The 115343-nt window shown below is 70.1% G+C and carries 103 protein-coding genes and 4 tRNA genes (1 of these 107 running past the window's edge); 46 read left to right on the forward strand and 61 right to left on the reverse strand.

From position 1 onward, the window contains the following. Positions 1–392: 392 nt before the first annotated feature. From ACIBA9_RS14920 to ACIBA9_RS15030, 23 genes are all read left to right on the forward strand, one after another. The gene (locus ACIBA9_RS14920; protein ID WP_399362985.1) at positions 393–1223 is read left to right on the forward strand and encodes a P22 phage major capsid protein family protein; all 831 of its coding nucleotides are present in this window, start codon (positions 393–395) and stop codon (positions 1221–1223) included. Between the two features lie 23 nt (positions 1224–1246). Then, complete coding sequence (locus tag ACIBA9_RS14925; protein WP_399362987.1) at positions 1247–1624, forward strand: hypothetical protein; 378 nt, start codon at positions 1247–1249, stop codon at positions 1622–1624. A 2-nt stretch (positions 1625–1626) separates the two neighbouring features. Continuing rightward, complete coding sequence (locus tag ACIBA9_RS14930) at positions 1627–1833, forward strand: hypothetical protein (protein ID WP_399362989.1); 207 nt, start codon at positions 1627–1629, stop codon at positions 1831–1833. Further along, positions 1833–2168: a hypothetical protein gene (locus ACIBA9_RS14935; RefSeq protein ID WP_399362991.1), complete on the forward strand. Its 336-nt coding sequence runs from the start codon at positions 1833–1835 to the stop codon at positions 2166–2168. The genes ACIBA9_RS14930 and ACIBA9_RS14935 overlap by 1 nt, the downstream gene beginning before the upstream one ends. Positions 2169–2184: 16 nt before the next feature. Further along, entirely contained in the window at positions 2185–2574 is a 390-nt protein-coding gene (locus ACIBA9_RS14940) for a hypothetical protein (RefSeq protein WP_399362993.1), read from the forward strand. A gap of 3 nt (positions 2575–2577) precedes the next feature. Then, positions 2578–2919 carry a hypothetical protein gene (locus ACIBA9_RS14945; RefSeq protein ID WP_399362995.1) on the forward strand — a complete coding sequence of 114 codons (342 nt, stop codon included), beginning with the start codon at positions 2578–2580 and terminating at the stop codon, positions 2917–2919. Next, a complete protein-coding gene (locus ACIBA9_RS14950; RefSeq protein ID WP_399362997.1) occupies positions 2919–3209 on the forward strand; it encodes an HK97 gp10 family phage protein in 291 nt (96 codons plus the stop codon). The genes ACIBA9_RS14945 and ACIBA9_RS14950 overlap by 1 nt, the downstream gene beginning before the upstream one ends. Before the next feature lie 2 nt (positions 3210–3211). Next, the gene (locus ACIBA9_RS14955) at positions 3212–3451 is read left to right on the forward strand and encodes a hypothetical protein (RefSeq protein WP_399362999.1); all 240 of its coding nucleotides are present in this window, start codon (positions 3212–3214) and stop codon (positions 3449–3451) included. Positions 3452–3460: 9 nt separating this feature from the next. Further along, positions 3461–3886: a hypothetical protein gene (locus ACIBA9_RS14960; protein ID WP_399363001.1), complete on the forward strand. Its 426-nt coding sequence runs from the start codon at positions 3461–3463 to the stop codon at positions 3884–3886. Between the two features lie 101 nt (positions 3887–3987). Next, positions 3988–4560, forward strand: a complete 573-nt coding sequence (locus ACIBA9_RS14965) for a phage tail protein (protein ID WP_399363003.1) — start codon at positions 3988–3990, stop codon at positions 4558–4560. 133 nt (positions 4561–4693) lie between these two features. After that, positions 4694–5023: a hypothetical protein gene (locus ACIBA9_RS14970; RefSeq protein ID WP_399363005.1), complete on the forward strand. Its 330-nt coding sequence runs from the start codon at positions 4694–4696 to the stop codon at positions 5021–5023. A gap of 98 nt (positions 5024–5121) precedes the next feature. Then, positions 5122–5532, forward strand: a complete 411-nt coding sequence (locus tag ACIBA9_RS14975; RefSeq protein WP_399363008.1) for a hypothetical protein — start codon at positions 5122–5124, stop codon at positions 5530–5532. Positions 5533–5540: 8 nt separating this feature from the next. Further along, positions 5541–10937: a transglycosylase SLT domain-containing protein gene (locus tag ACIBA9_RS14980; protein WP_399363010.1), complete on the forward strand. Its 5397-nt coding sequence runs from the start codon at positions 5541–5543 to the stop codon at positions 10935–10937. 21 nt (positions 10938–10958) lie between these two features. Further along, positions 10959–11891, forward strand: a complete 933-nt coding sequence (locus tag ACIBA9_RS14985; RefSeq protein WP_399363012.1) for a phage distal tail protein — start codon at positions 10959–10961, stop codon at positions 11889–11891. A gap of 9 nt (positions 11892–11900) precedes the next feature. Next, positions 11901–13085 carry a siphovirus ReqiPepy6 Gp37-like family protein gene (locus ACIBA9_RS14990; protein WP_399363014.1) on the forward strand — a complete coding sequence of 395 codons (1185 nt, stop codon included), beginning with the start codon at positions 11901–11903 and terminating at the stop codon, positions 13083–13085. A 16-nt stretch (positions 13086–13101) separates the two neighbouring features. After that, complete coding sequence (locus ACIBA9_RS14995) at positions 13102–14124, forward strand: hypothetical protein (protein WP_399363016.1); 1023 nt, start codon at positions 13102–13104, stop codon at positions 14122–14124. A 28-nt stretch (positions 14125–14152) separates the two neighbouring features. Then, a complete protein-coding gene (locus tag ACIBA9_RS15000; RefSeq protein ID WP_399363018.1) occupies positions 14153–15295 on the forward strand; it encodes a hypothetical protein in 1143 nt (380 codons plus the stop codon). 134 nt (positions 15296–15429) lie between these two features. Beyond that, positions 15430–16359 (forward strand): hypothetical protein, encoded by a 930-nt coding sequence (locus ACIBA9_RS15005; protein ID WP_399363020.1) that lies wholly within the window; start codon positions 15430–15432, stop codon positions 16357–16359. Between the two features lie 94 nt (positions 16360–16453). Beyond that, entirely contained in the window at positions 16454–17347 is an 894-nt protein-coding gene (locus ACIBA9_RS15010) for a hypothetical protein (RefSeq protein ID WP_399363022.1), read from the forward strand. A gap of 126 nt (positions 17348–17473) precedes the next feature. Beyond that, positions 17474–17812 carry a hypothetical protein gene (locus ACIBA9_RS15015; protein WP_399363024.1) on the forward strand — a complete coding sequence of 113 codons (339 nt, stop codon included), beginning with the start codon at positions 17474–17476 and terminating at the stop codon, positions 17810–17812. 53 nt (positions 17813–17865) lie between these two features. Next, on the forward strand, positions 17866–18033 hold the full coding sequence (locus ACIBA9_RS15020) for a hypothetical protein (protein WP_399363026.1): 168 nt from the start codon (positions 17866–17868) through the stop codon (positions 18031–18033). Between the two features lie 16 nt (positions 18034–18049). After that, on the forward strand, positions 18050–18367 hold the full coding sequence (locus ACIBA9_RS15025) for a hypothetical protein (RefSeq protein WP_399363027.1): 318 nt from the start codon (positions 18050–18052) through the stop codon (positions 18365–18367). 89 nt (positions 18368–18456) lie between these two features. Beyond that, a complete protein-coding gene (locus ACIBA9_RS15030) occupies positions 18457–19242 on the forward strand; it encodes a peptidoglycan-binding protein (protein WP_399363029.1) in 786 nt (261 codons plus the stop codon). An 80-nt stretch (positions 19243–19322) separates the two neighbouring features. Here the strand turns inward: ACIBA9_RS15030 and ACIBA9_RS15035 are convergent, their stop codons facing one another. Further along, entirely contained in the window at positions 19323–19793 is a 471-nt protein-coding gene (locus ACIBA9_RS15035; RefSeq protein ID WP_399363031.1) for a DUF4429 domain-containing protein, read from the reverse strand. Positions 19794–19928: 135 nt separating this feature from the next. Beyond that, a complete protein-coding gene (locus ACIBA9_RS15040) occupies positions 19929–20681 on the reverse strand; it encodes a GntR family transcriptional regulator (protein WP_399363033.1) in 753 nt (250 codons plus the stop codon). Between the two features lie 146 nt (positions 20682–20827). Here ACIBA9_RS15040 and ACIBA9_RS15045 point away from each other — a divergent pair, with 146 nt between their 5' ends. The 4 genes from ACIBA9_RS15045 to ACIBA9_RS15060 are packed head-to-tail and all read left to right on the forward strand — an operon-like array spanning position 20828 to position 21676. Next, positions 20828–21181 carry a hypothetical protein gene (locus ACIBA9_RS15045; RefSeq protein ID WP_399363035.1) on the forward strand — a complete coding sequence of 118 codons (354 nt, stop codon included), beginning with the start codon at positions 20828–20830 and terminating at the stop codon, positions 21179–21181. After that, complete coding sequence (locus ACIBA9_RS15050) at positions 21178–21300, forward strand: hypothetical protein (protein ID WP_399363037.1); 123 nt, start codon at positions 21178–21180, stop codon at positions 21298–21300. The genes ACIBA9_RS15045 and ACIBA9_RS15050 overlap by 4 nt, the downstream gene beginning before the upstream one ends. After that, positions 21297–21485, forward strand: a complete 189-nt coding sequence (locus ACIBA9_RS15055; RefSeq protein WP_399363039.1) for a hypothetical protein — start codon at positions 21297–21299, stop codon at positions 21483–21485. The genes ACIBA9_RS15050 and ACIBA9_RS15055 overlap by 4 nt, the downstream gene beginning before the upstream one ends. A gap of 8 nt (positions 21486–21493) precedes the next feature. Then, positions 21494–21676 (forward strand): hypothetical protein, encoded by a 183-nt coding sequence (locus tag ACIBA9_RS15060; protein ID WP_399363041.1) that lies wholly within the window; start codon positions 21494–21496, stop codon positions 21674–21676. A gap of 120 nt (positions 21677–21796) precedes the next feature. On the opposite strand, the gene ACIBA9_RS15065 is transcribed toward ACIBA9_RS15060, so the two are convergent. From ACIBA9_RS15065 to leuS, 6 genes are all read right to left on the reverse strand, one after another. Continuing rightward, positions 21797–22039, reverse strand: a complete 243-nt coding sequence (locus ACIBA9_RS15065; RefSeq protein WP_399363043.1) for a hypothetical protein — start codon at positions 22037–22039, stop codon at positions 21797–21799. 52 nt (positions 22040–22091) lie between these two features. After that, positions 22092–24755, reverse strand: coding sequence for a ComEC/Rec2 family competence protein (locus ACIBA9_RS15070; protein WP_399363045.1), 2664 nt, complete (start codon positions 24753–24755; stop codon positions 22092–22094). Further along, positions 24752–25645: a helix-hairpin-helix domain-containing protein gene (locus tag ACIBA9_RS15075; protein WP_399363605.1), complete on the reverse strand. Its 894-nt coding sequence runs from the start codon at positions 25643–25645 to the stop codon at positions 24752–24754. Before ACIBA9_RS15075 ends, ACIBA9_RS15070 begins: the two co-directional genes overlap by 4 nt. 582 nt (positions 25646–26227) lie before the next feature. Further along, the gene (locus ACIBA9_RS15080; RefSeq protein WP_399363047.1) at positions 26228–27073 is read right to left on the reverse strand and encodes a DegV family protein; all 846 of its coding nucleotides are present in this window, start codon (positions 27071–27073) and stop codon (positions 26228–26230) included. Positions 27074–27147: 74 nt separating this feature from the next. Next, on the reverse strand, positions 27148–27888 hold the full coding sequence (locus tag ACIBA9_RS15085) for a hypothetical protein (RefSeq protein WP_399363049.1): 741 nt from the start codon (positions 27886–27888) through the stop codon (positions 27148–27150). A 251-nt stretch (positions 27889–28139) separates the two neighbouring features. Next, the gene (gene leuS / locus ACIBA9_RS15090) at positions 28140–31022 is read right to left on the reverse strand and encodes a leucine--tRNA ligase (RefSeq protein ID WP_399363051.1); all 2883 of its coding nucleotides are present in this window, start codon (positions 31020–31022) and stop codon (positions 28140–28142) included. A gap of 401 nt (positions 31023–31423) precedes the next feature. On the opposite strand from leuS, the gene ACIBA9_RS15095 reads away from it, so the two are divergent. Both ACIBA9_RS15095 and ACIBA9_RS15100 read left to right on the forward strand, forming a co-directional pair. Next, positions 31424–32740: a cytochrome b/b6 domain-containing protein gene (locus ACIBA9_RS15095; protein ID WP_399363053.1), complete on the forward strand. Its 1317-nt coding sequence runs from the start codon at positions 31424–31426 to the stop codon at positions 32738–32740. Then, positions 32737–34347, forward strand: coding sequence for an NADH-ubiquinone oxidoreductase-F iron-sulfur binding region domain-containing protein (locus ACIBA9_RS15100; RefSeq protein WP_399363055.1), 1611 nt, complete (start codon positions 32737–32739; stop codon positions 34345–34347). Before ACIBA9_RS15095 ends, ACIBA9_RS15100 begins: the two co-directional genes overlap by 4 nt. Before the next feature lie 145 nt (positions 34348–34492). On the opposite strand, the gene ACIBA9_RS15105 is transcribed toward ACIBA9_RS15100, so the two are convergent. Next, positions 34493–34565: transfer RNA gene (locus ACIBA9_RS15105), tRNA-Ala, on the reverse strand. A gap of 115 nt (positions 34566–34680) precedes the next feature. On the opposite strand from ACIBA9_RS15105, the gene ACIBA9_RS15110 reads away from it, so the two are divergent. After that, positions 34681–35889, forward strand: a complete 1209-nt coding sequence (locus tag ACIBA9_RS15110) for a glycosyltransferase 87 family protein (RefSeq protein WP_399363057.1) — start codon at positions 34681–34683, stop codon at positions 35887–35889. Here ACIBA9_RS15110 and ACIBA9_RS15115 read toward each other — a convergent pair. The 9 genes from ACIBA9_RS15115 to ACIBA9_RS15155 all read right to left on the reverse strand — a co-directional run bounded on the left by ACIBA9_RS15115 (position 35879) and on the right by ACIBA9_RS15155 (position 40977). Further along, positions 35879–36112 carry a hypothetical protein gene (locus ACIBA9_RS15115; RefSeq protein WP_006136074.1) on the reverse strand — a complete coding sequence of 78 codons (234 nt, stop codon included), beginning with the start codon at positions 36110–36112 and terminating at the stop codon, positions 35879–35881. The two genes, ACIBA9_RS15110 and ACIBA9_RS15115, sit on opposite strands and share 11 nt — an antisense overlap. Before the next feature lie 3 nt (positions 36113–36115). Beyond that, a complete protein-coding gene (locus tag ACIBA9_RS15120) occupies positions 36116–36289 on the reverse strand; it encodes a hypothetical protein (protein WP_399363059.1) in 174 nt (57 codons plus the stop codon). Positions 36290–36558: 269 nt separating this feature from the next. Next, positions 36559–36631: transfer RNA gene (locus ACIBA9_RS15125), tRNA-Ala, on the reverse strand. A gap of 93 nt (positions 36632–36724) precedes the next feature. After that, complete coding sequence (locus ACIBA9_RS15130; protein ID WP_399363061.1) at positions 36725–37393, reverse strand: histidine phosphatase family protein; 669 nt, start codon at positions 37391–37393, stop codon at positions 36725–36727. Next, positions 37393–37836, reverse strand: coding sequence for a ribosome silencing factor (rsfS, locus tag ACIBA9_RS15135; RefSeq protein ID WP_362156652.1), 444 nt, complete (start codon positions 37834–37836; stop codon positions 37393–37395). Before rsfS ends, ACIBA9_RS15130 begins: the two co-directional genes overlap by 1 nt. A 102-nt stretch (positions 37837–37938) precedes the next feature. Further along, the gene (locus ACIBA9_RS15140; RefSeq protein WP_399363063.1) at positions 37939–39699 is read right to left on the reverse strand and encodes a LytR C-terminal domain-containing protein; all 1761 of its coding nucleotides are present in this window, start codon (positions 39697–39699) and stop codon (positions 37939–37941) included. Positions 39700–39715: 16 nt separating this feature from the next. Further along, positions 39716–40402, reverse strand: coding sequence for a nicotinate-nucleotide adenylyltransferase (nadD, locus tag ACIBA9_RS15145; protein WP_399363065.1), 687 nt, complete (start codon positions 40400–40402; stop codon positions 39716–39718). Positions 40403–40458: 56 nt separating this feature from the next. Further along, positions 40459–40623 (reverse strand): hypothetical protein, encoded by a 165-nt coding sequence (locus ACIBA9_RS15150; protein WP_362156646.1) that lies wholly within the window; start codon positions 40621–40623, stop codon positions 40459–40461. A gap of 189 nt (positions 40624–40812) precedes the next feature. Next, entirely contained in the window at positions 40813–40977 is a 165-nt protein-coding gene (locus ACIBA9_RS15155) for a hypothetical protein (RefSeq protein WP_362156645.1), read from the reverse strand. Positions 40978–41077: 100 nt separating this feature from the next. On the opposite strand from ACIBA9_RS15155, the gene ACIBA9_RS15160 reads away from it, so the two are divergent. Then, complete coding sequence (locus ACIBA9_RS15160) at positions 41078–42187, forward strand: M48 family metallopeptidase (RefSeq protein ID WP_399363068.1); 1110 nt, start codon at positions 41078–41080, stop codon at positions 42185–42187. A gap of 19 nt (positions 42188–42206) precedes the next feature. Here the strand turns inward: ACIBA9_RS15160 and ACIBA9_RS15165 are convergent, their stop codons facing one another. The 5 genes from ACIBA9_RS15165 to proB all read right to left on the reverse strand — a co-directional run bounded on the left by ACIBA9_RS15165 (position 42207) and on the right by proB (position 47156). Further along, a complete protein-coding gene (locus ACIBA9_RS15165; protein WP_399363070.1) occupies positions 42207–43277 on the reverse strand; it encodes a hypothetical protein in 1071 nt (356 codons plus the stop codon). A gap of 96 nt (positions 43278–43373) precedes the next feature. Continuing rightward, on the reverse strand, positions 43374–43946 hold the full coding sequence (locus ACIBA9_RS15170; RefSeq protein WP_399363072.1) for a hypothetical protein: 573 nt from the start codon (positions 43944–43946) through the stop codon (positions 43374–43376). A 116-nt stretch (positions 43947–44062) separates the two neighbouring features. Then, positions 44063–45349, reverse strand: a complete 1287-nt coding sequence (locus ACIBA9_RS15175; RefSeq protein WP_399363074.1) for a glutamate-5-semialdehyde dehydrogenase — start codon at positions 45347–45349, stop codon at positions 44063–44065. Positions 45350–45454: 105 nt separating this feature from the next. Next, positions 45455–45880 (reverse strand): hypothetical protein, encoded by a 426-nt coding sequence (locus ACIBA9_RS15180; RefSeq protein WP_399363076.1) that lies wholly within the window; start codon positions 45878–45880, stop codon positions 45455–45457. A 169-nt stretch (positions 45881–46049) separates the two neighbouring features. After that, positions 46050–47156, reverse strand: a complete 1107-nt coding sequence (proB, locus tag ACIBA9_RS15185; RefSeq protein WP_362156939.1) for a glutamate 5-kinase — start codon at positions 47154–47156, stop codon at positions 46050–46052. Positions 47157–47449: 293 nt separating this feature from the next. Between proB and ACIBA9_RS15190 the strand changes: the two genes are divergently transcribed. Beyond that, positions 47450–48178 carry a hypothetical protein gene (locus ACIBA9_RS15190; protein WP_399363078.1) on the forward strand — a complete coding sequence of 243 codons (729 nt, stop codon included), beginning with the start codon at positions 47450–47452 and terminating at the stop codon, positions 48176–48178. A gap of 81 nt (positions 48179–48259) precedes the next feature. On the opposite strand, the gene galE is transcribed toward ACIBA9_RS15190, so the two are convergent. After that, positions 48260–49231: a UDP-glucose 4-epimerase GalE gene (gene galE / locus ACIBA9_RS15195; RefSeq protein ID WP_362156628.1), complete on the reverse strand. Its 972-nt coding sequence runs from the start codon at positions 49229–49231 to the stop codon at positions 48260–48262. Positions 49232–49568: 337 nt separating this feature from the next. On the opposite strand from galE, the gene ACIBA9_RS15200 reads away from it, so the two are divergent. Further along, on the forward strand, positions 49569–51803 hold the full coding sequence (locus ACIBA9_RS15200; RefSeq protein ID WP_399363080.1) for a CDP-glycerol glycerophosphotransferase family protein: 2235 nt from the start codon (positions 49569–49571) through the stop codon (positions 51801–51803). Between the two features lie 23 nt (positions 51804–51826). Next, a complete protein-coding gene (locus ACIBA9_RS15205; protein WP_399363082.1) occupies positions 51827–55390 on the forward strand; it encodes a CDP-glycerol glycerophosphotransferase family protein in 3564 nt (1187 codons plus the stop codon). A 73-nt stretch (positions 55391–55463) separates the two neighbouring features. Here the strand turns inward: ACIBA9_RS15205 and ACIBA9_RS15210 are convergent, their stop codons facing one another. The 8 genes from ACIBA9_RS15210 to ACIBA9_RS15245 form a co-directional block, all read right to left on the reverse strand. Then, the gene (locus ACIBA9_RS15210; RefSeq protein WP_399363085.1) at positions 55464–56570 is read right to left on the reverse strand and encodes a glycosyltransferase family 2 protein; all 1107 of its coding nucleotides are present in this window, start codon (positions 56568–56570) and stop codon (positions 55464–55466) included. A 229-nt stretch (positions 56571–56799) separates the two neighbouring features. Further along, a complete protein-coding gene (gene obgE, locus ACIBA9_RS15215; RefSeq protein WP_362156618.1) occupies positions 56800–58245 on the reverse strand; it encodes a GTPase ObgE in 1446 nt (481 codons plus the stop codon). A gap of 145 nt (positions 58246–58390) precedes the next feature. Then, positions 58391–58645, reverse strand: coding sequence for a 50S ribosomal protein L27 (rpmA, locus tag ACIBA9_RS15220; RefSeq protein ID WP_061922958.1), 255 nt, complete (start codon positions 58643–58645; stop codon positions 58391–58393). Positions 58646–58659: 14 nt separating this feature from the next. Continuing rightward, positions 58660–58980 carry a 50S ribosomal protein L21 gene (rplU, locus tag ACIBA9_RS15225; RefSeq protein WP_353600036.1) on the reverse strand — a complete coding sequence of 107 codons (321 nt, stop codon included), beginning with the start codon at positions 58978–58980 and terminating at the stop codon, positions 58660–58662. Positions 58981–59213: 233 nt separating this feature from the next. Continuing rightward, on the reverse strand, positions 59214–63764 hold the full coding sequence (locus tag ACIBA9_RS15230; RefSeq protein WP_399363087.1) for an Rne/Rng family ribonuclease: 4551 nt from the start codon (positions 63762–63764) through the stop codon (positions 59214–59216). Between the two features lie 262 nt (positions 63765–64026). Further along, a complete protein-coding gene (locus ACIBA9_RS15235; RefSeq protein ID WP_399363089.1) occupies positions 64027–64803 on the reverse strand; it encodes a TIGR03936 family radical SAM-associated protein in 777 nt (258 codons plus the stop codon). A gap of 46 nt (positions 64804–64849) precedes the next feature. Next, positions 64850–65998, reverse strand: a complete 1149-nt coding sequence (locus ACIBA9_RS15240; RefSeq protein WP_399363607.1) for a hypothetical protein — start codon at positions 65996–65998, stop codon at positions 64850–64852. 56 nt (positions 65999–66054) lie between these two features. Further along, positions 66055–68697 carry an amino acid permease gene (locus ACIBA9_RS15245; protein ID WP_399363091.1) on the reverse strand — a complete coding sequence of 881 codons (2643 nt, stop codon included), beginning with the start codon at positions 68695–68697 and terminating at the stop codon, positions 66055–66057. Positions 68698–69385: 688 nt separating this feature from the next. On the opposite strand from ACIBA9_RS15245, the gene ACIBA9_RS15250 reads away from it, so the two are divergent. Beyond that, positions 69386–70213 carry an alpha/beta fold hydrolase gene (locus ACIBA9_RS15250; protein WP_399363093.1) on the forward strand — a complete coding sequence of 276 codons (828 nt, stop codon included), beginning with the start codon at positions 69386–69388 and terminating at the stop codon, positions 70211–70213. Between the two features lie 199 nt (positions 70214–70412). Beyond that, positions 70413–71090: a GAP family protein gene (locus tag ACIBA9_RS15255; protein WP_399363095.1), complete on the forward strand. Its 678-nt coding sequence runs from the start codon at positions 70413–70415 to the stop codon at positions 71088–71090. Positions 71091–71125: 35 nt separating this feature from the next. Here ACIBA9_RS15255 and ACIBA9_RS15260 read toward each other — a convergent pair whose 3' ends face one another. The 7 genes from ACIBA9_RS15260 to ACIBA9_RS15290 all read right to left on the reverse strand — a co-directional run bounded on the left by ACIBA9_RS15260 (position 71126) and on the right by ACIBA9_RS15290 (position 78598). Further along, the gene (locus ACIBA9_RS15260; RefSeq protein ID WP_399363097.1) at positions 71126–72196 is read right to left on the reverse strand and encodes a zinc-dependent alcohol dehydrogenase family protein; all 1071 of its coding nucleotides are present in this window, start codon (positions 72194–72196) and stop codon (positions 71126–71128) included. A gap of 310 nt (positions 72197–72506) precedes the next feature. After that, positions 72507–73358 (reverse strand): hypothetical protein, encoded by an 852-nt coding sequence (locus ACIBA9_RS15265; protein WP_399363099.1) that lies wholly within the window; start codon positions 73356–73358, stop codon positions 72507–72509. A gap of 606 nt (positions 73359–73964) precedes the next feature. Then, positions 73965–74237, reverse strand: a complete 273-nt coding sequence (locus tag ACIBA9_RS15270) for a hypothetical protein (protein ID WP_399363101.1) — start codon at positions 74235–74237, stop codon at positions 73965–73967. A gap of 47 nt (positions 74238–74284) precedes the next feature. Continuing rightward, entirely contained in the window at positions 74285–75172 is an 888-nt protein-coding gene (locus ACIBA9_RS15275; protein ID WP_399363103.1) for a hypothetical protein, read from the reverse strand. 348 nt (positions 75173–75520) lie between these two features. Next, positions 75521–76114, reverse strand: a complete 594-nt coding sequence (locus tag ACIBA9_RS15280; protein ID WP_399363105.1) for a replication initiator — start codon at positions 76112–76114, stop codon at positions 75521–75523. 932 nt (positions 76115–77046) lie between these two features. Next, positions 77047–78030, reverse strand: coding sequence for a hypothetical protein (locus ACIBA9_RS15285; protein ID WP_399363107.1), 984 nt, complete (start codon positions 78028–78030; stop codon positions 77047–77049). A 94-nt stretch (positions 78031–78124) separates the two neighbouring features. After that, positions 78125–78598 carry a hypothetical protein gene (locus tag ACIBA9_RS15290; protein WP_399363109.1) on the reverse strand — a complete coding sequence of 158 codons (474 nt, stop codon included), beginning with the start codon at positions 78596–78598 and terminating at the stop codon, positions 78125–78127. Between the two features lie 224 nt (positions 78599–78822). On the opposite strand from ACIBA9_RS15290, the gene ACIBA9_RS15295 reads away from it, so the two are divergent. Continuing rightward, on the forward strand, positions 78823–79527 hold the full coding sequence (locus tag ACIBA9_RS15295; RefSeq protein ID WP_399363111.1) for a hypothetical protein: 705 nt from the start codon (positions 78823–78825) through the stop codon (positions 79525–79527). A gap of 270 nt (positions 79528–79797) precedes the next feature. On the opposite strand, the gene ACIBA9_RS15300 is transcribed toward ACIBA9_RS15295, so the two are convergent. From ACIBA9_RS15300 to ACIBA9_RS15350, 11 genes are all read right to left on the reverse strand, one after another. Then, a complete protein-coding gene (locus ACIBA9_RS15300) occupies positions 79798–81759 on the reverse strand; it encodes a TIGR03960 family B12-binding radical SAM protein (protein ID WP_399363113.1) in 1962 nt (653 codons plus the stop codon). A gap of 70 nt (positions 81760–81829) precedes the next feature. Continuing rightward, positions 81830–83329, reverse strand: coding sequence for a CHAD domain-containing protein (locus tag ACIBA9_RS15305; protein ID WP_399363114.1), 1500 nt, complete (start codon positions 83327–83329; stop codon positions 81830–81832). Between the two features lie 130 nt (positions 83330–83459). Further along, positions 83460–84656: a rod shape-determining protein RodA gene (gene rodA / locus ACIBA9_RS15310; RefSeq protein ID WP_399363116.1), complete on the reverse strand. Its 1197-nt coding sequence runs from the start codon at positions 84654–84656 to the stop codon at positions 83460–83462. Further along, on the reverse strand, positions 84653–86890 hold the full coding sequence (mrdA, locus tag ACIBA9_RS15315) for a penicillin-binding protein 2 (RefSeq protein ID WP_399363118.1): 2238 nt from the start codon (positions 86888–86890) through the stop codon (positions 84653–84655). The genes rodA and mrdA overlap by 4 nt, the downstream gene beginning before the upstream one ends. A gap of 116 nt (positions 86891–87006) precedes the next feature. Beyond that, positions 87007–87684: a rod shape-determining protein MreD gene (gene mreD, locus ACIBA9_RS15320; protein WP_399363119.1), complete on the reverse strand. Its 678-nt coding sequence runs from the start codon at positions 87682–87684 to the stop codon at positions 87007–87009. 14 nt (positions 87685–87698) lie between these two features. Next, positions 87699–88643 carry a rod shape-determining protein MreC gene (mreC, locus tag ACIBA9_RS15325; protein ID WP_399363121.1) on the reverse strand — a complete coding sequence of 315 codons (945 nt, stop codon included), beginning with the start codon at positions 88641–88643 and terminating at the stop codon, positions 87699–87701. 167 nt (positions 88644–88810) lie between these two features. Beyond that, positions 88811–89830, reverse strand: coding sequence for a rod shape-determining protein (locus ACIBA9_RS15330; protein ID WP_031158632.1), 1020 nt, complete (start codon positions 89828–89830; stop codon positions 88811–88813). Positions 89831–90143: 313 nt separating this feature from the next. Next, positions 90144–90557, reverse strand: coding sequence for a nucleoside-diphosphate kinase (gene ndk / locus ACIBA9_RS15335; protein ID WP_362156577.1), 414 nt, complete (start codon positions 90555–90557; stop codon positions 90144–90146). Between the two features lie 66 nt (positions 90558–90623). Next, positions 90624–90983 carry a DUF4233 domain-containing protein gene (locus tag ACIBA9_RS15340; RefSeq protein WP_362156575.1) on the reverse strand — a complete coding sequence of 120 codons (360 nt, stop codon included), beginning with the start codon at positions 90981–90983 and terminating at the stop codon, positions 90624–90626. A gap of 8 nt (positions 90984–90991) precedes the next feature. Continuing rightward, the gene (locus tag ACIBA9_RS15345; RefSeq protein WP_362156573.1) at positions 90992–92506 is read right to left on the reverse strand and encodes a folylpolyglutamate synthase/dihydrofolate synthase family protein; all 1515 of its coding nucleotides are present in this window, start codon (positions 92504–92506) and stop codon (positions 90992–90994) included. Positions 92507–92728: 222 nt separating this feature from the next. Beyond that, positions 92729–95353: a valine--tRNA ligase gene (locus ACIBA9_RS15350; RefSeq protein ID WP_399363124.1), complete on the reverse strand. Its 2625-nt coding sequence runs from the start codon at positions 95351–95353 to the stop codon at positions 92729–92731. 137 nt (positions 95354–95490) lie between these two features. On the opposite strand from ACIBA9_RS15350, the gene ACIBA9_RS15355 reads away from it, so the two are divergent. After that, positions 95491–96432 carry a hypothetical protein gene (locus ACIBA9_RS15355; protein ID WP_399363126.1) on the forward strand — a complete coding sequence of 314 codons (942 nt, stop codon included), beginning with the start codon at positions 95491–95493 and terminating at the stop codon, positions 96430–96432. Positions 96433–96524: 92 nt separating this feature from the next. Here ACIBA9_RS15355 and clpX read toward each other — a convergent pair whose 3' ends face one another. The 5 genes from clpX to ACIBA9_RS15380 all read right to left on the reverse strand — a co-directional run bounded on the left by clpX (position 96525) and on the right by ACIBA9_RS15380 (position 101470). After that, entirely contained in the window at positions 96525–97811 is a 1287-nt protein-coding gene (gene clpX, locus ACIBA9_RS15360) for an ATP-dependent Clp protease ATP-binding subunit ClpX (protein ID WP_362156567.1), read from the reverse strand. Between the two features lie 169 nt (positions 97812–97980). Continuing rightward, a complete protein-coding gene (locus ACIBA9_RS15365) occupies positions 97981–98646 on the reverse strand; it encodes an ATP-dependent Clp protease proteolytic subunit (protein WP_399363129.1) in 666 nt (221 codons plus the stop codon). A 69-nt stretch (positions 98647–98715) separates the two neighbouring features. Then, entirely contained in the window at positions 98716–99321 is a 606-nt protein-coding gene (locus tag ACIBA9_RS15370; protein WP_399363609.1) for an ATP-dependent Clp protease proteolytic subunit, read from the reverse strand. A gap of 509 nt (positions 99322–99830) precedes the next feature. Then, on the reverse strand, positions 99831–101213 hold the full coding sequence (tig, locus tag ACIBA9_RS15375; protein ID WP_399363131.1) for a trigger factor: 1383 nt from the start codon (positions 101211–101213) through the stop codon (positions 99831–99833). 180 nt (positions 101214–101393) lie between these two features. Further along, positions 101394–101470, reverse strand: a tRNA-Pro gene (locus tag ACIBA9_RS15380). A 172-nt stretch (positions 101471–101642) separates the two neighbouring features. Between ACIBA9_RS15380 and ACIBA9_RS15385 the strand changes: the two genes are divergently transcribed. Beyond that, positions 101643–101713 (forward strand) — tRNA-Gly (locus ACIBA9_RS15385). A gap of 136 nt (positions 101714–101849) precedes the next feature. Here the strand turns inward: ACIBA9_RS15385 and ACIBA9_RS15390 are convergent. Beyond that, entirely contained in the window at positions 101850–102044 is a 195-nt protein-coding gene (locus tag ACIBA9_RS15390) for a hypothetical protein (RefSeq protein WP_184959728.1), read from the reverse strand. A 439-nt stretch (positions 102045–102483) separates the two neighbouring features. Here ACIBA9_RS15390 and ACIBA9_RS15395 point away from each other — a divergent pair, with 439 nt between their 5' ends. Beyond that, complete coding sequence (locus ACIBA9_RS15395) at positions 102484–103695, forward strand: acyltransferase family protein (protein ID WP_399363133.1); 1212 nt, start codon at positions 102484–102486, stop codon at positions 103693–103695. On the opposite strand, the gene ACIBA9_RS15400 is transcribed toward ACIBA9_RS15395, so the two are convergent. Continuing rightward, positions 103685–104152 (reverse strand): HD domain-containing protein, encoded by a 468-nt coding sequence (locus tag ACIBA9_RS15400; protein WP_399363135.1) that lies wholly within the window; start codon positions 104150–104152, stop codon positions 103685–103687. The two genes, ACIBA9_RS15395 and ACIBA9_RS15400, sit on opposite strands and share 11 nt — an antisense overlap. Before the next feature lie 291 nt (positions 104153–104443). Between ACIBA9_RS15400 and ACIBA9_RS15405 the strand changes: the two genes are divergently transcribed. Beyond that, on the forward strand, positions 104444–105094 hold the full coding sequence (locus ACIBA9_RS15405) for a GNAT family N-acetyltransferase (protein WP_399363137.1): 651 nt from the start codon (positions 104444–104446) through the stop codon (positions 105092–105094). 1 nt (position 105095) lies between these two features. Here ACIBA9_RS15405 and ACIBA9_RS15410 read toward each other — a convergent pair whose 3' ends face one another. After that, positions 105096–106268: a PP2C family protein-serine/threonine phosphatase gene (locus ACIBA9_RS15410; RefSeq protein WP_399363139.1), complete on the reverse strand. Its 1173-nt coding sequence runs from the start codon at positions 106266–106268 to the stop codon at positions 105096–105098. Between the two features lie 186 nt (positions 106269–106454). Between ACIBA9_RS15410 and ACIBA9_RS15415 the strand changes: the two genes are divergently transcribed. After that, positions 106455–107696 carry a GNAT family N-acetyltransferase gene (locus tag ACIBA9_RS15415; RefSeq protein WP_399363141.1) on the forward strand — a complete coding sequence of 414 codons (1242 nt, stop codon included), beginning with the start codon at positions 106455–106457 and terminating at the stop codon, positions 107694–107696. Between the two features lie 61 nt (positions 107697–107757). On the opposite strand, the gene ACIBA9_RS15420 is transcribed toward ACIBA9_RS15415, so the two are convergent. After that, a complete protein-coding gene (locus tag ACIBA9_RS15420; protein WP_399363143.1) occupies positions 107758–108567 on the reverse strand; it encodes an Fpg/Nei family DNA glycosylase in 810 nt (269 codons plus the stop codon). A 49-nt stretch (positions 108568–108616) separates the two neighbouring features. Continuing rightward, positions 108617–109105, reverse strand: a complete 489-nt coding sequence (locus ACIBA9_RS15425) for a ribose-5-phosphate isomerase (protein ID WP_399363145.1) — start codon at positions 109103–109105, stop codon at positions 108617–108619. A 214-nt stretch (positions 109106–109319) separates the two neighbouring features. Between ACIBA9_RS15425 and ACIBA9_RS15430 the strand changes: the two genes are divergently transcribed. Next, a complete protein-coding gene (locus ACIBA9_RS15430; RefSeq protein WP_399363147.1) occupies positions 109320–110738 on the forward strand; it encodes an amino acid permease in 1419 nt (472 codons plus the stop codon). A gap of 461 nt (positions 110739–111199) precedes the next feature. Here ACIBA9_RS15430 and ACIBA9_RS15435 read toward each other — a convergent pair whose 3' ends face one another. Next, on the reverse strand, positions 111200–111781 hold the full coding sequence (locus ACIBA9_RS15435) for a biotin transporter BioY (protein WP_399363149.1): 582 nt from the start codon (positions 111779–111781) through the stop codon (positions 111200–111202). Between the two features lie 469 nt (positions 111782–112250). Between ACIBA9_RS15435 and ACIBA9_RS15440 the strand changes: the two genes are divergently transcribed. The 3 genes from ACIBA9_RS15440 to ACIBA9_RS15450 all read left to right on the forward strand — a co-directional run. Continuing rightward, a complete protein-coding gene (locus ACIBA9_RS15440; RefSeq protein WP_399363151.1) occupies positions 112251–113450 on the forward strand; it encodes an ROK family protein in 1200 nt (399 codons plus the stop codon). A gap of 204 nt (positions 113451–113654) precedes the next feature. Then, entirely contained in the window at positions 113655–114707 is a 1053-nt protein-coding gene (locus ACIBA9_RS15445; protein WP_399363153.1) for an ABC transporter substrate-binding protein, read from the forward strand. Positions 114708–114769: 62 nt separating this feature from the next. Then, positions 114770–115343, forward strand: the 5' portion of a protein-coding gene (locus tag ACIBA9_RS15450) for an ABC transporter permease (RefSeq protein WP_399363611.1). 263 nt of this gene lie beyond the right edge of the window; only the first 574 of its 837 coding nucleotides appear in the window; the start codon lies at positions 114770–114772; its stop codon lies beyond the right edge, outside the window.

A 115343-nucleotide genomic window follows, 5' to 3' on the forward strand; every position in this document is an offset into this window, starting at 1 on the left:
GGCCCTGCCTTCATGCGCCAGCCGTCCGGAGATCACTCGTGCGGGAAACCTGTTCGACCTCCACGTTCCATGATCGGTTGAGATACGGCTTCTCAAGAAGGCCGTCGAGGCGAACCCCCGCCTGAAGGCCCAGGCGGCCCAGCCGGCTCCCGCCAAGGGCGGCTTCGACATGAACAACGGCACCGCTGGCAAGCGCCAGCTCACCGCTGCCGAAGTGGCCAAGCTCAGCCCCGAGGAGCTGGTGAAGGCCCGCGAGGACGGCCTCCTGAAGGACTACCTCGCCTCCTGACGAGACGCGCACAGGGCCCTGCGGCTGGCCCGGCCTCGTCACCCCCGGCTGACGCACGAGTGCGAGGCCGCGTCCACTAACCCTCTGAGACCAAGGAGAAATCATGGTCTTCAAGCCGGAGGTCTGGACTGCCCAGGCCCTCGTCTCCCTCCGCAAGGCCCTGGTCTACGCGGCGCCCCAGATCGTGAACCACGACTACGAGGGCGAGATCAAGAAGGTCGGCGACACCGTCCACATCAAGATGCTGGGCGACGTGACGGTGAAGCCGTACACGTCCGGCCAGGACATCACGTACGAGGACGTCCCGGATGCCGAGGCGACCCTCAAGGTCGACCAGGCCGACTACTTCGCCTTCAAGGTCGATGACATCGACAAGGCCCAGGCGGGCGACGAGATGGCGGCCCGCACCGACGCGGCCTCCTGGAAGATGGCGGAGAAGGTCGACTCGTTCGTGGCGGGCCTGTACACCCAGGTCCAGTCCGCGAACGTCCTGTCGTCCACCGCGATCACCAGCGGCGACGCGGCGTACAACGCGCTGGTCGACCTGAAGGTCCGTCTGGACGAGTGCAACGTCCAGGCCAACGGCCGGTACGTCGTGGTCCCGAGCTGGTACCACGGTCAGCTTCTGAAGAGCCCGAACTTCATCAACGCCGAGAAGGCGGCCGACGGTGGCGCTGCCCTCCGCAACGGCCAGGTGGGCCGTGCTGCGGGCTTCGACATCCTCACGTCCAACGCGGTCCCGATCATCTCCGGCGACGACTACGCCGTGATGGCGGGCGTCAGGGACGCGATCTCCTTCGCGGACCAGGTCACCGAGATCGAGCCCATCCGACTCCAGAACACGTTCGCCTCGGCCGTGCGTGGTCTCCACGTCTACGGCGCGAAGGTCATCCGGCCGGACGCTCTCGCCGTGCTGACCGCCTCCAAGTCCTGACGAACCCCTGAGAGGTAACCACCATGGCGCGTACCGCTGTGCCTCTGTCCAACCTGGTGGGCAACGGGAGCCTGGCCGACCCGGCCGGGACCACCCTGGACGCCACCAACGACCACTCCATCGACGTGGCCGTGACGCACCCGGAGGAGATCGTCATCCGGGTCACCAACACCCACAGCTCGGACCACACGGTCACCGTCAAGGCGGGCGGCTCCAACCCTCCGGTCTGGCGCGGCGGCCAGGGAGACATCACCGCCACCGTGACCGCCACCTCCGGCGTCACCTGGATCGGCCCGCTCTCCAGCTCGCGCTTCCTCCAGGCGGGCAACGTCCTGTACGTGGACATCGAGTCGGGTCACACCGGCAAGATCACCGCGTTCAAGGTCCCGCGAGGGGTCTGAGCATGGCCGACACCGCGTACTTCCGGGGCGAGGGCGGCCACGTGTGGGAGATGGACCTCCCGCTCAGTGACCAGCACGCCCGAGCGCACGAGGAGGGACGGCTCGTCCGCGTGAACAAGGACGGGTCGCCCTACACCGAGCCGGCCACCAAGGAATCCGGTGGCAAGCGGGCCCCCAAGACCCCGGCCAAGACCGAGGAGAAGAGCTGATGGCGCGTACCGCCCTCACCCCCCAGCGGTTCGCCACCACCGGCCTGACCGCCACTTATGCGACGCCGGACGCGGCGGGAGTCTCCCTGCGCTCCAGCGGCAAGCAGGTGCTCCACGTCAAGAACGGCTCGGGCTCCTCGATCACCGTGACCCTGAAGATCGGGCGCACCGTCGAGGGCCAGGCCGTCACCGCCCCCGCCGTCACGGTGGCCGCCGGTGCGGACAAGTTCTTCGGTCCGTTCAACGACAACTACGAGCAGCCCGACGGCAAGGACATCGTGTTCGTGGACTTCTCGTCCGTCACGAGCGTCACGGTCGCCTGCCTGTCGCTCTGAGCCGGAGGAGGCGTCCATGGCGTACGCCACCGTCGCGGAGTTCACCGAGTTCCTCGATCCGGATCCTGTCCCGGCCAACGCCGCCCGACTGCTGGACCGGGCCTCCACGAGGCTCGACCAGCTCCTGATGGGTGCGGTGTACAAGACCGATGACGACGGCCTCCCCCTGGACCCTGCCCTCGCGGCGGCGTTCCGGGAGGCCGTCTGCATCCAGGCCCAGTACATCGATTCTCTCGGGGACGAGACGGGGGCCATGGCCAACGTTTCCCAGATGCATCTGGGCAACCAGAAGATCGTCCGGGCCCTGTCGGTCGTCGGCAGCGGCACCCCCAGGGTCTCCCCCGACCTGGTGGCCCTGCTCCAGACCAAGGGCCTGTGGCCGGTGAACCCGTACGTGTGGGGGTGAGCTGTGCTGCTCCTCCCCACCCACACGGTCACGATCCTGAGCCGGCCAGCACCCATTAGGGACCGGCAGAACAACCGGGTCGTGGACTGGTCGACGGCCACCAGGACCTCGTACCAGGGCCGTGTGGAGCCGCTCAGCAGCTCGGAAACGGTTCAGCAAAACGACCAGGTCGTCACCGCCCTGGACTGCTTCCTGCCACCGTCAGCGGTCGTCACGGAGTACGACCGGGCCGAGATCGACGGCGTCACGTATGAGGTCGACGGCAAGCCCGACACCTACACCGGGAACGGCCCGCTGAAGCTCCTCGCGTACCAGCGGCTGACGCTGAAGCAGGTGACCGGCTGATGAGCGGCTTCAAGCCCGACCACGCGGCCATCGCCGCTCTGGTCCACGAGGAATTCGTCCAGGCCGACCTGCGCGAGCGGGCGGCTCGGGTCGTAGAGGTCGCCAAGACCAACGCTCCCGTGGACACAGGGCGGTACCGCGACTCGATCCATGCCGAGGACGGTCCCGACGGGTCGGTCCTGATCGTCTCGGACGTCGACTACGCGGCGGTGGTCGAGTACGGCCGCCGGAACGACTCGCGGCCCGCTCACCACACCATCGCCAACGCTCTCGATGCAGCAAGGGACTGACCATGGCCAAGAAGCTCAAGCTCGCATTCGCCTATCAGGGCCACCAGCCCGGCGACGTCGTGGACGTGCCGGACGAGGCGGTCCAGGACCTCGTACGGGCCGGGATCGGGCACCTGGAGGGCGCGGAGCCGGTTCTCCGGTTCGGTCGGCTCCCCGAGGTCACCTATCCCGTCCACAACGCCCCGGAGGCCCCTACGAAGCCCTCCAAGGTCAAGGCGACGAGCACGCTGCCTGCCGAGTAGGAGGCCGCGGTGACCACTCCCCTGACCGCTCTGGTCTTCCCGGACGTCGAGGAGATGGTCATCCACCAGCTCCTGGACGTCCTCCAGTACGAGGCCTCCACCGTGAGGCCCGAGGGCGACGCCTTCACCGAGGCGCTCCCGTTCGTCCAGGTCACCCGTATCGGCGGCACCCGGGTCACCGGGACCTTCAAGGGCCGTCGACTGCACGACGAAGCGCGCATCTCGCTGGACGTGTACGCCGCCTCCCGCGTGGAGGCCACCGACGCCATGGCCCAAGTCCGGGCCGCCGTCGAACAGATGCAGGGCACCTCCCGGAACGGCGGTCTCGTGTTGCGCACCTGGGAGGAGACCGGGCCGGCTGTCCGCCCCGAGGAGCCCAACTCCAACGTCACGCGCCTCGGCTATACGGCCGGGATCCGCGTTCGACTTGCCTGACCCGCGATCCGCCTGGGCCTCTCCAGGCTCCATTCCAGCCCGTTCGGAGAGGCGCCAGTGGGCCCGTCTTCGTCCAGGCGTCACCCAGTCAAGGAGAACCAATGGCTGACGACACTCAGGTGAGGGTCGGCGTCGAGGGCGCGTTCTACGTGGCCCCGGTCGGCACCACCGCACCGACCGACCCGTACTCCCCCTGGGGTGCCGGATGGATCGACCTCGGCAACGTCTCCGAGGACGGTCTGACTGAGGCGCTCAACGAGAACCGCCAGGAGTTCAAGGCTTGGGGCCGCACCGGTGCGGTCCGTACCCAGGTCACCGAGCGGGCGTCCACCTTCAAGGTCACCTTCATGGAGACCAGCGCGTGGACGCTGGCGCTCTACTACGGCATTGACCTGGCCGACATGACCTCCTCGGGTACCGGCGCCTCGCAGTTCCTCTCCTTCGAGGAGCCCCAGGCCCCGGAGCCCCAGTACTACGCGCTCGGCATGGACGTCATCGACGGCGACAAGCCCGCGCGGATCATCGTGGCCCGCGCCGAGGTCACCGACAAGGGCGACCGCCCGTACAAGTCGGACACCAACCAGGCCTTCGAGCTGACCTTCTCGTCTCTGACCGCCCCCAACGGCGGCAGCGCGATCACGCGCCAGTTCGGCCTGGTCGCCCTCCCGTCCTGACGTGCAGTGGTTCTCGGTCAATGCCGAGAAACCTGCATTCGTCCCCCTGACCACTGGCCGGAGCGTCCTTCGCGGGTCTGCGCTCCGGCCAGTGCTTTGACCCGCGAAGACCCGCGAGAACCCGGAGCACCCCATGAGCAAGCCGAACCGCAAGCGCCTCAACCTGGAGACCCTCCGCGCCCAGCGCCAGGAGGCCCAGGGCGGCAGGGAGCTGGAGGTCGAGCTGGGCGACGAGAAGTTCGTCTTCCCGCTCGCGGCCTGGTGGCCGATGACCACCGTGAAGCAGATCCGCGCTCTGAAGGACGAGGACGCCACGGAGATCCTCGCGCTGATCTCCAGCCAGGAGCAGGTCGACCGCCTCCTGGAGCTGGGCCTCACCCTCGGTGACTTCCAGGACATCATGGAGGCCATCAACGAGGACGCCGGTGTGACGCCGGGGGAATCGACCAGCTCCTCCAACTGATCGAGGAGCACCCTTCCGAACTCCGGGCGGACATCGCCCGGTACTTCCCCGGCCGCTCCCTGAACGAGTTCCACCGCAACGAGTTCGGCAACGGCTCGATGTCATGGCTGGAGCTGTGGGAGTTCGTCCAGGCGCTTCCGTTCGACTCCATGACGCACTCGGCCCGGCGCGGGGACTACGCCCGGCGGCGCTGGACCGAGATGCACTACATGCAGGCCAGCGCGCTGAGCCTCATGCAGTTCATGACCCAGGTCATGTGGGCGGGCCAGGGGCTGGAGGGCAAGCCGCCCAAGCTCGTGCCCTGGGCACCGCCGGATCTGCGTACCCCCGAGCAGCTCGCTGAGGACGAGGCCCGCAAGACCCGTGAGGCGGCCCGCTGGGCCCAGTTCAGAGCCGCGACGCGCCCCGGGGCCCGACAGGACACCGAGTGGGCTCAGCGCCTCGCACAGGCTCGTGAGGAACACCTCCGGCTCGCGGCGCCGGGCCAGCCGGCTCAGACAACCGAATAGGGGGAGCGATGCCCACCAACGTCGGATCCGTCGTCGCCAGCGTCGTCCCCGACGTCTCGGACTTCGCCACCCGGGCCACTGCCGCACTGACCCCGCAGGCCGACCGCCTGGGCCAGAATCTGGGACGCTCCCTGTCCCGGTCGATGACCCGGGCGCTCGACTTCTCGGGGATCGACAACGCCCTCCGCCGCTCCCTGGACACGGCGGAGGCGTCGGCGGCCAACAAGGGCCGCCAGATCGGCAAGCGGTACGGCCAGGCCATGAAGGCCGGGCTCTCCGAGGAGCTGCGCGGCCTCCAGGGCTCCATGGACGTCCGTATCCGCCCCGTCATCGACCGTGACGCCTATCGGGCCGTGCAGGCCGATCTGGACGTCCTCACGAGGACTCGTACGGTCGTCATCAACGCCAACGCGGACACCACGGCGGCAGCGGCCCGACTGGACGGCCTTGCCCGGAACCGCACGGCGACGATCCACACCAACGTCAACGGCTCCCAGGTCGCCCAGGCCGAGAGTGCGATCTCCCGGATCACGGGCTCGGCCTCCGGTGCCGGGGGTGCCGTAGCGGGCCTGGCCTCCAAGGTGGCCCTCCTCGGCTCCGCCGCGCCCCTCGTGGGCTCCCTGGTCAACGTCGTGGCGGCCATCGCCCCTGCGGCGGCTCTGGCGGTCCCTGCGGTCGTGGCCCTGGGATCGGCCTTCGGGGCCATCAAGCTCGGCACCTCCGGGCTGGGAGACGCCTTCAAAGCGGCCTTCGCCCCGTCCGACTCCGCCAAGGCCGTCAAGTCGGCCAACCAGATGGCCAGCGCGGAGCAGGGCGTCAAGCGGGCCGTCGAGCAGGTCGGTGTGGCCCGGGAGAACGCGGCCTCGGCGAACCAGGCGGCAGCCCGCCAGGTCGTCAGCGCGGAGCGGGACCTCACCACCTCCCAGCAGTCGGCCAAGCAGGCCCAGTTGGACCTGAACGCGGCCCGCGAGGAGGCCGTCCAGAACCTGCGGGACCTCCACGACCAGCTCACCCACTCGGCCCTGGACCAGCGCTCGGCCACTCTGGCGGTCAAGCAGGCCCAGGAAGACCTGTACAAGGTCTTGGCCGACCCGAAGGCGAGCGAGCTTCAGCGCGAACAGGCGCAGCTCACGTACGACGAGGCCAAACAGAACCTTGAGGACCAGACCCAGAAGCAGAAGGACCTCAAGAAGCAGGTCGCCGAGGCCGACAAGGCCGGGGTCGAGGGCGCGAAGAACGTCATCGACGCCAAGAAGGCCCAGGCGCAGGCCAACCAGGACGTCAAGGACAAGGAGCAGGCCCTCGCGGACGCGAGGACGGCTCAGGCCAAGACGGCCCGGGACGGTGCCCGCTCGATCGCTCAGGCCCAGCAGGCCGTTGCAGACGCTCAGCAGCGCGTCGCCGAGGCCCAGCAGTCCGCTGCCTCTGGCACGAACAAGCTGAACGACGCCCTGGCCAAGCTCTCCCCCAACGCCCGTGCGTTCGTGTCCTCGGTACAGGGCCTGAAGCCCGCCTGGGACGCCATGCAGCTCGGCGTTCAGGACCGTCTGTTCGCGGGGCTGGGCAGCCGGCTCATGGACGTGGGCTCTCGGGTCATCCCGATCCTCCGGGGCGGCCTGGAGGGAACCGCGGGCGTCCTGAACCGGATGGGCAAGGGCGCCCTGGACGCGGTGAACAACCTGGCCAAGACCGGGATGCTCAAGAAGATCCTGGACGGGGCCACCCAGTCGCTCAAGCCTCTCCAGAAGGCGCCGGGGCAGATCGTCACGGCCTTCGGTCAGATCGCCGTGGCGGCCCAGCCCGCCTTCCAGAGGATCACTGAGGGTCTCGGCGGGGCCATCACGAAGGTCACCGACAGGCTCGGCAAGGCCTTCGAGTCCGGCGCCATGGAGAAGGCCATCGACCAGGCGGTCAGCCTGCTCGGCGACCTGATGGACGTCGGCAAGAACGTCTTCTCGATCCTCGGCGACATCTTCCAGGCCGGGGCCGAGTCCGGTGGCGGCACCATCGGGATGCTCAAGACGATCACTGGCGAGATCGCGAAGATCACGTCCAGCCCCGAGGTGCAGGGCGGCCTGAAAGCCCTGTTCTCGGTGATGGGCAGCCTCGCCAAGACGGTGGCTCCGCTCCTGGGCACGGCCCTGAAGTTCGTGGGCCAGATCTTCGAGAAGCTCGGTCCCCCGATCGAGACCGTCGTGAAGGCCCTCGGCGACGCCCTGAAGCCCGTGATCGACGCCCTGGGTCCCGTCCTGGTGATCCTGGCGCAGGTCATCGGTCAGGTGTTGGTGGCCATCGCCCCCCTGCTCCCCGTCATCGGTGAGCTGATCGCCACCGCGCTCAAGCCGCTGGGTCCGGTCCTCAAGATCGTCGGGCGCCTGATCGAGCAGCTCGCTCCGGTGATCGGCACCCTGGCCGACGCGCTGGGGCCGATCCTGACGCCGATCCTGGAGGGGCTCGGCGGGGTCCTGGAGCAACTGGTCTCGCAGTACGCGGGCATGTTCCTCCAGGTCCTCCAGGAGCTGGCTCCGGTGATCCCCCAGCTCATCCCGCCGCTGGTCGGCGTGACCAAGAGCCTCGGGGACCTGCTGCTGGCCATTTCCCCGCTGCTGCCTCAGATCCTGCTGCTGACGACCCAGTTCGTCGTCAAGTTGCTCCCGGCGATCCTGCCGCTGCTGCCGCCGCTGCTCCAGCTCGTGGACCTGCTGGTCCGGCTGGCCGTCTGGGCGATCGAGAAGGTAGTCCTCCCGGCCATCCAGGGCCTGATCGACTTCGTGAAGGACATGGGGCGCAAGCTCCAGCCCTTCATCGACGCGGTCAAGCACGTCACCGAGTGGATCCACGACAAGTTCCAGTGGCTCTACGACAAGCTCGTTGGCCACTCGATCATCCCGGACATGATCCGGAAGATCCGGGACTGGTTCAACACCGGCAAGCAGTGGATCAAGGACATCTGGAACGCAGTCTGGGACAACACCATCGGCCGCGCCGTCGATGGCGCCAAGACGGTGAACTCCAAGGTGGCCGGGTTCGCCAGGGGCGTCCGGGACCGCTTCGATGACGCCAAGGGCTGGGTCGCCAGCCGGTGGAAGAGCATGTGGTCCGGGGTGTCCGACCGGACCGACTCCATGGCGAAGTCGGTCGGCAACGGCATCCGGGACTTCAAGAACAGCGTCGTCGGCTTCTTCAAGTCGGCGGTCGACGGGATCCAGACGGCCTGGAGCCGCCTGAAGGACGTCGCCAAGAGCCCGGTGAAGTTCCTGATCCAGACCGTCTTCAACGACGGCCTGCGGCAGGTCTGGAACCACACGGCGGCCAAGCTCCCGGGGCTCAAGTCCATCCCGGCGATGGGCCTCCCCAAGGGCTTCGCGACCGGCGGCATCCTGCCGGGCTACACGCCTGGCCGGGACGTCCACCGGTTCGTCTCCCCCACGGGTGGCGTGCTGGACCTGTCCGGCGGCGAGGCCATCATGCGGCCCGAGGTCACCCGGGCCATGGGACGGGGCGGCATCAACGCCCTGAACGCGGCGGCCCGTACGGGCGGCGTGTCCGGGGTCCAGGGCCTGCTGGCCAAGGGGCTCCCCCACCGCGCCTACTGGGGCGGCGGCATCTGGGACGCCCTGACGGACAACCCCGTCACCAACACGGTCAAGAGCGTCGTGAGCGGCGGCATTGACCTGCTCAAGAAGGGTGCCGACTGGGCCCGGGGCGGCGTCGCCGACCTGGCCGAGAAGACACTGAAGCACCTTCTGGGGGTCTCGGCCCTCAAGGTCGACCCCGGCGCCCAGACCTGGTCCGGCCTGGTGGGCAGCGTCCCGGTGATGCTCGCGGGCAAGGTCGTGAGCTTCCTGCGGGGCAAGGAGGACGACGGAGCCGGAAGCAGCGCGTCGCTGAAGGGCTACAAGCCCTCGGCGGGCGTGAAGCAGTGGACCTCCGTGGTGCTCCAGGCCCTGAAGGAGGTCGGACAGCCGGCCAGCCTCCTCAGCTCCACGCTGCGTCGCATGCAGCAGGAGTCCGGGGGCAATCCCCGGATCGTCAACACCTGGGACAGCAACTGGCAGCAGGGCCATCCGTCGGTCGGCCTCATGCAGGTCATCGGGCCGACGTTCCGGTCCTACGCGGGCAAGTACAAGAACAAGGGCCCGTTCCTCTACGGGACCTCGGTCGACCCGCTCGCCAACGTGTACAGCTCGATGAAGTACGCCCTGGCGGCCTACGGGTCGCTGCACAAGGCGTACGACCGGGCTGGAGGCTATGCCAGGGGCGGCTTCCCCAGCAGGGGCGAGGTCGCCTGGGTCGGCGAAGAAGGCCCGGAGCTGGTCCGCTTCCTCGGGCCCGCTCAGGTGTACCCGCACCACGAGTCGATGCGTATGGCTCGCGGCATGGGGAGCATCCCGGGCTTCGCCAAGGGCGGCACCATCTCCGCCGAGGGCAAGGGCAGCATCGCCGCCGTCATCGGCAAGGCGTTCCTGGAGGGTCTCCAGGGCTCCACCACGGAGATCAAGAACGCTGTCGCCAAGGTGACCACCGCGATCAAGAACGCCTTCAAGGGCGTGAAGTCGTCCATAGACGACAAGCTCCTGAAGTCGCTGGCCGCTTCGAGCACCAAGCTCCAGGCCCTGGCGACCAAGCGGGATCAGATCGCGGCGCAGATCGCGGCGGCCAAGCAGATGGCGACGGACCAGACGGCCGCCGGGAAGTCCTTCGCATCGATGACGTCCCTGCCCAACGGCGGGAACACCTTCGACGCCAAGGGGATCCTCTCGGGCCTGCGGGTCCGCCTGGGCCAGCTCAAGGCCTTCTCGGCGAACATCGGCAAGCTCGCCAAGATGGGGCTCTCCAAGGAGTTGCTCCAGCAGATCATCTCGGCGGGCCCCGACTCTGGAGCCGCGTACGCACAGGCTCTGGTCAACGCCACCCCCGCAGAGCTGAAGTCGATCAACGCCGCTCAGGCGCAGATCGACAAGGCCAGCAAGCAGTACGGGAACGCGGCGGCCGACGCCATGTACGACGCGGGGTCCAAGGCGGGCGACGGCTTCCTGACGGGCCTGAAGGCCCAGCAGAAGGCCATCGAGAACCAGATGTCCGACCTGGCCAAGGCGATCCAGAAGGCCATCAAGAAGGCCCTGAAGATCAAGAGCCCGTCCCGGGTCATGGCCGAGATCGGCGAGCACGTCGGTCAGGGCCTGGTCATGGGCATGGACGCCACCCACCAGGCGGTCGTCACGAGCGCCAACCAGATGGCTGGGGCCGTCCAGCGCGGTGTGGGGATCGAGCCGGCTGCCCGCCAGGAGCGGGTCCGGGACCTCCATCTCCACACCACCACGACGGAGAAGCCGACTAAGCAGGCGTTCCTGGAAGCCGTGCGCGACTACAACGCGCTCTACGGCGCCCAGATCGCCATGTGATCAGAACCCGGAGGGGCAGCAATGCCGATCTTTGTACGCCCCTCCGGGGAACTCCCGGTCGGCAACAACCCGCCACCGATCGATCCGCTGGAGGTGCCCAGCCTCTCCTGGACGGACGCTCAGGGGCGCACGACGCTGCTGTCCGACTGGGAGAGCGGCTGGGTCCTCCAGCCCGGTATCCGGGGCCTGGACTTGCCCGGCTACGACTTCTACACCGATGCCTCCCCGCAGATCGACGGCAACGCCCTGCGGGGGCTTCGGGCCCAGGCCAGGGAGGTCTTCCTCCCTGTCGCCTTCTTCGACACGGACCGTGCAGCCTTCATGGCCCGCAAGCGGTCCTTCATCCGCACCCTGAACCCCTATTTGGGGCTGGGGACCCTGACGCTCACCGAGGCCGACGGCTCGTACCGCACGATCGAGGCGCACTACGTCTCGGGCTTCGAGGGCGACACGGGCCAGGACTCCTCCGGCCTGCACTGGCAGACCGTGGGCCTCACCTTCTCTTGCCCCAGCCCGTACTGGCTCGGCGAGTCGGTGCAACTGGAGTTCGGCGCCGGGGCCACCGGCAACTTCTTCCCGGTGCTGCCGGTGGTCGTCCGGGACTCCCAGGTCCTGGGCGCCACGGTCATCGACAACCCTGGGGACGCTTCCGCCTTCCCGGTCTGGATGATCCACGGGCCCGCCACGTCGGTGGTCATCTCCAACGACACAACGGGCCTGAGCTTCTCTGTGACGGCCTCTCTCGGCTCCTCGGACGTCCTGGTCGTGGACACCCGCGAACGGGTCCAGACGGCCGTCCTGAACGGCACGACGAACTGGTGGCCCAACCTCGCCGCCGACTCGGATCTGTGGAGCCTCCAGCCCGGTCTGAACAACGTCTCGCTGACGCTCGTGGGCACGAACAGCAGCACCACGGTTCAGCTCGACTACCAGCCTCGCTACCTCACCGCGTAGGGGGTGGAGATGTCCTTCGACGCGGCCCCTGTCACCGTCCAGGTGCGGGACCGGAACCTCCAGATCCTCGGCGTGGTGGACGACTTCACCTCACTGACCATCACTCCGCGGTTCAACGCCGTGGGCGCGTTCGTCTTGAACATCTCGGCGGACTCGCCCAAGGCGGACCTCCTGCTCCCCGGCAACGGTCTGATCATCCGGCGGGGTTCGGGCGTGCTGATGTCCGGCCCGATCCGGGAGCCGAACTGGCAGCGCTCCGACAGTGACGGCGGCACCGGATCCCTGACGGTGAACGGCGTGGACGACCTGACCCTCCTGGCCGGGGCGACCTGCTGGCCCAACCCAACATCCGCGCCGGGCTCCCAGACGAACTCGGTGTACAAGATTTCGGGAGTCGCGGCCGAGACGGCCATGCGAGCCCTGGTGAACCTGAACATCGGGCCCGGGGCCCAGGCCGCCCGGAAGATCTCGAACCTCACGCTGGCCGCCGACGGTGGCCACGGGGCGGCTGTCACCAAGCAGGTCAACCAGTTCGACAAGCTCTTGGACGTCCTCCAGGACATCGCCAAGACGGCCGGGCTGGGCTTCCGGATCGTGCAGGTCGGCAGCAACCTTCAGTTCCAGGTCTACGAGCCGGCTGACCTCTCGGCCTCCGCGAAGTTCTCCTTCGGCCTGGGCAACCTGACGGACGCCTCGTACTCCGTGACCGCCCCGACCTGCACCAAGGCCGTCGTGGTGGCCGGAGGCAGCAGCAGTCCCCGCGTGGTCTCCGTGACGACACGGGCAGACCCGAACTTCCCGGGCCCGTGGATCGAGCAGTTCGTGGACCTCACGAGCGTCGACACCGCGTCCACCGACCTCACCGCGCAGATGACCCAGGCTGCCAACGAGGCCCTGACCTCAGGGGCCGCTCAGGGCAACCTGACCGTGACCCCCATCGACACGCCGCGCCTCCAGTTCGGGCGCGACTACACGGTGGGCGATCAGGTCTCGTGCCAGGTGAGGGACGACTTCTTCACGGACGTGGTCCGCGAGGTCAACATCACCTTCGACGCGCAGGGCGGCTACGTCGCCAAGGCCGTCATCGGCTCCTCGGACTCCACGAACAACCAGGACGCCCTGGCCCGGATGTACCAGTACTTCGCCCGCATCGTCACCCGGCTGAGGCGTGTGGAGACGCGCAAGCCTTCGTAGCCCCAAGGAGGCTTCCATGGCCCAGAGCAGCTTCCCCTTCGGCTCCTCGCAGATCACCACCGAGGACCAGTGGTCGAGCTACTTCCGGATGTTCCAGGTGGATGGCGTCTTCGAAACGAGCGAGAGCGGCTCGGGATTGAAGGTCACCGCCTCGAACGCCTCCACCGTCTCGGTCGCCGCTGGTGAGGCCGTGATCCAAGGGACGTACTACGGCAACAGCGCAGCGCTGAACGTCAACGTCCCCACCAACTCCGGCGGCACGTCGACCCGCAACGACCTGATCGTCCTACGGCGCGACCCTTCGGCCGACTCCACCACGGTGCAGTACAAGACGGGCGGCACGAGCTTCCCGTCACTGACACAGACCCTCAACGGCACCTGGGAGATACCCCTCGCGCGAATCACTGTGGCCGCTGGAGCTTCTGTCGTGCCGCCGTCGGGGGTCACGGACGTCCGCTGGTTCGTAGGCCGCCCTGCGGTCTTCGGCAGCTCCGCATACCGCCGTCCTCCGGTGCGGGGTCAGCTCCACATCGACAACGGCACGGACCTGTACCTCGGCGACGGGACAAGCTGGAACTTCCTCGGGACCGCCGAGCCCCTGGCGGCCAAGACCTACACCCCGGTGTGGACGGCCGGCTCCACGACGATCAACTGGGGCACGGGCAGCCAGAACATCGGCCGGTACAAGCGGCTCTCGGGCAACCTCTACTGGGTCAAGATCCAGATCATCCCGACCGGCAACCCTCCGGCCTACGACGACCCGATCAACGTCACTCTCCCGTTCCCCGCTCAGGGATCCACACGCGATCTGTTCCACGTGAACATGACCTCCGCCAACGGTGAGAACGCCGCCATCGGTACGGCCGCGGCCTTCCCCTCCGAAGGCGCCAACAAGATCAGTCGGATCCGGTTCCCCCTGGCCGACGGCGGCCAGTTCGGCGTCAGCCACCCCGAGGTCACGAACTGGCAGACCAACTACCCGATCAACTTCCGTGACGGCGACTGCATGACCATCACCGGCACGTACGAGATCGCCTGACCCCCACACCCAGAACCAAGGAGGGGCCATGGCCCGTCATTTGTTCGGCCTCTCCCCTGCGGACGTCACCGCCGAGCAGGTGGGCGAGGACCTGAAGCTCCGGCCGGGATCCGTTGGAACCGTCTGGGACGCCTACACCGGCGGTACCCATATCACCGACCTGACCGACTTGGCGGGGGCCCCGATCACCTCCGTCACCTCGGATGCCAACTCTGTAGTCGGGTTCTTCGGTCCCGACGGGATCACCACCCTGTACCTGGATTTCGGCCTCACCGGCTATCGGGTTCTGATGCAGGCGACCGATCTCGGGGACTCGATCGCAGACCTTGAGGCCAACAAGCTCGAACTCACCGGCGGCGCCATGCAGGGTCCCCTGGTCCTTCAGGGGAGCCCATCAGGCCCTACCGAAGCGAGCACCAAGGCGTATGTCGACAGCAGTGCGGCCACCGCGGCGAGCGGGGCCGTCTCGGCGCACACGGCAGCCGGCGACCCTCACGGCGACCGGGCCTACGCCGACAGCCACTTCCTTCCGTTGTCGGGCGGCACGCTCTCGGGTGCTCTGGCCCTGTCCGGACCGCCCGCCTCGCCCCTGCACGCCGCGACGAAGGCGTACGTGGACGCGGCAGTGCCGGTCACCTCGGTCAACACCAAGACCGGCGCTGTTGTTCTGAGCGCCCCCGACGTCGGCGCGCTGCCCGCCTCGGGCGGCACGGTCTCCGGCAACCTCACCGTCTCCGGCAACCTCAGCGTGACCGGCGTGGGCCGGACCCTGTTCGCCCGTAAGACATCGGACCAGTCCATCACCTCGTCCACGACCTTGACGAACGACAGTCAGCTCGTGCTGCCGGTGGTGGTCAGTGCGACGTACACCCTGTTTCTGATGGGCGTCTTCTCGGGCGGGACCACGGGAGACATCAAGTTCGACTGGACCGTCCCCTCCGGCACGGTGCTCCGCTGGTCCGATCAGACAGGCGCCTCCGGGCTGCACTCAGACGCGGACACGTACTCGGCTCCGGGCGGCACCACCCAGGTCGCCTTCCAGATCTGGGCCACGGTGGTGACCTCATCCACGGCGGGCAACGTGCAGTTCCGGTGGGCTCAGAACGCCTCCGACACGACCGCCACCATCGTGAGGACGAACTCGTATCTCCAGCTCACCCGCGTCGCCTGATCAGCTTGCGACCCCGGCACCGTGGGATCCCAAGGTGTCCCCTGGCCGGCGGGAGTTCCTGGGTGTGGTTCGCCCTGGGGACGGGTCCATGAATTCGACCGCCCCTGTACTACAGGGGAAGTTACTGTGTCGGTATGGACGGTGCGGTCTCCTTCACGAGCCTGTTTGACGGTGCGCGGCGGTTCGCCCGGTCGGCATTGGAGGCCCATGGCCTGGAAGACCAAGAGGTCTTCCTCCTCCACGCCGGGGTAAGCATCGAACGACTGGCCAAAGCCGCACTGGTGAAGAAGAGCCCCTTCCTCCTGATGGAGATGAAGGGCAAGGACGACACCCTCTTCCACCTCACCGGAGTTCGCCAGGCAACCAAGCTCAGGACGGTGGGAGCCGGCCAGGCCATCGACCGCCTCCGGGCCATGGCAGTACTGCCTCAGCGTGACCCGGACCTGGACGGGCTGATCGAGCTGCGCAACGGTGTGGCGCATCTGATGGCGCCGGTCGATGAGGCATTCGACGCCCTCACCGTCTTCTGTCGGGTGACCAACCAGTTGCTGGACCACCTGGCCTTGAATCAAGAGCATTACTGGGGCTCCTGGTCCGTTCTCGTGGGCATTACACTCAATGACGCCCAGGAGAAGGTGGAGCGGGACATTGCACGGCGGATCGAGCAGGCACGGCGCCTACTCAAGAAGCGCTTCGAGGACCTGCCGCAGGAGGCCTTGGACAGCTTCGTGGCGACACGACCACAGTTGGACTACGGGCTTCAGATCGCCGATGAGCGCCCGCTCAAGGCCTTCGTCCCTTGGAAGTGTCCCGCCTGCGGGCACACCGCCGTCGTCACCACAGGGCCCCCAAACCGCATCACGTACGGTGAACCCGCACAGTCCTCTCCCGAGGGTCTCCTGTGCTTCGTCTGTCGGTTCTCCCTGAACCCGAACGAGATGCAGGCAGCAGGCATACCGAACAGCATCCCTCTGGTGGACGAGTCCGGAGCCAGGTTGCTCACAGACGTCGAGGAGTTCCTCTGGTCTCCCCAGCCGGAGGTCGATGATGACTTCGACGGCTGACCCGATCGGTCCCCTCAGACGCCCTAGCTCCCCCGCCAGGCCGGGTGTCTCAATTCAATCGCGCCTGCAGTACAGGGGCAGTTACCGTCCATCCATGGACGATTCGCTCTCGTTCGAGAGTTTCTTCGGGAGCGCGAAGAAGGCCGCTCACCTCGCCATGGGTGATCACGGTCGAGGGGACTACTCCGAGTTCGCGCTCCACGCTGGCGTGTCCGTCGAGCACCTCGCCAAGGCCACGCTCTTCTCCAAGAACCCGATCTACATCGCCGAGATACGTAGCGCGGACATGCTGCTGCATTTCGGTGGTGATCTTCCGCTCCCCATGGAGAAGGTCCGAACCGTCGGGGCTAAGGACGCTGTCGCCCGGCTCAGAAGGATCGGTGTGCTGGGAGCGGATAGCGATCTCGACCTTCTGATCGAGATGCGCAACGGTGCTGCTCACGCCTCCAGCAACGGCGACAAGGCCAAAGAGATGGTCTTGCCCTTTGCCCGCACCATCCAGGTACTGCTTGATCACCTCGGCGAGAAGCTGGTGACCTTCTGGGACCGGTGGACAGATGTTGTCTATGCCGCCGTGAATGAGCAGGAGGACCAGGTCGCTCGGGACATGCGACTCCGAATGACTCACGCCCGGCACGCCTTCGATGATCGTTTCAAGGGACTGCCCGACCACGTCAAGCAGCATGCCCTGGCACCACCTGGCCCGACCCTGGATGAGGTGCTGTCCACCCCCTTGGACATCACAAGCAACGGCAACCCGGCCATGCTGGTTTCCGGAGGCGCCTGCCCCGCCTGTACCGGCCCTGCGATTCTCCGCTTTGAGCGCACGTCTCGCGTAGGTACGAAAACGACGTACGCCCCAAACGGTTTCGCCTGCCACCTGTGCACCTTCCGAGCGGAGGGCTACGAGGAAATGGCTGCTCTACGCAAGGTTTTCCCCGATCCAAGCGCGCCCACACTGACCTTCGACCAGCACGAGGACAGCTAGGACCCCCTCTGGTGAAGGCCTAAACACAGGCATCAAGGCCTCACAAGGCCCCGGCTCCCCGGCCGGGGCTTTCGCATGCCCCCCACAGCGCGGATCTTCGTGCGCACACCCCGCTAGGAGGTCCCCTTGTTGCTCCCTGAGCTGCTCAGGCTCGCCGCAGCCGAGGACTCGGGCCCCGACGTCGGCAAGCTGATAGGCCAGTTCGCCCAGTACGGCGTTGTCGGCCTGATCGTGGTTCTGCTGATCCTCGGCGTGATCGTCCCGAAGTACGTCATGACCTCCCTCACGGCCGACCGCGACAAGTGGCGCGAGGCCTTCGAGAAGGAGCGCGACGCCCATCAGCTCACCCGCGAGCAGCTCGCCAAGGCCGAGGAGCGCGGGGATGTTGCTGTCGAGCAGGGGAAGACGTTGACCCATCTCCTCGAAGAGCTGGGTCATCGGCCTCAAGTGCACGGGAGCGTCTGACCATGTGGCCCTTCACTCGACAGATCCATGGGTCTCCCGAGGCGGAGACCGCGATGAGGGCCGCCGAGAAGTCCCTCCAGGATGCGCAGGCCCACCGCCCCGAGGTGGAGGCCAAGCTCACCGAGAGCCGCCGGGTGAAGGAGCAGCTCAAGGCCCACAACAGAGCGAACCGGTACAGCGACTGGATCGAGTCCGTCGTCCTGGGCCGGCTCAGCGGCTGATGAGGAGAGGTCACCCGTGTACGTCATCGCCCTCTACGTCTTACTGGTCGCCGGGCTGCTCTTCGCCCTCGGCTTCCTGTCGGTCCACCGGCCCCGGTACTTCTTCCGGCTCACCGAGGTGAACGCCTCGTACTGGGTCATCGTCGTAGCCCTCTGGTATGTGCGGAGTCTCGCCCTTCTGGCAATCCGCGGTGCCCACCCTGCGGGGGTGTGGTGGGACGCCCTCTTCGCGCTCGGCCTCCTGGCCGCGATCGACGTCCTGCTGATCGTCCGCTTCTTCTCGTACATCGCGTTCCTGCGGAACCACCCCAAGGGGCCGCCGACGGCTTCCTGAGCCGTCCCCCCAAGCCGCCCCCTCCGGTCTCATCCCCCCTTGGCCGGAGGGGGCTTTTTCATGCCCGCCAGACCCCCGAGGAGCCCCGCATGAAGCTCGTGACCCGAACCCAGCTCGGATGGCCCGCCTCGGCCGCTCCGACCCAGACCTCCACCAAGGGCGTGAAGGTCCACTACGAGGGGACCGAGGTCTCCACCAAGCTCCTCACCGATCACGCCGCGTGCATCGCCGAGTGGCAGGCCATACGCAAGAGCCACCTGGCCAACCAGAAGGAGAACTACGCCGATATCGCGTACAACTACGGCGCCTGTCCCCACGGCTACCTCCTGGAGGGACGGGGCATCGGCAAGCGCACCGGGGCCAACGGCAACCAGCCCCTGAACGTCGCGCACTACGCCATCGTCGGCCTGGTGGGATCCTCCGGCCTGACCGAGCCCACGGACGAGATGCTCGGCGCGATCCGGGACGGCATCGAGCTGCTCCGCCAGCACGGCGCCGGAGACGAGATCCTGGGCCACCGTGACGGCTACGCCACCTCCTGCCCCGGAGGCCCGCTCTACGCCTGGGTGCAGAAGGGCGCTCCCCGACCCAAAGACACCGAGCCGGCCAACCCTCCGGCCAAGCGGTACGAGCCTTTCCCCGGGGCCGCATGGTTCACGATGGGTCGGAAGAGCCCGATCGTGGCCCGCATGCACGACCGCTTGGTGGCCGTGGGCTGCAACAAGTACAAGAGCAGCGCCAACAAGGACACCATCGGCTCCGGCGACAAGGCCTCGTACGAGGCCTGGCAGCGCAAGCTGGGCTTCACCGGCTCGGCGGCCACCTGGCCTCCGGGCAACGCGAGCTGGGTGGAACTGAAGGTCCCCAAGGGCTGAACAGACGTGTCTCTGGCAGGACACCAGCGCCCCCGATCTCCCGTGTGGAGGTCGGGGGCGCTGTTCTGCGTTGTGGGGTGCTACTGGCCGCCGAGGAGATGCGCCTTCTGCTGCTCGAACTCGGCCTGGGTGAGAATGCCCTGCTGTAGCAACTGCCCGAGCTTCGTCAGCTCGTCGGCGACGGACGGAGCTGCCGCAGTCGGCTGCTGCGGTGCGTGCTGCTGGGCTATAGCGGCGTCCAGGGCTTTACGGAGTTCCTCAAACGCGGGCATCTGCTGCTTGGTGAACACCACGGAGTTCTCGTCCTTGATGGCGTCCTGGGTCTGACTGCCGAACTTGGACCGCCTCTCGACACCGCCAGGGATCCCGAACTGGATGAAGCCGTTGACGACAGCCCCGGCGGGCTTCCACTGGACGCTGGCGATCTGGCTGATGTGAAGGCGTTTCTCGCCCTTGCCGACGATGGACCGAGCCAGGAATCCCTTGCGGATAATCGTTACGTACTGGCCGTCGAACTGGATCTGTCCGGTCTTGCCCTTGACCTCGATCACGTGGCCTTCTCTTCTCGCGATGCTGCTGTTGGAGGCGCCATCGTGCCAGCCCAGACCGTCGATATGGAGAGCATGAGGCCAACATGTGACAAAAATATGCCCATCCCATGCATCTATGGCCTCGGGCGCCCTGGATCAGGTCAGCGGGATGTCGAACTCGACCACGGTGGTGTCGCCCCGGCGGACGATCGGGGAGGCCACCTCCACGACCCGGCCGTCTTGGGCGATGTGGCGCCTCGTGTACCTGAGCACGGGCACACCGGAGCCGATCTTCAAGGTCTTGGCCTCGTGCTCCGTCGGCATACCGCAGGTGAAGGATTCCCTGATCAGGGTCACTTGGATGCCCAGGGTAGCCATCTGGGCCACCGTGCCGCCCGGCCATGGCTCGTGGATCGGGTCCGCCACTGGGGTCCCCTCCACGTCGCTCCAGCGGACGTACGAGGTGCTCATCTGGTGGGGGTGGTCGTTGTCGAAGAAGACGAAGTGGCGGGCCAGCAGCGGCTCTCCCACCTCGCATTCGAAGAGGAACGCCAGCTCCGGCGTGGCCTCCACCTGCTCGAACTTCTTGTCCAGGCGGTACTCGCTCCACCCGATCTGCTGATCTCGGGTGAACGGGGTCGACGGCACGCCCAGCTTGTTGCGGTACCGGTCCGACGTCAGCCGGTGGATCGGTGGCCTCTCCCGAACCCGGGTACCGGCGCGCGCCCTTGTCTCGATGAGCCCCTCGTTCCGCAGCAGCGCGAGGGCGTTGCGGATCGTCGTCTCGGAGACCTCGTACCGCTCGGCGAGAGCCGGGAGCGTCGGGATCTGATCACCGATCCGGTACTCGCCGGAGTTGATGCGGTTCCGCAGGTCGGCAGCGATGCGCAGGTACCCCGGCTGTTCCATGCCCCACCACCGTTTCGAGTGATCGCCACCATTCTGCGCACACATATTGCCTGCCGGAGCTTGACCAGCGCCAACCCCGCCCGCCAATCTGTGCAACAGATAATGGCTATCTGATACACAGAAAGCCGTGAAACCGGGGGACAAGCATGTCCGAATCGGGACAGACGTGGCGCCGAGAATTCAAGGCGCATCCGGCCGAAGCTCGCCAGGTTCGAGAGTGGGTCGACACCCGCTTAGGCCACCCGGATGCCCCGCAGGTCGCCAACGAGCTGTTCGTCTCCGTGCTGGCCAGCGGGACCGAGACGGTTCGCATGACCCTCTCCACGGCAGGCTCACGCGCTCGGGTGACGGCAGCCGGCTCGGTCGAGCTGAAGCTCCACCACAGCCACGGTCCCGGCTTCTTCATCGTCCACGGCCTCACCACCCTCTCCGGACTGAACACCGACGGAAAGGGGTTGTGGGCCCAGCTCGACTCCAAGACCGAGAGGACGGAGCAGTGACAGACGAGTACCGGGAGGCCTACAAGGCTCTCTACGACCACGCCCTGGAGTGTCCGGACTGCCCGGGGGACTGTGCCGAAGGAGCCGTCCTGCGCGAGGCCCTGAGGGAGGCCCGATGACCATGTGCATCCACGGCGACCATGAGTTCCCGATCGAGGACGAGACCGGCGCCTACTGCGAGGAGCACGGCGTGACCCTGCTCCGGAACCCTCCGGACTTCGGCTGGGACGACCTGCTCGAAGAACCGGGTCGTCACCGCCGCGCAGGAGAATCCGCTCCCGGCGCTACGCCTTCGGGCTCGTGAGGAGTGCCGTGCACAGCAGCGCCTTCCCCTGGCTGGGCGACCTGACCGACGAGGCGGCCTACGAGTTCCTGGACGAGGTGATCCAGGCCGCTCACGACGCCGGAACCCACACGGCCTTCCTCCATGCGCTCGACGTCCTCGTGGGCCAGCACGCGCCCGTCTCCACGGTCCCTCACGGGCTCATGTCGTAGCGGCTCCCCCTGCTCACGGTCACATTCGTGTGCGGCACGCTGGTGGTCACCGACACGATGAACACGACCTTCGACAGAAGGGCCCCGGTCGTCCCTGGACGGTCGGGGCCCTTCGCGTGGTCAGTCCTCGTCTCGCGAGTACCGGACCTCGTCCTCACCGATCCAGCGGTACGACCAGTCCAGTGTCGCCGTGATCTTTTTGACGCTGCCCTCTGGCAGATGTTCCCTGGCGGCCTCCAGGGCCGCTTCGACGGCGGCGTTGTAGGCGGCTCTGACTCGGGCCTCGCCCACTGTTGACCCGGCGGTCTGAAGGTCGAAGTCGAGCGTGATCGTCATGTGCTTCGGAACGGGGTCCTGCGCCATAGTCCCTCCCCTTGGTGACCTACAAGGTCGTCAGTATCGGCGCGGGGCGGGATCACCGCCATCGAACAGCCCAGAAACCCTCAACTAGATGTGTTCCAAAGAATTTGTGGTGGGCCACCTTCAGGACGTCCACACCGGCCAGCCCGGCAGCCGCCGGAGAACTCAGCAGCGCCTGCTGAGCGGGGGGTTCGAGGTCCCCGAGCAACAGGATCCGCAGCCCGCCGGTGCGTACGAGCAGCGCCACGCTGGCGTCGTTCGGTCCGTCCGGTCCCGTACCCGCGCCCGGGCCCGCCGGATCAGCCGGGCCCGCCGGGACGCCCGGGGGTGGCCGCTCGGGCGGCGGAGGCCACAGGACGCGCCAGGACAGCGTCCCGGTGCTCCGCTCCTCCCCGGCGGCGGCCCGGGTGACCGGGATGTGCCGCTCGGCCGCCTCCCTCCTGACGAACTCGGCCTGCTCGGCGGGCTCCTCGAAAGTCGTCGTCTCGATCTCGGCCACCGAACGGCCCCGCAGCACACCGGCCAGGCCCGCCACATGGTCGGCGTGGAAGTGCGTGAGGACGAGCAGGGGGATGCGGGTGACGCCCAACTGCCGCAGACAGTGGTCGACCGGTGCCGGATCGGGCCCGGCGTCCACGACCACCGCGCTTCCCTCACCGGCCGCCAGCACGGTGGCGTCACCCTGTCCGACATCGCACATCGCGAACCGCCACCCCGGCGGCGGCCACCCCGTCAGCACCCGGGTCAGCGGCACCGGCCGCACGACCACGAGCAGAAGCAGCACCCCGAGCAGTCCGCACCACCGCGGATGCCGCAACAGCCTCCGTCCGGCCAGGACGACCCCCACCGTGATCACCACGAGAACCGACGCTCCCGCCCAGCTTCCCGGCCAGTCGATCCCCGCGCCGGGCAGCGCCGCCCCGGTCCGGGCGACGCCGGCGATCCACCCGGTCGGCCAACTCGCGCACCACGCCAGCCCCTTGGCCACCGGCATCACCACCGGCGCCGTCACCAGCGCCGCGAACCCCAGCACCGTGGCCGGTGCCACCGCCACCTCCGCCAGCAGATTGCACGGCACCGCCACCAGGCTCACCCGGGCCGACAGCACCGCCACGACCGGCGCGCACACGGCCTGCGCGGCGGCGGCCGCCCCCAGCGCCTCGGCCAGCCTCGGGGGCACCCGGCGCCGCCGCAGCGCCTCGCTCCAGCCCGGTGCCAGCAGGAGCAGGGCGCCGGTGGCCAGCACGGACAGCAGGAAGCCGTAACCGCGCGCCAGCCACGGGTCGTACAGCACCAGCAGCAGCACCGCCATGGCCAGCGCCGGGACCAGGGATCTGCGGCGCCCGGTGGCCAGGGCGAGCAGAGCGACCGCACCACAGGCCGCGGCCCGCAGCACACTGGGGTCGGGCCGGCACACGATCACGAATCCCAGCGTCAGCGCTCCCGCCGCCAGTGCGGTCACCCGCAGGGAGAGCCCCAGGCGTGGGGCGAGGCCCCGGCGCTCGGCCAGCAGGGCCAGGCCGGGCGGCCCGACGAGCAGCGCCAGCAGGATGGTCAGGTTGCTGCCGGAGACGGCCAGCGTGTGGGTCAGATCCGTCGCCTTGAAGGCGTCGTCCAACTCGGGCGTGATCCGTGAGGTGTCTCCGACGACCAGACCGGGAAGCAGCGCCCGCGCGTCTCCGCCCAGTCCGTCGGTCGCCTCCCGGAGCCCCGCCCTGAGCCGCCCGGCCAGCCGCTGTGCCGCGTTCGGGCCCGCCACGATCCGCGGCCCCGGCCGGCCGCGCACCCGCAGCACGGCGGCGGTCCGGTCACCGCTCGTCAGGGCGGGCGCCAGCCGCCCGCCCACCGTCAGCCTGGTGGACGGCAGCAGCCCCAGCCAGGCGGCACGGCCGCCCGGCGCGCCCCGGACGCCCTTGACCGGTGGCCCGTTGGCCCGTCCCGGCGGCCCCTCCCGGCCGACCGTTTCCTGGGTCCCCGCGGAATCCACGCTGCCCACGGCCCTCCCCTTTGGTGCCGGCACGTCCGCGTCGACGACCAGCAGGACGGGCGTCCGTGTCCGCACACTCGTCCCGTCGCTCTTCTGAATCCGCCGCACCTCGGCACGGATCAGCACCGCCACGGGTGCCGCGTGATCGCCCCGCACCCTCGGGCGGCTCAGCCAGGGGTCACCGCTCACCTCGACCTCGGCGACCACGGGCGCGAACCGCCGGGCCAGCTCGGGCACCGGCCCGCGCCGCACATCCGCTCCGTGCAGGCCGGCGGAGGCGGCGGCCGCGGCGACACAGAGCAGCGTGGCGGCGGCCGGGGCCCGGGCCCAGGAGAGGCGGCGCTCTCCCGTCCCTACTGGTCTTCCGGGTGTGCCCTCTCCGTCTGCTCCCTCCTCTTTGCCGTCTCCTTTGTCGCCGACTCCATGGCTGTCCCCTTCGCCTCCCTCGTGTCCGCTGTGTCCTTCGTGCCCCGTCGCCGGGCCGCTTCCTCCCGGTCGCCGTGCGGGCAACAGGCAGACCCCTCCGATCAGGCAGCCGATGGCGATCCCCGCCGTCCAGCTCGCCGGTGCGTCAAGTGCCAGGGCCGCGGTGGCCCAGGCCGCGAGGGCGGGCGGGACCAGACGCAGGTCCAGGGGAGTCGGCCGGTCGGTGTGCGCACTCCCCCGCCCCTCCGGTTCACGGCCGTCGGCTACGGCGCCGGTGTCGGTGTCTGCCTCCGGTTTGGGGCTCATGGCCGCACCAGGTTCCGGAGATCGGTGAAGCGGCGGTCACCGATGCCGTTCACCTCACGGAGTTCGTTCACCGAGCGGAAGCCGCCGTGCTGAGTGCGGTAGTCGATGATGTGCCGGGCCAGTACCGGACCGACCCCCGGCAATGCGTCGAGCTGGTCCTCGGTGGCCGTGTTGAGGGAGACCGGGGCTCCGGGGCCCGCGCCCGCCCCGCCGGCGACCCCCTGGCCCGCCGGTCCGGGTGGAGCCGGGGCACCGGCCGTCGAGCCGACGACGATCTGTTCGCCGTCGACCAGGAAGCGGGCGCGGTTGAGGCCCTCGGTGTTCACGCCCGGTCGGACACCCCCCGCAGCCCGCAACGCGTCGGCCACCCGGGAACCGGCCGGCAGCCGCCGGACGCCCGGCTTCCTGACCTTGCCGCCGACGTCCACCACGATCCCCCCGCGCGGCGCCGCCGAGGCACCCACGGTCGCACCGGCCTTCGCGCCAGCGTGCCGCTCGGTGTAGGACGCCTCGGCACGCACCACTCGCGGGGCGCTCACGGACTGGGTGCGGCCGGTCCAGAAGTGCAGCGCCGCGAAGACGGCCGCCACCACGAGCACGGCGACGAGCGCCACGACCCCCCGCCGTTCCACCCCGCACCGCGCCTGCAACCACAGCGGCATGCGCTCGCGCAGCGCCAGCCCGGCCCGCTCCCGCCAGTCCGGTCCGGCCGAGGTCTTCGGCTGCGAGGAGCAGGAGGCCGGCGACGGGGAGGAGGCTGGAGGGAGTGAAAAGGCGGCCGGTGCGGCCGGTTCGGGTTCCGCGGCCACGATCGGACCCGGAACAGCCGCAGTTGGCCACCGCACCGGGCCAAGCCGAGACGCCGAATCCGTGACCGTCGCCGACACCATCCCCGTCGCCACCGCCATCGCCGAGGTCGTGGCCTTCGCCGGGGTCGTGGCCGTCTCCGAGGGCGGAGCAGAAGCGGAGGCAGGAACCGGACTCGTCGCCGAAGCAGAAGCGGAGGCAGGAACCGGCCTCGTCTCCGACGCCGAACCCGTGTCCGCGCTCGCGTCTCCGGCTCCGCCGCCGACTCCGAGTCCGACTCCGCCACCTACTTCGACTTCGACTCCGTCCGGTGGTCCGGTCCCCGACTCCCGGCGCCGCACCGCTCGTTCGCCGAAGAGGAGTTCCGCCCGCCGGGCCAGCTCCCCCGCCGCGGCGGGCGAGCGGCGCCGGGCGCGGCGGTGTTCGGCGCCATGGCGGTACTCGGTGCCACGGCGGTCGCGGACGCGGCCGTCGGAGGCCGGTCCTCGGCCGGGGCCGCTGGTCGGTGTGGCTGTGCGAGGGCGCGATCGAAGAGTCATGCGACGAGGATGAGACATCTCGCCGACTCGGGATGATCTTGCTCGATTTCCGGGGAAAACCGCCCCGTTGTGGAAAACTCCGCCACTCGAACGGGTGATGCGGGTGGTGAGGCCGCCGATTGCTCGTCAGCGGGGGGAGACCACCACGCCCAGCAGCCCCGGCCCCGTGTGCGCGCCGATCACCGCTCCGACCTCGCTGACATGCAGCTCGCCCAGGCCCGGGACCCGTGCTCGAAGCCGGTCGGCCAGGGCGCCCGCGCGGTCGTGGGCGGCCAGGTGGTGGACGGCGATGTCGACCTTCGCGCCGGCCGCCCGCTCGGCGGCGATCTCCTCCAGCCGGGCGATCGCCTTGGACGCCGTGCGGACCTTCTCGAGCAGCTCGATGCGGCCGCCCTCCAGCTGGAGCAGGGGCTTGACGGCGAGCGCGGAGCCGAGGAGAGCCTGGGCGGTTCCGATGCGGCCGCCACGGCGTAGATAGTCGAGGGTGTCGACGTAGAAGTAGGCCGACGTGCCCGCGGCCCGTTTCTCGGCGGCCGTGACGGCCTCGTCCACCGCGCCGCCGACCTCCGCCGCTTCCGCCGCCGACACCGCGCAGAAACCGAGCGCCATCGCGACCATCCCGGTGTCCACCACCCGCACGGGCACCGGTGCCTCGCGGGCCGCGAGGACCGCCGCGTCGTAGGTGCCGGACAGCTCGGCGGACAGGTGCAGGGAGACGATGCCGCTCGCGCCGGACTCGGCGACCCTGCGATAGGTCTCGGCGAAGACCTGGGGGCTGGGGCGGGAGGTGGTGACGGAACGCCGCTTCTGCAGTGCCTGGGCCAGCGAGCGCGTGGAGATCTCGGTGCCCTCTTCCAGGGCCCGGTCGCCGAGGACCACGGTCAGGGGCACCGCCGTGATGCCGTGACGCTCCATCGTCCGGGGCGGCAGGTAGGCCGTTGAATCGGTAACGATCGCGACATGGCGGGACATGAGCTGGAGGTTACCTGCCGTAGTGCGGGCGTGGCAGCCCGGCCCCCGCGGTGGCGGCCCGGGCCGCTCGCCGGTCAGGTGGTGCTCTCGGGGCGGGGCTTCTTCTGCCAGGGGTACGCGGGGCGCGACGGAGGCGAGGCGATCGCCTGGGGAGCCGGTTCCCCGGCTGTGCGGGGACCCGGTGTCCGCCGCCTCCGGTCCTGCCGTACTCCCGGGCCCTCTCCGGCGGCCGGGGCCTCCTGCGACGGCGGGGGCGTGCCGGCGTTGTCGGCCCGGGTCCAGTGGCGCAGGGCGTCCGCCTCGATGCCGATCTGAGCGGTGAGCGAGCCCAGGTCGTCGTCGGCGAAGCGGCGGGCCCGGTCGCGGACGGCCCAGCGCAGGGCGTCGGCGGACCGGGTGATGCGCTCGGTGCGCTCGCGCAGCCCGGGCAGGCGCGCGGCCAGGGTGGCCCGGTCCGGCTCGGACTCCAGGCGCTTGAGGTCCGCGTCGAGTTCGCGGCCGTGCACGCTGAGCCGGTCGAACAGGCCGATCGATTCCTTCAGGGACTCGTCCTCGGCGGCGCCCGCGTGCAGCGCGTCCTGAGTGGCGCGCATGGAGGTGCGCAGCGCGAGCCGCAGCTGGGCGATCTCACCGGCCGGGCCGGGCTGGGCGAAGGACTTGGCGCGCAGGGTGTGGTCCTCGACCGTGCGCCGGGCCTGCGTGATCGTCCGGTCCACCCCGCGTCTGGCGGCGCCCACCGCCTTGACCGTGGCGTAGACGCCCAGGCCGATGAGGAGCAGGAAGAGGAGGGCGAAGACGGCGATCACTGTTTCCACGGCGCTCCTCCTGGGACGGCACGGCACGAGCCGCTGTGCTCTCCACGGTAAACGCGGCAGGCGGGCCCGGGGTTCCGGAGGAACCCCGAACCTACCCGGGAAAGCACCCTGAACCTACCCGTAGGGGGCCACCCCGACGCCGGGCAGGACCGGCAGCCGCCGCCCACACCGGAACGACGACCACCGGCCTCGCCTGCTGTCCGCCGGCTACGCCGGAACGACGACCACCGGCCTCGCCTGCTGTCCGCCGGCTACGCCGGAACGATGTTCACCAGCTTCGGCGCCCGCACGATCACCTTGCGGATGCCCGCGCCGTCCAGTGCCGCGACGACCTTCTCGTCGGACAGCGCCACCTTCTCCAGCTCCTCCTCGGAGATGCCCGGCGCCACCTTCAGACGGGCCTTGACCTTGCCCTTGATCTGCACGACGCAGGTCACGGTCTCGTCGACCACGTAACCCGGGTCGGCGACCGGGAAGTCCTGGTGGACGACCGAGTCGGTGTGGCCCAGGCTGCGCCACAGCTCTTCGGCGATGTGCGGGGCCAGCGGGGCGATCATCAGCACCAGCGGCTCGGCCACGGAGCGCGGCAGGGCGCCGCCGGCCTTGGTCAGGTGGTTGTTCAGTTCGGTGACCTTGGCGATGGCGGTGTTGCAGCGCAGGCCCTCCAGGTCCTGGCGGACGCCGTCGATCGCCTTGTGCAGCGCGCGCAGGGTCTCCTCGTCGGGCTCGGCGTCGGTGACGGTGACCTGGCCGGTGTTCTCGTCGACGATGTTGCGCCACAGCCGCTGCAGCAGCCGGAACTGGCCGACCACCGCGCGCGTGTCCCACGGGCGGGAGACGTCCAGCGGGCCCATGGCCATCTCGTACAGGCGCAGCGTGTCGGCACCGTACTCGGCGGCGATCTCGTCGGGGGTCACCGCGTTCTTCAGGGACTTGCCCATCTTGCCCAGCAGGCGGCTGACCTTCTCGCCCTGGTGGTAGTGGGCGCCGTCGCGCTCCTCCACCTCGGCGGCCGACACCGCGATACCGCGACTGTCGCGGTAGACGTAGGCCTGGATCATGCCCTGGTTGAACAGCTTGTGGAACGGCTCGGCGGAGGAGACGTGCCCCAGGTCGAACAGGACCTTGGACCAGAAGCGCGCGTACAGCAGGTGCAGGACGGCGTGCTCGGCACCGCCGACGTACAGGTCGACGCCGCCGTGCGGCCGGCCCTCGCGCGGGCCCATCCAGTACCGCTCGATCTCCGGGTCGACCAGCTTGCTGTCGTTGTGCGGGTCCAGGTAGCGGTACTCGTACCAGCAGGAACCGGCCCAGTTGGGCATGGTGTTGGTCTCGCGCCGATAGTTCTTCGGTCCGTCGCCCAGGTCCAGGGTGACGTTGACCCAGTCCTCGTTGCGCGACAGCGGCGTCTCGGGCTGGGTGTCCGCGTCGTCCGGGTCGAAGGTGCGCGGGCTGTAGTCCTCGACCTCCGGCAGCTCCAGCGGCAGCATGGACTCGGGCAGCGCGTGGGCGACGCCGTCCTCGTCGTAGACGATCGGGAAGGGCTCGCCCCAGTAGCGCTGGCGGCTGAACAGCCAGTCACGCAGCCGGAAGTTGACGGTGCCCTCGCCGATGCCCCGCTCCTGCAGCCACTCGGTGATGCGCGCCTTGGCCTCGGCCACGCCCAGGCCGTCCAGGGAGACGCCCTCGCCGTGCGAGTTCACGATCTTCGCGTCGTAGGAGGCGAAGGCGTCGTCCCAGGCGGAGGTGTCCGTGCCGCGGCCGTCGGTCGGCTCGACGACGCAGCGGATCGGCAGCTCGAAGGCGCGGGCGAAGGCGAAGTCGCGGGTGTCGTGCGCCGGGACGGCCATGATCGCGCCGGTGCCGTAGCCCATCAGCACGTAGTCGGCGATGAAGACCGGGACCTTCTCGCCGTTGACCGGGTTCGTCGCGAAGGCGCCGGTGAAGACGCCGGTCTTGTCCTTGGCCTCGGCCTGGCGCTCGACGTCGGACTTGGAGGCGGCCTGCGCGCGGTAGGCGGCGACGGCCTCGGCGGGGGTGGCGTGGCCGCCGGTCCACGCCTCGTGCGTGCCCTCGGGCCAGGCCTCGGGGGTGAACTTCTCGACCAGCGGGTGCTCGGGCGCCAGCACCATGTAGGTCGCGCCGAACAGGGTGTCCGGGCGGGTGGTGAAGACCGTGATGTGCTCGCCGTCGATCGGGAAGTCGACGCGGGCGCCCTCGCTGCGGCCGATCCAGTTGCGCTGCTGCAGCTTGATGGCCTCGGGCCAGTCCAGCTCCTCCAGGTCGCCCAGCAGCCGGTCGGCGTAGGCGGTGATGCGCATGTTCCACTGGCGCAGCTTGGCCTTGAAGACGGGGAAGTTGCCGCGCTCGGAGCGGCCGTCGGCGGTGACCTCCTCGTTGGCCAGCACGGTACCCAGGCCGGGGCACCAGTTGACCGGCGCGTCGGAGGCGTAGGCCAGGCGGTACGCGCCCAGGACGTCGGAGCGCTCGGCGGCGCTCAGCTCGCTCCACGCGCGCGTGGTGCCCGGGACGGGCCGCTCACCGGAGTCGAACTGGGCGATCAGCTCGGAGATCGGGCGGGCCCTGTCCGCCGTCTCGTCGTACCAGGAGTTGAAGATCTGCAGGAAGATCCACTGGGTCCACTTGTAGTAGTCCGGGTCGATCGTGGCGAAGGACCGGCGCCTGTCGTGGCCCAGGCCCAGCCGACGCAGCTGGGCCTTCATGTTCTCGATGTTGGCTTCGGTGGACACGCGCGGGTGCGTGCCGGTCTGTACGGCGTACTGCTCGGCGGGCAGGCCGAAGGCGTCGAAGCCCAGGGTGTGCAGGACGTTGTGGCCGGTCATGCGCTGGAACCGGGCGTAGACGTCGGTGGCGATGTAGCCCAGCGGGTGGCCGACGTGCAGGCCCGCGCCGGAGGGATAGGGGAACATGTCCATGATGAACTTCTTGGGCCTGGCGACCAGCTCGGGGTCCCCGGCCAGGTCGCCCGCGGGGTTCGGCGCCGCGTAGGTGCCGTCGGCGTCCCAGAAGTCCTGCCAGCGTGCCTCGATGTCGGCCGCCATGGCGGCCGTGTAGCGGTGCGGCGCGGCCTCCGCCGACGTAGCGGCGGCGGCAGCGGGGTTCGTCTCGCTCATGATCCTCAAAGCTCCATCGATCGTCTCTGCCTGCGGAAACGAAAAATCCCCTCGCACAGGAGGGGACGCCGCGCCGATGCCGACCTCACGGCTGGACCGGGGTCGGGACTGATCAGCGCGGCCCGCTAAGCAGAAGGCGTACGGCACGCATGTCGGTAGGGTACCGCAGCGCTTGAGCAAGCCGCGACGTGCTTCCGTATGAGTAGTGGACATGCCACGAACCTCGCCGGAACTGAACGAAGGTCAAGGATTACCGCGCGCACCGCCCGCCCAGGGACGTCGCCCCAATCACATTGTCCGTTGATAACAGCGCAATAACTCAAACCCCGTACTGATCGGTATGGCGCCATTTAGAGTTCGGCAGCGGGACCGCTTTCCCGAAACTGCTCGGAGTTGCCCCCATGAACCCTCGTCGTAGTACCAGCTCGCTCCCCAAACCGGGCCGCTCGGCCTATGGGGTGGCGTCCGCCGTCGTCCTGCTGCTCATACCCGTCGTCGTGCTGGTCGGAGGCAGCCAGTTCCGCGACTTCCTGAACTTCGGCGCGGGCGTGCTCTCCCTCGTCTCGCTCAGCTGCTCGGTGATCTGGGGCCTGTTCGCGCAGGACCGGATCTTCCTCAACACCCGCCAGCGGATCATCGGCCAGGCGGTGCACCGGACGACCGCGGTCGCCTCCATCGCGTTCCTGCTGCTGCACATCACCGCCAAGATCGCGCTCGGCCACACGAAGCTGATCGCCGCGATCATCCCGTTCTCGCTCGGCGTCACCGGCATCGGCGGCCTGATCGGTCTCGGCTCCCTCGCGGGACTGCTGATGATCTTCGTGGGCATCACCGGCGCCCTGCGCAGCAACTTCGCCGCCCCGGCCCCGGTCGCCGCCCGCTGGCGCGCCATGCACATGCTGGCCTACCCGGCCTGGTGCGCGGCGCTCGTCCACGGGCTCTACGCGGGTCGCACCGCCAAGCCGGTCTTCGTGATCCTCTACAGCCTGTCCCTGCTCGGTGTGATGGGCGCCCTCGCGCTGCGCGCCGCCCCCCGCCCGGTCAAGCGCAGGGTCGCCGACCGGCTGGTGGCGCTGTTCGGCAGCTCGGAACGGCCCGGACGGGAGGAACTCGACGCGAGCCGCTCCCGGGCGGGCGGTCCGGCGGGGCCGGGTCCGGCCGGGCAGGGCTACGAGGGCCGGCGGGAGGCGAGGTCCTCGCGCGCGCGGGCCCGGAACTCCTCCTCCGCGCCCCTCTACCAGTCCCCCGCGGGCCCCGCGGCTCCCGCGGCGGATTCCGGCCCGGGCTTCGCGGCCGCCTACCGCGCGGTCTCCACGCCGGGCCGGCCCCGGCAGCCGTTCGAGGCCGAGCAGACCGCGCGCATGGACCTCCCGTTGGACCTCCAGGCCACGGAGGCCATCGCGCGCGTGGACAGCGCGGCCGCCAGCATGGGCAGCTGGCCGGTCCCGTCCCCGCCGCCGGTCGGCGAGGCCCCGCCGTCCGCCTACGACCCGCTCCAGGACACCGGATACACCATCCCGGCCTACGGCAATCCGGGCACGCCCGGGTACGGCGGAAGTGATGTGTACGACACCACTGAGACAAACGGCCCCTTCGGCGCGTACAACCCGGGTGACACGTTCAACAGTGGTCCCGCCACCGAACCAACCCCCGGCACCTCGTACGACGCGCCCGGTTCGGGCGAACCTTGGAACATGCCTTCCGGAGGCTATAGGTGAACGAGGCCCTGCCCGACGTCCCCGAAGTCCGCGTGGTCGGTCTTCCCCAGCTCACGTCGGGTTTCGACCTTATGGAACGGCTCGACCTGCCCATGCACCTGAAGGTGCATGGGCCACTCGACCCATTGGGCGGGGAACAGCTCGCCCAGCTCGCCGAACGCATCAACCTCAGGGGCCGGGGCGGCGCGGGCTTCCCCTTCCACAAGAAGCTGCGCTCCGTCGCCGAGTCGGCGATCAAGCGCGGGGTGCGGCCGGTCGTCGTGGTCAACGGCAGCGAGGACGAACCCGCCTGCCGCAAGGACACCGTGCTGATCAACCGTGCTCCGCACCTCATCCTGGACGGCGCGCTGTTGTGTGCCGAGGCGCTCGGCGCGCGCACCCTGGTGATCGGCGTCACCCGGGAGTCCACACAGCGCTCCATGGAGGCCGCGCTCGCCGAGCGGGGTCTGAGCAACAGCCGTAGATCGGCGCTGCGCGCGTGGGTGCAGCGCAATCCGGTGCGCATGGTCACCGGCGCCGCCGCCTCACTGGTCCGCTCGATCGACGGCGGCCCGGCGATCCCGCCCGGCCGCAAGATCAGCGCCTCGCAGACCGGCGTCGGCGGCGCGCCCACCCTGCTGTCGAACGCGGAGACCTTCGCGCAGCTGGCCATCGCCGCCCGCATCGGCCCGGAGCGCTACGGCAACACCGGCCTGTACGACGAGCCGGGCACCGTCATGCTCACGGTCTCCGGTGCCGTCGCCCGCCCGATGGTGCTGGAGGTGCCGACGGGCGTGCCGCTGCGCTACGTGCTGCAGCTGGCCGGGGCCCCGCCGGTGCCGCAGGGCGTGCTGACCGGCGGCTACCACGGCAAGTGGATCGACGCGGCGACCGTCGACGAGGCGGTCGTCTCACGCAACTCCCTGGACGCCGTGGGCGGTTCCCTGGGCGCGGGCGCGATCCTGCCGATCAGCCAGGAGACCTGCCCGCTGGGCGAGTCGCTGCGGGTCGCGCAGTGGCTGGCCGAGGAGAGCGCCGGCCAGTGCGGCCCCTGCTATCTCGGGCTGCCCGCCGCCGCGCGCGGCCTGGAGGACATCCTGAGCGGTGGCGGACCGGCCGCCCTGGAGGCGCTGAAGCAGGTCGCGAAGAACGTCAAGCGGCGTGGGGCGTGTTCGCACCCGGACGGCTCCGCGATGTTCCTGGAGTCGACCATCAAGGCGTTCACCGACGACCTGGCCGCCCATGTCCTCGGAAACGGCTGCGGACGGCCCGTGGAGGGCGTCCTGCCGCTCTTCGAGGGAGGCAGGACGCCTACGGGCATCACGAGCGGCGCGGAGCCCGAGGAGGCCGGCGGCAGCCGCCAGAAGATCTACGTCGACTGGACGCTGTGCCGGGGGCACGGCCTGTGCGCCGACATCCTCCCGGAGGTCTTCGAGCTGGGCGCGGACGGCTTCCCGACCGTGGCGCAGGCGCAGGTGCCGCGGTACGCGGAGGCGAAGGCGCTGCGCGCGGTGCGCCGCTGCCCGGCGCTCGCGCTGCGCGTGGAGGAGGACACGCGCGGGCAGGCACCCTCGCGCAACCTGCCGGTGCTGTCCCAGGGCCGCGGGCGGCGCGCGCTCGGACGCTGAGTACGAGGGACGGCGGGTCACCGGTCCGGGTGACCCGCCGTCCCTCGTCCGGGAGCGCGCCCGCGAGCCGGGCTGCCGGTTCGCCGCACGGTGTACAACACGCCGAAGGCGGACCATTCATGGAATGGTCCGCCTTCGAATTCTGTGGAGCTAAGGAGAATTGAACTCCTGACCTCCTGCATGCCATGCAGGCGCTCTACCAACTGAGCTATAGCCCCTTGCTTTGGTCCGCCCGGGTTCCCCCGGCGGCGAAGCCAACATTACATGGTCCGGGGGGTGCAGTACCAAATCGGTTTCCGCTCTGCTCCCATACGGGGGCTAATGTCGGCTTTCGTGACCGTGATCGCGTTCTCCGCGGCCCGCAGGGCCCCGGTCGCCCTGGGGGTGTGCCTCGTGTCGTTCGCGGCCTTCTGGGCCGCCCAGCGGGCGGCCCAGGTGTCGATGATCGACCTGATGGTCTACCGGGCCGAGGGCGCCACCGTGCGCGCGGGCGGCGACCTCTACGCGTTGCGTGCGACGGCCGCGCACCTGCCCACCACCTACCCGCCGTTCGCGGCCCTGCTGTTCACACCGCTGACCCTGCTGGAGGTCGCGCCGCTGCGCGCGCTGGCGACGGCCGGAAACCTCGCGCTGGTGGTGGTGTTCGTGCGGCTGTCGCTCGCACTCGTCGGCCACGCGCGCGAGGCGGCCGTCTGGTGGGTCGCGGCGGCGGCCGTGTGGTGCGAGCCGGTCTGGACGACCCTGCGCTACGGCCAGATCAACCTGGCCCTGGCCGTCCTGGTGCTGTGGGACCTCTCCCGCCGTCCCGCCGGCCGCCCCGACCGCTGGTCCGGGGTCGGGGTGGGGCTGGCGGCCGCGGTGAAGCTGACGCCCGCGCTGTTCGCTGTGTTCCTGCTCGCCACGGGTGTCGCGGCCCGGCTCGGCGGCCGGGACCCGGGTCCCTGGCTGCGGCACGCGCGCGGGGCCGTCGCCACGTTCGCCGGGGCGACGCTGCTGGCGGCGGCCGTCCTGCCGTACGACTCCCTGCGGTTCTGGACCGGCATGGTGTTCCGCACGAGCCGGGTCGGACATGCCGAGGACACCGCCAATCAGGCGCTGCGCGGTGTGCTGGCCCGGCTGCTGCACACGGCGGACCCGGGGGCGTTCTGGGCCGGCTGCGCGGCCGTGACGGCCGCGCTGGGGCTCGCGGTGGCCGTGGCGGCGGAGTTGCGCGGGCGGCGGGAGTGGGCGGTGTGCGGATGCGCGGTCACCGCGCTGCTGGTGAGCCCGGTGTCCTGGACGCACCACTGGGTGTGGTGCGTCCCCCTCGGCGTGCTGCTGTGGACGCGCGGCCACCGGAGGGCGGCCCTGGGCGCGCTGGCGGTGTTCGGTTCTTATGCGCCGTGGTGGGTGCCGCATGGCGCCGGGCGGCCCGAATTGCACCAGGGGGGCGTGCAGTTGGCGCTCTCCGCTCTCTACGCGGGAGCCGGTGCGCTCTTTCTCGCGCGGGCGTGGACATCGTTGCCGGGGCCCGGCCGTGGCGAGGTGCGCCTCAAGCCGTGACGAAGGAATAGAACCGCTTGAGTGTGCAGTGTTCCTCGAGCAGCCGGCCGTAGATCGGCTCGCCCTCCAGTTCCCGGTACGTCTCGATCGGGTCGCCTTTTATGATCAGCGCCCGCGCGCATTCCTCGCACCAGTACTGGTAGTCGGGGTTGATCGGCTCCATGTCACGGACGATCGGCGTACCACTGCCGCACCAGTCGCACTTTCGCCTGTGTGCACCCATCGATCAGCTCCAGCTGTGGCCGCAGGCCGTGCACACGTAGGAGATTCCGCCGTTGTCGCCGAGGACTTGGGCCACGCGCGCGGAACCGCAGGAAGGGCAGCTGAGGCGGGTGGCCGAGTCCCGTATCAACGCCGCACCGAGGAGGTGGCCGCCCTCCTCGAGGATGCTCGCAGGCATCGCTACTCCCTCCCGTCGGGCCACGCCCCCTTCCGGCCGTTTGATTCTGCCACGGCCGGAGCAATACGGTCAGCGACGCCTCAGTACCAGTCCGACAACACCGCCGCAGGGGTATACGACCGCGGGGCCCGAGCGACTCAAGCCGGTCCGGGACCAGTGTGCCCGGCCGAACGACGACCGACAGGCCCGTACGCAGAAGATCCCGCCCCTACCGAGAGGGACGGGATCTTCATCACCGATCGTCGAACACTCCTCAGAGTGTCGATCAGTGGAGCTAAGGAGAATTGAACTCCTGACCTCCTGCATGCCATGCAGGCGCTCTACCAACTGAGCTATAGCCCCTGGTGTTCTTCCCGCTCGGCGGGGCGAACAAGAAGAACTTTAGCCTGTGACCTGCCGGAAAGTGAAATCCGGGGTCCGGGGGCCGCGGGACGCTCAGTCGTCGTCGCCGAGGACGGGCTCCGGGAGGGTTCCCGCGTTGTGCTCGAGCAGGCGCCAGCCGCGGGCGCCCTCGCCCAGCACGGACCAGCAGCAGTTGGAGAGGCCGCCGAGACTCTCCCAGTGCCGGGGCTCCAGGTCGAGGAGCCGGCCGATGGTGGTGCGGATGGTGCCGCCGTGGCTGACGACGACGAGGGTGCCGTCCGCGGGCAGCTTCTCGACGTGCCGCAGCACGACGGGCGCGGCGCGGTCGGCGACCTCGGTCTCCAGTTCGCCGCCGCCGCGGCGGACCGGCTCGCCGCGCTTCCAGGCGGTGTACTCCTCGCCGTGGCGGGCGATGATCTCGTCGTGCGTCAGGCCCTGCCAGACGCCCGCGTAGGTCTCGCGCAGCCCTTCCTCACGGGTGACCTCGAGACCTGTGAGGGCGGCCAGTTCGGCGGCCGTGTCCGCGGCCCGCCGCAGATCGGAGGAGACGATCGCGTCGGGGTGCAGGGAGGCCAGCAGCCGGGCGGCGCGGCGGGCCTGGCCCACGCCGGTCTCGGTCAGCTCGACGTCCGTGCTGCCCTGGAAGCGGCGCTCGACGTTCCAGGGGGTCTGGCCGTGCCGCCACAGGATGACGCGACGGCCCCGGGCCGTGCGGTCGGTCACCTCCGCTGTGGCGCTCATCACCACTCCCCGTCCGGCTCCTGGTCGGCCTCGGCGGCCTGCAGCTTGGCGTGCTCCTCGGCCTTGCCGCGGGTGGCCTCGGCCTCGGCGGGCAGCTCCAGCCGGGGGCAGTCCTTCCACAGCCGCTCCAGGGCGTAGAAGACACGCTCCTCGCTGTGCTGGACGTGCACGACGATGTCGACGTAGTCGAGCAGGATCCAACGGGATTCGCGGTCGCCTTCACGGCGGACCGGCTTGGCGCCCAGTTCCTTCTGCAGGCGCTCCTCGATCTCGTCGACGATGGCCCTGACCTGGCGGTCGTTCGGCGCGGAGGCCAGCAGGAAGGCGTCCGTGATCGACAGCACGTCGCTGACGTCGTAGGCGATGACGTCGTGGGCGAGCTTGTCGGCCGCTGCCTGGGCGGCGGTGTGGATGAGCTCAAGGGAACGATCGGTGGCGGTCACTACATGGCTTTCCGTCGGCGGTCACTGGACCTCAAGGGTCTCACGCCCGCCCGGGCCGCCCCACCGTGAGCACCGGCTCGCGGTGGGGCGGCCCGGCCGTCGTCAGGAGGCGGGCTTGTAGTCGGTGCCGAGGACGATGGAGACGTCGGCGCCGGAGGTGACGCTTCCCTTGGCCACGGAGCCGGCCGGCAGGCCCAGGGTCTTGGCCACCTCGGAGGCGTCGGCCCGGTGGGAGGCGCCCGAGTAGACCACCTTCGAGGTGGCCTGGGTGCCGGCGGCGGTGCCGCCCTCCAGGAAGGTGAAGCCGCCGTTCAGGAGTGCCACCCGGGCCTTGGCGGCGTCGTCCTTCACACCGGTCGCGTTCTGGACGGAGACCCGGACCGCGGAGCCGGCGTCGGGACTCTTGGCGGTGCCGCCGAGGATGTCCTTGACGACACTGTCGCCGGTCTTCGCGCTCACCGTGCCGTCGCCCCCCACGGGCAGCAGGGCGGTCTTGTAGTCGCCGCTCTTGGCCAGCTCGGCGAGCTTGGCGAGGAAGGCACCGAGGTCCTTGTCGGTGAGAGACGGGTCCAGGATCTGCGCGAGCGTCTGGACGGTGGTGGTGGCCGACGACGCCTCGGAGGGCATCTTGCGCAGGACCTGCTGCATGACCTGGCCGAAGCGCCGCAGCTGGGGGGTCTCGGACTCGCCGGTGGCGCGGTAGGTGGCGTAGGCGATGGCCATCTTGCCGCTGAGGGTCTGGGCGGCGCCCTTGTGCACGAGCGGCGCGGCGCCCTTCTTCTTCGTGCCCGGGTCGGGCACGTCGGTGTCGGTGTCGACCTCGATGCCGCCGACCAGGTCGACGAGGTTCTGCAGGTAGGGGGTGTCGAGGCGCCAGGTCCCCTGGATGTCGGTGCCGAGGACGGTGTCGATCTGGTCGCGGGTACCGGAGGAACCGTCGCCGTCGACCGACTTGGCGAGGGTGGTGGTGGAGCCGTCGTCGCCGGTCAGGGCGAGCGCGTTGGGCAGCAGGACGGTGGTGCCCTGCCGGGTGGTGGTGTTGTCGACCAGCAGGGCCGTGGAGGTGCCGCCCTTGCCGGTGTTGTGCAGATGGACGACGATCACGTCGCGTTTCTGGGCGGCGACGGGTGTGGTCGTGCCGCTCTTGCCGCCTGAGGAGGACAGACCGGGCAGCTTTCCGGCGTACCAGAGGTAGCCGACGCCGCCGACGACGACGAGAGCGAGGACGACGAGGAGGGCGACGATCCGGCTGCGGGCGCGGCGGCGGGCCTCCTCGCGGCGCTCGGTGCGGTTCTCGGTGAACTTCAGCCAGTCGATGACGTCCTCGGAGTCGCCGTCCGGCTCCTCGACGAACGCGAACTGCTCGGTGCCGTAGTCCTGTTCGCCGGCGCCCTGGTCCGCGAGCCGCCCGGACGTCCGCGGGGCGTGCGCGTCCCGCGCCGGGCCGGTCTGCTGGGGATCGGCCTGCTGGGGTCCGGTCTGCTGCGGAATGTAGGCGGTCTGCTCGGCGACCCTGGGCTGCTGTCCGCTGCTCGCGGCCTGCCCGTAGGGGTCGTGGGGGGCGGCCCCGTGGGCGCCGGTGCCGTAGGGGTCGTACGGGACCTGGTTGCCGTAGGGGTCGTAGGCGGGCGCCTGGGGGGCGGAGCCGTACGAGGACACCGGTGGCTGCCGGCCGGTGTGGCCGCCGGCGTACGGGTCGTGGCCGTAGCCGCCCTGCTGCTGGGCGTACGGGTCGTAGGCCGCCTGCGGGGTCTGCTGGACGTGGGCCTGCCGGTACACGGGCCGGCCGTACTCGTCGTAGCCGACGAGTTCGTACGGGCCGTCCCCGTAGCTGGCGTCCCCCGCGTCGTATCGGTCGTTCACCGGTGCCCCTCTCGGCTCACTCGCCGCGGTACAGCTCGCGCTTGTCGATGTAGCGCACGACTCCGTCCGGCACCATGTACCAGATGGGGTCCCCCTTGGCGACTCTCGCACGGCAGTCCGTGGAGGAGATGGCCAGCGCCGGCACCTCGACGAGCGAGACGCCGCCTTCCGGGAGCCCCGGGTCGGCCAGATGGTGGCCCGGGCGGGTGACGCCGATGAAGTGGGCGAGGGAGAACAGCTCCTCCGAGTCCCGCCAGGTGAGGATCTGGCCGAGCGCGTCCGCGCCGGTGATGAAGAACAGGTCGGTGTCGGGGTTGAGGGCGCGCAGGTCCCGCAGGGTGTCCACGGTGTAGGTGGGACCACCGCGGTCGAGGTCGATGCGGCTCACGGAGAACTGCGGGTTCTCGGCGGTCGCGATGACCGTCATCAGGTAGCGGTCCTCGGGCGGGGAGACCGCGCGGTGGGACTTCTGCCAGGGCTGGCCGGTGGGCACGAACACCACCTCGTCCAGCTGGAACCGCGCGGCGACCTCGCTGGCCGCCACGAGGTGCCCGTGGTGGATCGGGTCGAAGGTTCCGCCCATGACGCCCAGACGCCGCTTGCCCGTGTGGACGGGTCCGTTGCCCGGCCGGTGCCGCGGGTGCTGCACCGGGTCGTCGGCGCTCGCGTACGCCCGACCGGTAGGCATGTCCTGCTCTCCCATGCGTGCAGACCCTACCGGCCCGGCGTCGGGCGTCCGGCCGGGGACCGGCTCGCCCCTCAGCGGTCGCGGTTGAAGCGGGTGGTGATCCACAGCAGCAGGAGCAGGACGATGAAGGCGCCTCCGCCGGTGAGGGCCGGGTTCAGGCTGTTGTGGTTTCCGCCGTGCTCTTCGCCTTCGGCGGCAAGGGTGACCAACTGGGCTGCTGCGAGGTGGAGGCTCATCTTCGGCAGGACCTATCGCGTGTGGGCGGGATAAAGATGTCGGCTCATCGTATGCGGGCGGTTCCACGGCGATCACGCCGACTCCGCCGTTGGTGGCGGCCGTCGGCGGCGCAGCCACGGGCGGTGGCGGGCCCGCGATCGCGGTCCGCGGCGTCCGGTTGTGCGGCGGCGGGGAACTTTCGCCGCCGGTCAGTCGTCCTTCCGCCTGTAGCCACGCAGCAGGAACCAGGCGGTCAGCACACAGCCGATGGCCATCACGACGAGGACGACACGGAGCAGGTTCCCCGTCCCGTGCTGCTGGACGGCGCTCGCGGCGGCCTCGGTCAGCCAGGTGGCTGCGGGGTGCTGCTCCATGACATGGACTCCTTCGGCTGTACTGCCCGTCCACGGTATCTCCGCCTAGGCTGGGCCCCGCTTCGGGGGCACCGGACTCTGAGACGCATTTGGGGGAAACATGTCCGACGACGGCCACGAGCGAGCGGGGCACGAGCAGGCGGGGCACGAGTGGGTGCCCGGCAGGCAGCGCAGGCGCTTCCCGGGGATCTCCTCGCGCGCCTACGAGCATCCCGCCGACCGGTCGGCCCTGGTCGCGCTGCGCAAGCTGAGCGGGTTCGACACCGTCTTCAAGGCGCTCAGCGGGCTGCTGCCGGAGCGCAGTCTGAGGCTGCTGTTCCTGTCCGACTCGGTGCGGGTCTCCGAGCGGCAGTTCTCGCATCTGCACACCATGCTGCTGGACGCCTGTTACATCCTGGACCTGGAGAAGGTCCCGCCGATGTACGTCACCCAGGATCCGCAGCCGAACGCGATGTGCATCGGCCTGGACGAGCCGATCATCGTGGTGACGACCGGGCTCGTCGAGCTGCTGGACGAGGAGGAGATGCGGGCGGTCGTCGGGCACGAGGTGGGGCACGCCCTGTCGGGGCACTCGGTGTACCGCACGATCCTGCTGTTCCTGACGACCCTCGCGCTGAAGGTCGCCTGGATCCCGCTGGGCAACCTGGCGGTCATGGCGCTCGTCACGGCGCTCAGGGAGTGGTTCCGCAAGTCGGAGCTGTCCGCCGACCGGGCGGGGCTGCTGGTGGGCCAGGACGTACGGGCCTCGATGCGGGGCCTGATGAAGATCGCGGGCGGCAACCATCTGCACGAGATGAACGTGGACGCCTTCCTGGAACAGGCCGAGGAGTACGACTCCGGGGGCGATCTGCGCGACTCGGTGCTGAAGATCCTCAACGTGCTGCCTCGCTCGCACCCGTTCACCACCGTGCGGGCCGCCGAGCTGAAGAAGTGGGCCGAGTCCCGGGACTTCCAGCGGATCATGGACGGCCACTATCCGCGGCGCGACGAGGACGGGGACACCTCCGTCGGTGATGCCTTCCGTGAGTCGGCGGCCAGCTATGCCGGCGATGTGAAGACGTCCAAGGACCCGCTGATGAAGCTGGTCAGTGATCTGGCGGGCGGTGCCGGTGACCTGGGTGGCCGGGTCCGGCGCGGTTTCGACGGCTTCCGCAGCCCGCCGTCCTCGCCCGAGGGTCCCGCGGACGCCCCGCGCGAGGGCGGCGGCTGAGGACCGGTTCGCGCGCCGCTCAGGTCTTCGGCTGGGCGGCGCCGGCCAGGGTGCCGCACAGGGCCGGGGTGCTGTCCGTCTCGTAGGGGTCAGTGCCCGCGGGGCCGCCGGCCGTGGCCTTCTGCCCGGCCAGGAGGGGGCGGAGGTAGGCGCTGGAGTCGGCGGCGCAGGACAGGGGGCCCGCCTGGACCGAGGACGTGACGAGCTGGACCTGGCGGGTGCGCAGATCGTCCTGGTCGAAGCGGAAGGTCACCTCGCGGCGGACCGTGAAGAGGGACACGGGAGCGCCGGCGGCGGAGCCGGCGGGGCGCAGGGCGTAGACGAAGGTGTGGTCGGCGGCGATCTCCAGGGTGGCCGCGTCCCTCTCGGCGACCCGCAGGCTGCCCTGGACACGGATCCGGTGGTCGGCCAGCCGGGCCCGGGAGGGGTCGAAGCGGACCAGCCAGCCGGTGGGGGCGTGCCGGCCGTCCGCCGCGGGGTGGGCGAGGCTCTGGTCGAACTGGTCGAGCTGGTCCGGGTCGAGGATGGCCCGGGCCGGAGCGACCGCGCGGCCGGTCAGCACCTCGGGGTAGAGCGAGGAGCGGACGACGTAGTCCTTGACCGTGGTGAGCGCCGTGACGACCTGGCTGTCGGAGAAGTGGGCGGTGCGGTAGGAGGCCGGGAGCGGAATGCCCTCGGCGCCGATCTCGAAGTGGGCCGCCGGGCTGTGCGCGAACAGGTTCTCGGCGTCGGCTGCGCCGGGTACCTCGCCCTGCGGGACGAGCGGGACGATCGTCATCCGCAGGGGCTCCACGGGCCGCCGGGCGGACGGGGAGGTGTAGGAGTGGCGCAGGCCCATGTAGACCGCGGTGCCGAAGGCGATGGCGATGAGCACGGCGAGGATCAGCAGCTGCCGGGCGAGTCCGCGGTGCAGGGGCGGGCGACGGCGTACGGCGAGGGCGTGATCGGCCATCCGCTCGTCCGCCGAGTACTCCTGGAGGCGGGCAGCGCGGACGAACGACTCGTCGAAGACGACGGATCGGTACTCGTCCTCGGCACCGCCGGGGCCGCCCTCGGGTGTCCCCTCCGGTGGGTCTCCAGGCCCGCCCATACTTTCAGGGTAGGTCTCGCGAGGCCTGGGTAAACCCTGCCGTCCGACAAGTTCTGACAGGTTCTCACCCCGGTTTCCGCCCCGGCGGGCGGGCGCTCAGGGGGTGTCCGGGACGGCCGAGACGGCCGGGCGGCGATGTTCGACGGAGACGGAGGGGACGGCCCCGCTGCCCTGTTCCCGGCCGGTCGAGGCGGGGGCGGGCACCCGGTCGCGCTGGCCCGAGGAGGCTCCGCGGTAGACCGCGGCGAAGGCCAGGGCGACCATGCCTATGCCCATCACCACGGCGAGCACCCAGGCCACGGGGCGATGCCAGCGGATCTGTTTGCCGTAGACGCCGAAGGGGCCGTGGTGGTCGCCGAGGACATAGGCGTCATCCGGTTCGGCGTCGTCGCGATCTTGGCCGAATGCGTCGCCGTCGGGGCCGTAGACGTCGTCGTGGCGGTCGCCTCTGGTGCGGGCGCGGCGGGCTTCCGCCTCCGCGGCCTCGGCTCTGGCCTGGGCGGCGGCCAGGAGGCGTTCGACGGCGGACGGCTCATGGACGGTGGCCGCCCGGACGAAGGCCTCGTCGAAGACCACGGCGGCGAACTCTTCGTCCGACACCCCGCGGTCCTGGTCGTCGTCGGGGTCCCAGCCGTCGGAAAACGGCGTGCCCCCCACGTCCTCCGGCACTCTTCCAGAGTAGACCTGGGGGGTCGGTTTGGGCAGGCGACCGGGAAATCCGTCCGCCTGCCGAGACGTGTTTCGGCCGCGCCGAACAGGCGGCGGCGCGGCCGCGGGGGTGGATCTCAGCGGCGGACGTGTCCGTCGCCGGTGACGATGTACTTCGTGCTGGTCAGCTCGGGCAGGCCCATGGGTCCGCGGGCGTGCAGCTTCTGGGTGGAGATGCCGATCTCGGCGCCGAAGCCGAACTGGCCGCCGTCGGTGAAGCGGGTGGAGGCGTTGACGGCGACGGTGGTGGAGTCGACCAGCTGGGTGAAGCGGCGGGCGGCCTGCTGGGAGGTGGTGACGATCGCCTCGGTGTGGCCGGAGGTCCACAGCCGGATGTGCTCGACGGCCTTGTCGAGGGAGTCGACGACCGCGGCCGCGATGTCGTGGGAGAGGTACTCGGTCTCCCAGTCCTCGGGGGTGGCCTCGACCACGGTGGCCCGGGAGTCCTTGGCGTGGGCCAGGACGCGCTCGTCGGCGTGGACGGTGACGCCGGCCTCGGCGAGGGCGTCCAGGGCCCGGGGCAGGAACTCGGCGGCGATGTCCTGGTGGACGAGGAGGGTCTCGGCGGCGTTGCAGACGCTGACCCGCTGGGCCTTGGAGTTGATCAGGATCTCGACGGCCGTGTCGATGTCGGCCTGGGCGTCGACGTAGACATGGCAGTTGCCGGTGCCGGTCTCGATGACGGGGACGACGGACTCGTTCACGACCGTGCGGATCAGGGAGGCGCCGCCGCGCGGGATGAGGACGTCGACCAGGCCCCGGGCGCGCATCAGCTCGCGCACGGACTCGCGGCTCTCACCGGGCACGAGTTGGACGGCGTCGGCAGGCAGCCCGGCGCCGCCGACGGCGTCCCTGATCACCCGGACGAGAGCGGTGTTGGACTCGTAGGCGGAGGCCGATCCGCGCAGCAGGACGGCGTTGCCGGACTTCAGGCAGAGCGCGGCGGCGTCGACCGTGACGTTCGGGCGGGCCTCGTAGATGATGCCGACGACACCGAGCGGGACGCGGACCTGGCGCAGGTCGATGCCGTTGGGGAGGGTGGAGCCGCGGACGACCTCGCCGACCGGGTCGGGCAGCTTGGCGACGTCGCGGACGTCCGAGGCGATGGCGCGGACCCGCTCGGGGGTGAGGGTGAGCCGGTCGACGATGGCCTCGCTGGTGCCGTTCTCCCGGGCCTTGGCCACGTCCTTGGCGTTGGCCTCGACGATCTCGCTCGTCCTGACCTCCAGGGCGTCGGCGACGGCGAGCAGCGCGTCGTCCTTGACGGCGCGCGGGAGCGGCGCGAGGTCGGCGGCCGCGGCCTTGGCCCGGTAGGCGGCCTGGGTGACCGGAGACATCGAGTCGTAGGGCGAGAGCGTGGTCATACACGCAGGGTAGTGCGCCCGGAGACGGGGCGCGGCAGGCGTCCCGCGACCCGAGACGGCGTGCCGGCGGGCCTCGCTCGCACCGGACCGGGCTGCCCGGAGGGGTCAGAAGGGGTGGACGCCGACGGGGGTGGCGGGGGCCGGGCCGTAGCCCTCGGCGATGCGCTGGTGGTAGGTCTCCCGGTCGATGACCTCCAGGCCGACGATCTCCCACGCCGGCAGCCCGGCGCTCTGCCGGTGTTCGCCCCACAGGCGCAGGGCCACGGCGGCGGCGTCGTGCAGGTCGCGGGCCTCTTCCCAGTAGCGGATCTCCGCGTGGTCGCCCGCGTATCTGCTGGTCAGCAGGAAGGGGTGGTCGTGGGCGAGCTGTTCCAGGGCGCGCCGCAGCTCCGGCAGGGGGACCTTGGCACCGGAGACGCTGAGGGTGACGTGCCACAGCCGGGGCAGGTCCGCGGGTTCCTCGTAGGTGTCCCCGGCGGCGACACTCGTCAGAGCCCCGCGGGACGTCGCCCCAGGGCGCACTCGTCTCACGACGGCCTCCTTCACGCACGGCTCACACGGCCCCTTGACGGAACGTGTCCTTTCAACATGTCCCGAAGACACAGTTGAGCAGGCCCCAGGGCTCCGCGTGGTGGTTTTACGGAACGTCCCCCACCGGGGGCGGTCCGCCCGTCCGCCTTTACGCGCGGTTTCGCGAGGCCTACGCGTGCAGGAGGGCCAGGTCGTCCCGGTGTACGACCTCGCGTTCGTAGGCGGGGCCCAGCTCGCGTGCCAGCTCGTGGGTCGAACGCCCGATCAGCCGGGGGATCTCCTTGGCGTCGAAGTTGACGAGTCCCCGGGCCACCGCGCGCCCCGTCGCGTCCCGCAGTTCCACCGGGTCGCCGGCGCTGAACTCGCCTTCCACGGCGGCGATTCCGGCGGGCAGCAGGGACTTGCGCCGCCGCACGACCGCGTCCACCGCGCCGTCGTCGAGGGTGAGCGCGCCCTGCGGGGTGGAGGCGTGCTGGAGCCACAGGAGACGGTCGGCGGAACGTTTGCCGGTGGGGTGGAAGTAGGTGCCGGTGTCGCCGCCGGCGAGCGCCTCGGCGGCGTGGACGGCGCTGGTCAGCACCACCGGGACACCGGCGGCGGCCGCGATCCGGGCGGCCTCGACCTTGGTCACCATGCCGCCGGTGCCCACGCCGGCCTTGCCCGCGCTGCCGATCTCGACGCCGGCGAGGTCCTGCGGTCCGCGCACCTCCGCTATCCGGGCGGTGCCGGGCTTGCCGGGGTCGCCGTCGTAGACGCCGTCGATGTCGGAGAGCAGGACCAGCAGGTCGGCGTGGACGAGATGGGCGACGAGGGCGGCGAGGCGGTCGTTGTCGCCGAAGCGGATCTCGTCCGTGGCGACGGTGTCGTTCTCGTTGACGATGGGGAAGGCGCCCATCGCCAGCAGTTTGTCCAGGGTGCGGGAGGCGTTGCGGTGGTGGGCGCGGCGGCTCATGTCGTCGCTGGTCAGCAGCACCTGGCCGACGCGGACGCCGTAGCGGGCGAAGGAGGCGGCGTAGCGGGCCACGAGCAGTCCCTGTCCGACGCTGGCGGCGGCCTGCTGTCGGGCGAGGTCCTTGGGGCGGCGGCGCAGGCCCAGCGGGGCGAGACCGGCGGCGATGGCACCGGAGGAGACGAGGACGACCTCCCTGTCCGCCTTGCCGCGACTCTTGGCGAGGACGTCGACGAGCGCGTCGACACGGTCGGCGTCGAGGCCGCCGGCGGCGGTGGTGAGCGAGGAGGACCCCACCTTGACGACGATCCTGCGGGCCTCGACCACGGCCTGCCTTGCGCTTGCCACTGCGGTCCCTTTCGCGAACGTCCTGCCACGACGGGCTGTCCGATGCGCAATCTACGCGACGGGACGCCGTCCGTGCTCGTCGGTCCGCTTCGCGGACGGGGGCGGGCCGGGCGGAACGGTGGCGGGCGGGGAGGCTCCGGGCGGGGCGGCCGGACCGTCGCGGGCGGGGACCTGCGGGGCGGAATCGAGTCATCTTCCGCGCCGCGGTACCGGTCTGATCCCGTGACAGGCCGGTACCTGCTCGTTACACGCGGTCTGCGACCATGGGCGCCATGTGGAGCATAGGTTCGATACGGGTGGTCGTCGGGGCGATCTGCGGCGCTTTGTCGGTGATGTCCCTTACGGGGTGCGGCGGTTCGGGCCACAAGGGTGCCGCCGCGCACGGTGGCCCGGACGACACCCGGCCGCACGAGACGGCCCTGAAGCGGGTGCCGGGCATCGGCGACCGACTGTGGAAGCGGGTGCCGGCCGACTCCCGTCAGGTCGTCGCCGTGTACGGGGCGGGCAGGAACTCCCCCGACTCCACCGTGACGCTCTTCACCCGGCACGGCTCCCTCTGGAAGCAGGAGCGCTCCTGGTCGGCGCACAACGGACGCAAGGGCTGGACGGCGGATCACCACGAGGGCGATCTGCGCAGCCCGGTGGGGGTCTTCACGCTGAGCGACGCGGGCGGTGTGCTCGCCGCGCCCGGCGTGAAGCTGCCGTACTCCCGGTCGGCCGCCTTCCAGGCCCCCCGGTACTGGAAGAAGCCGTACTGGCACGACTTCGACTACGTCGTCGCCATCGACTACAACCGCGTCAAGGGCACTCCGCCCAACGACCCCACCCGGCCGCGGGGGCAGGCCAAGGGCGGCGGCATCTGGCTGCACATGGACCACGGCAGCGGCACGTCGGCGTGTGTCAGCCAGTCCAAGTCGGCGATGGAGTACCTGCTGCGCACCCTCGATCCCGCACTCCACCCCGTCGTGGTGATGGGCGACAGGGCGGAGCTGAAGGCCTGACGGGTCCGCGCCGCCGGCCCGGAGCCCGGGCGGGGTGACGGACCGCCGGGCGCCGGAGCGCGCCGGCGCTCCGGGCGTCGCTCAGGCGTGCCGGTGGCGCCAGCCCTGCCAGGCGGACTCGACCATGTCGTCCAGGCCGAGGCGGGCGGTCCAGCCCAGTTCCGCGCGGATGCGGTCCGCCGACGCGACCACCCGTGCCGGGTCCCCGGGGCGGCGGGCGGCCACCTCGGGCGCCAGGTGCTCGTGACCGGTCACCTTCAGGATGCGGTCCACCATCTCGCGGACCGAGCTGCCTTCGCCGCGGCCGATGTTGAGGACGAGCGAGGTGCCCTCCGGGGCCTCGCGCAGACGCGCCGCGGCCGCCTGGTGAGCGGAGGCGATGTCCTGGACGTGAATGTAGTCACGTACGCAGGTGCCGTCCGGCGTGGTGTAGTCGTCGCCGAAGATCCGGGGCGCCTCGCCGGCCTCCAGCCGCTCGAACACCATGGGGACGAGGTTGAAGACACCCGCGTCGGACAGCTCCGGGGCGGCGGCTCCGGCCACGTTGAAGTAGCGCAGGGACACCGCGCGGATCCCGTGGGCCTTGGCGGCGGCGTCGATCAGCCACTCGCCGACGAGCTTCGTCTCGCCGTAGGGGCTCATCGGGGCGCAGGGGGTGTCCTCGGTCACGAGGTCGACGTCCGGCATGCCGTAGACGGCGGCGGAGGAGGAGAAGACGATCCGGCCGACGCCGGTGGCCGTCATCGCCTCCAGCAGGGTCCCCAGACCGGTGACGTTCTCGCGGTAGTAGTGGAGCGGGCGCTCGACCGACTCCCCCACCTGCTTCTTGGCTGCGATGTGCACCACACCCGTTACGGCATGGTCACGAATCGTCCGCTCCAGGAGGTCCTGGTCCAGCACGCTGCCCACCACCAGCGGGACGTCCCCGGGGACCCGGTCGGCGCTGCCGGTGGACAGGTCGTCGTACACGACGACGCGCTCGCCGCTCCCTGTCATGGCGCGCACCACATGCGCTCCGATGTATCCGGCGCCGCCCGTGACCAGCCAGCTCATTCCCGTGCCTCCTCGGTCTACGTCAGTGGAGAGCAGACTCGTCCATGGACTGCGGAAAATCGAGTCGGACAATCAGGGGCATTTGGGGCAGAGATCTTCAAGTGCGCCGATAGCGGCGGAAGTTATCGTGCCGACGCTGATGGAACAATGTCCCGAACAGGTAGAGGTATGGTCTCTGCGACTGTCCCGTGACCCGATCACCCGGCTACCTTGCTCACGGAAACTTCAAGTGAATCCCTTACGCTGATGCGACGGCGTGCTCATGCCCGTCGGCGGGCGGAGCGTGCTCTGGCCTCGGCCCACGCTCTCGTGATCAGTCTCGGAACAGGTTGTAAGGATGCCCAGACTCTCTCTCGTCATCCCTGTCTACAAGGTGCAGGGCTACCTCGCCGAGTGCCTGGACTCGGTGCTCGGGCAGGACTACACGGACTTCGAGGTCATCGCGGTCGACGACTGCTCGCCGGACGCCTCCGGTGCCATTCTGGACGAGTACGCGGCACGCGACACTCGAATGCACGTGATTCACCTCACCGAGAACGTGGGGCTGGGCCGCGCACGCAACGCGGGCATGGAGCGGGTCCAGGGCGACTACGTGCTGTTCCTGGACAGTGACGACACCCTCACCGACGGCGCGCTGCGGGCGATATCCGAGCGGCTGGAAGCCGCCGGGGACCCCGAGATACTCGTCTACGACTACGCGCGCAGCTACTGGGACGGCCGGGTCCGCCCCAACCAGCGCGCCGAACTCCTCCAGCCCGACGGCCCGGAGACGTTCCCGCTCGCCGAGCGGCCGCAGCTGCTGAGCCTGTTGCAGATCGTCTGGAACAAGGCCTACCGCCGGGACTTCGTCACTCGCCACGGCCTCACCTTCCCGCCCGGCTACTACGAGGACGCCCCCTGGACGTTCTGCTCGATGATCAGCGCCGAGCGCATCGCGGTGCTGAACCGGGTCTGTGTGATGTACCGCCAGCGCCGCGAGGGCGGCAACATCCTCAAGACGGTCAGCCGTAAGCACTTCGACGTCTTCGACCAGTACCGCCGGGTCTTCGACTACCTCGACGCCCACCCCGAACTCGCCCAGTGGCGCGGCCCGTTGTTCCGTAAGATGGCCGACCACTTCCTGACCGTCCTGGAGCGGCCCGACCGCCTGCCGGCGAACGCCCGGGCGGAGTTCTTCCACCGCGCCTCCGCCGACTACCGCGCCCGGCTCCCGCGGGACTTCCAGCGGCCGGGCGGTGGCCGCGGCCACAAGTACGCGATGCTGGAGAAGGACGCGTACACCGCCATGGCCGGTGCCACCGCCGCGGTGAAGCTGCGCAACGCGGTCCGCACCCGCACCCGCACCGCCGTCAACCGCTCCAAGCGCAGCGCGATGGGCGTCTTCTACCAGTCGCAGCTGCGGCTGCCCCTGGACGAGAACCTGGCGCTCTTCTCCGCCTACTGGAGCCGCAGCGTCTCCTGCAACCCGGCGGCCATCGACGCCGAACTCGCCCGTCTCGCCCCGCACATCCGCCGGGTCTGGGCCGTCCGGCCGGAGGCGGTGGACCGGGTGCCCAAGGGCGTGGCGTACGTCCGGGTCGGCTCCAAGGAGTACTGGGCCGCGCTCGCCCGCGCCAAGTACCTGGTCAACAACGTGAACTTCGCCGACAGCGTGGTCAAGCGCGAGGGCCAGGTCCATCTGCAGACCCACCACGGCACCCCGCTGAAGACCATGGGTCTCGACCAGCGCAAGTACCCCGCCTCCACCGACATGGACTTCGACAAGCTGCTGGAGCGCTGCGACCGCTGGGACTTCAGCGTCAGCTCCAACCGCTTCTCCACCGCCGTCTGGGAGCGGGTCTACCCGTGCTCCTACGAGTCGCTGGAGACCGGCTACCCGCGCAACGACGTCCTCGTCAACGCCGGCGCGCAGGACGTGCGCGAGGCCCGCGCGGCGCTGGGGCTCGCCGAGGGGACCAAGGCGTTCCTGTACATGCCCACGCACCGCGAGTACCAGCCCGGCTTCGTGCCGAGCCTCGACCTCGCCCGGCTCGCCGACGAGCTGGGGCCCGACGTGACCCTGCTGGTGCGCGGCCACTACTTCTACGGCGGCTCCTCCTCCCACGTGGCCGAGCTGCGCCGCAGCGGGCGGATCGTCGACGTGTCGGGGCACACCCGGGTCGAGGAGCTGTACCTCGCGGCGGACGCGCTGATCACGGACTACTCCTCCGCGATGTTCGACTACGCCGTGCTGGACCGGCCGGTCGTCGTCTACGCGCCCGACTGGGACATCTACTCGGCCGTGCGCGGCACCTACTTCAACCTGCTCCAGGAGTCGCCGGGCGCGGTGGCCACCACGCAGGCCGAACTGATCCGGCTGCTCGGATCGGACGAGTACGACGGAGCGGAAGCGGCCGCGCGCCGCGACGCCTTCCGCCGTCGGTTCTGCGAGTTCGACGACGGACGGGCCGCCGAACGCGTGGTCCGGCGCGTCTTCCTCGGCGAGACGCAGCCGTTGCCCTTCGTGCCCTTCGCCGAGCGTACCCACGCACCGGCCCCCGCCCAGGCGCTCGCAGCCGTCGAGCGGGCCTGACCCTGAGAAGGAGATCGACAAGCATGGCCCCTCGGCTCAGTGTGATCGTCCCCATGTACGACGTCGAGCACTATCTGCCGGCCTGTCTCGACTCGCTGGCGGCGCAGACGTTCGAGGACTTCGAGGTCCTGATGGTGGACGACGGCTCGCCCGACGGCTCGGCGGCGATAGCCGAGTCCTACGCGGAGCGCGACCCGCGCTTCCGGCTGATCCGCAAGGAGAACGGTGGTCTGGGGGCCGCTCGTAACACGGGCATCGCCCATATGTCCGCCGAGGCCGAGTTCCTGACGTTCGTCGACAGCGACGACCTCATCCCGCCGGACGCCTACCGTCTGATGGTCGCCAGCCTCGACGAGACCGGCTCCGACTTCGCCACCGGCAACGTCTTCCACCTCAAGGGCGAGAAGACCTGGCAGGTCCCGCTGATGCGGATGCTCGCGGGCGAGGCACGCCAGCGCACCCACATAGCCGAGTACGCCAAGCTCGTGGCCGACCGGATCGCCTGCAACAAGGTGTTCCGCCGGACATTCTGGGAGAAGCACGGCTTCGCCTTCCCCGAGGGCCGCCTGTACGAGGACACGCCCGTCACCATGCGGGCCCACTACCTCGCCGACGCCGTCGACGTGATCTCCGAGCCCTCCTACTACTGGCGGCTGCGCGAGGGCGAGTCCGCCCCTTCGATCACGCAGCGCCGTACCGACCCGGCCGGTGTGCGCGACCGCGTCACCTCCGTGCTGGAGATCAGCGACTTCCTGGGCAAGCAGCCCGGCGAGACCTTCGCCCGGCTCAAGCAGGAGTACGACACCCGGGTCCTCATGGACGACCTGCGGCTCTTCCTCAACGTGGTGCCCGACGGCGACGAGGAGTACCGCGCCGAGTTCCTGCGGTCGGCCAACCGCTTCATGGACCACATCGACGCCAAGGTCGTCATGGCGCTGCCCACCCATCTGCGGGTGCAGTGGCTGCTGGTCCGCAAGCACCAGCTCGACGAGCTGATCACGCTGCTGGCCTCGCAGCGCCGCAAGGAGGCCATCGAGGTCAGCGGCCTGGTCCGCAAGTACGCCTCCTTCCCGGCCCTGGCCGACGCCGACCTGGACTTCCCGCGCAAGGCGCTGCGCATCGACCAGGACCTGCGCATGCGGGCTCCGCTGCAGGACGTCAGCTGGTCCGACGGCAAGCTGGTGCTGGCCGGGCACGCCTGGATCGACAAGATCGACCTGCCCTCGAAGCGCTCGTCGGTCAAGGTCCTGCAGCTGCGCAAGGACAAGTCCCGCCGCCGCATCGTCCTGCCCACCCGGAACGCGCAGTGCCCCGAGCGCACCACCGACTCCGGCCAGGACCGGTACAACTACGACTGGGCCGGCTGGGAGGTCACCCTCGACCCGGCGAAGCTGCGCAAGGGCGGCGAGTGGCAGGAGGGCCTGTGGCATGTGGGCCTCGGCCTGTACGCCTCCGGTCTGGTGCGCCGTGCCGCCGTGCAGTCCAGCGGCGGCGCCGCCTGCAACTTCCCGGCCTACCGCTGGCTGAGCCCCGACTTCCGGCTGCTGCCCTCGGTCGAGCGCGGCGCGCTCAAGCTGCGCGTCGAGAAGGTGCGCGCGCTGGTCACCGGCTGGACGCTGGAGGGCGACCAGCTGCGGGTGACCGGTGACATCCGGGTGCCCCTGGCGGCCGGTGAGCGCGTGACGCTGCGGCTGAAGAACCAGAAGGGCGCCGAGGTCCACGACTACCCGGTCGAGGTCACCGAGGACGGCGGCGCCCGCCGGTTCTCGGCCCAGGTCCCGGTGGCCGATGTGGCGCTGCTGTTCCACGAGGGTGTCGACGCCCTGGCCCAGCCGGAGAAGCGCGTCTGGTCCACCGTGCTGATCGCCACCGACCCGGCGGGCACCGAGCGCCAGTTCAGCACGGTGCTGCGGGAAGGCCTGCCCGACGGGCGGTTCGACCTGCCCGCCTCGCTGGGCGAGCACGCCGAGCTGTGCGAACTGGCCGTGATCGGCGGCCACAACGGCTATCTGAAGCTGGCGGGGCGCACCCGGCGGGCGGTGATCGACCAGGTCGCCCTGAAGGACGGCCGGATCACCATCACCGCGCGCACCGACGCCCGGCTCACCGGCTCCCGGCTGCTGCTCAAGCCCCGGGCGCGCTTCGAGGAGCGCTTCGTCGAGCCGCGCTGGTCCGAGGACGGCCGCTTCGAGGTCGACTTCGACCCCTCCACGCTCGGCGGCAACGGCGACGTGCCGCTGCGCGCGGGCCGTTGGAACCTCTACCTGCGGCCGGCCGACGGTGAGAGCGCCGACGTGCCGTTCGTCACCGACCGTCTCGCCGCGGACCAGTTCCCGCTCCGTGCCGAGCTGGGCGGCCGCCGCTACTGGCTGGAGAACCGCTGGGCCGACTTCCCCCAGCTGAACTGCCGTTCCGAGCTCGACGACCTCGAGCGCGGCCCGTACCGGCAGCGCCAGCTGCGCGAGGCGGTCCACGCCCCCCTGCGCCGGGAGCCGCTGAAGGACCAGGTCTTCTACCTCAGCTACAACGGCAAGCAGTTCTCCGACAGCCCCCGGGCGATGTACGAGGAGCTGGTGGCCCGGGGCACGCCGCTCAAGCACCTGTGGGCCGTGCGCGACGGCCAGGTCGTCCTGCCCGAAGGTGTGGAGCGGGTCCGCATGTGGGGCCGCGAGTGGTACGAGGCGCTGGCGTCCAGCCGCTACATCGTCACCAACGGCCACCTGCCGGACTGGATCGAGCGGCGCCCGGGCCAGGTCATCGTCCAGACCTGGCACGGCACGATGCTGAAGAAGATCGGCCACGACATCGACACGCTGCACTTCGACCGCCGCTACCAGGAGAAGCTGGCGCTGGAGGCGAAGCAGTGGAGCATGGTCGTCTCCTCCAACCGGTTCAGCACGCCGATCCTGAAGCGTGCCTTCTCCTACGACGGGGAGATCCTGGAGGCGGGCTACCCCCGCAACGACTACCTGTACTCGCCGGAGAAGGACGCCATCGCCGAGCGGGTGAAGAAGCAGCTCGGTCTGCCGGAGGGCAAGAAGGTCGTGCTCTACGCGCCGACCTGGCGGGACGACCAGGCGCACAGCCAGGGCCAGTACCTGTTCGATCTGCGGATCGACATCGAGAACGCGCAGCGCCGGCTCGGTGACGACCATGTGCTGCTCATCCGCCGCCACTCCAACGTCGTGGACGCGGTGCCCGGCGCCGGCAACGGCTTCGTGTGGGACGTGTCGGAGTACCCGGACATCGCCGAGCTGTACCTGGCGGCCGACATCATGATCACGGACTACTCGTCGGTCATGTTCGACTACGCCCACCTCAAGCGGCCGATGCTGTTCTTCACCTACGACCTGGAGCACTACCGGGACACCCTGCGCGGCTTCTACTTCGACTTCGAGCAGGACTCCCCCGGTCCGCTGGTCTTCACCTCCAAGGAACTGGTCGACGCCATCCGGGACATCGACACGGTGTCCACCGAGTACCAGGAGCGCTTCGACCGCTTCCACCACCTGTTCTGCGACCTGGACGACGGCCACGCCTCGGCGCGCGTGGTGGACCGGATGATGGAGCAGGCCAAGGAGCTCTGAGCGAGCGCCAAAGGGGCGGGGCCCGGAGGATTCCTCCGGGCCCCGCCCCTTCTCGGTCCAGCCAGTCGAAGCCTCAACGCCCCTGGCGCAGGCGGCGCTTGATCCCCTTGAGCACCCCGGCGGCCGTGTACCGGCGCCGTGCGGCGGTCCTCGGCCCGCTCCCCTGCGCGGGCTCCGCCTGCGGCGCGGGGTCGGGCTTCGGCGCGGCCTTGGGCTTGGGCTTGGGCTTGGGAACCAGTGTGGTGAGGGCGGTGAGCTCCTCGACGAGCCCCTGGGAGATCAGCAGACAGCGCAGCCGGGACAGCGGCGGCAGCCGGTCCACGAGCGCCCGGTGCATGAAGTCGCCCAACAGCTCGCCGGCCAGCTTCACGTGCAGGGCGCGGGTCTCCTCGGACAGCCCGGCGAAGCGGCCGTCGAAACGGCCGAGGATCTCCAGGCTGAGCCAGCGGTAGAGCAGGTCGTCGCGCTTTTCTCCGGCGGGGACGTGCGCCACCACGATGTTCAGTACGTCGCGCACGTTCGCGTAGAACGGGGCGGGGTCCGGCACCTCGCGGGTCAGGTGCGGGAAGTCGTCGCGGCGGACCAGGTAGTAGCAGTCGTAGTCGGACACGACGGAGATCGACCGGGCCAGCAGATAGGCGGGCACGACGAACACCTGTTCCTCGGCCAGCCGCAGTCCCTCGGCGAAGCGCAGCCCGTGCTCCTCGACCAGCGAGCGGCGGAACAGCTTGTGCGCGGTGAGGGACCACACACCCTTGGAGCTGAAGATGTCACCGCCGTCCACATTGGCCCGGAACGGGGTGACCGGGGCCTTGCGCCCCACGCCCTTGATCTTCCCCAGCACCACGTCGGAGTCGTTGCGCTCCGCGGCGGCGACCATGCGTTCCAGCGCCTCGGTGCCCAGATAGTCGTCCGGGTCGGCGAAGAAGAGGAACTCGCCCTCGGCCAGCGCGATGGCCCGGTTGCGCGGCCCACCCGGGGCACCGCAGTTCTCCTGGCGCACCACCCGGACCCGGCCGGGGTGGCGCTCGGCCCATGTCTGCAGCAGCTCACCGCTGCCGTCGGTGGAGCCGTCGTCCACCGCGACGATCTCCAGGCGGTCGAACCCGATCGACTGGGCGGCAATGGACTGCAGGCACTCCGGCAGGTGGTCGACGGCGTTGTAGACCGGAATGATCACGGAAACTGCGGGACGGTTCTCGGGCGCGGAGCCCATATGTCTTCCCCCATGGAGCAGAGGTGCGGGCGGGGAGGAGCGCCGGTCCGACGCTCCCCACCACCATCAGTCCTGTCACCGTATCGGCGCCGCCCGTCAACCCCGTTTCACTCACCCGACAGTTGCTGCAAAGTGATGTAAAGGTGCTGTAACAGCCGAAGCGACGCGACCCGGCAACGAGGGCCGGCCGACCCTAGAAGGGCTCGAAGTCGTCGAACTCCTGCTCGCTGTCATCGCGTTCGGCCTGCCGGTCCCTGCGGCGCTGCGCGGCGGGCCTGGGCGCCTCGAAGCGGTGGTCCTCGCCTCGGCGGCCGAGCATCTCCGCTCCGGCCATCACCGTCGGCTCCCAGTCGAAGACGACCGCGTTGTCCTCGGGGCCGATCGCGACGCCGTCGCCGGAACGGGCACCCGCCTTCATCAGCCGCTCCTCCACGCCGAGGCGGTTGAGCCGGTCGGCGAGGTAGCCGACGGCCTCGTCGTTGTTGAAGTCGGTCTGGCGCACCCAGCGTTCGGGCTTCTCGCCACGCACCCGGAACAGCGGCTCGCCGTCGGCGTCCTCGCGGGTGACGGTGAAGCCCGCGTCGTCCACGGCCTTGGGCCGGATGACGATCCGCGTCGCCTCCTCCTTCGGCTTGGCGGCGCGGGCCTGGCCGACCAGGTCGCCGAGCGCGAAGGACAGCTCCCGCAGCCCGATGTGGGCGACGGCCGACACCTCGAAGACGCGGTAGCCGCGCGCCTCCAGGTCGGGGCGGACCATCTCGGCGAGGTCCTTGCCGTCCGGCACGTCGACCTTGTTCAGGACGACGAGCCGGGGCCGGTTGCCGAGGCCGCCGTACTGGCGCAGCTCCTCCTCGATGATGTCGAGGTCGGAGACCGGGTCGCGGTCGGACTCCAGGGTCGCGGTGTCCAGCACGTGCACCAGCACGCTGCACCGCTCCACGTGCCGCAGGAACTCCAGGCCCAGGCCCTTGCCCTGGCTGGCGCCCGGGATCAGACCCGGCACGTCGGCGATGGTGTAGACGGTCGAACCGGCGGTGACCACACCGAGGTTCGGCACCAGCGTGGTGAAGGGGTAGTCGGCGATCTTCGGCTTGGCCGCGCTGAGCACGGAGATCAGCGAGGACTTGCCGGCGCTCGGATAGCCGACGAGGGCCACGTCGGCGACGGTCTTCAGCTCCAGGACGATGTCCTGGACGTCGCCGGGCACGCCGAGCAGCGCGAAGCCGGGCGCCTTGCGGCGGGCCGAGGCCAGCGCCGCGTTGCCGAGGCCGCCCCGGCCGCCCTGCGCCGCGATGTAGGAGGTGCCGTGACCGACCAGGTCGGCGAGCACGTTGCCGGCCCGGTCCAGGACGACCGTGCCGTCCGGCACCGGCAGGACGAGGTCTTCGCCTTCCTTGCCGGAGCGGTTGCCGCCCTCGCCCGGCTTGCCGTTGGTGGCCTTGCGGTGCGGGGAGTGGTGGTAGTCGAGAAGCGTGGTGACCGACTGGTCGACGGTCAGGATGACGTCGCCGCCACGGCCGCCGTTGCCGCCGTCCGGGCCGCCGAGCGGCTTGAACTTCTCACGGTGGACGGAGGCACAGCCGTGGCCTCCGTTACCCGCGGCGACGTGCAGTTCGACGCGGTCCACGAAGGTGGTCATGGGGGTGCCTCCAGCACTTCGGTACTTCAGTACGTACGAATATGTCTCTTGCGTAACACGCGAAAGGCGGACCCGCCTTCCCGACCGGGAAGTGAGGTCCGCCTCGCTGAACGAAACGTTCGGTTCGAGCCCTGGGTCAGACGACTCAGGCGACCGGAACGATGTTCACGACCTTGCGGCCACGGTGGCTACCGAACTCCACCGCACCGGCCTGCAGGGCGAACAGCGTGTCGTCGCCGCCACGGCCGACACCGGCGCCGGGGTGGAAGTGGGTGCCGCGCTGACGGACCAGGATCTCACCCGCGTTGACGACCTGACCGCCGAAGCGCTTCACGCCGAGCCGCTGGGCATTGGAGTCGCGACCGTTCCGGGTGGACGATGCGCCCTTCTTGTGTGCCATTTCTCCTCAGTCCCTTACTTCGCAGCCGCGGGAATCGACGTGACCTTGATCGCCGTGTACTGCTGGCGGTGGCCCTGACGACGGCGGTAGCCGGTCTTGTTCTTGTAGCGCAGAATGTCGATCTTCTGGCCCTTGTGGTGGTCCACGATCTCGGCCTGGACCTTGATGCCGGCCAGCACCCAGGGGTCGCTGGTCACGGAGTCGCCGTCGACAACGAGCAGGGTCGAGAGCTCGACCGTGTCGCCAACCTTGCCAGTGGAAATCTTGTCAACCTCAACGATGTCGCCGACAGCAACCTTGTGCTGGCGACCACCGCTGCGCACGATGGCGTACACGCGGATCTCACTTTCGCTCGAAGAAACGGCACCCCCGCAGGCCAGCCGCCCGAAAAACACCACGGACGACCTCTCCCGGCCCACCATGTGCCCGGGAGGAAGAGGTTTACGGGGATGTGGCATGTTCAGTGGACACGCCGACGGTCAAGGTTACGGTCCACGACCGTAGGGGTCAAACCGGGTGGGTGTGGCCCCGCCCGAAGGGACGGGACCACACCCGGTGGGACGCGACGTCAGCTCTCGTCGGCGGCGGAGGAGACCGAGGTGGCCTTCTTCGCCGTCGTCTTCGCCGTGGCCGTCTTGGCGGTCTTGGCCGCCTTCTTGGCCGTCGTCTTCTTCGCGGCCGTCTTCTTGGCCGCCGTCTTCTTGGCGGCGGCCTTCTTCGCCGGCGCCTTCTTGACCGCCTTGCGGACGGTCTTCTTGGCGGCGGCCGGCTCGGCCGGCTCCTCGGCCGGCTGCTCCGCCGACGGGGCCTCCTCCAGCGGGGCCTCCTCCGCCGCGGCCGCCGGGACGACCACGACGGCCGTCTCCTCGGACGCGGTCGACGCGGTGGCCCTGCGCACGGCGCGGCGGCGCGGACGGGCCGGGGCGGCGCTCTCGGCGGGCGCCTCCTCGACGGGGGCCTCCACCTGCTCCACCGGTGCCTCGACGGCCGGCGCGGCCTCGGGGACCGTCACCACGGCCGCCTCGGCACCCGCGGGGGAACCGGCCGGCGCCGACACCTTCCGGGTCGCCCGACGACGCGTACGGCCCTTGGGCGCGGCCTCCTCGACGGCCTCGGCCGGCGCGGCCTCGGCCTGCGGTGCCGCAACCACCTGGTCCTCGGCGGCGGTGGGCTCGGCCAGCGCCTCGGCGGCCGGCTCCGGACGGACCGGACGCGCGGCGGCCTCCTCGGCGGTGACGTCCTGCGCGGTCGGCGCGGCCGCCTCACGCGCGGACCTGCCGCCCCGGGCCGCCTTCCCGGACCGCCTGGCCGAACCGGACTCCTCGCCCCGCTCGGCCCGCTCGTCCTGCTCGGCCTTCGGCGCACCGGCCGGCGCGGATGCCCGGCGGCTCGCCCGGCGCCGGGTACGACCCCGGCCGGCCGCCGCCTCCGCCTCGGCGACGCTGCTGTACAGCTCCTCGTCCAGCGCGAAGTCGGGCGCGGGCAGTTCCACCGGCTCGGCGAACTCGGCGGCCACCTCGACGGCCGTCTCCACCTCCGGCTCCACGGCCTCACCGCTCTCGACGGCCACCGCGGCGGTCTCGTGCACGTGCTCCTGGGTGTCGCCACCGCGGCCGCGCTTCTTGCGCTTGCCGCCGCCTCCACCACCGGAGGACGGCTGCTCCATGTGCACGATGACGCCACGGCCGTTGCAGTGGACGCAGGTCTCGGAGAAGGACTCCAACAGACCCTGGCCGACCCGCTTACGGGTCATCTGCACCAGACCGAGCGAGGTCACCTCGGCCACCTGGTGCTTCGTCCGGTCACGGCCCAGGCACTCCAGCAGACGGCGCAGCACCAGGTCGCGGTTGGACTCCAGCACCATGTCGATGAAGTCGATCACGATGATGCCGCCGAGGTCGCGCAGCCGCAGCTGGCGCACGATCTCCTCGGCCGCCTCCAGGTTGTTCCTGGTGACCGTCTCCTCGAGGTTGCCGCCCTGGCCGGTGAACTTGCCGGTGTTGACGTCGACGACGATCATCGCCTCGGTCCGGTCGATCACCAGCGAACCGCCGCTGGGCAGCCAGACCTTGCGGTCGAGGGCCTTGGCGAGCTGCTCGTCGATGCGGTAGGTGGCGAAGACGTCGACCTCGCTGGTCCACCGCGACAGCCGGTCGGCCAGGTCCGGGGCGACGTGCGTGACGTACCCGTGGATGGTCGACCAGGCCTCGTCACCGCTGACGACGACCTTGGTGAAGTCCTCGTTGAAGATGTCGCGGACCACCCGGACGGTCATGTCCGGCTCGCCGTACAGGAGCGTCGGCGCGTTGCCGGTCTTGGCCTTCTTCTGGATGTCCTCCCACTGCGACTGCAGCCGCTCGACGTCCCGGCGCAGCTCGTCCTCGCTCGCACCCTCGGCCGCGGTGCGCACGATGACGCCCGCGTCCTCGGGGACGATCTTCTTGAGGATGCTCTTCAGCCGGGCTCGCTCGGTGTCGGGCAGCTTGCGGCTGATGCCGGTCATCGAGCCCTCGGGGACGTACACGAGGTAGCGGCCCGGCAGGGAGACCTGGCTGGTCAGACGCGCGCCCTTGTGCCCGATCGGGTCCTTCGTCACCTGGACGAGCACGGACTGGCCGGACTTCAGGGCGGACTCGATGCGGCGCGGGCCGTTCGCCATGCCCAGCGCCTCGAAGTTGACCTCGCCGGCGTACAGCACGGCGTTGCGGCCCTTGCCGATGTCGATGAAGGCGGCCTCCATCGACGGCAGCACGTTCTGCACCTTGCCGAGGTAGACGTTGCCGACGTACGAGGTCGCCTCCTCCTTGTTGACGTAGTGCTCGACGAGCACGCCGTCCTCCAGGACGCCGATCTGGGTGCGGTCGCCGTGCTGGCGGACGACCATCACGCGCTCGACGGCCTCCCGGCGGGCCAGGAACTCGGCCTCGGTGATGATCGGGACCCGGCGGCGGCCCTGCTCGCGGCCCTCCCTGCGGCGCTGCTTCTTGGCCTCCAGACGGGTCGAGCCCTTGATGGACTGCACCTCGTCGGACGGCTCGGAGGGCTTGCGGGGCTCGCGGACCTTGACGACCGTGCGCTCCGGGTCGTCGGCGGACGGCTCGGCGTCCGAACCGCCGTCCCCGGCGCGGCGGCGACGGCGACGACGGCGCCGGCTGCTGGTGCTGGACCCGGACTCGTCGCCGCGGGCCTCCTCGTCGTCGTCCTCCTCCTCCTGCTCGGCGGTGTCCTCGGCGTCCTGCGCGGCCTGCTCGGCGGCGAGTTCGTCGGCGTCGCCGCCCTCGCCGTCGGCGGCCTCACCGCGGCGACGGCGGCGTCCGCCACGGCGGCGGCGACGGCGCGAACCGGACTCCTCGAAGCCGTCGGCGCCCTCCGCCTCGTCGCCTTCCTCGCCGTCGGCGTACTCCTCGGCGGACTCGGCGGACTCGTCGGTCTCCTCTTCCTCGTCCTCGACGGCGGCCCGGGTGGCCTGCGGCTCCTCGGCCTGGGCCGGTCCCCGGCGGCGACGGCGGCGGCGCGAGCCGGTCTCGGCGCGCTCCTCGCCGTACTCCTCGGACTCCTCGGGAACGTCGGCCCGGACGACCTCGGCAGCCTCCGCGGCGGCCGCGGCGGCGGCCCGCTCCGGGGTCTGGAACCTGGGTTCGGTGAACACCGGCGCCTGGAATACGGCGACGGCGGGGCGGCGCGGCCGGCGCGAGGCGTTCTCGTCGGTCTCCTCGCTGCCCTCGGCGGGCGCGGCGAAGCCGGAGGCGGCACGCACGGCGCGGCGCCGGGTGCGGCGCGGCGCCGCGGCCTCGTCCGCGGGCTGCGCTTCGGCGGCCTGCGGGGCGGCGGGCTCGGGAGTGGCCTGCGCGTCGGCGGCGGGCTTGTCGGCCTCGGCCACGGTGGTCTCCTCCTGCGCGGGGGTGCCGGCGGGCGCCGACACCCGGCGGGTGGCACGGCGGCGCGTGCGGTGCGGGGCGGCGTCCTGGGCGGCCTCTGCCGCCGACGTCCCGGTGTCGCCGGGAGCCGCCGCCGTCTCGGTGGGCGCGGCCGGGCTCTTCTCGGCGGCCTCCGGTGTCTGCTCGGCGGCCTGCGGGGCACCGGCGGGCGCGGACGCACGACGGGTGGCACGACGACGCGGCCGGCCGGCGGGCTCCGCCTCGACGGCGGGAGCCGGCGTCTCGGCGGCCTCGGCGACGGCGGGCACCACGGTCTCGGCGGTCTCGGCGGTCTCCGCCGAAGCCGCGGCGGCGGGAGCCGACACACGACGCGTGGCACGACGACGCGACCGACCGGCAGGCTCCGCCTCGACGGCGGGCGTCTCCACAGGGGCGCCGGCGTCGGCGACGGAGGCCTCGGGCACCACGGTCTCGGCGGTCTCCGCCGAAGCCGCGGCAGCGGGCGCCGACACACGACGCGTGGCACGACGACGCGACCGACCGGCGGGCTCCGCCTCGACAGCGGGAGCCGGCGTCTCGGCGGCCTTGGCGACCGCGGGCACCACGGTCTCAGCGGTCTCGGCGGTCTCCGCCGAAGCCGCGGCGGCGGGCGCCGACACACGACGCGTGGCACGACGACGCGGCCGGCCGGCGGGCTCCGTCTCGACGGCGGGCGTCTCCACAGGGGCGCCGGCGTCGGTGGCCGCGGCCTCGGCGGCGGGCTCCTCGGTACCGGGCGCCTCGGCCTCGGTCGCGCTCGGCGCGGCGACGCTACGGGTGGCGCGGCGGCGGGTGCGGCGCGGAGCGGCCTCCTCGCCGACGACGACCTCGCCGCCCTCGGCACCGGCGGCGGGCTGCTCGGCGGCGGCGGGCGCGGCCGGTACGACCGTCTCGGCGGCGGCAGCGGCCTCGGCGCCCGTCGGGGAACCCGCCGGGGCGGAGGCACGGCGTGCGGCCCGGCGGCGCGGCCGGGTGGTGGGCGCGGCCTCCTCGGCACCGTCGGCCGTCAGGGCCTCGGTGACCTCGGTGACCTCGTCGGCGTCCGCGGCCGGTATGGCCGGCACGGTGACCTCGACGGTCGCCTCGGCGCCGCCCGGCGGGCCCGCCGGGCGGGAGGCGGCTCGGCGACGCCTGCGCGGGGGCAGGGTGTCGCTCGGAGTCTTCGGTTCGGAACCCTCGATGGGTTCGGTCGGTTCGAGCATGCGGGCGTTTCTCCCGTCAGGCTCCCGGGCGCCTTGCCTGGTCCGGCGTCGGTCGGTGAAGACCGTCCGCCGTTGACGTCCGCGGTCCGCGCGATGCGCGATGGCCGCCGTCCGGGGCGCTGGCGCCGCACGGGAGCACTCTGTGTCCTGTCTCGCCGGTTCCGTACGCCTTGTCGGTACGGCCTGGCGAAAGTCTTCTGATGGGTACGCTGCCCGACCCAGGTGGCTCCCGAGTACGTGGGCGGCGCTACGACATCCGTCCCTACGCGGGACCTTCCGGCGTCGGCGCCGTCGCGGCGGCGGCCGGTGTGGCCGTCAGGGCCTCGGCTGCCTCGCGGTCGGGCGCGAGCGGGTCGGTCACCGTGCCGGTCTCTTCATCGAACAGCCCCTGCGCCAGCCTGGTCACCGCAGCGGGGACCGGCGGCGCCAGGTCGGCCACGGCGCGAAGACCGGACAGGACGTCGTCGGGTCGTACGGCAGGCGTCACGTGCCGAACAACCAGCCGCAGTATCGCACAGGGCTGGTCGGTCGGCCTATCAGCCTGGGGTCGGTGCGTTTCCAGGTTCACCACGGCGGGGCGGGCGTCGAAGGTGCGGACGCCGTTCTTGGTCGTCCGCCGCACTTCCACGGTGTCGGCCTCGATGAAGGCCTTCACCGCGCGTTCGGCGTCGAGCGGGTCGACGCCGTCCAGCCGCAGTTCCCAGACGGAGGCCGTCAGCCGGTCGGCGAGACCCGAGGTGCGTGCCTCGACCGCCTCGACGATGTCGAGCCCGGCGGGCAGCGACTCGTCGAGGAGGACGCGCAGGGTCTCGGGCTCGCGCGGCGCGGTCAGCGCGATCTCCAGGTATTCCGCCTCACTGCCCGTGCCGGTGGGTGCGGCATTGGCATACGACACCTTCGGATGCGGTGTGAACCCCGCCGAGTACGCCATGGGCACCTCGGCGCGGCGCAGCGCACGCTCGAAGGCGCGCTGGAAGTCTCGGTGGCTGGTGAACCTCAGGCGGCCGCGCTTGGTGTAGCGCAGTCGGATCCGCTGCACCGCGGGTGCGGGCGGCGGGCCTTCGGGCTGTCGCTTGCCCAGTGTCCTAGTCCTTCGTGAGTGCGGTCGTACTACTGCCAAGAGTACGTGTGTCGCGGGCCGAGGGTTCCCGCCGGTGCGCCACGGCCGGCCGGCGGGGCTCGCCGAAGAGCATCCGGCGCACGTCGGCACGGGTCTGCCGTACGGTGTCGCGGGCCGAGGCCAGTGCCTCGCGGACGATCCGGCCCACCGCTCGCGCCCCCACGGCGGCCGGGCGCAGGACGCCGTCCCGGACCAGGTGTCCGACCGGGGTGAGCACCGTCCGGTACGTCCAGCGCACCGGCTCCACGACGGTCCACCGCAGGAGGATGCCGAGCGCCCGTCCGACGGCCCGCGAGATCCGTCCCGCGATCCGCCAGGCGTGCCCGAGGGCCTGTCCCAGCTCCCGCGCGACGACGGCGAGCACCCGGCCGGCCGGCACCAGGACCCGGCGCCACAGCGCGAGGGCGGGCAGTACGGCAAGCACCCGGACGGTCCGGTACAGGGCCAGGCCGATGCCGGTGGCCAGCAGGCCCAGCAGCCGGCCGAGCCCACGCACGCACCAGGCGACGGCATGCCCCAGGGGGGTGAGGACCCAGGTGTACAGCCGGCGGGCCGGCGCGGCGATCAGGTACCGGCCCAGCCAGGCGAGGGCCGTGTACCCGCCGGTGCCGAGGGCGGTCAGCACGGCGCCGGCCCCCATCAGCAGCCGGGTGAGCCCGTGACCGGCCGGGCGGAGCACGCGCGCGTACACCCAGGCGCACCCGGTGACCGCCGCGCGGGCCAGCCGCCCGGCGGCATGCCGGGCGGGGGTCAGCACGTACCGGTGGAGCCATACCGCCGGGACGACGACCAGGACCGTCCCGAGCCAGGACAGCGCCTGCCCGGCGGGAACCACGGCATACCGCCACAGGGCCACCAGGGGCCGGACGACCAGGACCCCGCCGGTCCACAGCAGCGCCCGGCCGAGCGGCCGCAGCACGATGTCCCGCAGGAACCGGCCGAAGGGTCGCAGGGCGGTGTCCCGCAGCAGCCGTCCGGTGACGACGAGCACGTCCCACGCCATCCGTACCGGTACGACGAGTACGAGGACGACGATCCGCACCGGGACGCGGATCGCGACGACGAGGCACCCCTCGGGCTGCCGGGGCGGGGGCGATGGGGATTGCGCTTCCATACCGGCGAAGACGCGACGCCGGTACGCGTGGATGCCGTACGGGGATTGCGATGCCGTCACGGCGCGCCGTCCGGCGGCGGGAGGTCCTGTTCGGTCCAGATCGTCTTGCCGGTGGAGGTGTAGCGCGTGCCCCAGTGGTGGGTCATCTGGGCGATGATGAACAGGCCCCGGCCGCCTTCGTCGTCGTTCGCGGCGTGCCGCAGGTTGGGCGTGGTGTGGCCGGTGTCGGAGACCTCGCAGATCAGGGTCCGGTCGCGGATCAGGCGCACCTGGATCGGGCCCCCCACGTACCGGATGGCGTTGGTGACCAGTTCGCTGACGATGAGTTCGGTGGCGAAGCTCAGCTCGTCCAGCTCCCAGTCGCGCAGCTGCTTGCCGACCGCGGTGCGGATGGTGGCCACGGCGGCCGGGTCGGGGGCGAGTTCCCACTGGGTGAACCGGGCGTGGTCCAGCAGGCGCGTGCGGGCGAGGAGCAGCGTCGCGTCCTCGTCCACCGCCCCCGGCAGCAGGTCGGTCACCGCCCGGTCGGACAGCTCCTCCAGGGACGTCCAGGGCGTCCCGTCGCCGGAGAGGATCTCGGACAGCCGGGCGAGCCCCTCGTCGCGGCCCTCGGCCGCCTGGAGGAGGCCCCAGGTGAAGAAGGCGACGACGCTGCCCGGCGCGAGCGTGAGTTCCGTGCTCTGGTAGGGCAGGCCGCCGACTCCCAGCGGCGGTCCGGGGGGCAGCTCCGGATAGCCGACGGCGCCCGTGCCCGGTTCGACGACCGCCATGACCTGCTCCCCGGCCCGCGCCAGGCTGCACCGCCCGGAGACGGGGTCGTACACCGCGTACAGGCAGGTCACACCGAGGGCCTCGTCGGCCGGCGTCTTTCGGGCGCCGGCGTCGGACCCCCGCTCGTACTCGGTCTGCTCGACCAGGTCGTCCAGCCGGGACAGCAGTTCGTCCGGCGTCAGGTCCAGCCGGGCCAGGACCCGCACCCCCGTGCGCAGCCGTCCCATGGTGGCCGCGGCGCGCAGGCCGTGACCGAGGACGTCCCCGACGACCAGGGCCACGCGGGTGCCCGACAGCGGGATGACGTCGTACCAGTCGCCGCCCACCCCGGATCCGCTGTCGGCGGGCAGATAGCGGCTGGCCGAGTCGAGGGCGGTGTGCGGGGGCAGACGGCCCGGAAGCAGGCTGCGCTGGAGTTTGAGGGCCACCGCGTGGCCCCGGGTGACCACCGGCATCAGCACGACACCGATCAGCAGGGCGCCCAGACCGACGACGGTGACCCCGCCGGTCGGCCCGATCAGCGGCAGGTCGACGCTGGACTCGCCGTAGTGGGGGTCGGCGTAGACGACGAAGGCGGCGTAGACGAACAGCAGCAGCATGAGCAGGCCGCCCAGCCCCGGCAGCACACCCTTGAAGAGCAGGTCCCTGGCGCTGCGGTGGAGGACCTTGCGGTAGTACCAGAGGCAGGCGAAGCCGGTCAGGCCGTAGTGGAACGCGATGGCGAGACCGACCGAGTCGATCGAGTCGGCGAGCACGTTCCGGCTGAACGAGGTCAGCAGGAGCAGCAGCGCGATCGAGGCCGCCCCCATGCCGAGGGTCCCCCAGGTCGGGGTGAGGAACCTGCGGTGGACCCGGGCGAACCGGGCCGGTACGGCCTTGTGGACCGCCATGGAGAACACGGTCCTGGCCAGCGGCAGGATGGTGGTCTGGGCGGAGGCCACCGCGGAGGTCAGCACCATCAGGATCAGCAGTCTCGACAGCAGCAGTCCCGTGCCGTGGTTCCCGAAGACGGCCTCGCCCAGGGCCGAGAAGACGTCGTCCGAGTTGTTCTCGTTGCCGAGCCCGATGCCCGCGGTGCCGACCCCGGCGAACGCCTGCACGGAGGTGGAGACCAGGCCGTACACGCCCAGCAGCAGTGCCATGGACACGAATGCGGCGCGCCCGGGGACGCGCCCGCTGTCGACGGTCTCCTCGTTGACGGAGAAGGCGGTGTCCCAGCCCCAGTAGATGAAGACGCCCGCGAGGACACCCGAGGTCAGAGCCTTCACCGAGGACACCTCGAACGGGTTGAACCAGGAGGCGGAGACATGGATCGCCGTGGGCGGCCCGTCGGTGTAGACCCGGACCAGCGCGGCGACGGCGAACACGAGCAGCATCACCACTTCCACGCACAGCAGCCAGCGCTGGACGGCCGCCGAGATCTCGATGCCGACATAACAGACCGCGGTGATCACGACGATCCAGACGATGCCCGCCACCGTGGTCCACGGCCCGCTATCCCCCAGCGCGTCCAGACCCAGCAGGCGGAAGCCGTAGATTCCGGCGATCTTGGCCAGGTTCACCATGACGATGATGTTGGCGACGATCAACCCCCAGCCACCCATCCAGCCGGTACGCGGCCCGAAGGCGCGGGTGGCCCAGGTGAAGGTGGTGCCGCAGTCGGCGTTGCTCGCGTTGAGCTCCCGGTAGGCGTACGCGACCAGCAGCATCGGGATGAAGGCCAACATGACGACGATCGGCGCCTGCAGTCCGACCCCCGCCACGATGATGCCCAGCGTGGCGGCGAGGCTGTACGCCGGTCCGGTGGAGGCCAGGCCTATGGCGACCGAGGAGAACATGCCCAGGGCGTCGTTCTTGAGCCCCTTCCGGCCGGCCCCCGTCCCGGGTGCGGGGCGGTCGGCGGGCCCGGCGCCACCAAAGTGCCTCACACTTGATTCCAACGCGGGGCCGGGGGCCTCCGCAACAGCGGGGCGCCGCTTCGGGATCCGGCCGGGACGCGTGCACCGCCGTACCGCCCCGGGCGGCCGGGGTGCTCGCGGGTGTCCGGTCCCGGGTGGGCGACGGCGCACTGGTGGAAGCGGCGTACGGCCATACGGAGGTGCGGGCTTGTGGCCAAGCGGAGGTGCGGGCTTATGGCCAAGCGGAGGTGCGGGCTTATGGCCAAGCGGAGGTGCGGGCGTATGGCCAAGCGGAGGTGTGGGCGTATGGCCAAGCGGTGGCGGGCCGGGTCAGCCGGGCAGGTCGCCGGTGCGGCGGAAGACGTCGCCGCCGGAATTCACGCCCCGTACGGTGCCGTCCACGCCCACGCCGATGTCCGTCAGACCTCCCGCGCATCCGCACCCACGGACGGCGCCGTCGTTTGCGTAGCGGAAGACGTCACCCGTGTGGGTGGTGGGTGACGGCCACCTCGACGTCGGCGGCGGACCGCCGCGCTGAACCGGTGCTTCCCGCGTAGGGTGGTGCGCACGACGTGCCCATCGGTCGCCTTCCGCTGCCGGCCTCTCCGTCGCCCCCCTGTGCGTCCGCCGACGGCCGTGGCATGACCTCCCCAGCGCGGCCCGGGCACTGAACTCCCGTGCAGCGCGGGGTTCCGGACGAGTACTGAAGGGGCGAACCATGGCCTTTGCCACTGCCAAGGACGGCACGCGGATCTTCTTCAAGGACTGGGGGTCGGGCCGGCCGGTGGTCTTCTCCCACGGCTGGCCGCTGACCGCGGACGCCTGGGATCCGCAGCTGAAGCTGATGGCCGACAACGGCTTCCGGGTCGTCGCGCACGACCGCCGCGGCGGCGGTCGCTCCGACCAGCCGTGGGAGGGGAACGACCTGGACACCTACGCCGACGATCTCGCGTCGGTGATGGAGACCCTCGACCTGCGGGACGCCATCCTGGTCGGCCACTCGACGGGGGGCGGAGAGGTCACCCGCTACATCGGCCGCCATGGGTCGGAGAGGGTCGCCAAGGCCGTACTGCTCGGCGCCATCCCGCCGTTGATGCTCAAGACGGAGGCGAACCCGGAGGGGCTCCCGATCGACGTCTTCGACGGGCTCCGCAAGGGTGTCGCCACGGACCGGTCCCAGTTCTACAAGGACACCAGCGCCCCCTTCTACGGCGCCAACCGGGAAGGCTCGACAGTCTCCCAGGGAACACGCGACCAGTTCTGGCTCTGGAGCATGAGCGTCGGCATCAAAGGCGCGTACGACTGCATCAAGGCGTTCTCCGAGACCGACCTGACCGAAGACCTCAAGGCGTTCGACATCCCCACGCTGATCGTGCACGGCGACGACGACCAGATCGTCCCCATCGTGGCCTCCGGCGCCAAGTCCTCGAAGATCGTCAAGGACGCGATCTACAAGGTCTACGAGGGCGCCCCGCACGGTCTGTCGATGGTCCCCGAGTTCGCGGACCGCTTCAACAAGGACCTGCTCGACTTCGCCCGCGGCTGAGCCGAACCATCACGAGAGCCGCGAACCCGCTGCCCCCTTCATCGCCCCTTCATCGCCCCTTCATCGCGGCGGGCGCCTCGGTCTTCTCGTGCGATCGGCCGCGCCGTGGCCGCATGGCGGCGCCGACGAGGTGCTCGCGCCCTGCCCCGCGCCGGACCTCTGCCCGACTGATCGCCGGCCTGACCCCACTGGAGGCACCATGGGCGCAGTCCTCGGTGACGTACTCGGTCTCGCGGCCGGCGTCGCGGTCAGCCCGCTGCCCATCATCGCCGTCATCCTCGTCCTCGCCACGCCTCGGGGCCGTCTCAACGGAGTCCTCTTCACCGTCGGCTGGATCATCGGACTGTCGGCACTGGGCGCGATCATGCTGGCGATCGCCTCCCCCGCGGGTGCCTCCGCGCACAAGCACCCGGCCACCTGGGTGGGGGCTCTCAAGCTCACTCTCGGCCTGTTGCTCGTCGTCTTCGGCGCCCGGCAGTGGCGCAAGCGTCCCAGGGATCCCTCACAGGCGACACTGCCGAAGTGGATGGGCGCCATCGACCGCCTCACGCCGGTCAAGGTCTTCGGACTGGGAACGGGCCTGGCCGCGCTGAACGCCAAGAACGCCCCGCTGACCATCGCCGCGGGCGCTGCCATCGGCTCGGCCGGGCTGCCGGTCGGGCAGCAGGTCGCCGCGCTGGCGGTCTTCGTCGTGATCGGCACCCTCGGCCTGCTCACCCCGCTCGGTGTCTTCCTCCTGGGCGGAGCCCGCGCCAGGACCACGCTGGGAAACTGGAAGGACTGGGCGGCTCAGCACAATGTCGCCGTGATGGCCGTCCTGTTCTTCGTCCTCGGTCTGAAACTGCTCGGCGACGGCATCTCGGTCCTCACGTCCTGAGTCCTGTCGACACCTCGTGAGGCCTGCCGAAGTCTCTACTTGTCGACTTCACCCGGCCCGTCTTCGAAGACGAAGAGGGGTTTCGTGCCGTGAGCGGGTGCCTCGGCGAGCGGGACGGCCTCGGCGAAGCGTTCGAGCGGGAAGGGCTGGCCCTGGGGGATGGTCAGCACCTCGTCGGCGACGAGGCCGCGGACCTCGGACAGCGCCCGCAGCGCTTCCTCGGGTGAGGCGGTACCGAACCACCGGTTCAGCCAGAAGCCACGGACCACCTTGGTCTCGTAGATGACCGAGCGCGCCTGCAGCGGGATCGTCAGCGCCGCGGGGTCGGTCTGCCGATGGGTGGAGAGCGCGCCGTAGACCACGACCTCTCCTCCCGGAGCCAGAGCCTGGGACACCTGGGCACCCACGGGTCCGGCGACGCAGTCGATGGCCTTGCGCACCCCGACAGGTCCCGCTGTCGCGGCCACACGCTGCGGCAGATCCTCATCCTCGGTGCAGATGACCTGGTCACCGCCGAGCGCCTCGATCTCCTCGACGGCAGCGCGCCGCCGCACGACATTGATCGTGCGGATCCCCAGATGCCCGCACAGCTGGATGACGAGCCGGCCGACGGTCGAGCCCGCGGCCGTCTGCAACAGCCATTCACCCGGCCGCACGTCGAGTTCGCGCGTCACGAGGAGCAGCGCGGTCAGCGGATTGACGGCGAGTTGACAGGCGGTGGAGTCGCTCAGACGGTCGGGGACCGGCAGAAGCCTGTGTGTATCGGCAACGAGGTATTCCTGCCAGGTGCCGTCCGCGGGCGCCCCGGGTACCGCCGGGACAGCGGCGGCCACCACGCGCTCGCCGACCTCGAATCCCCCCGTGTCCGAGCCCAAGGCCTCGATACGGCCCACGCATTCCATGTGGCCCCCGACAGTGGGAAACCCGGGGGTGAAACCGTAGCGACCGCGCAGCACGTGCAGATCGCTGGCGTGAATCGGGGTCGCCCTCACCCGGATCAGCGCCTGACCGGCACTCGGCGTGGGAACAGGCCGGGATTCCAGCCGCAGGACGTCGAGGGGCTCGCCCGCCCTCACGGCTACGAGCGCGCGTATGGATCGAGGCATGAGCGGCCCTTCGTCTGCCCTTCGGATGGGACGTTCCGGAGAACCGTGCTCGTACCGCCCTTCTCCCCAACGCCCGGCTCCGGACCCCCTCCCCGCTCTTCACGCTACGCCAGACCCCGGAAAGCTTCCCGGCGGCCGACAAGCACCGCGACGGGGCGGGCCCTGGACTCGGCAGCGACGTCCGGTAGGCAGCCGACGACGCCGGGCCCCCAGTCTCACGACGGCACCGGCGTGCCCCGCCCAGACCAGCACGCAGCCCGGATGACGAACGTGCGGTCCCACGGGCGAGGGCTCGCGCCCCGACCGGTGCCTACCGTTGACTTGCTTCCTGGCCGGCCGCTGCGGCCTCGGGACCGACAGTCTCAAGGCTCGGTGTGACGGCCTTGCGCTCCTGGATGTGGGCGTAGGCCATCAGGCCGAACAGGACCGCGAGCAGCACGACCGAAGAGCCCGCGGTGCCGAGGTTCAGTCCGCCCTTGGCGACCGGCTTGGTGAGGAAGTCGCCGGCGGTGGCGCCGAGGGGGCGGGTAAGCACGAAGGCGATCCAGAACAGGAGGACGTTCGGGACGGCGGGCGCCTTCATCAGGACGACCAGCACGACCAGCACGCTGGACACCAGCGCCGCACCGCCCAGATAGCCGAGTCCGGAGCTGTCGGACAAGAAGTCACCCATCGAGGTACCGAGGGTGTTGGAGACGAGGATCGCCGCCCAGAACAGGGCCTCGCCCTTGAAGGTGACGATGTCGCGGATCTGGAAAGTCATCCCGCTGATCCTCCAGGCGAGGAAGATCGCCAGAAGGATGGAGACGAGGATCGCGGCTCCCTCCGGGTAGCCGAGGCCGAGGCCCTGCGGGCCCCAGCCCAGCGAAGAGGCGCCACCCGAGAGGTACTTGTCGCTGGCGTCGCGGTTCATGAAGTCAGACATCGTCGTGCCGGCCATGCTGGTCGACAGGATCACGGTCCAGTAGAAGAACGGGTTGTACCGCGAGGACCGCAGCTGCACCACCAGCGTGATCACGAAGATCAGGAACAGGACGATCGTAGTGAGGAAATAGCCGAACTTGAGTGTCTGGGAGAAGAGGTCACCCGCCGTCTCACCCAGGGTCGTCGCGGCGATCTTCATGATCCAGAACGCCAGCGTGACCTCGGGCAGCTTCTTCATCACAGACTTCGTCGATGTCAAAGGTTGCTCCTGTGCTTGTGGGGAGTTGGATCTCCGTTCGACCCCGTTCGACCCTGACAAGGTCAGCCTGAACGCATTCTGGACGTGCAAGCTCGAACACCCGTGCCGGAAGCGGCGAAGGCCAAGGATCGTCAGGGCACCAGAAGGCCTCCGGTTCTACGACTTACGGCGGCCGGGCTCGCCGCGTTCACGGCGAGCGGGATACGCCGAAGGCACGAGAGGGATCTCGGCCAAGCTCGGCGCCGCCCTCATGTGACAGCCTCGGCCCCACTCAGCTCAGCCATCGGCCCGACCCCGACTCGCCCAGTGCGATTGCGACGATCTTGGTCGCCCGGAACATCGCGCCGACCATCGGCGGCTTGCTCACGGCAACCTTGTTCACTGGAGGTCCCGTCCTCATCCCTCACGAGGCACCGGCCTGCCGAATCCCGCGTGGCGGACCGCACCTGGCCCGCGAGAACGTGCGGGACCGCCTGATCCTCAAGGAAGACGACTTCGCGGAGGCCTTCTGATCCGTCTTCGCAGATACGCATGAGGGGCCGGAGTGATCATGGACTCCGGCCCCGTGCGACGAACCTCGGCTTGTCAGCGTCGCGCTGTCCTGCTCATCAAGAACTCGGCGGCCACGCCAACCAGAAGGGCCAGGCTCAGCCCCAGCACACCGGCGTTGATGACGGACGGCCCCTGGGACCACGCCCAGGCACCCCCCGCGAGGAAGGCCACAACGACGGCGATGCGGCCGGACATGGTGGACGTCACCCGCAACGGCTGCCGTCCGGCCAGGAGCCGGCGGTACTTGACTGCCAGGATGACCGCCGCGACCAGGATGAGGATGGACGGTCCGGCAAAAGCTTCCATGTCCTAGGTCCTCTCTCTACGGACGAATGTCCGGTCTAAGACGCAGTCTACTTGCAGTAGCCGCCGGAGTATTCGTACGGAAGGAAGGTGGGCACCTTTACCTCCACGCACTTGTGGTCGGAGCCGGCGTTCCAGGCAACCCGGGAAATATTTGCCGCATTCAGGATGCCGTACGCGTCGAACGGCGGCGGTGCTGCGGCGAAGACCACGGCTACGAAGCCCGCGTTGGCAGCCAGGTGAGAGGTTTCCTTTTTATTGAAATACACAGTTCCGCTGATGATCCCCCACGTCCACTTGGGGTCAGCGACCACCGGGAAGGCTGTGTCGGCGTTCGGGGTGACCGTCTGCGTAACGGTGTCACCGTCAACGGTGTAGGTCGTGGGTACGGCGTTGCCATTGGCATCCTTGGCCCACGGGGTCTCCAGGCCGCCGATGATCGTTCCGTCGGCGTTGAAGACGATCAGGCCGCCCTCGGCGGTTTGACGGACCGTAGCCCCCGTGGGCAGGGCGAGCCTGAACGACTGTTGGCGCGGAGCGTTGGCGTCGTTGAGTGTGAACAGCGCACGGAAACCACCATCAGTGGTCGCCTGTGCGGCTGCAGTCACGGATGCGTCGTTGCCCGCGAAGATATTTGTGTCGTTCGTGCTGGACTGCTGCTTAGCTCCGGTCGCCGGCAGCGTAAGGGAGACGGTCGCGTCTCCCTTCGTTGCAGTGATGGGCTCATCACCGCGAGCGGGGAGCGTCACCTGGGCACCGTTCACCGGCGAGTCCAGGGCAGTCGAGCGTAGGTTGGCAGTCCCCGTTGCTTTTTCGATCACCGTCGCGGCACGAGAGGCTGAGTGGTTCGTGTCAGCTGCCGCAGCGGGCGCCAGAGTGGCGGTCAGAGCGGCTGCACCGGCAAGGGTGGAAAAGCCGGCTATTGCACGTCTGTGCATGAAGTTATCCCCCAGAAGGTGTTGCAGGTCCGCTGGTCAACGCGGACAGATCAACTTCTACACGATCAAGCGCAAACCTTCGAAACGGAATACACCCCTACCATCCAACAATGGAATCAACTCTTGACTAGAGCTTGGCCATTGGATGGTGAACTTACGTTTTGTTGACAGGGGCGATTCGGGCAATCGGCGACATTCATGGGATGGAGTGATGCATAAAGACTCCTGCGTGACATCGGTCACTTGAACCATGACGCGGGGTCGAACGGCTCTTCCGTGCCGTCATCGTCAACGACCACTATCTCGCTCTCGCTCTCGCTCTCGATCAGGCTCCCGGCCGTCTCGTCATCAGCCCGAGGCAGCGACGAACGCCGAGGCTTCCGATGTCCACGTTCGGTCGGAGCGGTCATCGGCACCACTCCCCTCTTGCCTCCTTTCCAGGCCGAGCCGTCGAGACTCGGCGAGATCTTCGGCAACCCCGGCCGCGATGAGGGCAGCGCCGGGCGTGTGACCAGAACCGACGTAGCGCCAGTTCCGTTCGGTGATTGCGTTGGGTATGCCGGTGTGGCCCTGGTGGTAGGCGCGTTGGGCGCGAAGCGCTGCGTAGGTGGTGGAGTAGGCGCGGGATTTGGTGAGGATGTGTCCCCGGTAGCCGAGCGTGTGGACCCATGCCCGGAGGCGGAGGGGCTCGTACTCGGGAAGGCCTCCAAGGCGCCAGCAGGTCCGCATGAGGGTGCGCACGTGTTCACTCACGGGCGCCGACTCGATGTCGCCCCGGGACGAGAGCCGGTAGTCAGTGCCGGCGCCTATGTCGCTCGCGCCCTTGGTGACGTACTTGGCGACGTACGCGGCCACCGCGTCATCGTCGGGGCCGTCACCGTCCGTCCGTAGGGGCCGGGCGTCGGAGCGTGCGCCATTGCGCAGACCAGGTCCGCTCAGCAATGTTCGTCAGCAATGCACTTCGGGGAGTACCCGGCACAGAAGGCATCGATGACTACCCGGGACTTCGCCACGGCAAGGCGGAAAGGTGAGGGAACGGCGGCCATGATGGCGCGTGATGGGCTGCCTCGTGCCGGTATCGCCCGGTACCAGAACCGTCGCTGATTCGATCAAAGAAGCCCCGCCTTAGGAGCGAGGTTGGGTGACCGTGGGTGTGGCCTGGGACCGGCGGAGCGGAGCGCAGGCGGGGTTTGAACCAGTGGAGGAAGTCGTAACTCAGGTGAGGAAGGGGCCTCGCAGATTCAATCGAGCGGCCTACGCCACCGCACCCCTACCCGTCAGATCCACTCCACCTCGGAAACGATGCATGGGCTACTTCCAGACGCCGGCAACGGCGTCCGAGAGGGCGCCGGCGGCGCCGACGGGCGAGGGACCGAGGCGCCGACCGCAGCCAGCGCCGCCGCCACCTCCTCCTCGCTCACCCCCGCCAGCGCCTCCATCACCCGATCGAGCGCCTCGCTCACGTCAGTGCTCGTGACCACTCGAAGCAGGTGCCTGACCAGCGTTTTTGACGGTCAGCGGCAGCAACTTCTTGCCGGTTGGGCCTACTTGTACCCAAGTATCCATCTGCGGACGGATCGCGCAGTTGAGGCAGGGCCCAGAAAGGCAAGCAGAGCACACGGCCAGGTGCTCTCAGCGGTCCCCCTGGTTGACGAAATAGCCCACGACAATGAGCACGCCAAGGACGCCCACGCCGAAGATGCCGAGGATCGTCCAGATCCCCTTCCCGTCCATCACAGAACGCACCCCACCCGCGAGGCCACCGACAGACATGCACATACCCAGGACGACCGACCGGGAACTCTGGGGCCTCAACCAGTGCCGCAGGTCTGGGCGGCGGCGCCCCGACGGGGGTGGGCCGGCAGAGTGCGTCATCAGTACCTCACCTTTCCCGGTTCGCGCGGGGCATCCACATCTGTGTCGCCCGGCGCCTTGGGCGCTTCGGGCGTGTAGTAGAAGTCGATCCCGGTCGCGATCACAGCGACCGGCACCCCGAATATCTTCTCTCCGACCTTGCCGATCGTATTAACAAACGTGGGGCGATGGTGTTTGCCGCGTACATCGCTCAGGAGCGCTCCCTTCGAGAGGTGCTTACTGGCCTCGCCGCCCGCCGCGGACGGAGCGCCGCCGATCAGGCCCTGAATCGCACCGTTGATGTCTCCGTGCAGAAGCGCCTCGCCACCGTCCATCCAGGAGCGGTAGCTGAGGAACTCGGCAATGGGCTTGATGGTTCCACTACCCCATTTCGCGGGCGGCGTGTACTCCTCTGAGTCCGTCGTGTTCTGCAGCTCCATACGGGCGTCGGTTTTCGCATCCCTTAGGGAGCCGTAGTACGTGCTTCCGAACTCATGCCTGTTCTTGGTGAGTTGCCGCAGGCCCCAAGAGCAGGTCGAGTCCGCTTCCGCAGCCCGACCGAGGATGGCATCAATGCGACGCTGCAGGGCATCGAGGTCGTCCTGCGTCACCACGATCTCTGGATCGCCGTGCGACATGCGAGGAGGCTGTGGGCTGCGCGTCAGCGAGCCGTCGGCGTGGATCGTAATGCCCTCAGGCGGGTTCCCACAAAGACTCTTCAGGTCGTCCCTGGCCGCCTTGATCTTGTCGTGGGCGGAACTCAGCAGGTTTCCGATGGACTCTGCCTCAGTGACGGCGTCGGTGAACTCATCACACACTCGGACGACGAATGCCTTGGTGACGGTGGCGTTCTCGCCCTTCCACTCGGTGCCCTGGGCCAGACTGCGCATGCCCCCAGCCTCTTTGGCTACTTTCTTCAGCAAGGCCGCCGTGGCAGCCCAGTCGTCAGCTACCGACTGCAACGACGAGAGATTGACGTGAAGAAGTTCTTCGAAGGTCGGCACCGCTCCCCCTGTTGTTCACAGCGTCGTCGCCGTGGTATCCGGACGGCCCCGGTCCACTTGAGGGGCCCTCCCTTCCGCGTACTCTGGCCGGCCGTCACATGATGGGACCTTCCGCCTTCGGCATCTGAGGCACCACGTCATCTGACGTAGCCGGTGGCACGTCCAGATACTGAGAGATCCTTGAGGCGCTGATCTGCGTCGCGATGAAGTCGTCGTCCCGCCGCGACGACTTCACCGAGTAGTCCAGATGGTTGGAGATCTGAGCGCAAGCGTCGACCAGCACCTGCAACTGCGCTTGCCAGCCCCCGTCGGCCTCTGCCAGCGCAGCGCCCATGTCGAAGCCATTGTTCCCCAGGCTCTTCGCAGCCGCCTGGCTGTGCGACTGAGCATGCTTGCCGGCACTCGACAGATGCTGGTGCAGCAGGAAAGCGGCATGGCCGATCTCCCCCATGTCGTCATACTTGACGACCAAGTCCGCCTGACCAGACGATGGCCCACCTGGATCCACCCCGTCCAGCCGCATCCGAGCCTTGGTCTTCAGCTCCGCCCACTCTTGATCGAACGACATGCTCCCACGCCCCGTATCCTCGTCGATCAGATGAAACTACCTCTCTCAAGCTCAACGGCGGCGGGCGGCAACGGTAAGAGCGCGTTAGAGAAGTGCTTCCGCCAGGCACCCAATCACGGTCCCTTGTGGTATATCGGACGAATCTTGAGGGTCCGGACCGACGGCCAAGCCCTCAGACGCCGCAAGGCTTGAGGATTGACGCGAGGGGCGACTTCAATGGCGTCGTGACCACGGCACCGATGGACCGTATGAGAATCATTGCTGGACGGGCCTCACTCGAAGACGTCATGGCGAAGCTGTGTCGGCAAAGGCCGGTCTTCCACTCCGAGGCCGACCTTCAGCACAGTTTCGCCCGGGTGCTCTGGGAGTTGGCGCCGGACGTGCAATCCAGGCTGGAGGTGCCGCAGCGAGGGTCGGATAGGACCGAGTACCTAGACCTTCAGTGCCTCGGTCCTGGGAGCCGCACTGCGATCGAATTCAAGTACTTCACCCGAGCTTGGACAGGCAAGGCCGGCGTGCCGGTCGAGGACTATGTCCTGAAGGCGCATGGCGCCACCGACCTCGCCCGCCTGCACTTTGTTCGGGACATAGCGAGGCTGGAGCGCTTCTGCCGTCGGCCCGGCCACAACGGTCTAGCCCTTGTGCTGACCAACGAGGTGTCCCTGTGGAGCCCGCCGGGCCCCGGTCGCCGGCGTACCCGAGATCATGACTTCCGGATGCACCACGGACGGGAACTCGCCGGGACTCTGCTCTGGGCCGAGGGCACCTACGAGCCGAACACATGCAGACTGCGAGGCACCTACCCCCTCGAGTGGGAGATGTACTCCGAGCAGGATGGAGCCGGGGGTGAGTTCCGCTATCTGGCGGTATTTGTCGACCCATCGGCTATCGGAGCCGACGACGCTGTTGGTACCGGTCAAGCCCGGTAGAGGTTGCTTCGTTCCACCTGCTGTGGGGCGGGTATCCAATGGCGTGTGCGGTCGTGGGCGGTCCGCCTCGTGGCGCCGATACCTCAGACCCACTCCACCTCGGAGACGATCCGCGAGGCGCTCCTTGGGCTCGGCAGCGGAGTTCGGGAGGGCGCCGGCGGCGCCGACGGGCGAGGGACCGAAGCGCCGACCGCAGCCAGCGCCGCCGCCACCTCCTCTTCGCTCACCCCCGCCAGCGCCTCCATCACCCGATCGAGTGGCTCACCCACCTCAGTGCGAGTGACCGCTCGAAGCCGACGCCTGACCTTCGTTCTTGACCGTCAGCGGCAGCAACTTCTTGCCGGTCGGGCCGATTTGTATGGCCGTGTCCATCTGGGGGCAGACGCCGCAGTCGAAGCAGGGGGTCCAGCGGCAGTCCTCGACCTCTGTCTCGTCGAGGGAGTCCTGCCAGTCCTCCCAGAGCCAGTCCTTGTCCAGACCCGAGTCGAGGTGGTCCCAGGGCAGAACCTCCTCGTAGGTGCGCTCGCGGGTGGTGTACCAGTCGACGTCCACGCCAAAGGGGGCCAGCGCCTTGTCCGCGCACGCCATCCAGCGGTCGTAGGAGAAGTGCTCGCGCCAGCCGTCGAAGCGGCCGCCGTCCTCGTAGACCGCGCGGATCACGGCGCCGGTGCGGCGGTCGCCGCGGGAGAGCAGGCCCTCGACGATGCCGGGCTTGCCGTCGTGGTAGCGGAAGCCGATCGAGCGGCCGTACTTCTTGTCGCCGCGGATCTTGTCGCGGAGCTTGGCGAGGCGGGCGTCGGTCTCCTCGGCGGAGAGCTGCGGGGCCCACTGGAACGGGGTGTGCGGCTTGGGGACGAAGCCGCCGATCGAGACCGTGCAGCGGATGTCGTTCGCGCCCGAGACCTCGCGGCCCTTCTGGATGACGCGGGTCGCCATGTCGGCGATCTGCAGGACGTCCTCGTCCGTCTCCGTCGGCAGGCCGCACATGAAGTACAGCTTCACCTGGCGCCAGCCGTTGCCGTAGGCGGTGGCGACGGTCCGGATCAGGTCCTCTTCCGAGACCATCTTGTTGATGACCTTGCGCATCCGCTCGGAGCCGCCCTCGGGGGCGAAGGTGAGGCCGGAGCGGCGGCCGTTGCGGGTCAGCTCGTTGGCCAGGTCGACGTTGAAGGCGTCGACGCGGGTCGAGGGCAGCGAGAGGCCGATCTTGTCGTCCGTGTAGCGGTCGGCGAGGCCCTTGGCGATGTCGCCGATCTCCGAGTGGTCCGCGGAGGACAGGGACAGGAGCCCGACCTCCTCGAATCCCGTCGCCTTCAGGCCCTTGTCGACCATCTCGCCGATGCCGGTGATGGAGCGCTCGCGGACCGGGCGGGTGATCATGCCGGCTTGGCAGAAGCGGCAGCCGCGGGTGCAGCCGCGGAAGATCTCCACCGACATGCGCTCGTGGACGGTCTCGGCGAGGGGTACCAGCGGCTGCTTGGGGTACGGCCACTCGTCCAGGTCCATCACCGTGTGCTTGGACACGCGCCACGGCACGCCCGACCGGTTGGGTACGACACGGGCGATGCGGCCGTCCGCCAGGTACTCGACGTCGTAGAACGCCGGGATGTACACCTCGCCGGTCCGGGCCAGACGGAAAAGGACCTCCTCGCGGCCGCCGGGGCGGCCCTCCGCCTTCCACTCGCGGATGATCCGCGTCATGTCGAGCACGGCCTGTTCGCCGTCACCGATGACCGCGGCGTCGATGAAGTCCGCGATCGGCTCGGGGTTGAAGGCCGCGTGGCCGCCGGCCAGGACGATCGGGTCGTCCAGCCCGCGGTCCCGGGACTCCAGCGGGATGCCGGCCAGGTCCAGGGCCGTGAGCATGTTCGTGTAGCCCAGCTCGGTGGAGAAGGACAGGCCGAACACGTCGAAGGCCTTGACCGGGCGGTGGCTGTCCACCGTGAACTGCGGGACGCCGTGCTCCCGCATCAGCGCCTCCAGGTCGGGCCACACGCTGTAGGTGCGCTCGGCGAGGACGCCCTCCTGCTCGTTGAGGACCTCGTAGAGGATCATGACGCCCTGGTTGGGCAGACCGACCTCGTACGCGTCCGGGTACATGAGCGCCCAGTGGACGTCGCAGCTGTCCCACTCCTTGACGGTGGAGTTCAGCTCGCCGCCTACGTACTGGATCGGCTTCTGCACATGCGGGAGCAGGGCTTCGAGCTGTGGGAAGACCGATTCGACAGACATCGGGGGAACCTTTGTGAGCTGACGGGGGTGACCACCAAGCGTAACCCGCCCGGCGCCCTCCCCCGTACGCTCAGTCGGCCGCCGCCTCGCTGATCCGCTGCCACAGGCCCGGCAGCTCGGCCTCCGTCGCCGCCGCCCGGGCCTCCTCCCTGCCGTACAGCAGTCCGTAGGTGAAGGCGCTCTCCCCCGCCGCGTGGGCCACCGCGGACAGCTCGCGCAGGGTGTGGCGTGCCATGACGCTGTCCTGGTGCTCGCCGAGCAGTTTGGTCAGGGACTTCATGGACTTGGCCAGGGAGCGGGCGGAGCCGCCGAGGGCCGGTACGGCCGCCTCGGCGGCGTAGCGGGCGCGCTTTCCCTTCTTGCGGGCCTCGTGGATGGCCACGTCGCGTTCCTCGCCGGGCGGCAGGTCCAGGGCCTCGGTGACCAGGCGGGAGACCTTGGCGAGGTCCTTGCGTACGGCCTTGGCCAGTACCTTCTGTGGCTTCCCGGCGGCGCTCTTCCTGAGCGGGGGGTCGGCGAGCAGCGCGTCGAGGGTGTCGAGCAGGGCGAGATAGCGGGCGGAGTCCAGGATCGCGACGAGGTGGCCGCGGGCGCTGACGTGCCGGACGCTCGCCCAGCCGGCGAGGCGTGTGCGGACGGGGCCGGAGACCAGGGCGGCCGGGAGGGAGTCGAGGGCGGCCGTCAGGCGGTCGGCGAGGACCTCCTGGTCGCGGTCGAGGCCCAGCTCGCCGGCCAGCCACTTCAGCTCGGCCGCGATCGGGTCGGTGACGGCGGGGTCGAGGACCTTGCCGAAGGTGCGGAAGGTGCCGCGCATGCGGCGGGTGGCCACGCGCATCTGGTGGACGGAGTCGGGGACGTCGCGGCGGACGGCCGGGTCGTACTCGAGGATCCTCTCGCGCTGCTCGCGTACATAGGCGAGGACGTGGTCGCCGGCGGTCACCGGCTTGGCCCCCCGGCCGTGGCCGGGCCGGGCGCCGCCGGTGCGCTCCAGGGCGCGGACCAGCTTGGAGGGTGAGGTGGAGGGGCGTACGCCCGCCTTGCGCAGGTGCTTGTCGATCCGGTCGAGGACGGCGGGATCGGCCTGGTCCGCCAGCTCGACCTCGATCTCCGTCCACTGGGTGCTACCGCCCTTGCCGATGAGCCGGTCGGCGGTCACGGTGTCGACGCTCGCCTCGGCGAGCAGCCGGCCGCCGGCGTCCACGAGGTGGCGAACGTCGCGGGCGGAGCGGAGGCGGACGACAGGGACCAGTTCGGCGTTGCGGACGCGGGAGCGGACCAGTGCGGCGATCTCGGGGGGAACGGTGTCGGAGAGGGGGGCCCGGATCTCGTCGCGGACGCCGGGGGCGACGGGGAATTTCAGGTGCCAGCCGGCGTCGGCGCCGCCGGTGCGGCGGCGCAGGGTGAGGGACGCGGCGGTCAGGCGCTGGTCGGGGGTGTCGTAGTAGACGGCGTCCAGCTCGACCAGGCCCTTGTCGATGACGTCCGCCACCGGGCCGACGCCGGTCAGGTCGGGCAGTCCACTGTCCTCGGATTCGTACTTGCGCTCGATCTCGCGTTTCGTATCCGCCATGTCCCGAATGTAGTGGGACACGGGTGGTGATGGCAGAGGATGCCACCGCTCGCGGTCCGTGCGGTGTCGGGGAGGTGGCCGCCGCCGGGTGCGGCCACCTCGGGTGACGACGGTGGATGGCGGTGTGGGCCTACGCCGACATGGGGCGCTGCACCTTGATCGACTGTAGTAGCCCGATCGCGATCCACACCGCGAACATCGACGAGCCTCCGTAGGAGACGAAGGGCAGCGGCAGACCGGTGACGGGCATGATGCCGAGGGTCATGCCGATGTTCTCGAAGGACTGGAAGGCGAACCAGGCGACGATCCCGGCGGCGACGATGGTCCCGTACAGCTCGGTCGAGTCACGCGCTATCCGGCAGGCGCGCCACAGGACGACCCCGAGCAGGAAGATGATGAGGCCGGCGCCGACGAAGCCCAGTTCCTCCCCCGCGACCGTGAAGACGAAGTCCGTCTGCTGCTCGGGCACGAACTGGCCGGTGGTCTGGGAGCCGTGGAAGAGGCCGGCGCCGGTCAGGCCGCCGGAGCCGATGGCGATGCGGGCCTGGTTGGTGTTGTAGCCGACGCCCGCCGGGTCGAGGTCGGGGTTGGCGAAGGCGGCGAAGCGGTTGATCTGGTACTCGTCCAGGATGTGCAGCTGCCAGATGGCGACGCAGCCGATCACACCGGCGATGAGCAGGCCGAAGACCCAGCGGTTGGAGGAGCCGGAGGCGAGCAGTACGCCCAGGATGATCGCCACCATGGCCAGCACCGAGCCGAGGTCGGGCATGAGCAGCAGGATCATGATCGGTACGGCGGCCAGGCACAGGGACTGGAACACCGTCCGGTGGTCCGGGTAGGGCTTGTCGCCGGCGTCCACCCGGGCGGCGAGCAGCATCGCCATGCCCAGGATGATCGACACCTTGAGGAACTCGGCGGGCTGGAGCGAGAAGCCGCCGATGACGAGCCAGTTGCGCTGGCCGTTGATCGTCGCGCCGAGCGGGGTGAGGACCACCAGCGCGAGGAGCACCGACAGGCCGTAGAGGATCGGCACGGCGTTGCGCAGGGCCCGGTGGCCGAGCCAGAGCGTGCCGATCATCAGGGCGATCCCGATGCCGAGGTTCATCAGATGGCGGACCAGGAAGAAGTAGGGGTCTCCCTGGTTGATCTCGGTCCGGTTGCGGGTGGCCGAGTAGACCAGCAGTGAGCCCAGCAGGGACAGGGCGGTGGCGGCGAGCAGGATCGGCCAGTCCAGCCGGCGGGTCAGGGAGTCGCGGGCGAGGATCCTGGTCCAGCCGGCCCGCTCGGGGCCGTAGCCGGAGACGGAGAAGCTGTTCGCTCCGGTCATGAGGGCATCCTCCGGCTTCCCCTCCTGCGGGTCCGCCTGCCCGTGGTGGGCGAGGCGGTGGTGGCCGGCGGCTGCTGGGCGTCGCCGTTGGTGGTGTTGGTCTTCTGGGCGGCCTCGACGTCCTTGGCGGGGTCGCCGACGACCTTGGGGTCGACGATGGTGCCGTCCGCGCGGACCTTCGGCAGGCTGGTCTGCGGCTGGGGCAACAGGGCCTTCTTGTTGTCGATGGAGCCGTCGCCGCCGACGCCGTAGAGCGCGCTGTAGATGTTGCGCACGGCCTCACCGGAGGCGCCGGAACCCGTACCGGCCTGGGCGATCGTCATGATCACCGTGTAGTCCTTGGAGTAGGTGGCCAGCCAGGAGGTGGTCTGCTTGCCGTAGACCTCGGCGGTGCCGGTCTTGGCGTGCAGCGGGATCTTGTCCTGCGGCCAGCCGCCGAACTTCCAGGCGGCGGTACCGCGGGTGATGACGCCGGCGAAGGCGTCGTCCATGCCCTTCAGGGTGGCCTGGCTGACCGGCAGCCGGCCGCTCTTCTTCGGCTTGATGGGCGTGACGGTCTTGCCGTCCGCGCTGATGATCGCCTTGCCGATGGTGGGCTGGTACATCGTGCCGCCGTTGGCGACGGCGCCGTAGATCACCGCCTCCTGGATCGGGGTGACGAGGGTGTCGCCCTGACCGATGGAGTAGTTGATCGAGTCGCCCTCGCGCATCTTGTTGCCTTCGAGGCAGTTCTCGTAGGCGATCTTCTCGACGTAGCTGCCGTCCTTCTTGCCGGACTTGCACCAGGCGTCCTTGTTGGCCTTCCAGTAGTCGAGCTTCCACTGGCGGTCGGGGACGCGGCCGGTGACCTCGTTGGGGAGGTCGATGCCGGTCTCCTTGCCGAGGCCGAACTGGTGGGCGGCCTTGTAGAAGTAGTCCTTCGGCTGGCCCTTCTTGGGGTTGATGCCGCCGTCCTTCTTCCACTCCCGGTCGGCGAGGCCGTAGAAGACGGTGTCGCAGGAGACCTCCAGGGCGCGGCCGAGGGAGATCGGGCCGAAGTTCTCGCCCTCGAAGTTCTTGAAGACCTGGCTGCCCACCGAGTACGAGCTGGTGCAGGGGTATCCGCCGTCCCACACGTAGCCGGCCTCGACCGCGGCGGCCGTGGAGACCACCTTGAAGGTCGAGCCGGGCGCCGCCTGACCCTGTATGGCCCGGTTGAGCAGGGGGTAGTCGGAGTTCTTTCCGGTGAGGGCCTTGTAGTCCTTGGCGGAGATACCACCGACCCAGACGTTCGGGTCGTAGGTGGGGGCCGAGGCCATGGCGACGACGCGGCCGGTCTTGGCCTCCATCACGACGACCGCGCCGGAGTCGGCCTTGTAGTTCTCGCCGGTGATCTTGTCGTACTGGGTGCGGGCGACCTTCATCGCCTTGTCCAGTTCGTACTCGGCGACCCGCTGCACCCGGGAGTCGATGCTGGTGACCAGGTTGGAACCGGACTCGGCGGCGTCCGACTTGGCCTTGCCGATGACCCGGCCGAGGTTGTCCACCTCGTAGCGCGTGACGCCGGCCTTGCCGCGCAGCATCTTGTCGTACGTGCGCTCCAGGCCGGAGCGGCCGACCATGTCGGAGCGCAGATAGGGCGAGTCGGTGTCCTTGGCCTGCTGGATCTCGAAGTCGGTGACGGGCGAGAGATAGCCGAGCACCTGGGAGGTGTTGGACTTTCCGGGGCCCGGGTAGCGGCGCACCGCTTCCGGTTCGGCGGTGATGCCGGGGAAGTCCTCGGAGCGTTCCCGGATCTGCAGGGCCTGCTTGGCCGTCGCCTCGTCCGTGATGGGGATCGGCTGGTAGGGCGAGCCGTTCCAGCAGGGCTGAGGGGTCTTGGCGTCGCAGAGCCGGACCTTCTGCATGACCTCCGCGGGCTTCAGGCCGAGGACGCCCGCCAGTTTGGTGAGGACCGCCTTGCCGTCGTCCGGCTGCTTGAGCAGGTCGGTGCGGGAGGCGGAGACGACCAGACGGGTCTCGTTGTCGGCGAGGGGCACGCCGCGGGCGTCCAGGATGTCGCCGCGCACGGCGGGGTCCACGACCTGCTGGACGTGGTTGCCGGACGCCTCCTTCTGGTAGGCGGCGCCCTCGCGGATCTGGAGGTACCACAGCCGGCCGCCGAGTGTGCCGAGCAGGGAGAGGACGAGGATCTGGATGACGACGAGCCGGATCTGGACCCGTGGGGTCCGACCGGTCTCGGGGATGTTGGTCACTGCGGCTGTCTCCCCCTCTCAGTGCGCGGATGCGGCAGCGTGTACGAATGGTGAACGAGCAGCCGGGGAGCCCGCGTTCCGTGCCGGCTTACCCGTTCGGGTGAACTCCGCGGTGTTCACAGCCGCTTGACCCCCTTGATGCGGCCGACCCGGGCGGAGCGGGTGCGGGCCCTGGCCTTCAGCGCGCCCAGGCCACTGCGCTGGCCGCCGATGCGCAGTCCGGTGCCGGAGGAGAGCCATCCGGAGGAGATGTCCCCGGCCTTGGCGGCGGGGCCGGACTCGGCGAGCGGGTCGTTGTCGGCGCGGCGGGCCAGCCACATGATGGCGGGGACCACGAACGGGGCGAGCAGCAGGTCGTACAGGGCGGCCGAGATCAGCAGGCCGGTCAGTCCGACGTGGCGGGCGGCGGTGTCGCCGACGAGGGCGCCGACACCGGCGTACAGCAGGGTGGAGCCGACGGCGGCGGCGACCACGACGGCCATGGGGCCGGTCGCCGACTTCAGGCGGCCGTTCTCCGGCTTGACGAGCCCGGCGAAGTAGCCGATGACGCAGAGCACGAGGGCGTAGCGGCCGGCGGCGTGGTCGGCGGGCGGGGCCAGGTCGGCGAGGAGACCGGCGCCGAAGCCCACGAGGGCGCCGCCGACATGGCCGTACACCATGGCGAGGCCGAGGACGGTGAGCAGCAGCAGGTCGGGGACGGCGCCCGGCAGGTGCAGGCGGGCGAGGACGCTCACCTGGATCACGAGGGCGACGACGACCAGGGCGCTGGAGAGCAGGATCCGGTTGGGACGCATGGGGAATTCAGCTCCTACTGCTGCTGTTGCCGCTGGCCGTCGGAGGCACCCGCCGAGGGCGACACCGTGACGGTCACGGTCGGCGTCGGGATCGGCTTGGGCTTGGCCGGGAGCACGGTGTCCCGCGGGTCCTTCTGCGGTGCCTGGACGACCACGCCCACGATGTCGAGCTTGGTGAAGGCGACGTAGGGGGTGACGTAGAGGGTGCGGGTCAGGCCTCCGCCGGAGGGGTCGACGCGGGAGACGACACCGACCGGGACGCCCGGCACGAAGGGCTTGTCGGCCTGCGAGCCGAAGGTGACGAGCCGGTCGCCCTTCTTCACCTCGGCCTTGCCGTTGAGCAGTTCCACGCGCAGCGGGCGGTCGCCCTGGCCGGAGGCGAAGCCGAGTTCGTCGCCGCCTTCCATGCGGGTGCCGACGGTGAAGTCGGGGTCGTTGGCGAGCAGTACGGTGGAGGTGTCGGGGCCGACGGTGGTGACGCGGCCGACCAGTCCGTCGCCGTTGAGCACGGTCATGTCCCGTTTGATTCCGTCGCTCGCGCCGGCGTCGATGGTGATGGTCCAGGAGAAGCCCTGCGCCGACCCTATGGCGATGACCTGGGCGCCCTTGATGCCGTACTGGCCCTCGCCGGCGATCTTCAGCATCCTGTCGAGCTGCGTCAGGCGGCTGCGGTTGCGGTCGTCGCTGCCGAGCTTCGCCTTGAGGGCCGCGTTCTCCTTCTCCAGAACCGCGAGCCGGTCGTGTCTGCTGCCGGAGGCCCGGATCGCCGAGACCGCCTCGCCGACGGGGTCGACCGCCGAGGACAGGCCGTTCTCGACCGGGCCGAACACCGTGGCCGCGGCCTGTCGGGCGCCGTCCACCGGGGAGTTCTCACCCCCGCGGATATCGACCGTGATCAGGGCGAACGCGATGGCGATCAGCAGGACCAGGAGCAGCCGGCTCTCTTTGGTGTCCCTCACGTGCGGCGGCCGTGCCCTTCCTCTAAGTAGGAATTCGGGGGTCCCTGGAGAACGCGAAATGGTGCGGCGCACACCCAAGAGGCCCATTCGGGGGAGCTTATGCCTCTATATCAACGATCCGCCGCACGAGAGGAGAACGTCTCGTACGGCGGAATCGAAGAGTTACGTCATCTGCGCGGCTGGGCGTCCAGCACCTGCTGCAGTGCCTCGAACTCCTCGACGCACTTGCCGGATCCGAGCGCGACGCTGTCCAGCGGGTCCTCGGCGATGTGGATCGGCATGCCGGTCTCCCGCCGCAGCCGCTCGTCGAGCCCGCGCAGCAGTGCTCCGCCGCCGGTCAGAACGATTCCTCGGTCCATGATGTCGCCGGACAGCTCCGGCGGGCACTTGTCGAGGGTCGTCTTGACGGCGTCGACGATCGCGTTGACCGGTTCCTCGATCGCCTTGCGGACCTCGGCGGCCGAGATGACGACGGTCTTGGGCAGCCCGGAGACCAGGTCCCGGCCGCGTACCTCGGTGTGCTCGTCGGCGTCGAGGTCGTACGCCGAACCGATCGTGATCTTGATCTGCTCGGCCGTGCGCTCACCCAGCAGGAGGCTGTACTCCTTCTTGATGTACTGGATGATCGCGTTGTCCAGTTCGTCGCCGGCGACGCGGATGGACTGGGCGGTGACGATGCCGCCGAGCGAGATGACCGCGACCTCCGTGGTGCCGCCGCCGATGTCCACCACCATGTTCCCGGTGGCCTCGTGGACCGGCAGCCCGGAACCGATGGCCGCGGCCATGGGCTCCTCGATGATGTGCACCTGGCGGGCGCCTGCCTGGGACGACGCCTCGATGACCGCGCGGCGCTCGACACCCGTGATGCCCGAGGGCACGCAGACGACGACCCGCGGCCGGGCGAGGTACCGCCGCTTGTGGATCTTCAGGATGAAGTAGCGGAGCATCCGCTCGGTGATCTCGAAGTCGGCGATCACGCCGTCCTTCAGCGGCCGCACGGCGACGATGTTGCCCGGCGTCCGGCCGATCATCTTCTTCGCTTCGGCGCCGACCGCGAGGATGCCACCGGTATTGGTGTTGATCGCCACGACCGAGGGTTCGTTGAGGACGATTCCACGACCCCTGACGTACACCAGCGTGTTGGCGGTCCCGAGGTCGACAGCCATGTCACGGCCGATGAACGACATTGAGTTCCCCATCCGGATTCATCTGGCCTTCCCGTGCCTTTGAGGGCACATCAGGTCGGCGAGGCGGGTGCTGTGACGTGAAGGCTTCCATCGTAAACGCGCCCGCACGAACACTGCGCGAGGGTCTCCGCCATTGTCACCAGATGGCGGGCCGCCTCGCTTGTGGAGACGGTCCATCGGTGGCACACGTTCCCCCGATCGACAAGGCATATGCCAAGGGACGGCCGAAAACGCACGACCGCCCCTGGTCAGACCCGGCGGACGGAACTGACGCCCACTCAGAAAATTTTGCGAGAACGCGGCTCGCGGCGGGTCACACCCGGCCGGGGAAGAAGAGCTTCACCTCGCGCTCGGCGGACTCCTCGGAGTCGGAGGCGTGGATCAGGTTCTCGCGGACGATCACGCCGTAGTCACCGCGGATCGAGCCGGGCGCGGCGGCGATCGGGTCGGTGGGGCCGGCCAGCTGGCGCACACCCTCGACGACCCGCTCGCCCTCCACGATCAGGGCGACGACCGGGCCGGAGGCCATGAACTCGACCAGCGGCTCGTAGAAGGGCTTGCCGACGTGCTCGCCGTAGTGCTGCTCCAGCGTGGCGCGGTCCAGGGTGCGCAGCTCCAGCGCGCTGATCCGCCAGCCGGCCTTGCGCTCGATACGGCTGATGATCTCGCCGGTCAGGCCTCGACGGACGGCGTCGGGCTTGAGCAGGACGAGGGTGCGCTGGCTCACGGGGGGACTCCTTACGCGACTGACGGGTGCGGTGGGACGAGGTTACAGGGCGTGTCGGGACGCCCGTCACACAGCGTCAGCCGTGGAGGAGGACTCGGCCTGGGCGGCGAATCTCGCCTTCGCCTCGTCCACCTTCCGCCCGAAGTGCACCGACGCCCACCACAGCGCCGCGAAGATCACGCCCATGAAGTACATGGTGGGGACGAAGACGCCGGAGGCGACCAGCGCGAGCTGCAGGGCCCAGCCGAGGGCCACCCCGCCGGGACGGGTGACCATGCCGCACAGCAGCACGCACAGCAGCATGGCGATTCCGCTGACCAGCCACACCGTCGAGGTGGACAGGCCGGGGTCCTTCATGGCGACGAGCCCGGCGAAGCCGATGACGAAGAGCTCGCCGATCAGCGTCGATGCACAGAGGGTACGCACGGCGGTCCTCAGCCCTTCCCCAGCAGCAGCCGGGCCTCGCCGACGGTGATGACGGATCCGGTGACCAGTACGCCACCGCCCGCGAACTCGCCCTCCTCCTCGGCCAGCGTGATCGCGGCCTCCAGGGCGTCCGGCAGCCGCGGTTCGACCTGCACCCGCTCCTCGCCGAAGACCTCGACGGCGATCGCGGCCAGCTCGTCCGCGTCCATGGCGCGGTGGCTGGTGTTCTGGGTGACGACGACCTCCGCGAAGATCGGCTCGAAGGCCTCCAGCAGCCCCCGTACGTTCTTGTCGCCGCTCGCGCCCACGACCCCGATCAGCCGGGTGAAGTCGAACGCCTCGCGCACGGCCTCCGCGGCGGCCAGGGCGCCCGCCGGGTTGTGCGCGGCGTCGAGCACCACCGTCGGGGAGCGCCGTACGACCTCCAGCCGGCCCGGCGAGGACACGGCCGCGAAGGCCTTGCGCACGGTGTCGACGTCCAGCGGCTCGGCGCGCTGCGCGCCGACGCCGAAGAACGCCTCGACGGCGGCGAGGGCGACGGCCGCGTTGTGCGCCTGGTGCGCGCCGTGCAGCGGCAGGTACACCTCGGGATACTCGCCGCCGAGGCCGCGCAGGGTGACCAGCTGCCCGCCGACCGCGACGTGCCGGGCGACGACCCCGAACTCCAGGCCCTCGCGGGCGACGGTCGCGTTCACCTCGACGGCCTTCTTCAGCAGCACCTGCGCCGCGTCCACCGGCTGCTGGGCCAGGATCACGGTCGCGTCCTGCTTGATGATGCCGCTCTTCTCGGTGGCGATCGCGGCGTGCGTCTCACCGAGGCGGTCGGTGTGGTCCAGGTCGATCGGGGTGACGACGGCCACGTCACCGTCGATCACGTTGGTGGCGTCCCAGGAGCCGCCCATGCCGACCTCGACGACGGCCACGTCCACCGGGGCGTCCGCGAAGGCCGCGTACGCCATGCCGGTGAGGACCTCGAAGAAGGACAGCCGGTACTCCTGCGCGGAGTCGACCATCTCCACGTACGGCTTGATGTCCTGGTACGTCTCGATGAACCGCTCGGCGGAGACCGGGGCGCCGTCCAGGCTGATCCGCTCGGTGACCGACTGCACGTGCGGGCTGGTGTAGCGGCCGGTGCGCAGGTCGAAGGCGCCGAGCAGGGCCTCGATCATGCGGGCGGTGGAGGTCTTGCCGTTGGTGCCCGTGATGTGGATCGAGGGGTACGACCGCTGGGGGTCGCCGAGCACGTCCATCAGCGCGGAGATCCTGCTGACCGAGGGCTCCAGCTTGGTCTCGCCCCAGCGCGTGGCCAGGTCCGCCTCGACCTGGCGCAGGGCCTTGTCGACCTCCGGGTCCTGCGGCCGCGCGGGTACGTCGGCCTGCGGCGGCCCGCCCTGGGTGCGCAGGGTGCGGCTGCCGGCCTCGATCACCGCGAGGTCGGGGTCGCGGTCGGTCTCGGCCTCGACGATCTCCTCGAAGCTGTCGAGGGGGTCGGGCTGGTCGTTCTCGTCCGGGAGGTCGCTCACGGGGCCAGTCTACGGAGCGGGACCGACAAAGGGGTCGTTCGGGGTGGCCGGGCGGCCCGGCCGTCCGCCGGGGTGTCGTGGTCGCCCGCTCCCCCGCGGCGGAGCCGCGCACGGGATACGGTCGCCGCCCCTCGGCGGGCGCGCCGAGGCCCCGGCGCCACATGGGCGCCGGGGCCTCGGCAACGCGTCACGCGTTCGGCGCGGCTCGGCCGCGCGAGTCGCTCACTGCGACGGCAGCCGGTCCAGCTGAGCCCGCAGACGGGTGATGTCCTCCTCCGCCTTGGCCAGGCGAGTGCGGATCTTGTCGACCACGTTCTCCGGGGCCTTGCCCAGGAACGCCTCGTTACCGAGCTTGGCCGTGGCCTGGGCCTTCTCCTTCTCCGCGGCCGCGAGGTCCTTCGCGAGGCGCTTGCGCTCCGCGGCCACGTCGATCGTGCCGGACAGGTCGAGAGCGACCTCGGCGCCGGCGATCGGCAGGGTGGCCGTGGCCGTGAAGGAGTCGCCCTCGGGCTGCAGACGCAGCAGCTGACGGATGGCCGCCTCGTGCGGGGCGAGCGCCGTGCCGTCCAGGGTCAGCCGGGCCGGGACCCGCTGGCCGGGCTGCAGGCCCTGGTCGGCGCGGAAGCGGCGGACCTCGGTGATGACGGACTGCAGGGTCTCGATCTCGCGCTCGGCGCCGGCGTCCCGGAAGCCGCTGTCGGCCGGCCAGTCGGCGACGACGACCGACTCGCCGCCCGTGAGGGTGGTCCACAGGGTGTCGGTGACGAACGGAACCACCGGGTGCAGCAGCTTCAGCGTGACGTCCAGGACCTCGCCCAGGACGCGCTTGCTCGCCTCGGCGGCCGCACCGCCCGCCTGGAACGTCGTCTTGGACAGCTCCACGTACCAGTCGAAGACCTCGTCCCACGCGAAGTGGTACAGCGCGTCGGACAGCTTGGCGAACTGGAAGTCGTCGTAGAACGCGTCCACTTCGGCGACGGTCTTGTTCAGCCGGGACAGGATCCAGCGGTCGGTGGCCGACAGCTCCTCGGGCGCGGGCAGCGGGCCCTCGACCGTGGCGCCGTTCATCAGCGCGAACCGCGTGGCGTTCCAGATCTTGTTGGCGAAGTTCCGGGACGCCTGGACCCAGTCCTCGCCGATCGGCACGTCGGTGCCGGGGTTGGCACCGCGGGCCAGGGTGAAACGGACGGCGTCGGAGCCGTACTTGTCCATCCAGTCCAGCGGGTCGACGACGTTGCCGAAGGACTTCGACATCTTCTTGCCGCGCTCGTCGCGGACCAGGCCGGTCAGCGCGATGGTCTTGAAGGGGGCCTCGCCGTCCATCGCGTACAGACCGAACATCATCATCCGGGCGACCCAGAAGAAGATGATGTCGTGGCCGGTGAGCAGGACATCGGTCGGATAGAACTTCCGCAGGTCCTCGGTCTGTTCGGGCCAGCCGAGGGTGGAGAAGGGCCACAGGCCGGAGGAGAACCAGGTGTCGAGGACGTCGGTGTCCTGGTGCCAGCCCTCGCCGGCGGGCGGCTGCTCGTCGGGGCCGACGCAGACGACCTCGCCGTCGGGGCCGTACCAGACCGGGATGCGGTGGCCCCACCAGAGCTGGCGCGAGATGCACCAGTCGTGCATGTTGTCGACCCAGTCGAAGTACCGCTTCGACATGTCCTCGGGGTGGATCTTCACCCGGCCGTCGCGGACCGCGTCACCGGCCGCCTTGGCGAGCGGGCCGACCTTGACCCACCACTGCATGGACAGCCGCGGCTCGACGGTGGTCCGGCAGCGCGAGCAGTGGCCGACGGAGTGGACGTAGGGCCGCTTCTCGGCGACGATCCGGCCCTGCGAGCGCAGGGCCGCGACGATGGCGGAGCGCGCCTCGAAACGGTCCAGGCCCTGGAAGGGGCCGTGCACGGTGATGACGGCGCGCTCGTCCATGACCGTGATGGACTCCAGGCCGTGGCGCCGGCCGATCGCGAAGTCGTTGGGGTCGTGGGCGGGGGTGACCTTGACGGCGCCTGTGCCGAACGCGGGGTCGACGTGGGTGTCTGCGACGACGGGGATGGAGCGGTCGGTCAGCGGCAGCTTGATGCGCTTGCCGACGAGGTGCTTGTACCGCTCGTCGTCGGGGTGCACGGCGACGGCGGTGTCGCCGAGCATGGTCTCGGCGCGGGTGGTCGCGACGACCAGCGTCTCGTCGCCCTCGCCGTAGGTGATGGAGACCAGCTCGCCGTCGTCCTCCTGGTACTCCACCTCGATGTCCGAGATGGCCGTCAGACAGCGCGGGCACCAGTTGATGATGCGCTCGGCGCGGTAGATCAGCTCGTCCTCGTACAGCTTCTTGAAGATCGTCTGGACGGCCTTGGACAGGCCCTCGTCCATGGTGAAGCGCTCGCGGTCCCAGTCGACGCCGTCGCCGAGGCGGCGCATCTGGCCGAGGATCTTGCCGCCGTACTCCTCCTTCCACTGCCACACGCGCTCGACGAACGCCTCGCGGCCGAGGTCCTGGCGGGACTTGCCCTCCTCGGCGAGCTGCTGCTCGACCTTGTTCTGGGTGGCGATGCCGGCGTGGTCCATGCCCGGCAGCCACAGCGACTCGTAGCCCTGCATGCGCTTGCGGCGGGTGAGGGCGTCCATGAGCGTGTGCTGGAAGGCGTGGCCCAGGTGGAGGGAGCCGGTGACGTTCGGCGGCGGGATGACGATGGTGTACGCCGGCTTGTCACTCTTGGCGTCCGCGGCGAAGTAACCCCGCTCTACCCAGCGCTCGTACAGCGGCCCCTCTACATCGGCCGGCGCGTACTGGGTCGGCAGTTCGTTCTCGGGCTCGGGTGGCTGCTGCTGAGCGTTCTCGGTCACGGAGGTCAGTTTAGAGGTGTCACCGGGTGGTCCCGAAACGCGTTTGTTCTGTAACGGTCAGACCCCCGGTGGCCGGTGTTCGCGGGGCCTGGGCCAGGATGTGAGGAACACATAAGCATCCAAGGGGGAACCCAGGAATGAGCAACAACCAGCCGGGTCCTTACGGCGGTCCGCCCCAGCAGCCGGGCCCCTACGGCCAGCAGGGGCAGCCGGGTCCGTACGGCCAGCCGGGCCCCTACGGCCAGCAGCCGCAGGCCCCGCAGCCCGGCTACGGCTACCCCCAGCAGGCGCCCGCGGCCGCGCCGCAGCCCGGGTACGGCTATCCGCAGCAGGGCGCGCCGCAGCAGCCGGGTCCGTATGGCCAGCAGCCCTACGGCGGCCCGCAGCCGCCGGTCCCGGCGGGCGGCAAGAAGAAGACGGGCCTGATCATCGCGGCGGTGGCCGTGGTGGCGGTCGTGGCGGTGGCCGTGTACCTCGTGGTCGGCGGCAGCAGCAGCGGCAGCTCGGTGGCGGACGACGGCCCCCACAAGCTGACGACCCCGGCGACCGTGCTGACGGAGTACACGCGGGGCAACACCGACAGCGGCACGATGAAGAAGGACGACCTCAAGGACGCGGAGAAGTGGGGCGTGCACGGCCCGCACGACGTCAGCGCCCAGTACCAGTCCGGGGACAAGAGCAACCCGCTGAGCCAGAAGATGATCCAGTTCGGCGGTGTCTACGGCACGATCGACGACCCGGAGAAGACCGTCGACGCCATGTTCGCCTACATGAAGACCGAGGCCCAGAAGGACAGTGGCAACAAGGACGTCACCCTGAAGGACGAGCCGAAGTCGTACCAGCCCGCCGGGCTCGACGGCGCGGTCCTCAAGTGCCAGCAGGCCCAGGCCCCGACCGGCCAGAGCACCGGCGGGCCCAAGAACGTGACGATGACGATCTGCATCTGGGGTGACCACAGCACTCTCGGCATGGTCATGCCGATGGACATAGCCAGCCTCGCCGCGGGCCGCAGCAGCGACCCGGCGGCCGACGCGGAACTCGCCGCCAAGTTCCGCAAGGAGGTCCGCGTCAAGGCCTGACGCGGACACCGCACACGAGGAAGGGGCCCCGGTCGACCGGGGCCCCTTCCTCGTGTTCTCGTGCCTGTCGCGCGTCCCGCGCTCGTGGCCGGCTACGCCGTCTTCTGCTCCCCCGAGCCGCGGCCGCGGGCGTCGCGCGGGATCAGGGTCGGGTTGACGTTGGAGAGGACCACGTCGGCGGTGATGACGACACGGGCGACGTCCTTGCGGGACGGGACCTCGTACATCACGCCCTGGAGGACCTCCTCCATGATGGCGCGCAGGCCACGGGCGCCGGTCTGGCGCAGGATGGCCTGGTCGGCGATGGCCTCCAGCGCCTCGCGCTCGAAGTCCAGTTCCACGCCGTCGAGTTCGAAGAGGCGCTGGTACTGCTTGACGAGCGCGTTGCGGGGCTCGACGAGGATCTGCAGCAGGGCCTCGCGGTCCAGGTTGTGGACCGAGGTGATGACTGGGAGACGGCCGATGAACTCGGGGATCATGCCGAACTTGACCAGGTCCTCCGGCATGACGTCCTCGAAGACGTCCTTGGCCTCCAGCTCGCGCTTGGACAGGATCGTCGCGCCGAAGCCGATGCCCTTGGCGCCGGCCCGGGACTCGATGATCTTCTCCAGGCCCGCGAAGGCGCCGCCCACGATGAACAGGACGTTCGTCGTGTCGATCTGGATGAACTCCTGGTGGGGGTGTTTGCGGCCGCCCTGCGGCGGGACGGAGGCCGTGGTGCCCTCCAGGATCTTCAGCAGGGCCTGCTGGACACCCTCACCCGAGACATCGCGGGTGATCGAGGGGTTCTCGCTCTTGCGGGCCACCTTGTCGATCTCGTCGATGTAGATGATGCCCGTCTCGGCCTTCTTGACGTCGTAGTCCGCCGCCTGGATGAGCTTCAGGAGGATGTTCTCGACGTCCTCGCCGACGTATCCCGCCTCGGTGAGCGCCGTCGCGTCGGCGATCGCGAACGGGACGTTCAGCATGCGCGCGAGGGTCTGCGCGAGGAGGGTCTTGCCGGAGCCCGTGGGGCCCAGCAGGAGGATGTTCGACTTCGCCAGCTCGATGGCGTCGTCCCGGCCGCTCCCGCCGCCGTTCTCGCCCGCCTGGACCCGCTTGTAGTGGTTGTACACCGCGACGGAGAGCGCCTTCTTGGCCGCTTCCTGGCCGACCACATAGCCCTCGAGGAACTCGTAGATCTCGCGAGGCTTGGGCAGCTCCTCCCAGCGGACCTCGCTGGTCTCCGCGAGCTCTTCCTCGATGATCTCGTTACAGAGGTCGATGCACTCGTCGCAGATGTACACACCGGGCCCTGCGATGAGCTTCTTGACCTGCTTCTGGCTCTTGCCGCAGAACGAGCACTTGAGCAGATCGCCGCCGTCACCGATGCGTGCCACGGTGTGCTTCCCCTTCGCCTGGGAGACGCCTGGACGCTACGAGTCCAGCGACTCCTGGTGCTGCCTTATGTCCGACGGTACCTTGCCGGGCCCGGTGTTCGGGCCCCCCTTGGCAGGGTTCACTTTGCCGTGCACCATGCCAAGTGGGGCGAAAAGTACGTCCTGCGGGTCAGCGGACCTCGGAATTGTTGAGCTTGCGAGTGGAGATGATCTGGTCGACGAGGCCGTACGCCAGCGCCTCGTCGGCCGTGAGGATCTTGTCGCGCTCGATGTCCTCGCGGATCTTCTCCAGCGGCTGGTTGGAGTGCTTCGCCAGCATGTCCTCCAGCTGCTCACGCATCCGGGTGAATTCCTTGGCGATGATCTCCAGGTCGGACAGCTGACCGCGGCCCGTGGAGCCGGCGGGCTGGTGGATCAGCACCCGGGAGTTCGGCAGCGCCATGCGCTTGCCCGGCGTACCGGCGGCCAGCAGGATGGCCGCGGCGGAGGCCGCCTGGCCCATGCAGACCGTCTGGATGTCGGGCTTCACGAACTGCATGGTGTCGTAGATCGCCGTCAGGGCGGTCATGTCGCCACCGGGGCTGTTGATGTAGATCGAGATGTCGCGGTCCGGGTCCATCGACTCCAGGCACAGCAGCTGCGCCATGACGTCGTTGGCGGAGGCGTCGTCGATCTGGACGCCCAGGAAGATCACGCGCTCCTCGAAGAGCTTCGCGTACGGGTCGTACTCGCGGATGCCCTGGGAGGTGCGCTCGACGAAGCGCGGGATGACGTACCGGCTCTCGGGGCGAGGCCCTTCGTACATGCCGCTGGCGGCGCCGGGGAAGTTGCTCATGGGGTGTTCACCGTCCTGGTGGCGTTCTGGGGGCTGGGGTCTCGGCGGTGCGTGGCGTTGCCGGGCCGGTCAGGCACCGGTGCCGCCGCCTCCCGGAACACCCGAGGCGTGCGTGATGATCTCGTCGATGAGACCGTACTCCTTGGCCTCTTCCGGGGTGAACCAGCGGTCGCGGTCACCGTCGCGGATGATCGCCTCGACCGTCTGGCCGGAGTGCTGCGCGGTCAGCTCGGACATGCGCTTCTTGGTGCGCAGGAGGTACTCGGCCTGGATCTTGATGTCCGAGACCGTACCGCCGAGGCCCGCGGAGCCCTGGTGCATCATGATGTCGGCGTGCGGCAGCGCGAAGCGCTTGCCCGCGGCACCACCGGTGAGCAGGAACTGGCCCATCGAGGCGGCCATGCCCATCGCGATCGTGACCACGTCGTTCGGGATGTACTGCATGGTGTCGTAGATCGCCATGCCGGCCGTCACCGAGCCGCCGGGGCTGTTGATGTAGAGGTAGATGTCCTTGCTCGGGTCGGCGGCAAGGAGCAGCAGCTGCGCGGTGATCTTGTTGGCGATGTCGTCGTCGACCTGCTGGCCGAGGAAGATGATCCGCTCGCCGAGCAGCCGGTTGTAGACCTGGTCGCCGAGGCCACCACCGATGGAAGGCTCGCCGGCGGCTGAGGGCATCAGATTCGTCACGTATCCACCTGCTCGTCTTACGACGGCGCCGGGCCGTCTCACGTCGTCCTGCCGGAGGCTTTGCGGGGGTCTCAGGAGACTCCCCTGCCCCCGTCTTCATGGACCCTAACGCTCAGGTCCCCTCGGGGAATCCCGGAGATGGGAGTGTTCGCCGGGGGCGTAGCGCGGTCGAGGCCCGTGGGACCGGCGGATCGGGTGCGGGGGCCGCCCGGTTCGGGGGCGGGGGCCGGCCGGGGGCGGGCGCCTGGTGCGGCCGGACGAGGGGGGCCGGGTGCCGCCGGAAGGGGCGGGTGAGGGTGGCCGCAGGCGTGGTGGCCGGCGGCCCGCGGGCCCCCGGGGCGACGATCGGACGCGTGTACGCCGGACGAGGGGTACGACGGCCGGCGTGAGCGGGGGACGGTGCGTACGAGGGCTCGCGCGGCGGCCGGGTACGACGACGGGCCCCGGGGGGATCCCCAGGGCCCGTCGGCGGTGCTTCAGAGGCGCCGCGGGGCGTTTCAGCCCTCGGTCTTCTCCTCGGCGGCGGCCTCGGTGGCCTCGGCCTCGGCCGACGCCTCCTCGGTCTCGTCCTCGTCGTCCAGGTCGATGACCTCGCCGTTGGTGTCCTTCACCGTGGCGGCCTCGACCACGACGGCCAGGGCCTTGCCGCGGGCGACCTCGCCGACCAGGAGCGGGACCTGGCCGCCCTCGACGACGGCCTGGGCGAACTGGTCGGGGGACATGCCGGAGGAGGCCGCACGCCGCATGAGGTGCTCGGTGAGCTCCTCCTGGTTGACGTTGAGGTTCTCCTTCTTCACCAGCTCGTCGAGGACGAACTGGGTCTTGATGCCCTTGACCGCGGCCTCGCGGGTCTCGGTGTCGAACTCCTCGGCGGTCTTGCCCTGGATCTCCAGGTACTTGTCGAGGGTGAGGCCCATCTGGCCGAGCTGGTGGTGCTCCAGGTTGTGCTTGCGGGTGTTGATCTCGTCCTCGAGCAGCTTCTCGGGGACGGGGACCTCGACCAGCTCCAGGAGCTTCTCCAGGACGCGCTCCTGAGCCTGGGTGGCCTGGTCGAACTGCTTCATGTTGGCCAGGCGCTTGCGGCTGTCGGCCTTCAGCTCGTCCAGGGTGTCGAACTCGGAGGCGAGCTGCGCGAACTCGTCGTCCAGCTCGGGCAGTTCGCGGGCGGCGACCTGGGTGACCTTGACGGAGACCTCGGCCTCCTTGCCCGCAGCGGAGCCGCCCTTCAGCTCGGAGGTGAAGGTGGTCTCCTCACCGGCGGACAGGCCCTTGACGGCGTCGTCGACGCCGTCAAGCAGCTCGCCGGAGCCGATGGTGTACGAGACACCGTCGGCGATGCCGTCCTCGAGGACCTCGCCCTCGACCTTGGCCTTCAGGTCGATGGTGACGACGTCGCCGTCCTCGGCGGCACGCTCGACCGGGGAGGTGGAGGCGAAGCGCTCGCGCAGCTGCTCGACCGACTTCTCGACGTCCTCGTCGGTGACCTCGACGGCGTCGACCTCGACCTCGATACCGGAGTAGTCCGGGATCTCCAGGGTCGGGCGGATGTCGACCTCGGCGGTGAAGTTCAGCGTCTCGCCGTCCTTCAGCTCGGTGATGTCGACCTCGGGCTGGCCCAGCGGGTTCAGCTCGGCCTCGTTGACCGCCTCGGTGTAGAACTTCGGGAGCGCGTCGTTGACGGCCTCCTCCAGCACCGCACCCCGGCCGAACCGCTGGTCGATGACGCGGGCGGGGATCTTGCCCTTGCGGAAGCCCTTCACCGTGACCTGCTGGTTGATCTTCTTGTACGCCGCGTCGAGGCTGTCCTTGAGCTCCTCGAAGGGCACCTCGACAGTGAGCCGAACCCGGGTCGGGTTCAGGGTCTCCACGGCGCTCTTCACGGTTCGGTCTCCTTGTGGCTGACTGCTTGGTTTCTGCCGGAGCCAGACTGGTTCCGGCGGATTTCGCCGCCCGGGAGAGTTCGTAGGCCGAGTGGGCCGGGACACACGGGCGCGCAGCTTGCATAGTAACCGCAGCGGGTCAGCGCCCCAAAAGGCGATCATCCCGACGTCTCGAGCCGGTGGTCGGGGTGGCGGGATTTGAACCCACGGCCTTCCGCTCCCAAAGCGGACGCGCTACCAAGCTGCGCCACACCCCGTCTGGTGCGACACGTAGGGTACATGCCCCGGCCGGATCCGTCGGCCGCATCGGCGGAGGGGGCCGGGATGACGTCCGCGCGGTCCGCGCGTCGGGCAACACATTGGCCCCGGCGCCGCGCGACCCGCTACGATGCCTCCAGTGCCGCGGTCACGGACCTGCGGTGCGCCACTGCGGGCGTAGCTCAATGGTAGAGCCCTAGTCTTCCAAACTAGCTACGCGGGTTCGATTCCCGTCGCCCGCTCTGCACGCCGAAGGCCCAGGCGAGAGGTCGTTCTCCTCCGCCTGGGCCTTCGGCCGTTCCCGGGGTCGTCCAGCCCCGCGTGGCCCCCGAGCGACGCTCGGCGCAGGCAGGGGCACGGGCCGGGGTCGCGCCGGGGTCAGAATCTGATCGAGTTGATGGACTCCGCTATCGAGTTCAGAAACCGGCTGATGGACGGGGCCATTCCGGTGGAGGCGAGGAAGAAGCCGAAGAGGATCGCGACGATCGCTGGGCCGGCCTTGATGTTCCCCCCTCGGATCAGCACCACCAGGATGATCGCCAACAGCAGCACCACAGACAGTGAAATGGCCACAACTGATCACACCCTAGGTCGGTCCGCTCCCGGCCCGGGGGTACGGCCCGCGCACCCCCGCCAGAACCATCGTGCCACCAACCCGGCCCCCGTATGCGGCTCGTGACACAACGTCGGGCAGGTCCTCCGGCGTGCGACGGCTCGCACATGAATACGAGGAGACACTCCGGCACCGAATCCACACGAATTCAAGGAACTTCGTTTCACTATCCACTCATCGGACCACGCCGCGATTCGGAGTACACAACACAGAGACGCCGTATGCCCGAGTTAGTGTGGATTAATCGGTACATCCGGGGTGAACAGCCGACACCTGTGTGCCCATCATCACCCCGCCCCCACGGGCAAGTTCCGATAATTCCGGGGTACCCGGACGCGATAACCAGGAATGACCGCACGGGTTTTACGGAATCCCGCGGCCGACGCTAGGGTGCCTGAGATGTTTGACGCCGCCCCGTCCCCCGGCCATGACCGCAGGCCGCTCCCCCCGGCACAGTCGCCGGTGCGTGGAGGGCCCGGTCCGCGTACCTCGGTGAGTACCCAGGAGGGGCAGCCGCAGGCCGACAGACCCGGAAAACAGCGCGATCCGTTCTTCGACAACGCCAAGTACCTGGCCATCGTGCTGGTGGCGCTGGGCCACTCCTGGTCGGCGATCAAGACGGACAACCGGGCCCTGGAAGGCCTGTACAACGTGGTGTACACCTTCCACATGCCGGCGTTCATCGTCATCTCCGGCTACTTCTCCCGCAGTTTCGACATGCGCCCGGACCGGCTGAAGCGGCTGATCACCGGGGTCGCGGTGCCGTACCTGCTGTTCCAGATCGCCTATTCGCTGTTCCGGCGCTACGCGGGCCAGGCCTCCGACCCGATCAGCCTCGTCTCCCCCTACTACCTGACCTGGTTCCTGTGCGCGCTGTTCATCTGGCGGCTGACCACACCCCTGTGGAAGCTGGTGCGCTGGCCGCTGCCCGTCGCGCTCGGCATCGCCATGGTCGGCTCGGTGACGCCGGGGATCGACGACAACCTGGACCTCGGCCGCGTCCTGCAGTTCCTGCCCTGTTTCGTCCTCGGCCTGCTGCTGAAGCCGGAGCACTTCGCGCTGATACGCCGACGCCGGGTACGGATCCTGGCGGTGCCGGTGTTCGCCGCGGCGCTGGCCATCGGGTGGTGGACCGTGCCGCGCGTGGACGGCGGCTGGTTCTACCGGCAGAGTTCCGCGCAGGACCTCGGCGAGCCCTGGTGGACCGGTCCGCTCATGACGCTGGCCATGTTCGGCTGCGCGCTGCTGCTGACCGCCTGTTTCCTGGCCTGGGTGCCGGGCCGCCGGACGTGGTTCACCGCGCTCGGCGCGGGCACGCTGTACGGCTATCTGCTCCACGGGTTCGTGGTCAAGACCTCGCTCTACATGGGCGGGTTCGACCTCGCCATGCGGCACGGGCTCCTCGGCTCCCTCGTCGTCACCCTCCTCGCGCCCGTCGCCATCACCCTGCTGTGCACCCGGCCGGTGCAGCGCGTCTTCCGCTTCGCGATGGAGCCCAGGATGGAATGGGCGTTCCAGCAGGACGCGGCCGAACTGGCCCGGGAGCGGGAGAAGAAGGACCGGCAGCGGGAGCGCGAGCGGGATCTTCAGCGGGAGCAGGTCAGCGTCTAGGCAGACCGAGAAGCGCGCGCATTCGGGCGTACTTCTCCGTCAGTCTCCGCCGGGTCGGTTCGGGCAGGACGCCCAGCCGGCCCGGATCGGCGTTGTGTGCCAGGTCGGACTCCTTCACCAGCAGCGCGCCCGGGGTGGCGAGGATCCGGTGGGCGTACTCCCGCGGTTCCTCGCCCGGCCGCTTGGTGAGGGCGTCCACGATGGCCTTGGTGCGCGGGGCCAGGGGGGCCGTGGCCAGCCACTCCCGGGTGAGCGCCGCGTCCTCGACGGAGTCGTGCAGCCAGGCCGCCGCGATCTGTTCCGGGTCACCGCCGCGGGCACGGACCCCCTCGGCGACGGCCGCGAGGTGTTCGGCGTAGGGACGGCCCCCCTTGTCGGTCTGCCCCGCCTGGGCGGCGCGCGCGACGGCCTCGACCTCGGCGAGGGTGAGCAGGGCCCCGGGCCCCTCTGCCGTCACCTCGCCACCCCCGCGCGCCGCCGGCGCCCCGACGGCCACTGCCGACCGTCCCGTGTCCGAGGCTGTCATCCGCCCCCTGTCCTGCGGTCCCATCCGTCCCCCGCCCACTACGCCACCTGTCCCGCTCCCCCGGCGGCCGCCGCTGTCCGTCGCGTGTCCGCCGGTGTCATTCGGCCAGTGTCCCCCGGCCGGGCGGCCGGCGGGTCCGCATAAGTGCTCGCGCCGCTCCGGCCCTCTGTGTTGTCATGGTCGAACCGGCCCAGCACCTGTTACCCGTTCGAGGAGGGCGCCTTGCCTTTCGCCACCACCGCCGACGCCGTGCACGCCTGGGTCCACGGCTGGGCCCTCTCGCGCGGGGCGTCCGAACCGGCCGTCCGGTCCTGGGGGTTCACGGTCGACGTCGGCCTGGCCCACGAGATCGCGCGGCATGTGCTGCCCGCCGCCGACGAGGCGACCGTACGCAAGATCGCCGAGAACACCCACGCTCCCGGCGTCTGGCTCAAGACCTTCGTGCCGCCGCGGACCCTGGAGGCCTGGCTGCCGCCCGGCTGGGCCCTGGCGGGCGGCCGTAACTTCCTGATGTCCACCGCGCTGCCCGCCCCCGGGGCCGCAGCGCCGCCCCTCGCCGAGGGCTACCGGCTGGTCCGCTGGGAGCGGGGCGGGGTCACCAAGGTGTCGGTGCGCGCCGCCGACGGGGCGTTCGCCGGGCGCGCCCAGATCGCCGTCACCGGCCGGACCGCGGTCGTCGACCAGGTCGAGACGGACCCCGCCCACCAGCGGCGCGGTCTCGGGCGCGCGATGCTGCGGGTCCTGACCGAAGCGGCCGCCGGTGAGGGCGTGACGGCAGCCGTGCTGGGCGCGACCGTGGAGGGCCGGGCGCTGTACGAGCGCGAGGGCTGGCGGGTGCTGGCCCCGCTGACGGCCGCCACCCGCACGGCGTAGCTCAGCGGCCGTTGGCCGATGTCTGGCGGCAGATGAGCAGGAGGGCGCGGTCGTCGTTGACGTCCTTGGCGACCGCCTCGATGAGATGCCAGGCGGCGCCGTGGAAACCTCCGGCGACATAGCGGTCGGCCTCGCCGGTGAGGCGGTCGATGCCCTCGACGATGTCGCGGTCGGAGGTCTCCACGAGGCCGTCCGTGAACAGCATCAGCACGTCCCCGGGCCGCAGCGAGCCCTTCACGGAGTCGAACTGGGCGCCGTCGTACACCCCGAGCAGTGGCCCCTCCGCGGCCTTCTCCTCCCAGCGTCCGCTGCCCGCGCTGAGCTGGAGCCCCGGCGGATGCCCCGCGGAGTACAGCTCGTAGTCGCCGGAGTCGAGGTCCAGCACCAGGTGGATGGAGGTGGCGAAGCCCTCGTCCCATTCCTGGCGGAGCAGATAGCCGTTCGCCGCCGGGAGGAAGGAGTGCGGGGGGAGCGAGCCGAGGAGACCGCCGAAGGCGCCGGAGAGCAGCAGGGCGCGCGAGGCCGCGTCCATGCCCTTGCCGGACACGTCCGTGAGCACGACCTCCAGCGTCCGGCCGCCGTTCGTGCGGGCCGCGACGACGAAGTCGCCGGAGAAGGACTGGCCGCCGGCCGGGCGCAGCGCCATCTCGTGGTGCCATCCCTGCGGCAGCTTGGGCAGTTTGCTCTGCACCCGGATCCGCTCGCGCAGGTCGAACAGCATGGTGCCGCCGCGCCGCCAGGGCACCCCGACCCGGCTGCGGAACTGCGCGGTCAGCAGCCCGAAGAAGCCGCACGCGGCGACCACCAGGACCAGTCCCGGGGTGACCCGCGAGGGCCCCTCGGTGTACGGGCCGAGCCGCAGCGACTCCACGATGAGCGCGGTGGCCGCCGCCGCGTACAGGCCGAGCAGGCTCGCCGGGCGCAGCAGCAGGCCGCCCGCGACGATCGGCAGCACCAGGGTGGCCGGGGAGCACCACACCGCGTTGCCGAGGGTCATGGCGGCGAGGACGGGGATGGTCAGCAGCAGTCCGGCGAAGGCGATCCAGTCCGATCCGTCGCCGCGGAAGTAGTCGACGGCGCTTCTGCGCAGGCCGACGCGGGCCCGGTGCCACTGCATCCGCCACCGGGCCGTGAACGTCCCGGCCTTCGCGCGCCGCTCTCGTCCTGCTGCCATTAGTTCGGGACCCTATCCATCGGACCGGCCGCTTGGCACGGGAGGTCCCACTTGTCCCCCGTGCGAGGCCGTGCTTCGTCTTTCGCTCGCGCTGCGTCCTCACAGTGAACGGCACGCGGGGCCCTCGCGCGGCCGCCCGGGAGAAATTCGCTGGCTCGTCCCGCAATGCGCTGATAGGCATGGCTCATGGGGATTGACGGCGGCACCGAGCTGAAGACACTGCGTCCGGAGGAGTTCGACCGGTGGTGGGACCACCTGGCCCGGGCGTTCGGCGGCGGCCCGGCCCCCTCGGAGGAGCGCGAACTGGACAGATCGCTCACCGAGTTCGACCGTTCGCTGGCCGTCTGGGACGCGGACGCGATCGTCGGCACGTCCGGTGCCTTCAGCTTCCGGATGACCGTGCCGGGTGGCGCGGTGGTGCCCACGGCCGGCGTGACCATGGTCAGCGTGTCCGCGACGCACCGGCGGCGCGGGGTGCTGACGGCGATGATGCGGCGGCTGCTGGACGACGCGCGCGCCAAGGAGGAGCCGCTGGCGGCCCTGTTCGCCTCCGAACCCGCGATCTACGGCCGTTTCGGCTACGGCTCGGCGACCTTCCAGCTGCACGCCGAGATAGACACCGGCCGGGTCTCGCTGGCCCTGCCCGAGGGCACCGACGAGGTGCGCGTGCGCTACGCGTCGCCCACCGAGGCGCTGGCGGAGTGCGAGGCGGTCTACGCGGCCCTGGTGCCCCGCCGTCCCGGCATGCTGGCCCGGCGGCCGGGCTGGGAGCGGGCCGCCCTGCTCGACCCGGAGAGCGAGCGGGAGGGCGCGTCGGCGTTGCAGTGCGTGGTCGCCGAGCGGGACGGCCGAGTGACCGGGTACGCGCGTTTTCGCACCAAGATGGGCTGGGGGCCGAGCGGACACGACGGAACGGTCACCCTGAAGGACCTGGCCGGGCTGGATCCGGCGTCCGAGGCCGCGCTGTGGCGCTTCCTGTTCGGCATCGACCTGATGACGACGCTGGCGGTGCGCGGGCGGCCGGTCGACGAGGCCTGGCAGCACCAGGTATCCGACCTGCGTCGCTGCGTGCCGCGGACGCGGGACGGCGGATACGTCCGTCTCGTGGAGGTGGGCGCGGCCCTGTCGGCGCGTACGTACCAGGTGCCGGTGGACGTCGTCCTCGAGGTGGAGGACGCCTTCTGCCCCTGGAATGCGGGGCGTTGGCGGCTGACCGGCGACAGCAAGGGGGCGTCCTGCGAGCGCACCTCCGACCCGGCCGACCTCGCCCTGTCCGTGAGGGAGTTGGGCGCGGCCTACCTGGGCGGCGTCACCCTGCTGTCGCTGGCGGCGGCCGGGCGGGTGAGGGAGCTGCGGCCGGGGTCGCTGACGGAGGCCTCGGTGGCCTTCGGCTCCCCGGTGGCCCCCTGGGTCTCGCACGGCTTCTAGGCCCTTTTCACGGCTTCCAGGGCCCCCGGGCCGGCGCGGGGCCGTCGGCGGTGGGGTGCCCTCAGGGGCGCTGGCAGGTGGGGCACCAGAAGAGGTTGCGGGCGGCGAGGCCGGCGGTGCGGATCTCATCGCCGCAGATATGGCAGGGCTGGGGCGCGCGACGGTAGACGTAGACCTCGCCGCCGTGGTCGTCCACGCGGGGCGGCCGGCCCATCGCCTCCGGGGTGTGCTCGGGGCGTACGGTGTCGATCCGGTTGTTCCGGACGCCTTCGCGCATCAGGGCGACGAGGTCGGCCCACAGGGCGTCCCACTCGGCCGGGGTGACGTCCCGGCCCGGGCGGTAGGGGTCGACGCCGTGCCGGAAGAGGACCTCGGCGCGGTAGACGTTGCCGACGCCGGCCACCACCTTCTGGTCCATGAGCAGCGCGGCGATCGTCGTACGGCTGCGGGAGATCCTGTGGTACGCGGCGCCCGGGTCGGCGTCCTCGCGCAGCGGGTCGGGGCCGAGCCGGTCGTGCACGGCCCGCTTCTCGGCCTCGGTGATCAGGGCGCAGGTGGTGGGGCCGCGCAGGTCGACGTAGGAGGTGTCGGTCGCGAGCCGGAGCCGGACGGTGTCGGCCGGCGGGGGCGCGGGCGCGTCCCCGAAGCCGACCTTGCCGAAGAGGCCGAGGTGGATGTGGACCCAGTCGGCGTCCCGGAACCGCAGGAAGAGGTGCTTGCCGTGGGCCTCGGTGGCCGTGAGCACGGCACCGTCCAGCAGGTCCGCGGCGTCGGAGAACTTGCCCTGGGGGCTGGTGACGCGCGGGGCCGTGCCGGAGAAGCGGGCGGCGTAGTCCTGTGCCAGCCGGTGAATCGTGTGCCCCTCTGGCACGGTTGCCGTTCCTTCCGGTCCTGCGGTCGCTCACAGCCCCCGTGGGGGCTCAGTCCTGCTGCGGGTGGTGGGCCGGGATCGGGGGCAGGTCGCCGGTCGTCTCGTACGCCGACAGCATGTCGATACGGCGGATGTGGCGCTCGTCACCCGAGAACGGGGTGTTCAGGAAGATCTCGACGAACTTGGTCGCCTCCTCGGTGCTGTGCATGCGCGCACCGACGGCCACCACGTTGGCGTCGTTGTGCTGCCGGCCCAGTGCGGCGGTCTCCTCGCTCCAGGCCAGGGACGCCCGCACGCCCTTCACCTTGTTCGCGGCGATCTGCTCGCCGTTGCCGGAGCCGCCGATCACGATGCCGAGGGAGTCCTGGTCAGCGGCCGCCTTCCGGGCCGCCCGCAGACAGAAGGGCGGGTAGTCGTCCTGGGCGTCGTAGATGTGCGGCCCGCAGTCGACGGGCTCGTGGCCGGCGGCCTTCAGCCACTCGACGAGGTGGTTCTTGAGTTCGTAGCCCGCATGGTCCGAGCCGAGATACACGCGCATGAGTCGAGTGTGTCACGGCTGTTTCCGGGCAGCAGCCCCGGGTGTCGGGGTGATCAACTCTGCCGAAAATGTGAGGCAGACCATAGAACCTCAAGAAAACCTCAAGTAACGATCCGGATTCAGAGGTTCCCGAATTCGTTAGCCTCGGATTCACTGGACCGACTCGTACACCGCTCGTGCGGGCAGCTCCACCTGGCGCAAAGGAAATCCGTCCATGACCCCTGGTTCGGGCCTCCAAGCAGGACTCAAAAACCGCCACCTGACGATGATCGCGATCGGTGGTGTCATCGGGGCCGGCCTCTTCGTCGGCTCCAGTTCCGGTATCGCCACCGCGGGACCGGGCATCCTTCTCTCGTACGCCCTCGTCGGCACGCTCGTCGTGCTGGTGATGCGCATGCTGGGCGAGATGTCGGCGGCGAACCCGACCTCCGGTTCGTTCTCCGCGCACGCCGACCGTGCGCTCGGCCGCTGGGCCGGTTTCTCCATCGGCTGGCTCTACTGGTTCTTCTGGGTCGTCGTGCTGGCCGTGGAGGCCACCGCCGGCGCCAAGATCCTCGAAGGCTGGGTCCCGGCCGTCCCGCAGTGGGGCTGGGCACTGATCGTGATGGTCGTCCTGACGGCCACCAACCTGGTCTCCGTCGGCTCCTACGGCGAGTTCGAATTCTGGTTCGCCGGCATCAAGGTCGTGGCGATCGGCGCGTTCGTCGTCATCGGTCTGCTCGCCGTGTTCGGCGTGCTGCCGGGCGTGCACGCCGACAAGGCGAGCTTCGGCAACCTGACGAGCCACGGCGGCTTCCTGCCGCACGGCCCCGGCGCCATCCTCACCGGTGTGCTGCTGGTCGTCTTCTCCTTCATGGGCAGCGAGATCGCCACCCTGGCGGCCGGCGAGTCGGAGAACCCGCAGCGCGCGGTCACCAAGTCCACCAACAGCATCATCTGGCGGATCGGCGTCTTCTACCTGGGCTCGATCCTGGTGGTGGTCTCGCTGCTGCCGTGGAACGACAAGTCCATCGCGAAGGACGGCTCCTACGTCGCCGCGCTGAACTCCCTCGGCATCGCCCACGCCGGCGAGATCATGAATGTCATCGTGCTGACGTCGGTGCTGTCCTGTCTCAACTCCGGCCTCTACACGGCCTCCCGGATGGCGTTCTCGCTCGGCCAGCGCGGTGACGCGCCGAAGGCGTTCGCCCGCACCACCTCCCGTGGTGTGCCGATGACGGCCATCCTGGCGTCGGTCGTCTTCGGCTTCGTGGCGGTGTTCTTCAACTACCAGTACCCGGACTCGGTCTTCCTGTTCCTGGTCAACTCCAGCGGCGCGGTGGCTCTGTTCGTCTGGCTGGCCATCTGCTTCTCGCAGCTGCGGATGCGGAAGATCATCGAGCGTGAGGCGCCGGAGAAGCTCGTCGTGAAGATGTGGCTCTACCCGTACCTGACCTGGGCGACGGCCGCGCTGATCATGTTCATCCTCGGCTACATGCTGACGGATACGGAACACGACGGCCGCGAGACGGTGCTGCTGTCGCTGCTGGTCGCGGCGATCGTGCTGGTGATCGCCCTGGTCCGGCAGCGGCTCGGGGCGAACCGTCCCGCCCCCGCGGCCGAGGCGCCCACCGACAAGGTGCCCGTCGGCTGACCCAGGCCGACCGACCCCACCCGCAGGACTATGGCCCGCACGACCTGACGCCGATCAGGCCGTGCGGGCCATCGCGCTGTCCCGACGACCCCACGAGCGGCCGGACGGCAAAGAGGTCCATCCGGCTCGGCGAAGGCGCAAGCCGGACGGACCTCTTCCACGGGAACCGCGGTAGCGGCACATGCGCGCCGGACCGCGGCGATCGTGCTGGTGATCGCCCTCGTCCGGCAGCGGCTCGGGGTGAACCGTCCCGCCCCCGCGGCCGAGGCGCCCACCGACAAGGTGCCCGTCGGCTGACCCAGGCCGCAGGACATGGCCCGCACGACCTGACGCCGATCAGGCCGTGCGGGCCATCGCGCTGTCCCGACGACCCCACGAGCGGCCGGACGGCAAAGAGGTCCGCCCGGCTCGGCGAAGGCGCGAGCCGGACGGACCTCTTTAAACAGAACCGGAACCGGACCTCAGCGCTTGTCGACGAGCTTCCAGGCGGCCGGGAGCAGGCCCATCGCCAGGGCCGCCTTCAGGGCGTCGCCGATCAGGAACGGGGTGAGGCCGAGGGAGATCGCCTGGGACGCGGACAGGTGCGCGGCCAGGGCCAGGTAGGGCACGCCGACCGCGTAGATGATCGCCTCGCCCAGGATCATCGCGCCCGCCATGCGCAGCGGGGAGCGGTCGGCGCCGCGGCGGGCCAGGGCGCCCACGGCGGCGGCGGCGAGCAGCATGCCGAGGACATAGCCGAAGGAGACCATCCCGGCCCCGGAGGCGCCGCCCGCGAACCACGGCACGCCCGCCACACCGGCGAGCGCGTACAGGGCGAGGGAGAGGAAGCCGCGGCGGGCGCCGAGCGAGGTGCCGACGAGCAGCGCGGCGAAGGTCTGACCGGTCACCGGCACCGGGGAGTGCGGCACCGGGACCGACAGCTGCGCCGCGAGTCCGGTGAGCACGGCGCCGCCGAGCACGAGGGCGACGTCGCGGACACGGGACGAGGGCAGCAGGTCGGCGAGGACTGCGCCGGGACGAGCGGTGGCGGTGGCGGTGCTCATGGGGACTCCGCGGGATGGTGTGAACACGTCGGGACATCGTGACGCTATCCCAGCGCGCCGGGGGTGATCACCGTCGGCGCTCGACAAAGGGGGGAACGGCGGATTCGTGCGCTTCACACAAAGGGGGCCGCTCACACCTGACGGGGCGTGATCCGGGTCACTGAGGCAGGGCCGCGCACCTCACTCCTCCCACCCGGGCCCGAGTTGTCGGGTCCCTCCAAAGCCCCGGCGCCAGTCCGACCTTCGGTCAAGCCGTCGTCTCGCCCGTCGGGCGTCGTCTGGGCAGGGCGGGGGCGTTTTGCTAGTTTCGAACGCATGGTTGCCCAGGCCCGGTACTTCACGTCGCGTCGCTATGTCGACCTGCGACGCCAGGGCACGGCCACCTGTCGCCGACCGGGGTAGAGCGGCCTCCCGGCACGTCTCGCCCGTCCCAGACCCCGAGACGTGTCGGCCCCCAGGACGGTTCTCCATGCCCGTGACCGCGGTTCCCACCCTCTCCTCCCCCGTTCCGCGTGCCGCCGACAGTGACCGGCGGCGCACCAGCGCCAGCGTCGTGCTGCGCTCCGTGCTGGAGCACGGGCCGGTGGCGCGCAGCACCATCGCCCGGCTGACGGGGCTGTCACCGGCGTCGGTGACCGAACACTGTGCCCGGCTCGCCGAACTGGGCCTGCTGCGGGAGTCGGCCGCGCCCCGCCGCTCGGGCGGGGTCGGCCGCCCGCACGTGCCCGTCGAGCTGGACGACGCCCGGTTCCTGGTGGCGGCCGTGCACGTGGCCGTGCCGTACACGACCGTGGCGTTGCTGGATCTGCGTGGCCGGGTGGTGGCCGAAAGGGTGCTGGCGCATGAGCGGACCGACCCGGGCCAGGTGCTGGAGCGGGCCGCGCAGGCACTGGCGGTGTTGTTCGCCACCGTGCCGGACCGCCGTCCGCTGGGGGTCGGGGTGGCGGTCGGCGGCTGGGTGGACCGGGAGACGGGCACCGTCGTCGAGCACGAGCTGCTGGGCTGGCGGGAGGTGCCGGTGCGGGAGCTGCTCGGCGCCCGCACCGGTCTGCCGGTCCATGTGGACGGTCACGCGCGGGCGTTGGTGAACGGGGAGCGCCTCTTCGGGCGGGCCCGTGGCAGCCGCAGCGTGCTGCACCTGTTCGTGGGCAACGTGGTCGACGCGGCGTTCGCGACCAACGACGAGGTGCACCACGGCCCGCGGTCGGCGGCGGGGGCGATCGCCCATCTCCCGGTGCCGGGCGGCGTCGAGCCGTGCGCGTGCGGCCGTACCGGCTGCCTCCAGGCGGAGTTGAGCGAGCGGACTCTGTGCCGGCGGGCACGGGCGGCCGGGGTGATCGAATCGGCCAACCCGATGCACGTGGTGGCCGCGGCGGCGGACGGGGACGCGGTGGCCCTGCGGCTGTTGGCGGACCGGGCCCGGGCGACCGGGCAGGCGACCGGGCTGCTGCTGGACGTGCTGAACCCGGAGACGGTCGTGGTGACCGAGGTCGGGGTCCTGTACTTCGAGGACTGCCTCCGCGCGCTGCGGGAGGCTGCGGGCGCGGAGCGCGCCGCGCGTGTCCTCCCGACGAGTTTCCCGGATTCCGTGCTGGCGGTTGCGGGCGGATCGGTGGCGCTCGACCTATTGTTCCGAGATCCGCTGAGCGTGTCACCTGAGGCTATTTAATTCAGAAACTCGGAATGTTGACAGAGGGCGTCCATGGCCAGGAACATCCTGGTCATGGCCCCGCTCACGAGTTGTCGCACCCTCTGTTGCTGACACGTTGCCGCGCATGAAGCGCGTGTTTCCGTGGCGTGAGTCCTCTTGCTCCGGCCTGTTCTCCCGGAATTCTTCCGGCCTTTCCCGTTTTCCCTCTTGGGGAGTCCTCCCATGCACCGTCGTGTCTTTCTCTCCTCCTTGCTCGGTTTGCTCGGCACGTCCGCCGCCGTGGCGGGCCTGAGCGGCTGCGCCGGGGGCGACGCCTCCGCGGCCGCCAAGGGCACCGGCACCGAGCCGTTGGCCACCGCGGTCCCGGCCGGTACCAGCCTGAAGATCGCCTCCTTCCAGAACACGCAGCAGCTCCAGTTCAGGCTGGCGAAGCTGCCCGCGCTGCCCTTCACGGTGTCGGACTGGGTGAACATCGGAGCGGGCCCGGACGTCATCAACGCCTTCCGCGCCAAGTCCCTCGACCTCGCCAACAACGCGGGCATCCCGCCGATCCAGGCGCACTACCAGGGCTTCGACGCCAAGATCGTGGCGATCGACATCACCCGCAAACCCAACTACCTGTTCGCCACCAAGCCGGGCAGCGACATCCGCACGGTCGAGGGCTTCCGGGGCAGACGGCTCGCCTTCTCCCAGGGACAGGCCCAGGGAGTGGTCCTGCTGAGGGCGCTGAGACGGGCGGGCCTGAAGTACGACGAGGTGAAGCTCGTCCCGCTGACCAGCAACCAGTTCCTGACCGCCCTGCAGTCCGGGCAGGTCGACGTGGCCCCGCTCGCCAACAGCCAGGTGCCCGCCTATCTGAAGCAGTACGGGCCCAGGGGCGCGCACACCATCACCACCGAGGTCGTCGACCTCCTCAACCTGCTGTGGGCGCCGCGGTCGGTGCTGAACGACCCGGCGAAGGCAGCGGCGGTCGCCGCGTACATACCCCAGTGGGCCAAGGGCCTGGTGTGGGCGTACGAGCATCCGGACGTGTGGGACGAGGAGTTCTACGTCAAGACGCAGAACCTGACCACGGCGCAGGCACGGTCCATCACCGCCCTCACCAACAAGCCGCTTTTCCCGGCACGTTGGGACGAGGCGATCGCGTGGGAGCAGGAGACCGCCGATCTGCTCGCCGACGGTGGCTTCGTGAAGAGGTTCGACGTCTCCTCGCTCTTCGACCACCGCTTCGAGGCCTTGGCCGCCAAGGCCGTACCCGAGGAGTACCGGAGGTGACCGCCGGGGGTCCGACCACGACGAGTACCGCGACGACAGCGCTGGCGGCCGACGCGACGACGGTGACGGCGGCGCCCGGGGCCGAACCCGAGGCGGCCGGGGGTACGCGCCAGGTCCGCAGGCGCCGGCGTCTCTCCCCCGGCAGGCGGCTGCCCGCCGCCCGGCTGGCCGGTCCGCTGGCGGTGCTCGCCCTGTGGGCCGCCGCCTCGGCCGCCGGCCGGCTCGACCCCGGCGCCGTCCCGGCACCGTGGACGGTGCTGCGCACGGCCGGCCGGCTGTGGAGCGACGGCACCCTGCCCACCGATGTGCTCACCTCCCTGGAACGGGCCGGCTACGGTTTCGCGATCGGTCTGACGGCCGGGGTGCTGCTCGCCCTCGCCTCCGGCCTGAGCCGGACCGGGGAAGCGCTGATCGACGGGACCGTGCAGCTCAACCGGGCGATCCCCACCCTCGGCCTGATCCCGCTGTTCATCCTCTGGCTGGGCATCGGGGAAACCTTCAAGATCGCCATCATCGCGATCGTCGTCTATGTCCCGATCTATCTGAACACCCATGCCGCGCTGTCGGGCATCGACAGCCGCTTCGTCGAACTCGCCGAGGTGCAGGGCCTGTCGCGGTTCGCCTTCGTCCGCCAGG

Source organism: Streptomyces sp. NPDC051452 (assembly GCF_044454765.1).
Lineage (GTDB): Bacteria > Actinomycetota > Actinomycetes > Streptomycetales > Streptomycetaceae > Streptomyces.

What these genes read in the sequence shown, in the direction of transcription:
- ACIBA9_RS14920 (WP_399362985.1), top strand. Translation starts at nt 393, where the DNA reads ATGGTCTTCAAGCCGGAGGTCTGGACTGCCCAGGCCCTCGTCTCCCTC.
- ACIBA9_RS14925 (WP_399362987.1), top strand. Translation starts at nt 1,247, where the DNA reads ATGGCGCGTACCGCTGTGCCTCTGTCCAACCTGGTGGGCAACGGGAGC.
- ACIBA9_RS14930 (WP_399362989.1), top strand. Translation starts at nt 1,627, where the DNA reads ATGGCCGACACCGCGTACTTCCGGGGCGAGGGCGGCCACGTGTGGGAG.
- ACIBA9_RS14935 (WP_399362991.1), top strand. Translation starts at nt 1,833, where the DNA reads ATGGCGCGTACCGCCCTCACCCCCCAGCGGTTCGCCACCACCGGCCTG.
- ACIBA9_RS14940 (WP_399362993.1), top strand. Translation starts at nt 2,185, where the DNA reads ATGGCGTACGCCACCGTCGCGGAGTTCACCGAGTTCCTCGATCCGGAT.
- ACIBA9_RS14950 (WP_399362997.1), top strand. Translation starts at nt 2,919, where the DNA reads ATGAGCGGCTTCAAGCCCGACCACGCGGCCATCGCCGCTCTGGTCCAC.
- ACIBA9_RS14955 (WP_399362999.1), top strand. Translation starts at nt 3,212, where the DNA reads ATGGCCAAGAAGCTCAAGCTCGCATTCGCCTATCAGGGCCACCAGCCC.
- ACIBA9_RS14965 (WP_399363003.1), top strand. Translation starts at nt 3,988, where the DNA reads ATGGCTGACGACACTCAGGTGAGGGTCGGCGTCGAGGGCGCGTTCTAC.
- ACIBA9_RS14970 (WP_399363005.1), top strand. Translation starts at nt 4,694, where the DNA reads ATGAGCAAGCCGAACCGCAAGCGCCTCAACCTGGAGACCCTCCGCGCC.
- ACIBA9_RS14975 (WP_399363008.1), top strand. Translation starts at nt 5,122, where the DNA reads ATGTCATGGCTGGAGCTGTGGGAGTTCGTCCAGGCGCTTCCGTTCGAC.
- ACIBA9_RS14980 (WP_399363010.1), top strand. Translation starts at nt 5,541, where the DNA reads ATGCCCACCAACGTCGGATCCGTCGTCGCCAGCGTCGTCCCCGACGTC.
- ACIBA9_RS14985 (WP_399363012.1), top strand. Translation starts at nt 10,959, where the DNA reads ATGCCGATCTTTGTACGCCCCTCCGGGGAACTCCCGGTCGGCAACAAC.
- ACIBA9_RS14990 (WP_399363014.1), top strand. Translation starts at nt 11,901, where the DNA reads ATGTCCTTCGACGCGGCCCCTGTCACCGTCCAGGTGCGGGACCGGAAC.
- ACIBA9_RS14995 (WP_399363016.1), top strand. Translation starts at nt 13,102, where the DNA reads ATGGCCCAGAGCAGCTTCCCCTTCGGCTCCTCGCAGATCACCACCGAG.
- ACIBA9_RS15000 (WP_399363018.1), top strand. Translation starts at nt 14,153, where the DNA reads ATGGCCCGTCATTTGTTCGGCCTCTCCCCTGCGGACGTCACCGCCGAG.
- ACIBA9_RS15005 (WP_399363020.1), top strand. Translation starts at nt 15,430, where the DNA reads ATGGACGGTGCGGTCTCCTTCACGAGCCTGTTTGACGGTGCGCGGCGG.
- ACIBA9_RS15010 (WP_399363022.1), top strand. Translation starts at nt 16,454, where the DNA reads ATGGACGATTCGCTCTCGTTCGAGAGTTTCTTCGGGAGCGCGAAGAAG.
- ACIBA9_RS15020 (WP_399363026.1), top strand. Translation starts at nt 17,866, where the DNA reads ATGAGGGCCGCCGAGAAGTCCCTCCAGGATGCGCAGGCCCACCGCCCC.
- ACIBA9_RS15030 (WP_399363029.1), top strand. Translation starts at nt 18,457, where the DNA reads ATGAAGCTCGTGACCCGAACCCAGCTCGGATGGCCCGCCTCGGCCGCT.
- ACIBA9_RS15040 (WP_399363033.1), bottom strand. Translation starts at nt 20,681, where the DNA reads ATGGAACAGCCGGGGTACCTGCGCATCGCTGCCGACCTGCGGAACCGC.
- ACIBA9_RS15045 (WP_399363035.1), top strand. Translation starts at nt 20,828, where the DNA reads ATGTCCGAATCGGGACAGACGTGGCGCCGAGAATTCAAGGCGCATCCG.
- ACIBA9_RS15055 (WP_399363039.1), top strand. Translation starts at nt 21,297, where the DNA reads ATGACCATGTGCATCCACGGCGACCATGAGTTCCCGATCGAGGACGAG.
- ACIBA9_RS15065 (WP_399363043.1), bottom strand. Translation starts at nt 22,039, where the DNA reads ATGGCGCAGGACCCCGTTCCGAAGCACATGACGATCACGCTCGACTTC.
- ACIBA9_RS15070 (WP_399363045.1), bottom strand. Translation starts at nt 24,755, where the DNA reads ATGAGCCCCAAACCGGAGGCAGACACCGACACCGGCGCCGTAGCCGAC.
- ACIBA9_RS15075 (WP_399363605.1), bottom strand. Translation starts at nt 25,645, where the DNA reads ATGGTGTCGGCGACGGTCACGGATTCGGCGTCTCGGCTTGGCCCGGTG.
- ACIBA9_RS15080 (WP_399363047.1), bottom strand. Translation starts at nt 27,073, where the DNA reads ATGTCCCGCCATGTCGCGATCGTTACCGATTCAACGGCCTACCTGCCG.
- leuS (WP_399363051.1), bottom strand. Translation starts at nt 31,022, where the DNA reads ATGAGCGAGACGAACCCCGCTGCCGCCGCCGCTACGTCGGCGGAGGCC.
- ACIBA9_RS15095 (WP_399363053.1), top strand. Translation starts at nt 31,424, where the DNA reads ATGAACCCTCGTCGTAGTACCAGCTCGCTCCCCAAACCGGGCCGCTCG.
- ACIBA9_RS15115 (WP_006136074.1), bottom strand. Translation starts at nt 36,112, where the DNA reads ATGGGTGCACACAGGCGAAAGTGCGACTGGTGCGGCAGTGGTACGCCG.
- ACIBA9_RS15120 (WP_399363059.1), bottom strand. Translation starts at nt 36,289, where the DNA reads ATGCCTGCGAGCATCCTCGAGGAGGGCGGCCACCTCCTCGGTGCGGCG.
- ACIBA9_RS15130 (WP_399363061.1), bottom strand. Translation starts at nt 37,393, where the DNA reads ATGAGCGCCACAGCGGAGGTGACCGACCGCACGGCCCGGGGCCGTCGC.
- nadD (WP_399363065.1), bottom strand. Translation starts at nt 40,402, where the DNA reads ATGGGAGAGCAGGACATGCCTACCGGTCGGGCGTACGCGAGCGCCGAC.
- ACIBA9_RS15150 (WP_362156646.1), bottom strand. Translation starts at nt 40,623, where the DNA reads ATGAGCCTCCACCTCGCAGCAGCCCAGTTGGTCACCCTTGCCGCCGAA.
- ACIBA9_RS15155 (WP_362156645.1), bottom strand. Translation starts at nt 40,977, where the DNA reads ATGGAGCAGCACCCCGCAGCCACCTGGCTGACCGAGGCCGCCGCGAGC.
- ACIBA9_RS15160 (WP_399363068.1), top strand. Translation starts at nt 41,078, where the DNA reads ATGTCCGACGACGGCCACGAGCGAGCGGGGCACGAGCAGGCGGGGCAC.
- ACIBA9_RS15165 (WP_399363070.1), bottom strand. Translation starts at nt 43,277, where the DNA reads ATGGGCGGGCCTGGAGACCCACCGGAGGGGACACCCGAGGGCGGCCCC.
- ACIBA9_RS15175 (WP_399363074.1), bottom strand. Translation starts at nt 45,349, where the DNA reads ATGACCACGCTCTCGCCCTACGACTCGATGTCTCCGGTCACCCAGGCC.
- ACIBA9_RS15190 (WP_399363078.1), top strand. Translation starts at nt 47,450, where the DNA reads ATGTGGAGCATAGGTTCGATACGGGTGGTCGTCGGGGCGATCTGCGGC.
- galE (WP_362156628.1), bottom strand. Translation starts at nt 49,231, where the DNA reads ATGAGCTGGCTGGTCACGGGCGGCGCCGGATACATCGGAGCGCATGTG.
- ACIBA9_RS15200 (WP_399363080.1), top strand. Translation starts at nt 49,569, where the DNA reads ATGCCCAGACTCTCTCTCGTCATCCCTGTCTACAAGGTGCAGGGCTAC.
- ACIBA9_RS15205 (WP_399363082.1), top strand. Translation starts at nt 51,827, where the DNA reads ATGGCCCCTCGGCTCAGTGTGATCGTCCCCATGTACGACGTCGAGCAC.
- obgE (WP_362156618.1), bottom strand. Translation starts at nt 58,245, where the DNA reads ATGACCACCTTCGTGGACCGCGTCGAACTGCACGTCGCCGCGGGTAAC.
- rpmA (WP_061922958.1), bottom strand. Translation starts at nt 58,645, where the DNA reads ATGGCACACAAGAAGGGCGCATCGTCCACCCGGAACGGTCGCGACTCC.
- ACIBA9_RS15230 (WP_399363087.1), bottom strand. Translation starts at nt 63,764, where the DNA reads ATGCTCGAACCGACCGAACCCATCGAGGGTTCCGAACCGAAGACTCCG.
- ACIBA9_RS15240 (WP_399363607.1), bottom strand. Translation starts at nt 65,998, where the DNA reads ATGGAAGCGCAATCCCCATCGCCCCCGCCCCGGCAGCCCGAGGGGTGC.
- ACIBA9_RS15250 (WP_399363093.1), top strand. Translation starts at nt 69,386, where the DNA reads ATGGCCTTTGCCACTGCCAAGGACGGCACGCGGATCTTCTTCAAGGAC.
- ACIBA9_RS15255 (WP_399363095.1), top strand. Translation starts at nt 70,413, where the DNA reads ATGGGCGCAGTCCTCGGTGACGTACTCGGTCTCGCGGCCGGCGTCGCG.
- ACIBA9_RS15260 (WP_399363097.1), bottom strand. Translation starts at nt 72,196, where the DNA reads ATGCCTCGATCCATACGCGCGCTCGTAGCCGTGAGGGCGGGCGAGCCC.
- ACIBA9_RS15265 (WP_399363099.1), bottom strand. Translation starts at nt 73,358, where the DNA reads ATGAAGAAGCTGCCCGAGGTCACGCTGGCGTTCTGGATCATGAAGATC.
- ACIBA9_RS15270 (WP_399363101.1), bottom strand. Translation starts at nt 74,237, where the DNA reads ATGGAAGCTTTTGCCGGACCGTCCATCCTCATCCTGGTCGCGGCGGTC.
- ACIBA9_RS15275 (WP_399363103.1), bottom strand. Translation starts at nt 75,172, where the DNA reads ATGCACAGACGTGCAATAGCCGGCTTTTCCACCCTTGCCGGTGCAGCC.
- ACIBA9_RS15290 (WP_399363109.1), bottom strand. Translation starts at nt 78,598, where the DNA reads ATGTCGTTCGATCAAGAGTGGGCGGAGCTGAAGACCAAGGCTCGGATG.
- ACIBA9_RS15300 (WP_399363113.1), bottom strand. Translation starts at nt 81,759, where the DNA reads ATGTCTGTCGAATCGGTCTTCCCACAGCTCGAAGCCCTGCTCCCGCAT.
- ACIBA9_RS15305 (WP_399363114.1), bottom strand. Translation starts at nt 83,329, where the DNA reads ATGGCGGATACGAAACGCGAGATCGAGCGCAAGTACGAATCCGAGGAC.
- rodA (WP_399363116.1), bottom strand. Translation starts at nt 84,656, where the DNA reads ATGACCGGAGCGAACAGCTTCTCCGTCTCCGGCTACGGCCCCGAGCGG.
- mreD (WP_399363119.1), bottom strand. Translation starts at nt 87,684, where the DNA reads ATGCGTCCCAACCGGATCCTGCTCTCCAGCGCCCTGGTCGTCGTCGCC.
- ACIBA9_RS15330 (WP_031158632.1), bottom strand. Translation starts at nt 89,830, where the DNA reads ATGTCGTTCATCGGCCGTGACATGGCTGTCGACCTCGGGACCGCCAAC.
- ACIBA9_RS15355 (WP_399363126.1), top strand. Translation starts at nt 95,491, where the DNA reads ATGAGCAACAACCAGCCGGGTCCTTACGGCGGTCCGCCCCAGCAGCCG.
- ACIBA9_RS15365 (WP_399363129.1), bottom strand. Translation starts at nt 98,646, where the DNA reads ATGAGCAACTTCCCCGGCGCCGCCAGCGGCATGTACGAAGGGCCTCGC.
- ACIBA9_RS15370 (WP_399363609.1), bottom strand. Translation starts at nt 99,321, where the DNA reads ATGCCCTCAGCCGCCGGCGAGCCTTCCATCGGTGGTGGCCTCGGCGAC.
- ACIBA9_RS15395 (WP_399363133.1), top strand. Translation starts at nt 102,484, where the DNA reads ATGTTTGACGCCGCCCCGTCCCCCGGCCATGACCGCAGGCCGCTCCCC.
- ACIBA9_RS15410 (WP_399363139.1), bottom strand. Translation starts at nt 106,268, where the DNA reads ATGGCAGCAGGACGAGAGCGGCGCGCGAAGGCCGGGACGTTCACGGCC.
- ACIBA9_RS15415 (WP_399363141.1), top strand. Translation starts at nt 106,455, where the DNA reads ATGGGGATTGACGGCGGCACCGAGCTGAAGACACTGCGTCCGGAGGAG.
- ACIBA9_RS15425 (WP_399363145.1), bottom strand. Translation starts at nt 109,105, where the DNA reads ATGCGCGTGTATCTCGGCTCGGACCATGCGGGCTACGAACTCAAGAAC.
- ACIBA9_RS15430 (WP_399363147.1), top strand. Translation starts at nt 109,320, where the DNA reads ATGACCCCTGGTTCGGGCCTCCAAGCAGGACTCAAAAACCGCCACCTG.
- ACIBA9_RS15435 (WP_399363149.1), bottom strand. Translation starts at nt 111,781, where the DNA reads ATGAGCACCGCCACCGCCACCGCTCGTCCCGGCGCAGTCCTCGCCGAC.
- ACIBA9_RS15440 (WP_399363151.1), top strand. Translation starts at nt 112,251, where the DNA reads ATGCCCGTGACCGCGGTTCCCACCCTCTCCTCCCCCGTTCCGCGTGCC.
- ACIBA9_RS15445 (WP_399363153.1), top strand. Translation starts at nt 113,655, where the DNA reads ATGCACCGTCGTGTCTTTCTCTCCTCCTTGCTCGGTTTGCTCGGCACG.